The 114,564-nt window shown below is 71.1% G+C and carries 102 protein-coding genes, 5 tRNA genes and 1 pseudogene (2 of these 108 only partly in view); 31 read left to right on the top strand and 77 right to left on the bottom strand.

The window, feature by feature from the left end:
- Positions 1–191 carry the 5' portion of a flavin monoamine oxidase family protein gene (locus ACSYGO_RS32645; protein ID WP_460388629.1) on the bottom strand. The gene continues 1,534 nt to the left of window position 1, outside the view, so only the first 191 of its 1,725 coding nucleotides appear in the window; the start codon lies at positions 189–191; its stop codon lies beyond the left edge, outside the window.
- A 370-nt stretch (positions 192–561) separates the two neighbouring features.
- On the opposite strand from ACSYGO_RS32645, the gene ACSYGO_RS32640 reads away from it, so the two are divergent.
- Positions 562–900 carry a DUF6233 domain-containing protein gene (locus ACSYGO_RS32640; protein WP_095936928.1) on the top strand — a complete coding sequence of 113 codons (339 nt, stop codon included), beginning with the start codon at positions 562–564 and terminating at the stop codon, positions 898–900.
- Positions 901–1,009: 109 nt separating this feature from the next.
- A complete protein-coding gene (locus ACSYGO_RS32635; protein WP_426677988.1) occupies positions 1,010–1,750 on the top strand; it encodes a hypothetical protein in 741 nt (246 codons plus the stop codon).
- Between the two features lie 221 nt (positions 1,751–1,971).
- Here the strand turns inward: ACSYGO_RS32635 and ACSYGO_RS32630 are convergent, their stop codons facing one another.
- From ACSYGO_RS32630 to rpsB, 6 genes are all read right to left on the bottom strand, one after another.
- A complete protein-coding gene (locus ACSYGO_RS32630) occupies positions 1,972–2,238 on the bottom strand; it encodes a hypothetical protein (protein WP_432187115.1) in 267 nt (88 codons plus the stop codon).
- Between the two features lie 327 nt (positions 2,239–2,565).
- Positions 2,566–3,705 carry a phosphatidate cytidylyltransferase gene (locus ACSYGO_RS32625; protein ID WP_460388627.1) on the bottom strand — a complete coding sequence of 380 codons (1,140 nt, stop codon included), beginning with the start codon at positions 3,703–3,705 and terminating at the stop codon, positions 2,566–2,568.
- On the bottom strand, positions 3,705–4,262 hold the full coding sequence (gene frr, locus ACSYGO_RS32620) for a ribosome recycling factor (RefSeq protein WP_028802465.1): 558 nt from the start codon (positions 4,260–4,262) through the stop codon (positions 3,705–3,707). The genes ACSYGO_RS32625 and frr overlap by 1 nt, the downstream gene beginning before the upstream one ends.
- 189 nt (positions 4,263–4,451) lie before the next feature.
- Entirely contained in the window at positions 4,452–5,222 is a 771-nt protein-coding gene (gene pyrH / locus ACSYGO_RS32615) for a UMP kinase (RefSeq protein ID WP_095936924.1), read from the bottom strand.
- A 191-nt stretch (positions 5,223–5,413) separates the two neighbouring features.
- Complete coding sequence (gene tsf, locus ACSYGO_RS32610; protein ID WP_345658609.1) at positions 5,414–6,250, bottom strand: translation elongation factor Ts; 837 nt, start codon at positions 6,248–6,250, stop codon at positions 5,414–5,416.
- A gap of 96 nt (positions 6,251–6,346) precedes the next feature.
- Positions 6,347–7,258, bottom strand: coding sequence for a 30S ribosomal protein S2 (gene rpsB / locus ACSYGO_RS32605; protein ID WP_345658610.1), 912 nt, complete (start codon positions 7,256–7,258; stop codon positions 6,347–6,349).
- 556 nt (positions 7,259–7,814) lie between these two features.
- Between rpsB and ACSYGO_RS32600 the strand changes: the two genes are divergently transcribed.
- Complete coding sequence (locus ACSYGO_RS32600; protein ID WP_460388625.1) at positions 7,815–8,330, top strand: murein hydrolase activator EnvC family protein; 516 nt, start codon at positions 7,815–7,817, stop codon at positions 8,328–8,330.
- Positions 8,331–8,746: 416 nt separating this feature from the next.
- Here the strand turns inward: ACSYGO_RS32600 and ACSYGO_RS32595 are convergent, their stop codons facing one another.
- The 18 genes and pseudogenes from ACSYGO_RS32595 to proS all read right to left on the bottom strand — a co-directional run bounded on the left by ACSYGO_RS32595 (position 8,747) and on the right by proS (position 23,495).
- Positions 8,747–9,304 (bottom strand): TetR/AcrR family transcriptional regulator, encoded by a 558-nt coding sequence (locus tag ACSYGO_RS32595; RefSeq protein ID WP_426678044.1) that lies wholly within the window; start codon positions 9,302–9,304, stop codon positions 8,747–8,749.
- A 140-nt stretch (positions 9,305–9,444) separates the two neighbouring features.
- Positions 9,445–10,287, bottom strand: a complete 843-nt coding sequence (whiG, locus tag ACSYGO_RS32590; protein WP_028802460.1) for an RNA polymerase sigma factor WhiG — start codon at positions 10,285–10,287, stop codon at positions 9,445–9,447.
- Positions 10,288–10,560: 273 nt separating this feature from the next.
- Positions 10,561–11,705, bottom strand: a pseudogene (gene dprA, locus ACSYGO_RS32585) (DNA-processing protein DprA).
- The gene (locus ACSYGO_RS32580; protein WP_432172454.1) at positions 11,702–13,327 is read right to left on the bottom strand and encodes a YifB family Mg chelatase-like AAA ATPase; all 1,626 of its coding nucleotides are present in this window, start codon (positions 13,325–13,327) and stop codon (positions 11,702–11,704) included. Before ACSYGO_RS32580 ends, dprA begins: the two are co-directional and overlap by 4 nt.
- Positions 13,327–13,698, bottom strand: coding sequence for a YraN family protein (locus ACSYGO_RS32575; protein ID WP_426677983.1), 372 nt, complete (start codon positions 13,696–13,698; stop codon positions 13,327–13,329). The genes ACSYGO_RS32580 and ACSYGO_RS32575 overlap by 1 nt, the downstream gene beginning before the upstream one ends.
- 170 nt (positions 13,699–13,868) lie before the next feature.
- The gene (locus tag ACSYGO_RS32570; protein WP_003965949.1) at positions 13,869–14,177 is read right to left on the bottom strand and encodes a DUF2469 domain-containing protein; all 309 of its coding nucleotides are present in this window, start codon (positions 14,175–14,177) and stop codon (positions 13,869–13,871) included.
- 55 nt (positions 14,178–14,232) lie between these two features.
- The gene (locus ACSYGO_RS32565) at positions 14,233–14,745 is read right to left on the bottom strand and encodes an NUDIX hydrolase (protein ID WP_426678043.1); all 513 of its coding nucleotides are present in this window, start codon (positions 14,743–14,745) and stop codon (positions 14,233–14,235) included.
- A gap of 40 nt (positions 14,746–14,785) precedes the next feature.
- The gene (gene lepB, locus ACSYGO_RS32560; protein ID WP_426677982.1) at positions 14,786–15,559 is read right to left on the bottom strand and encodes a signal peptidase I; all 774 of its coding nucleotides are present in this window, start codon (positions 15,557–15,559) and stop codon (positions 14,786–14,788) included.
- Positions 15,560–15,630: 71 nt separating this feature from the next.
- A complete protein-coding gene (gene lepB, locus ACSYGO_RS32555) occupies positions 15,631–16,575 on the bottom strand; it encodes a signal peptidase I (RefSeq protein WP_460388622.1) in 945 nt (314 codons plus the stop codon).
- Positions 16,460–17,551 carry a signal peptidase I gene (lepB, locus tag ACSYGO_RS32550; RefSeq protein WP_426677980.1) on the bottom strand — a complete coding sequence of 364 codons (1,092 nt, stop codon included), beginning with the start codon at positions 17,549–17,551 and terminating at the stop codon, positions 16,460–16,462. Before lepB (ACSYGO_RS32550) ends, lepB (ACSYGO_RS32555) begins: the two co-directional genes overlap by 116 nt.
- On the bottom strand, positions 17,544–18,260 hold the full coding sequence (gene lepB, locus ACSYGO_RS32545) for a signal peptidase I (RefSeq protein WP_426677979.1): 717 nt from the start codon (positions 18,258–18,260) through the stop codon (positions 17,544–17,546). The genes lepB (ACSYGO_RS32550) and lepB (ACSYGO_RS32545) overlap by 8 nt, the downstream gene beginning before the upstream one ends.
- 83 nt (positions 18,261–18,343) lie before the next feature.
- Positions 18,344–18,694, bottom strand: coding sequence for a 50S ribosomal protein L19 (gene rplS, locus ACSYGO_RS32540; RefSeq protein ID WP_030675924.1), 351 nt, complete (start codon positions 18,692–18,694; stop codon positions 18,344–18,346).
- 132 nt (positions 18,695–18,826) lie between these two features.
- Positions 18,827–19,648, bottom strand: a complete 822-nt coding sequence (gene trmD, locus ACSYGO_RS32535) for a tRNA (guanosine(37)-N1)-methyltransferase TrmD (protein WP_426677978.1) — start codon at positions 19,646–19,648, stop codon at positions 18,827–18,829.
- On the bottom strand, positions 19,648–20,190 hold the full coding sequence (rimM, locus tag ACSYGO_RS32530) for a ribosome maturation factor RimM (protein ID WP_426677977.1): 543 nt from the start codon (positions 20,188–20,190) through the stop codon (positions 19,648–19,650). Before rimM ends, trmD begins: the two co-directional genes overlap by 1 nt.
- A gap of 84 nt (positions 20,191–20,274) precedes the next feature.
- Positions 20,275–20,514 carry an RNA-binding protein gene (locus tag ACSYGO_RS32525; protein ID WP_221353916.1) on the bottom strand — a complete coding sequence of 80 codons (240 nt, stop codon included), beginning with the start codon at positions 20,512–20,514 and terminating at the stop codon, positions 20,275–20,277.
- A gap of 2 nt (positions 20,515–20,516) precedes the next feature.
- Positions 20,517–20,936: a 30S ribosomal protein S16 gene (gene rpsP, locus ACSYGO_RS32520; protein ID WP_028802449.1), complete on the bottom strand. Its 420-nt coding sequence runs from the start codon at positions 20,934–20,936 to the stop codon at positions 20,517–20,519.
- A 296-nt stretch (positions 20,937–21,232) separates the two neighbouring features.
- Positions 21,233–21,829 (bottom strand): hypothetical protein, encoded by a 597-nt coding sequence (locus tag ACSYGO_RS32515; RefSeq protein WP_028802448.1) that lies wholly within the window; start codon positions 21,827–21,829, stop codon positions 21,233–21,235.
- Between the two features lie 250 nt (positions 21,830–22,079).
- Positions 22,080–23,495: a proline--tRNA ligase gene (gene proS / locus ACSYGO_RS32510; protein ID WP_460388619.1), complete on the bottom strand. Its 1,416-nt coding sequence runs from the start codon at positions 23,493–23,495 to the stop codon at positions 22,080–22,082.
- 198 nt (positions 23,496–23,693) lie between these two features.
- On the opposite strand from proS, the gene ACSYGO_RS32505 reads away from it, so the two are divergent.
- Positions 23,694–24,554, top strand: coding sequence for an SAM-dependent methyltransferase (locus ACSYGO_RS32505; RefSeq protein ID WP_460388617.1), 861 nt, complete (start codon positions 23,694–23,696; stop codon positions 24,552–24,554).
- A gap of 14 nt (positions 24,555–24,568) precedes the next feature.
- Here the strand turns inward: ACSYGO_RS32505 and ftsH are convergent, their stop codons facing one another.
- From ftsH to nsdA, 6 genes are all read right to left on the bottom strand, one after another.
- Positions 24,569–26,503, bottom strand: a complete 1,935-nt coding sequence (gene ftsH, locus ACSYGO_RS32500) for an ATP-dependent zinc metalloprotease FtsH (RefSeq protein WP_460388615.1) — start codon at positions 26,501–26,503, stop codon at positions 24,569–24,571.
- A 335-nt stretch (positions 26,504–26,838) separates the two neighbouring features.
- Positions 26,839–28,389 (bottom strand): signal recognition particle protein, encoded by a 1,551-nt coding sequence (gene ffh / locus ACSYGO_RS32495; RefSeq protein WP_426677973.1) that lies wholly within the window; start codon positions 28,387–28,389, stop codon positions 26,839–26,841.
- Between the two features lie 314 nt (positions 28,390–28,703).
- A complete protein-coding gene (locus ACSYGO_RS32490) occupies positions 28,704–31,151 on the bottom strand; it encodes a [protein-PII] uridylyltransferase (RefSeq protein WP_460388613.1) in 2,448 nt (815 codons plus the stop codon).
- A gap of 25 nt (positions 31,152–31,176) precedes the next feature.
- Positions 31,177–31,515 carry a P-II family nitrogen regulator gene (locus ACSYGO_RS32485; RefSeq protein WP_086730248.1) on the bottom strand — a complete coding sequence of 113 codons (339 nt, stop codon included), beginning with the start codon at positions 31,513–31,515 and terminating at the stop codon, positions 31,177–31,179.
- Entirely contained in the window at positions 31,512–32,852 is a 1,341-nt protein-coding gene (locus ACSYGO_RS32480) for an ammonium transporter (RefSeq protein ID WP_095936908.1), read from the bottom strand. Before ACSYGO_RS32480 ends, ACSYGO_RS32485 begins: the two co-directional genes overlap by 4 nt.
- Before the next feature lie 336 nt (positions 32,853–33,188).
- Positions 33,189–34,664, bottom strand: coding sequence for a transcriptional repressor NsdA (gene nsdA / locus ACSYGO_RS32475; RefSeq protein ID WP_426677971.1), 1,476 nt, complete (start codon positions 34,662–34,664; stop codon positions 33,189–33,191).
- Positions 34,665–35,110: 446 nt separating this feature from the next.
- On the opposite strand from nsdA, the gene ACSYGO_RS32470 reads away from it, so the two are divergent.
- Positions 35,111–35,773 (top strand): bifunctional DNA primase/polymerase, encoded by a 663-nt coding sequence (locus tag ACSYGO_RS32470; protein ID WP_426677970.1) that lies wholly within the window; start codon positions 35,111–35,113, stop codon positions 35,771–35,773.
- A 226-nt stretch (positions 35,774–35,999) separates the two neighbouring features.
- Here ACSYGO_RS32470 and ftsY read toward each other — a convergent pair whose 3' ends face one another.
- Positions 36,000–37,208, bottom strand: coding sequence for a signal recognition particle-docking protein FtsY (ftsY, locus tag ACSYGO_RS32465; protein ID WP_432172460.1), 1,209 nt, complete (start codon positions 37,206–37,208; stop codon positions 36,000–36,002).
- Positions 37,209–37,317: 109 nt separating this feature from the next.
- Between ftsY and ACSYGO_RS32460 the strand changes: the two genes are divergently transcribed.
- Positions 37,318–38,904, top strand: a complete 1,587-nt coding sequence (locus ACSYGO_RS32460) for a cytosine permease (protein WP_460388610.1) — start codon at positions 37,318–37,320, stop codon at positions 38,902–38,904.
- Between the two features lie 47 nt (positions 38,905–38,951).
- Positions 38,952–39,932: an LLM class flavin-dependent oxidoreductase gene (locus tag ACSYGO_RS32455; RefSeq protein ID WP_432187107.1), complete on the top strand. Its 981-nt coding sequence runs from the start codon at positions 38,952–38,954 to the stop codon at positions 39,930–39,932.
- Positions 39,933–40,032: 100 nt separating this feature from the next.
- On the opposite strand, the gene ACSYGO_RS32450 is transcribed toward ACSYGO_RS32455, so the two are convergent.
- From ACSYGO_RS32450 to ACSYGO_RS32435, 4 genes are all read right to left on the bottom strand, one after another.
- A complete protein-coding gene (locus ACSYGO_RS32450) occupies positions 40,033–41,451 on the bottom strand; it encodes a sugar porter family MFS transporter (RefSeq protein ID WP_426677966.1) in 1,419 nt (472 codons plus the stop codon).
- 271 nt (positions 41,452–41,722) lie between these two features.
- Positions 41,723–45,295 (bottom strand): chromosome segregation protein SMC, encoded by a 3,573-nt coding sequence (gene smc, locus ACSYGO_RS32445; RefSeq protein ID WP_460388607.1) that lies wholly within the window; start codon positions 45,293–45,295, stop codon positions 41,723–41,725.
- A 210-nt stretch (positions 45,296–45,505) separates the two neighbouring features.
- The gene (locus ACSYGO_RS32440; RefSeq protein ID WP_028802434.1) at positions 45,506–45,709 is read right to left on the bottom strand and encodes a hypothetical protein; all 204 of its coding nucleotides are present in this window, start codon (positions 45,707–45,709) and stop codon (positions 45,506–45,508) included.
- 381 nt (positions 45,710–46,090) lie between these two features.
- Positions 46,091–46,372, bottom strand: a complete 282-nt coding sequence (locus ACSYGO_RS32435; RefSeq protein ID WP_095936900.1) for an acylphosphatase — start codon at positions 46,370–46,372, stop codon at positions 46,091–46,093.
- Positions 46,373–46,526: 154 nt separating this feature from the next.
- Between ACSYGO_RS32435 and ACSYGO_RS32430 the strand changes: the two genes are divergently transcribed.
- Positions 46,527–47,495, top strand: a complete 969-nt coding sequence (locus ACSYGO_RS32430; RefSeq protein ID WP_460388604.1) for a CAP domain-containing protein — start codon at positions 46,527–46,529, stop codon at positions 47,493–47,495.
- 219 nt (positions 47,496–47,714) lie between these two features.
- On the opposite strand, the gene ACSYGO_RS32425 is transcribed toward ACSYGO_RS32430, so the two are convergent.
- Positions 47,715–47,933: a hypothetical protein gene (locus ACSYGO_RS32425; protein WP_426677963.1), complete on the bottom strand. Its 219-nt coding sequence runs from the start codon at positions 47,931–47,933 to the stop codon at positions 47,715–47,717.
- Positions 47,934–48,035: 102 nt separating this feature from the next.
- Entirely contained in the window at positions 48,036–48,635 is a 600-nt protein-coding gene (locus ACSYGO_RS32420) for a flavodoxin family protein (protein ID WP_426677962.1), read from the bottom strand.
- 130 nt (positions 48,636–48,765) lie between these two features.
- Here ACSYGO_RS32420 and ACSYGO_RS32415 point away from each other — a divergent pair, with 130 nt between their 5' ends.
- Positions 48,766–49,200, top strand: a complete 435-nt coding sequence (locus ACSYGO_RS32415; protein ID WP_426677961.1) for a winged helix-turn-helix transcriptional regulator — start codon at positions 48,766–48,768, stop codon at positions 49,198–49,200.
- Between the two features lie 71 nt (positions 49,201–49,271).
- Here the strand turns inward: ACSYGO_RS32415 and mutM are convergent, their stop codons facing one another.
- The 8 genes from mutM to recG form a co-directional block, all read right to left on the bottom strand.
- Positions 49,272–50,132 carry a bifunctional DNA-formamidopyrimidine glycosylase/DNA-(apurinic or apyrimidinic site) lyase gene (gene mutM, locus ACSYGO_RS32410; protein WP_426677960.1) on the bottom strand — a complete coding sequence of 287 codons (861 nt, stop codon included), beginning with the start codon at positions 50,130–50,132 and terminating at the stop codon, positions 49,272–49,274.
- Between the two features lie 165 nt (positions 50,133–50,297).
- Positions 50,298–51,137, bottom strand: coding sequence for a ribonuclease III (gene rnc, locus ACSYGO_RS32405; RefSeq protein ID WP_345658648.1), 840 nt, complete (start codon positions 51,135–51,137; stop codon positions 50,298–50,300).
- A 19-nt stretch (positions 51,138–51,156) separates the two neighbouring features.
- Entirely contained in the window at positions 51,157–51,330 is a 174-nt protein-coding gene (rpmF, locus tag ACSYGO_RS32400; RefSeq protein ID WP_028802425.1) for a 50S ribosomal protein L32, read from the bottom strand.
- A gap of 2 nt (positions 51,331–51,332) precedes the next feature.
- The gene (locus tag ACSYGO_RS32395; RefSeq protein WP_426677959.1) at positions 51,333–51,986 is read right to left on the bottom strand and encodes a YceD family protein; all 654 of its coding nucleotides are present in this window, start codon (positions 51,984–51,986) and stop codon (positions 51,333–51,335) included.
- Between the two features lie 195 nt (positions 51,987–52,181).
- On the bottom strand, positions 52,182–53,264 hold the full coding sequence (locus ACSYGO_RS32390) for a DivIVA domain-containing protein (protein WP_426677958.1): 1,083 nt from the start codon (positions 53,262–53,264) through the stop codon (positions 52,182–52,184).
- A 99-nt stretch (positions 53,265–53,363) separates the two neighbouring features.
- Positions 53,364–53,843, bottom strand: coding sequence for a pantetheine-phosphate adenylyltransferase (coaD, locus tag ACSYGO_RS32385; RefSeq protein WP_306453579.1), 480 nt, complete (start codon positions 53,841–53,843; stop codon positions 53,364–53,366).
- A gap of 26 nt (positions 53,844–53,869) precedes the next feature.
- A complete protein-coding gene (gene rsmD / locus ACSYGO_RS32380) occupies positions 53,870–54,457 on the bottom strand; it encodes a 16S rRNA (guanine(966)-N(2))-methyltransferase RsmD (protein ID WP_426677957.1) in 588 nt (195 codons plus the stop codon).
- A gap of 39 nt (positions 54,458–54,496) precedes the next feature.
- Entirely contained in the window at positions 54,497–56,734 is a 2,238-nt protein-coding gene (recG, locus tag ACSYGO_RS32375; protein ID WP_426677956.1) for an ATP-dependent DNA helicase RecG, read from the bottom strand.
- 167 nt (positions 56,735–56,901) lie between these two features.
- On the opposite strand from recG, the gene ACSYGO_RS32370 reads away from it, so the two are divergent.
- Positions 56,902–58,740, top strand: coding sequence for an HSP90 family protein (locus ACSYGO_RS32370; RefSeq protein WP_426677955.1), 1,839 nt, complete (start codon positions 56,902–56,904; stop codon positions 58,738–58,740).
- Entirely contained in the window at positions 58,737–61,727 is a 2,991-nt protein-coding gene (locus ACSYGO_RS32365) for a tetratricopeptide repeat protein (protein ID WP_460388600.1), read from the top strand. The genes ACSYGO_RS32370 and ACSYGO_RS32365 overlap by 4 nt, the downstream gene beginning before the upstream one ends.
- A gap of 383 nt (positions 61,728–62,110) precedes the next feature.
- On the opposite strand, the gene ACSYGO_RS32360 is transcribed toward ACSYGO_RS32365, so the two are convergent.
- The gene (locus ACSYGO_RS32360; RefSeq protein ID WP_460388598.1) at positions 62,111–63,892 is read right to left on the bottom strand and encodes a DAK2 domain-containing protein; all 1,782 of its coding nucleotides are present in this window, start codon (positions 63,890–63,892) and stop codon (positions 62,111–62,113) included.
- Positions 63,893–64,151: 259 nt separating this feature from the next.
- Here ACSYGO_RS32360 and rpmB point away from each other — a divergent pair, with 259 nt between their 5' ends.
- Positions 64,152–64,337 carry a 50S ribosomal protein L28 gene (gene rpmB, locus ACSYGO_RS32355; protein ID WP_004924906.1) on the top strand — a complete coding sequence of 62 codons (186 nt, stop codon included), beginning with the start codon at positions 64,152–64,154 and terminating at the stop codon, positions 64,335–64,337.
- Positions 64,338–64,624: 287 nt separating this feature from the next.
- Here rpmB and ACSYGO_RS32350 read toward each other — a convergent pair whose 3' ends face one another.
- Positions 64,625–65,590, bottom strand: a complete 966-nt coding sequence (locus ACSYGO_RS32350) for a thiamine-phosphate kinase (protein ID WP_345657278.1) — start codon at positions 65,588–65,590, stop codon at positions 64,625–64,627.
- Positions 65,591–65,796: 206 nt separating this feature from the next.
- Between ACSYGO_RS32350 and ACSYGO_RS32345 the strand changes: the two genes are divergently transcribed.
- Entirely contained in the window at positions 65,797–66,030 is a 234-nt protein-coding gene (locus tag ACSYGO_RS32345) for an Lrp/AsnC family transcriptional regulator (RefSeq protein ID WP_028802415.1), read from the top strand.
- A 20-nt stretch (positions 66,031–66,050) separates the two neighbouring features.
- A complete protein-coding gene (locus ACSYGO_RS32340) occupies positions 66,051–66,560 on the top strand; it encodes a DUF3515 domain-containing protein (protein ID WP_426677951.1) in 510 nt (169 codons plus the stop codon).
- A gap of 25 nt (positions 66,561–66,585) precedes the next feature.
- Here the strand turns inward: ACSYGO_RS32340 and ACSYGO_RS32335 are convergent, their stop codons facing one another.
- From ACSYGO_RS32335 to ACSYGO_RS32325, 3 genes are all read right to left on the bottom strand, one after another.
- Entirely contained in the window at positions 66,586–67,743 is a 1,158-nt protein-coding gene (locus ACSYGO_RS32335; RefSeq protein WP_095936875.1) for a D-alanine--D-alanine ligase family protein, read from the bottom strand.
- 149 nt (positions 67,744–67,892) lie between these two features.
- Positions 67,893–68,903, bottom strand: a complete 1,011-nt coding sequence (locus ACSYGO_RS32330) for an NAD(P)H-dependent glycerol-3-phosphate dehydrogenase (RefSeq protein ID WP_426677950.1) — start codon at positions 68,901–68,903, stop codon at positions 67,893–67,895.
- Complete coding sequence (locus ACSYGO_RS32325) at positions 68,900–69,676, bottom strand: lysophospholipid acyltransferase family protein (protein ID WP_460388595.1); 777 nt, start codon at positions 69,674–69,676, stop codon at positions 68,900–68,902. The genes ACSYGO_RS32330 and ACSYGO_RS32325 overlap by 4 nt, the downstream gene beginning before the upstream one ends.
- Positions 69,677–69,821: 145 nt before the next feature.
- On the opposite strand from ACSYGO_RS32325, the gene cofC reads away from it, so the two are divergent.
- Both cofC and ACSYGO_RS32315 read left to right on the top strand, forming a co-directional pair.
- Complete coding sequence (cofC, locus tag ACSYGO_RS32320) at positions 69,822–70,469, top strand: 2-phospho-L-lactate guanylyltransferase (RefSeq protein WP_435228622.1); 648 nt, start codon at positions 69,822–69,824, stop codon at positions 70,467–70,469.
- Between the two features lie 112 nt (positions 70,470–70,581).
- Complete coding sequence (locus ACSYGO_RS32315; protein WP_426677947.1) at positions 70,582–70,785, top strand: hypothetical protein; 204 nt, start codon at positions 70,582–70,584, stop codon at positions 70,783–70,785.
- 75 nt (positions 70,786–70,860) lie between these two features.
- Here ACSYGO_RS32315 and ACSYGO_RS32310 read toward each other — a convergent pair whose 3' ends face one another.
- The 4 genes from ACSYGO_RS32310 to leuC all read right to left on the bottom strand — a co-directional run bounded on the left by ACSYGO_RS32310 (position 70,861) and on the right by leuC (position 74,189).
- On the bottom strand, positions 70,861–71,511 hold the full coding sequence (locus tag ACSYGO_RS32310; RefSeq protein WP_426677946.1) for an HU family DNA-binding protein: 651 nt from the start codon (positions 71,509–71,511) through the stop codon (positions 70,861–70,863).
- A 138-nt stretch (positions 71,512–71,649) separates the two neighbouring features.
- Positions 71,650–71,880, bottom strand: a complete 231-nt coding sequence (locus tag ACSYGO_RS32305; protein ID WP_028802407.1) for an SCO5555 family protein — start codon at positions 71,878–71,880, stop codon at positions 71,650–71,652.
- A gap of 275 nt (positions 71,881–72,155) precedes the next feature.
- Entirely contained in the window at positions 72,156–72,749 is a 594-nt protein-coding gene (gene leuD / locus ACSYGO_RS32300; RefSeq protein ID WP_426677945.1) for a 3-isopropylmalate dehydratase small subunit, read from the bottom strand.
- A gap of 6 nt (positions 72,750–72,755) precedes the next feature.
- Complete coding sequence (leuC, locus tag ACSYGO_RS32295; protein WP_460388592.1) at positions 72,756–74,189, bottom strand: 3-isopropylmalate dehydratase large subunit; 1,434 nt, start codon at positions 74,187–74,189, stop codon at positions 72,756–72,758.
- Positions 74,190–74,379: 190 nt separating this feature from the next.
- Here leuC and ndgR point away from each other — a divergent pair, with 190 nt between their 5' ends.
- On the top strand, positions 74,380–75,096 hold the full coding sequence (gene ndgR / locus ACSYGO_RS32290; RefSeq protein ID WP_007384919.1) for an IclR family transcriptional regulator NdgR: 717 nt from the start codon (positions 74,380–74,382) through the stop codon (positions 75,094–75,096).
- An 89-nt stretch (positions 75,097–75,185) separates the two neighbouring features.
- Here ndgR and ACSYGO_RS32285 read toward each other — a convergent pair whose 3' ends face one another.
- A complete protein-coding gene (locus ACSYGO_RS32285) occupies positions 75,186–75,722 on the bottom strand; it encodes a DUF4188 domain-containing protein (protein ID WP_460388590.1) in 537 nt (178 codons plus the stop codon).
- An 89-nt stretch (positions 75,723–75,811) separates the two neighbouring features.
- Between ACSYGO_RS32285 and ACSYGO_RS32280 the strand changes: the two genes are divergently transcribed.
- Positions 75,812–76,456, top strand: a complete 645-nt coding sequence (locus tag ACSYGO_RS32280) for a MerR family transcriptional regulator (RefSeq protein WP_432187098.1) — start codon at positions 75,812–75,814, stop codon at positions 76,454–76,456.
- 50 nt (positions 76,457–76,506) lie between these two features.
- Here the strand turns inward: ACSYGO_RS32280 and ACSYGO_RS32275 are convergent.
- The 9 genes from ACSYGO_RS32275 to ACSYGO_RS32235 form a co-directional block, all read right to left on the bottom strand.
- A tRNA-Glu gene (locus tag ACSYGO_RS32275) sits at positions 76,507–76,582 on the bottom strand.
- A gap of 28 nt (positions 76,583–76,610) precedes the next feature.
- Positions 76,611–76,682 (bottom strand) — tRNA-Gln (locus ACSYGO_RS32270).
- 21 nt (positions 76,683–76,703) lie between these two features.
- Positions 76,704–76,776 (bottom strand) — tRNA-Glu (locus ACSYGO_RS32265).
- A 63-nt stretch (positions 76,777–76,839) separates the two neighbouring features.
- Positions 76,840–76,912 (bottom strand) — tRNA-Glu (locus ACSYGO_RS32260).
- Positions 76,913–76,954: 42 nt separating this feature from the next.
- A tRNA-Gln gene (locus tag ACSYGO_RS32255) sits at positions 76,955–77,026 on the bottom strand.
- A gap of 91 nt (positions 77,027–77,117) precedes the next feature.
- Positions 77,118–77,852, bottom strand: a complete 735-nt coding sequence (locus tag ACSYGO_RS32250; RefSeq protein ID WP_460388588.1) for an HAD family hydrolase — start codon at positions 77,850–77,852, stop codon at positions 77,118–77,120.
- 137 nt (positions 77,853–77,989) lie between these two features.
- Positions 77,990–79,459 carry a glutamate--tRNA ligase gene (gltX, locus tag ACSYGO_RS32245; protein ID WP_426677940.1) on the bottom strand — a complete coding sequence of 490 codons (1,470 nt, stop codon included), beginning with the start codon at positions 79,457–79,459 and terminating at the stop codon, positions 77,990–77,992.
- Positions 79,452–80,228: a fumarylacetoacetate hydrolase family protein gene (locus ACSYGO_RS32240; protein WP_460388586.1), complete on the bottom strand. Its 777-nt coding sequence runs from the start codon at positions 80,226–80,228 to the stop codon at positions 79,452–79,454. Before ACSYGO_RS32240 ends, gltX begins: the two co-directional genes overlap by 8 nt.
- A 271-nt stretch (positions 80,229–80,499) precedes the next feature.
- Positions 80,500–80,688, bottom strand: a complete 189-nt coding sequence (locus tag ACSYGO_RS32235) for a hypothetical protein (RefSeq protein WP_426677939.1) — start codon at positions 80,686–80,688, stop codon at positions 80,500–80,502.
- Between the two features lie 596 nt (positions 80,689–81,284).
- On the opposite strand from ACSYGO_RS32235, the gene ACSYGO_RS32230 reads away from it, so the two are divergent.
- The 8 genes from ACSYGO_RS32230 to ACSYGO_RS32195 all read left to right on the top strand — a co-directional run bounded on the left by ACSYGO_RS32230 (position 81,285) and on the right by ACSYGO_RS32195 (position 91,754).
- Positions 81,285–85,025 carry a sensor histidine kinase gene (locus ACSYGO_RS32230; RefSeq protein ID WP_460388584.1) on the top strand — a complete coding sequence of 1,247 codons (3,741 nt, stop codon included), beginning with the start codon at positions 81,285–81,287 and terminating at the stop codon, positions 85,023–85,025.
- A 9-nt stretch (positions 85,026–85,034) separates the two neighbouring features.
- Positions 85,035–85,448, top strand: coding sequence for a roadblock/LC7 domain-containing protein (locus ACSYGO_RS32225; RefSeq protein ID WP_095936862.1), 414 nt, complete (start codon positions 85,035–85,037; stop codon positions 85,446–85,448).
- A gap of 111 nt (positions 85,449–85,559) precedes the next feature.
- On the top strand, positions 85,560–85,958 hold the full coding sequence (locus ACSYGO_RS32220) for a DUF742 domain-containing protein (RefSeq protein ID WP_095936861.1): 399 nt from the start codon (positions 85,560–85,562) through the stop codon (positions 85,956–85,958).
- Positions 85,939–86,514: a GTP-binding protein gene (locus ACSYGO_RS32215; RefSeq protein ID WP_028802395.1), complete on the top strand. Its 576-nt coding sequence runs from the start codon at positions 85,939–85,941 to the stop codon at positions 86,512–86,514. Before ACSYGO_RS32220 ends, ACSYGO_RS32215 begins: the two co-directional genes overlap by 20 nt.
- A gap of 350 nt (positions 86,515–86,864) precedes the next feature.
- Positions 86,865–90,074 carry a sensor histidine kinase gene (locus ACSYGO_RS32210; RefSeq protein ID WP_426677937.1) on the top strand — a complete coding sequence of 1,070 codons (3,210 nt, stop codon included), beginning with the start codon at positions 86,865–86,867 and terminating at the stop codon, positions 90,072–90,074.
- Positions 90,075–90,084: 10 nt separating this feature from the next.
- Complete coding sequence (locus ACSYGO_RS32205) at positions 90,085–90,498, top strand: roadblock/LC7 domain-containing protein (RefSeq protein ID WP_005479603.1); 414 nt, start codon at positions 90,085–90,087, stop codon at positions 90,496–90,498.
- A gap of 94 nt (positions 90,499–90,592) precedes the next feature.
- Positions 90,593–91,192: a DUF742 domain-containing protein gene (locus tag ACSYGO_RS32200; protein WP_345657259.1), complete on the top strand. Its 600-nt coding sequence runs from the start codon at positions 90,593–90,595 to the stop codon at positions 91,190–91,192.
- Positions 91,173–91,754, top strand: a complete 582-nt coding sequence (locus tag ACSYGO_RS32195) for a GTP-binding protein (RefSeq protein ID WP_026248371.1) — start codon at positions 91,173–91,175, stop codon at positions 91,752–91,754. The genes ACSYGO_RS32200 and ACSYGO_RS32195 overlap by 20 nt, the downstream gene beginning before the upstream one ends.
- Positions 91,755–91,929: 175 nt before the next feature.
- Here the strand turns inward: ACSYGO_RS32195 and ACSYGO_RS32190 are convergent, their stop codons facing one another.
- From ACSYGO_RS32190 to ACSYGO_RS32175, 4 genes are all read right to left on the bottom strand, one after another.
- Positions 91,930–92,121 carry an acyl-CoA carboxylase subunit epsilon gene (locus tag ACSYGO_RS32190; protein WP_028802392.1) on the bottom strand — a complete coding sequence of 64 codons (192 nt, stop codon included), beginning with the start codon at positions 92,119–92,121 and terminating at the stop codon, positions 91,930–91,932.
- Positions 92,122–92,177: 56 nt separating this feature from the next.
- A complete protein-coding gene (locus tag ACSYGO_RS32185) occupies positions 92,178–93,785 on the bottom strand; it encodes an acyl-CoA carboxylase subunit beta (RefSeq protein WP_095936858.1) in 1,608 nt (535 codons plus the stop codon).
- Between the two features lie 154 nt (positions 93,786–93,939).
- Positions 93,940–96,258 (bottom strand): polysaccharide lyase 8 family protein, encoded by a 2,319-nt coding sequence (locus tag ACSYGO_RS32180; RefSeq protein WP_460388581.1) that lies wholly within the window; start codon positions 96,256–96,258, stop codon positions 93,940–93,942.
- Positions 96,259–96,260: 2 nt separating this feature from the next.
- Positions 96,261–96,758, bottom strand: coding sequence for a hypothetical protein (locus tag ACSYGO_RS32175; protein WP_426677935.1), 498 nt, complete (start codon positions 96,756–96,758; stop codon positions 96,261–96,263).
- A gap of 506 nt (positions 96,759–97,264) precedes the next feature.
- On the opposite strand from ACSYGO_RS32175, the gene ACSYGO_RS32170 reads away from it, so the two are divergent.
- The 3 genes from ACSYGO_RS32170 (at position 97,265) to ACSYGO_RS32160 (ending at position 100,447) form a co-directional block, all read left to right on the top strand.
- Positions 97,265–97,882 carry a YceI family protein gene (locus ACSYGO_RS32170; protein WP_426677934.1) on the top strand — a complete coding sequence of 206 codons (618 nt, stop codon included), beginning with the start codon at positions 97,265–97,267 and terminating at the stop codon, positions 97,880–97,882.
- 296 nt (positions 97,883–98,178) lie between these two features.
- Entirely contained in the window at positions 98,179–99,774 is a 1,596-nt protein-coding gene (locus tag ACSYGO_RS32165) for a subtype B tannase (RefSeq protein WP_460389789.1), read from the top strand.
- A gap of 181 nt (positions 99,775–99,955) precedes the next feature.
- Positions 99,956–100,447, top strand: coding sequence for an N-acetyltransferase (locus ACSYGO_RS32160; RefSeq protein ID WP_426677933.1), 492 nt, complete (start codon positions 99,956–99,958; stop codon positions 100,445–100,447).
- Between the two features lie 11 nt (positions 100,448–100,458).
- On the opposite strand, the gene ACSYGO_RS32155 is transcribed toward ACSYGO_RS32160, so the two are convergent.
- Entirely contained in the window at positions 100,459–100,842 is a 384-nt protein-coding gene (locus tag ACSYGO_RS32155) for a winged helix-turn-helix transcriptional regulator (RefSeq protein WP_460388579.1), read from the bottom strand.
- Between the two features lie 138 nt (positions 100,843–100,980).
- On the opposite strand from ACSYGO_RS32155, the gene ACSYGO_RS32150 reads away from it, so the two are divergent.
- Positions 100,981–101,814, top strand: a complete 834-nt coding sequence (locus ACSYGO_RS32150) for an NAD(P)H-binding protein (protein ID WP_426677931.1) — start codon at positions 100,981–100,983, stop codon at positions 101,812–101,814.
- Between the two features lie 32 nt (positions 101,815–101,846).
- Here the strand turns inward: ACSYGO_RS32150 and ACSYGO_RS32145 are convergent, their stop codons facing one another.
- Positions 101,847–103,214, bottom strand: coding sequence for a hypothetical protein (locus tag ACSYGO_RS32145; RefSeq protein ID WP_426677930.1), 1,368 nt, complete (start codon positions 103,212–103,214; stop codon positions 101,847–101,849).
- A 245-nt stretch (positions 103,215–103,459) separates the two neighbouring features.
- Positions 103,460–106,483 (bottom strand): glycoside hydrolase family 3 protein, encoded by a 3,024-nt coding sequence (locus tag ACSYGO_RS32140; RefSeq protein ID WP_426677929.1) that lies wholly within the window; start codon positions 106,481–106,483, stop codon positions 103,460–103,462.
- A 262-nt stretch (positions 106,484–106,745) separates the two neighbouring features.
- On the opposite strand from ACSYGO_RS32140, the gene ACSYGO_RS32135 reads away from it, so the two are divergent.
- A complete protein-coding gene (locus ACSYGO_RS32135) occupies positions 106,746–108,614 on the top strand; it encodes a lectin (RefSeq protein WP_460388577.1) in 1,869 nt (622 codons plus the stop codon).
- A 105-nt stretch (positions 108,615–108,719) separates the two neighbouring features.
- On the opposite strand, the gene cimA is transcribed toward ACSYGO_RS32135, so the two are convergent.
- The 5 genes from cimA to ureA all read right to left on the bottom strand — a co-directional run.
- A complete protein-coding gene (cimA, locus tag ACSYGO_RS32130; protein WP_426677927.1) occupies positions 108,720–110,324 on the bottom strand; it encodes a citramalate synthase in 1,605 nt (534 codons plus the stop codon).
- 404 nt (positions 110,325–110,728) lie between these two features.
- The gene (locus ACSYGO_RS32125; RefSeq protein WP_426678041.1) at positions 110,729–111,286 is read right to left on the bottom strand and encodes a TetR/AcrR family transcriptional regulator; all 558 of its coding nucleotides are present in this window, start codon (positions 111,284–111,286) and stop codon (positions 110,729–110,731) included.
- 82 nt (positions 111,287–111,368) lie between these two features.
- Positions 111,369–112,409 carry an agmatine deiminase family protein gene (locus ACSYGO_RS32120; RefSeq protein ID WP_426677926.1) on the bottom strand — a complete coding sequence of 347 codons (1,041 nt, stop codon included), beginning with the start codon at positions 112,407–112,409 and terminating at the stop codon, positions 111,369–111,371.
- A 26-nt stretch (positions 112,410–112,435) separates the two neighbouring features.
- Positions 112,436–114,145: an urease subunit alpha gene (locus tag ACSYGO_RS32115; protein ID WP_426677925.1), complete on the bottom strand. Its 1,710-nt coding sequence runs from the start codon at positions 114,143–114,145 to the stop codon at positions 112,436–112,438.
- Positions 114,142–114,564, bottom strand: the 3' portion of a protein-coding gene (gene ureA / locus ACSYGO_RS32110; RefSeq protein ID WP_426677924.1) for an urease subunit gamma. It continues 282 nt past the right edge of the window; 423 of the gene's 705 nt are visible here — the last part of the coding sequence; its start codon lies beyond the right edge, outside the window — the gene reads right to left on this strand; it ends in the stop codon at positions 114,142–114,144. Before ureA ends, ACSYGO_RS32115 begins: the two co-directional genes overlap by 4 nt.

The raw sequence follows: 114,564 nt of genomic DNA, 5'->3' as shown, positions 1-114,564 counted from the left end.
TCCGGACCGAGCAGACGCCAGGCGGCGTACGCCCCGGACACCCCGGCGCCGATGACCGCGACGTCGACGACGTCGGTCTCGTCGCCCCGCGCACGCGCCCGGGCCGGCGTCCCCAGTGCTCCGTCGACGATGGCGGCGGCGCCGAGAGCCCCCGTTCCCTTGAACACATCGCGGCGCGTCAGATCGCCCATCTCCGGCCCTCTCGGCGTGGATGCCTGCGGTAGGTAACTGTCTGTGATCGCGGCACAACATACCAATCCGGGCATTTTCGGTGCACAAGCGGGCAGTGACGGGCGAGTCGCAGCGAGGATTCGCCGCGAGCGGCCCGAATCCGAACCCGGAGGAAAGCTCCGCCTCGCGTGCGACAACCGGGGCGCCTGCCCCTGCGGCGACCCCAGAGGACTGCGGGCCTGAGGGACGCACCGCGACCCTCAGGCCGGACGGGTGCACCACAGCCTTCGGGACGGAGGGGTGCACCACGATCTTCGGGCGAGAGGGGCGCACCCAAGGCCTTCGGGGTGAGGAGTGCCTCCGGCCCGATGCAGTCATAGAATCGAACATGTGCACGATGACCTGCCGCCCGACCTGCCGAGGCTCCGCACGCTGGAGACGTGGCTGATCCTCTCGCTCACCCGGGTACAGCGACGCATCGCCGACATCGAGCGGCGCGAGGTGGAGCGGGACCGCGGCCGGCAGGCACGGCCACCGGTGCCCGACTGGCTGCTCGAAGTGGGCATCGGCAGCGAAAAACCACCGGTCGCGGTGCACGTGGGCGGCTGCCACATGGCCGGCAAGCGCGTACGCGGCATCCCGCGCGACCAGGCGCTGCGGGCCCTCACCGAGGGGGTCGACGCCTGCTCGCACTGCCGGCCGGACAGCGAGCTCGGGGTCCTCGACTGAGCCGGGCCGACACCGCCGTACGCCGCCGCGCCGGGCGACGGCACGGGGACGACCGCGTGCGCCACGGCCGCACGACCGCGGCGAATGCCCCGGCTCTACGATCCCGCGTATGACCAAGTTCATCGTCACGGTGTGCCTGCCACCGACCAAGCCACGGAAGCTTCCGGAGGCGATAGCCACCGCCATGGCGCCCTACGACATCAACCTCACCGACGAGTGGAATCCGGTCGGTGAGTGGGACTGGTGGACCATCCACTCCGATGCGAGGACCCCGTACCTCGTCCTGCCGGCCCACGACGGCGACCGCAGGCTCGTCACGGCCTCCACCGTCCCCCGCAGGAAGGCGGAGCTCGAACCGCTCGGTCCGCTGGAGTGCTGCGGCGGGCCACGGGGGATGCTCGACTTCGACGCGATGCGGCGACGGTCGGCGCACCAGTACGACGCGCTGCTCGCCGCCTGGGACGAACTGACCGCACAGCACCCCGAGGCCCGGCCGCTGTCCCACTTCGTCGCCCGTCACGACTCCGACCCCGACGGCTACTCCCGTGAGGACGCCAAGAAGGATCACCTGGCCCAGCCGCTGGTGCAGGAGGTGGCGCAGCGGGCCGTCGCAGGCGATCCGCACTTCGACATGTCGTTCCTGCTGAACGATCCGATCGCGTACTTCGCGCAGCAGCACGCGGAGGCCCGGCGGTCGGCGGTCCAGTGCGCCGTGCCCGGTTTCGCCCTGCTCGCCCTCGACGGCACGTGGTCGGACGGGCAGAGCGACGACTACTGGGAGCGGGCCAACGCGTACCTCGACGACCTGCATGCCGAGGCCGTCGTCGTCGATCTGCTCTGCCACTGCTGACGGCGGCGGGCCCTCACGTGCGGCCGTCGCATCGCGGCGGCCGTGGCGGACGGCCGGCCCACCGATCGCTGCGGCCGGGACGGACGGCCGCCCCAGCGAGCACCGCGCCGTGACCGTGGCATGCGTCCACCCCACCGATCGCTGCGGCCGGAGTGCACGGCCGCAGCGTCAGGCGCTCATCCGGCCATGGCCTCGGCCGGTCGATGGGCGGGGGCGGGCCGTCACGGCGGGTTGGCCGCGAGCCGGCAGGCACCGTTCGCGGCACCGCCCGGCACGCCCGCGGCGGTCAGGGCGTTCACACAGCCCGTGAGGTCGCTGTGCACGCCTCGGGTGCACGCCGCCGTGACGGCGTCCGAGACCTGGACGCCCGCCTGCTTGACCATGTTCGTGCAGGCCGGGATGTCCGCGTGGGCGGCGGGGGCGGCGAAGGCCACGCCGCCCAGGACGAGGGGCAGACCGATGAGGACACCGGCGATTCGGGCCGACATACGCATGGGGACACCTGCTCTTCGGGGTCGGGGCTCGTGCATGCTCGGCGCCGAGCACCGGGCGCGGCCGGTGTACGGCCGTGGCCCCGGGCCCCCGCACCCGTCGGCTCGGCGGAGCGCCCTTCTGCTTCCGACGCTAGATCAGTCGCCCCGGCCCCGCACCCGCACCCGCGCACTCCGGCCCGGCGACGGCACACGAAACCCGCCGGCCGACGGCGCACGACTCGGCACGGCGGCCGCACACTGCTCGGCACGGAAAGGGCCCGCCGTTCCGTGGAACGGCGGGCCCTCACCCTCAAAACAGCAGGCCGGTGACGGATGTGGAGGTCAGCCGGAGCCCACGAAGATCACCAGGAGCAGCCAGACCACCGGAGCCGTCGGCAGCAGGGAGTCCAGCCGGTCCATGATGCCGCCGTGCCCCGGCAGCAGCGTGCCCATGTCCTTGATGCCCAGGTCCCGCTTGATCATGGACTCGCCGAGGTCGCCGAGCGTGGCGCTGGCCGCGACCGCGAGGCCGAGGACCAGACCCTGCCACCAGCTGCCGCCGTCGATCAGGAACTGCATGCACAGCGCGCCGGCCGCCATCGCGAAGGTGACCGCGCCGAACAGGCCCTCACGGGTCTTTCCGGGGCTGATGCGCGGCGCCAGCTTGTTCTTGCCGAAGCGCCAGCCGATCGCGTACGCGCCCGTGTCACTGACGACCGTCAGGAGCAGGAACGTCAGGACGCGGCGCGGCCCGTCGTCGGCGGTCAGCATCATGGCCACGAACGTCGCCAGGAACGGCACGTAGAAGGCCGCGAAGACCCCCGCCGTGACGTCCTTCAGGTAGCCCTCGGGGGGCTCCGTCATCCGCCAGACCAGGACGGCCAGCGCGGTGAGCGCCATCGCCACCCAGGCACCCTCGGCGCCGCGGACGTAGCCGGCGACGACCATGGCCGCCCCGCCGAGCGCCAGCGGGACGAGCGGCGCCTTGATGCCCTTGCGCTCCTCGAGCCGCGAAGTGAGCTCCCACAGCCCCACCACCACGGCGACCGCCACCACGCCGACGAACACGGCCTTGACGACGAACAACGACGCGACGATCACGACGCCGAGCCCGACGCCCACACCTATGGCCGCGCCCAGGTCGCGTCCCGCACTCTTCTTCTGTGGCGCGGGGGCGGGCTGGGGGGTGGCGCTGGGCATGGGCTCCTGCGGGCTCTGCGGGTGGTGCGACGGCTCCCCGAAGGGCACCGTCGACGATGGGTCGTCGCGGAACAGGGGGCCACCCAGCTGAGCGGCCCCCGGGTCGTCATCCTGGTCTCCGCCGTGTGCGGGTTCGTCGGGCACGATGGGCATGGGGCGAGTCTGCTGCGCGTCATGCGCATCGTACGTGGGACCCGCCGGACCTGCCCCCTGGACAGGCCCCTGCTCGGACGCCCCCCAGTACCCGGCTTGTGGCGGCGCTCCCCAGGAAGAGTCGTTCATCAGACCTCGAGCAGCTCCGCTTCCTTGTGCTTCAGGAGCTCGTCCACCTGTGCGACGTACTTCGCGGTGGTGTCGTCGAGCTCCTTCTCCGCACGACGGCCCTCGTCCTCGCCGACCTCGCCGTCCTTGATCAGCTTGTCGATGGCGTCCTTGGCCTTGCGGCGCACGGAACGGATCGAGACCTTGGCGTCCTCGCCCTTGGTCTTGGCGACCTTGATGTAGTCCTTGCGGCGCTCCTCGGTCAGCTCGGGGAACACCACCCGGATGATGCTGCCGTCGTTGCTGGGGTTGACGCCCAGGTCGGAGTCGCGGATCGCCTGCTCGATGTTGCGCAGCGCGCTCTTGTCGAACGGGGTCACCACGGCCATGCGCGGCTCGGGCACCGCGAACGAGGCCAGCTGGTTGATCGGCGTCAGTGCGCCGTAGTAGTCGGCCACGATCTTGTTGAACATCGCCGGGTGCGCACGGCCGGTGCGGATCGCGGCGAAGTCCTCCTTGGCGACCACGACGGCCTTCTCCATCTTCTCCTCGGCTTCGAGGAGGGTCTCTTCGATCACCACTTGCTCCTGCGTGTCTTGAGTAGGCCCGGCAGCTGTTTCCTCGTCGGGTCGGCGGCCGGCTGCGTCGCGTCTTATTCCTGCACGGTTCCGGACCGGCAGGACATTGTCCATCCCCCGGTCAGGGTCCGTCCTCGGCCGGGGTCCGTCCCCGTCCCGGGGTCGGTTCCCCGTCCGGGACGGTCCCCGTCAGGCCCGGCCGCTCTGGTCGCCCACGAGTGTGCCGATCTTCTCACCCTTGACGGCCCGCGCGATATTGCCCTCGGCCAGGAGCTCGAAGACCAGGATGGGCAGCTTGTTGTCCCGGCACAGCGTGATGGCCGTCATGTCGGCGACCTTGAGGTCACGCGTGATGACCTCGCCATAGCTGAGCGAGTCGAACTTGACTGCCTCGGGGTTGGTCTTGGGGTCGGAGTCGTAGACCCCGTCCACGCCGTTCTTGCCCATCAGCAGCGCCTCGGCGTCGATCTCCAGGGCGCGCTGTGCGGCGGTGGTGTCGGTGGAGAAGTACGGCATGCCCATACCGGCGCCGAAGATGACGACGCGGCCCTTCTCCAGGTGGCGCACGGCGCGCAGCGGGATGTACGGCTCGGCGACCTGCCCCATGGTGATGGCGGTCTGCACACGGCTGTCGATGCCCTCCTTCTCCAGGAAGTCCTGGAGGGCGAGGCAGTTCATCACGGTGCCGAGCATGCCCATGTAGTCGGAGCGGGCCCGGTCCATGCCGCGCTGCTGGAGTTCGGCGCCGCGGAAGAAGTTGCCGCCGCCGATGACGACGGCGATCTGGGCACCGCCGCGCACGACGGCCGCGATCTCGCGGGCGATCTTGTGCACCACGTCGGGGTCGACGCCCAGCCCGCCGCCACCGGCGAACGCCTCACCGGAAAGCTTCAGCAGAAAGCGTCCCGCGCCTTTGCCGTCGTCGGTCTTCTCGCCCTTGTCGGCCTGGGTGGTGGTCATGGAGATCTCGCCTCTTTTACGTGTCGCACATACGAAGAAGGCCATTGCCGGTGGGGTGTCGTTCGCATCCCATGCTCGGCAATGGCCTCCTCGTCAGATCTGCTGTCGTCCGGCACGCACGCGTGGGTGCCGGCGTACCGGGACGACTGCTGTCGACCCTATCGGGGTCGCGCGTCGATCGCGGTACGGACTCAGATGCCGACCTTGATGCGCGAGAAGCGCTTCAGGGCGACACCGGCCTCGTCCAGGATCTGCTGGACGGACTTCTTCTGGTCCAGCGCGTAGGGCTGGCCCAGCAGGGTGGCCTCCTTGAAGAAGCCGTTGACGCGACCCTCGACGATCTTCGGGAGGGCGGCCTCGGGCTTGCCCTCGGCGCGGGTGGTCTCCTCGGCGACGCGGCGCTCGGACTCGACGACCTCGGCCGGGACGTCCTCACGGGAGAGGTACTTCGGCGCGAAGGCGGCGATGTGCTGCGCGATGCCCTTGGCGAGGTCGGCGTCGGCCTTGTCCAGCTCGACCAGGACACCGATCTGCGGGGGCAGGTCGGGCATGGTGCGGTGCATGTACGACGCGACGTAGGCGCCGGAGAACTGGGCGAAGCGGTCCAGGACGATCTTCTCGCCCAGGTTGGCGTTGGCCTCGTCGACGAACGCCTGAACCGTCTTGCCGGACTCGATCTCGGAGCCGAGGAGCGCCTCGAGGTCGGCCGGGGCGGTCGCGGCGACGTGCTGCGCGATCTGGTTGGCGACGGCCTGGAACTTCTCGCCCTTGGCGACGAAGTCCGTCTCGCACTTCAGCTCGACCAGGACACCGGAGGTGTTGTCGTCAGCGATGATGGAAACCACAGCGCCGTTCTCGGCGGAGCGGCCCTCGCGCTTGGCGACGCCCTTCTGGCCCTTGATGCGCAGCGCCTCGACGGCCTTGTCGACGTTGCCGTCGGCCTCGTCCAGCGCCTTCTTGCAGTCCATCATGCCGGCGCCGGTGAGCTCACGGAGCTTCTTGACGTCAGCGGCGGTGTAGTTCGCCATGATTCCTGGAATCTCTCTCGGAGTCTGAAGATCTACGGGATGAACGGCGGGGGCTTCGTGGGCCCCCGCCGTTCACAAACCCGAAGGGGTGAGGGGTCAGGCCTGCTCGGCGTCCGCGGCCGGAGCCTCGGCGGCGGGGGCGACAGCCTCGGCCTCGGCGGCCGGAGCGTCGGCCTGCTCGGCGTCGGCGACCTTCTCCGTCTCGGCGGAGGTCTGGACCTCGGCCTCGTCGGCCTTCTTCTCGCCCTCGAGCAGGTCGCGCTCCCACGCGGCGAGCGGCTCGCCCGCGGCCTTGTCACCCTCGGCCTTGCCGGCGCCGGAGCGGGCGATGAGGCCCTCGGCGACGGCGTCGGCGATCACGCGGGTGAGCAGGGTGACGGAGCGGATCGCGTCGTCGTTGCCCGGGATCTTGTAGTCGACCTCGTCGGGGTCACAGTTGGTGTCGAGGATGGCGACGACCGGGATGTTGAGCTTCCGGGCCTCGCCGACCGCGATGTGCTCCTTCTTGGTGTCCACGATCCAGACGGCGCTGGGCACCTTCTGCATCTCGCGGATACCACCGAGGGTCTTCTCCAGCTTGGCCTTCTCGCGCGAGAGCACGAGAAGCTCCTTCTTGGTGAGACCGGAAGCGGCGACGTCCTCGAAGTCGATCTGCTCGAGCTCCTTGAGGCGCTGCAGACGCTTGTAGACGGTGGAGAAGTTGGTGAGCATGCCGCCCAGCCAGCGCTGGTTGACGTAGGGCATGCCGACGCGGGTGGCCTGCTCGGCGATGGCCTCCTGCGCCTGCTTCTTCGTGCCGACGAACATGACCGTGCCGCCGTGGGCGACGGTCTCCTTGACGAACTCGTAGGCGCGGTCGATGTACGACAGCGACTGGAGCAGGTCGATGATGTAGATGCCGTTGCGCTCGGTGAAGATGAAGCGCTTCATCTTCGGGTTCCAGCGACGGGTCTGGTGACCGAAGTGGACGCCGCTCTCCAGCAGCTCCCGCATCGTGACGACGGCCATGGCCGTTCTCCTTGGTGTTCTCGGTTGTGCCGCGTGTGCCGGACGGCACTCGCGCCTGACGCCCGCGATGCGCCTTGCCACGAGGGACCGAGAGGCGCTGACACCGGTCGCTGACGACCAGGTGTCGGGGCGTGCGAAGTCGACCCGGTGACCCGGATCGCCATCAGAAGTGTACGGGACCCGAGAGGCGCCGGGTGACGCCGCTGTCCACAACCGGCCGGTACTCCACAGATCCCGGTCATGATCGGCCCGGTTGCGGGACGGTGTCGGCATGCGAGCGAAACGATGTGTGCGTACGTGGCTCGGGCTGTTGCTGGGGCTGGGGCTGGCGGCGACCGTCCTGGGCGCGGCGGGCCCGTCGGCCCCCGCCCGGGCGAACGGCCCCGCGCCCCCGGCGCCGGCCGTGTCCCCTGCCCCGGCTTCGGCCCCGGCCCCGGCCCAAGTCCCGGGCCCGGATCAGGAGTCGCGTCCGGATCAGGCGCCAGGCCCAGATCCGGGCTCGGGCTCGACCTCGGGCTCGGGATCGGAGCCGGGAAGCGCTTCGGCCGCCGACCCGGTGCCGCGGACTGCTACCGATCCGGTGCCGAGATCCGCGGCCGACCCGGTGCCGAAGGCCGGCCGCGTCTGGCCCGTGGGCGCGCGCCCTCCGGTCGTACGGGGCTGGGAGCCACCGGCGACGACGTACTCCCGGGGCCATCGCGGTGTGGACCTCGGGGCGGCCCCGGGTGCGCCGGTCCGTGCCGTCGCCGCGGGCCGGGTGTCCTTCGCGGGCCGGGTCGCGGGCCGTGGTGTCGTCTCGGTCGAACTGCCGGGCACGGGCACTCCGCCGCTGCGGACGACGTACGAGCCGGTGCTGGCGTCCGTGCGCAAGGGCGACGAGGTCGCGGCGGGCGACCTGCTCGGCACTGTCGAAGGCGGCGGCTCGCACTGTGCCAGGTCGTGCCTGCACTGGGGGCTGCTGAGAGGCAGTACGTATCTGGACCCGCTGTCGCTGCTCCCGCCCTGGCTGCTGCGCGCGGGCCCGTCACGCCTGCTGCCGGTGGCGGGGGCGCCGCGAACACCCGCCGCGTAAGGAGGACGGGTCCCGGCGTCGCCTCCGCGTGCCACGGTCCCGGCCCTCGCGCCACGGGCCCCGGCGTCGTCCTCGCCCCACGGGTCCCGGCGTCACATCCGCGCACCACGGATGCCGGCCCCGCCCGCGCGCCACGGGTCCCGACCCTCGCCCCCACAGGTCCCGGCGTCACATCCGCGCAACACGGATCCCGGCCTCGCCCACGCCCCACGGGCCCCGGCGTCACGTCCGCGCACCACGGATCCCGGCCTCGGCCGCGCCACGGGTCCCGGCCGTCGCGCCACGGGCCTGGCGCCACATCCGCGCACCACAGGTCCCGGCGTCGCTCGCCCGCCGCGCAAGGAGGACGGGTCCCGGCGTCACGCCCGAGCCCCACGGATCCCGCCGTCACGTCCGCGTACAGGGAAGCGTCGGACTCAGCCCCGCACGCCCCGCAGAACCATGGAAACGGCCGCGTCGGTGATCGCGTCGGGTTCCTCCGCGGCGCCCAGCTCGATGCGGCGCACGGCGGCGTCGACCACGCCCTGGAGGAGCATCGCGGCCAGCCGTGGTTCCGCGTGTCCCATGTCGCCGAGCGCCTCGACGATCATCGCGACCAGGCTGCCGTGGGCCGCGCGGATCTTCTCCCGCGCTCCGGCGTCGAGCTCGCTCGCGGAGATGGCGACCACGGCGCGGTGCCGCCGGTCGCCGACCAGCGCGAGCTGCTGCCGTACGTACGCCTCGACCTTGTCCTCGGGGGTGTCCGCCCGCTCCATCGCGGCGGAGACCTCGGCCGCCCACACGGGGAAGTCGACCTCGCACAGCTCCTCGACGACGGCCGCGCGGGAGCGGAAGTACTCGTAGACGGACGATCTCGCGAGTCCCGTGCGTTCGGCGAGGGCAGGGAAGGTCAGCGCCTCCGTCCCGCCTTCGGACAGGAGGGACCGCGCCGCGTCCAGCAGGGCGGCTCGCTGCATCGACCGGTGCTCGGCCACGGAGGCCGCTCGAATCCTTGGCACGTCAACCACTGTACGGACGGACCGCCCCGGACGGCAGCCACTCCGCCCACCCGGCGGTGGCGGCGGCGCCCCGACAGCGGCGGGGCAGGGACGATTCGGCGTGCGCCCGCCACCCGTCAGCGGCCGAAACTCGCCAGCTTCGCCCGCAGCTGGAGCACCGACTTGGTGTGGATCTGGCTCACTCTGCTCTCGGTGACCCCGAGCACGTTGCCGATCTCCGCGAGCGTGAGTCCTTCGTAGTAGTAGAGCGTGACCACGGTCTTCTCCCGGTCGGGCAGCGTGTTGATGGCCCGTGCGAGGAATCTGCGCAGCTCTCGGTCCTCGGCCACCTCGACCGGGTTGTCGGCCGCGGTGTCCTCCAGCGTGTCCATCAGGCTCAGGCGCTCACCGCCCTCGCCGCCGACGTGCAGCAGCTCCTCCAGGGCCACCACGTTCGCCAGGGACAACTGGCTGAACACCGCGTGCAGTTCCTCCACCGCGATGCCCATCTCGGAGGCCACCTCGCCCTCCGACGGGGTGCGGCGCAGGCGTGCCTCCAGCGTCGCGTAGGCCCGCTCCACATTGCGGGCCTTCTGCCGCACCGAGCGCGGGATCCAGTCCAGCGCGCGCAGCTCGTCGATCATCGCGCCCCGGATCCGGGTGATCGCGTACGTCTCGAACTTGATCTCCCGCTCGATGTCGAACTTCTCGATCGCGTCGATCAGCCCGAACACCCCCGACGAGACGAAGTCCGCCTGTTCGACATTGGCCGGCAGTCCGACGCTCACCCGTCCCGCGACGTACTTCACCAGCGGTGAGTAGTGCAGGATCAACTGCTCCCGCAGCCGGTCGTCACCCGTCGCCTTGTACGACCGCCACAACTCGTCGAGTGTCGCGGGAGCGGGCGGGCGCACGCTACCGCCGTCGCGAGCGGCTGGCGGGATCGCCGCCCGGTCGGACCCGGAGGTGTGCTGGGGCATTCGTCGCCTTGTGCCGTTCTGCCGTGAACTGGGGCTGCCTGAGTGACCTGTCGGTCTGGTGTCGAGAATTGTCCGTCTGAGCCGGAATCCTCGTGAGCGTAGCGTGACTGAGGAGTCGCAGTGCGCGAAGAAGGGGGGATCACCCTCACGCGGAGTCACTTGACGTGACCTGCCTCCGCGTGACGGTGGTCGCCCTGCGTGACTGCCGGGAGACGCCAACTGCGGGAAATCCCAAGGCTGTCGGCGTTAGCCCGGACGGCCGAACACGCTCGGTCAGCAGCCTCGGGGATCTTCATGGACGGGGATCACCGCCTGGCGTGTCAACTTCCAGCCGTCGCCGTGTCGTTCGACGAAACCAAGTGCTCGGAGTTCGTACAGCCTCCCGACCGCGTCGTCGGGCGTGGTCGCCGCGCCCCGGGCGATCTCCTCCGCTCCGGCCCGGCCGCGCGCAGGCAGCGCGGCCAGCACGCGTCCGGCACCCGGGTCCAGCAGATCCCGTGGCAGCACGGGCCCACGCCGGTCCGGGGCCAGCTCGCCGATGTCACCCACCAGCTCCACGACGTCCGCGGCGTCGGAGACGAGGACCGCGTCGCCGCGCAGCAGTTCGTGCACTCCGGCCGACAGTCCGCTGGTGGCCGGGCCCGGCACCCCCATGGTGAACCGCCCGAGGCGCTGTGCCGCACGGGCCGTGACCAGTGCGCCGCTGCGATACGCCGCCTCGACGACCACCGTGCCCCGGGTGAGCGCGGCGATGACTCGGTTGCGCAGGAGGAATCTGCTCTGTGTCGGATGGTCGCCGGGCGGCAACTCCCCCACCACGAGGCCCTGTTCCGCGATTCTCGTGATCAGGGTGGCGTGTCCGCGCGGGTAGGGCCGGTCGACGCCGCAGGCCAGCACGGCGACGGTGGCCCCGCCCGCCCCGAGCGCTCCCCGGTGCGCGGCGCCGTCCACGCCGTAGGCGCCGCCGGAGACCACCACCCAGCCCCGCTCCGCGAGGCCGGCGCCGAGGCAGGATGCCATGTGGGCGCCGTACTCGGTGCAGGCCCGGGCGCCGACGACGGCGACGGAGCGCAGCGCCCACATCCGCAGACTGGGGCTCCCGCGCACCCACAGGCCCGTGGGCCGGGCATCGCCCAGGTCGTCGAGTGTGCGGGCCATTCGGGCTCGCCGGGGCAGACGTACCTCACCCCGGCGGCCCGCGCCTGGGCGAGGTCCTGCTCGGGGCGGACCCGCCCGGCCCGTCCCCGCAGTCCCGCCCATCGCTTCCCGGTCACCCCCGGCAGCGGTCTGCCCCCTTCGACCAGCCGCCGGGCCACCTCCACGGGCCCGAACTCGCGCAGCCACCGTCCGCCCACCTCGTCGCCCGGTTCGATGATGCGGGCGAGGGCGACGCGGGCCATGCGTGCCTCGTCACTCATGTCGGCGAGCCGATCGTCATCGGCACCCCTCGCGGGACGCCGGTGCGCAACTGGAGCGCCAGGGCGACGTCACCGGCGTCGGGCCGGTCGTGCCCCGACAGGTCCGCGACGGTCCACGCGACACGGAGCACACGGTCCAGGCCGCGCGCGGTCAGCAGGCCGCGCTCCAGTCCGCGCTCCGCCTCGTCCATCGCTCCGGGCAGCGCCTGCCAGCGGCTGCGCAGCTCGCGTCCGGGCATTTCGGCGTTGGTGTGCCACGGTGTGCCGGACAGACGGTCGGCGGCCCGGTCGCGGGCGGCTCGCACCCGGTCGGCCACCGTGCGCGTCGACTCGCCCCGGGCGCCGAGCGCCGTCAGCTCCGAGCGGGTGACCGGCTCGACCTCGACCCTCAGATCGACCCGGTCGAGCAGGGGTCCGGACAGCCGGGACTGGTAGCGGCGGATGGCGGAGGGCGGGCATTCGCAGCGGTCGTTGGTCACGCTGAAGCGCCCGCACGGGCAGGGGTTGGCCGCCAGCACCATCAGGAACTTCGCCGGGAACCGCACGACTCCGGCGCTGCGCGCGATCACGACGTGCCCCGCCTCCAGGGGCTGGCGGAGGGCGTCGAGGGCGAAGCCGCTGAACTCGGGTGCCTCGTCGAGGAAGAGCACGCCGCGATGCGACAGCGACACGGCGCCGGGTCGTGCCAGGCCCCTGCCGCCGCCGACGAGCGACTGCATCGTCGCCGAGTGGTGGGGTGCGCAGTAGGGCGGGACGTCCACCATGGGTTTGCCCGGCGGCAGCAGGCCCGCGACCGAGTGGACCGCCGTCACCTCCAGGGATTCCTGCCGGTTCAGGGCCGGCAGGAGGGACGGCATGCGCTCGGCGAGCATGGTCTTGCCCGCGCCGGGTGGCCCCTGCAGGAACACGTGGTGTCCGCCCGCCGCGGCCACCTCCATCGCGGTGCGCGCCGACAGCTGGCCGACGACGTCCGCGAGATCGTGCCCCTGGTCCTGGTCGGGGAGGGTGCTGCCGCACAGACCGGTGGCCTCCCCCGTGCCGGGCACGCGCAGTCCGGCCAGCAGCGGGTCGGGGCGGCCCTGCTCGTCCGGGTCCTCCTCGGGCATCGGTTCGTCGGTGAGGGCCGCGATCAGCTGGCGCAGGCTGCGGACCCCGAGCACCGAGACCCCTGGCACGAGCGCGGCCTCGGCGGCGGCGCACTCCGGCACCACCACCTGCTCGTATCCCGCGTCCGCCGCCGCCAGGACGGCGGGCAGGACACCGCGCACCGGCCGGACCCGGCCGTCCAGGCCCAGTTCGCCGATCATCACGATGTCGGCGAGCACCCGTGGGTCGATCCGTTCGGCGGCGCCGAGCACCGCGCAGGCGACGGCGACGTCGAAGCCCGATCCGGCCTTGGGGACGGACGCCGGGCTCAGGCCGACCGTGAGTTTCTTCTGGGGCCAGTCGGCGCCCGAGTTGACCACCGCCGCCCGCACCCGGTCGCGGCTCTCCGTGAGGCTCTTGTCGGGGAGGCCGACCAGGGTGAAGGCCGCTACGCCGGGCTCCAGGTCGGCCTGGACCTCGACCACGACGCCCTCGACACCCACCAGTGCCACCGCACACGTCCGCGCGAATCCCATCAGGCCACCCCCCGCGCGTGCTCGACGACGGGCGCGCCGCGGCCGGGCAGGACGACGCCGATCAGATCGATGCGGACGCCGCCGGGGGGCGCCCCTCCGTGTTCCTGCACCCAGCGTTCGGCGAGGCCTCGCAGACGCTGGGCCTTGGCCGGTGTGACGGCCGCCATCGGATGCTCGAAGGAGCCCGCCTTGCGGGTCTTGACCTCGCAGACCACCAGCGCGTCGCCGTCACGGGCCACGATGTCGATCTCGCCGGTCCTGCCGCAGCGCCAGTTGCGCGCCAGGACCGTCATGCCGGACTCGGTCAGCCGGCGGGCGGCGAGGTCCTCTCCGTACCTGCCGAGTGCGTTGCGTGCCTGGGACGAGTTCATGTCGGCACCACCTCCGGCGCCAACACTGCGGTCGTCCCGCCCCGCTTGTGGATCTTGGTGGACGAACGCGCGATTGTGGAAAACCCCGTCACCCGCAGGGGTGACCACTCCACGTCAGGGACTCCAGGGGGCGACCGCCGGCGGCTCCCGGCGCGCCGGCGCTCCCGTCATCAGCCGCCCGGAAGCTCCAGATCGCTCTTGTTGAGCTCCTCAATGTTCACGTCCTTGAACGTCAGGACGCGGACCTGCTTCACGAAGCGTGCGGGTCGGTACATGTCCCACACCCAGGCGTCCGCCATGGACACCTCGAAGAAAACCTCTCCCTGGACCGAGTGCACCTGCATCTCGTAGTCATTGGTGAGGTAGAAGCGCCGTTCGGTCTCGATCACATATTTGAACAGACCGACGACATCGCGGTACTCCCGATAGAGCTTCAGCTCCATCTCGGTCTCGTACTTCTCGAGGTCCTCGGCGCTCATGGCATGTTCCCCTTCAGCCGTGCGTCCCCCTATTGTGCGCCAGCCCCGCGGGCCCCTAGACGATTTCCGTGTCGAGGACCTCGGGCGTGGCCGGGGGACCCTCGTCGAGCAGCCTGTGCAGCAGCTCGGCGAGCCTGGTCGGATACACCGTCTCATGTGCCTCGGTCAGTTCCTGGCACGTCCACCAGCGCGCTCCGGCGACGCTGCGCCGTTCCAGCTCCGTCAGACCGGCGGCCGCCGTCGCCGTCTGGGTCGTACGGGCCAGGTAGTACCACTCGTCCTGGTCCCAGCGGCGGCCCGCGAACGGGAACGAGCACCTGCGCCGCCACAGCACCGGGCCCAGTTCGACCTCGGTGATGCCGGTCTCCTCCGCGAGCTCGCGGACCGCGGCCTGCTCTCGGGTCTCGTCGCCCTCCAGGCCGCCGCCCGGGGTGAACCACCAGTCGTCGGCGGGGTCACCGGGCTCGTGCCCATGCAGCAGCAGAATGCGTTCCTCGGGGTCGAGCAGCACCACACGGGCCACCTTCCGCAGCCCGCCCCGGTACTCCTCGTCGGCGACGGCGGGCAAGGAGTCCTGCCCGTGCTCGCCCCTCGCGTCGTACGGCACCTCAGCGGGCACCGGCGAGCTCCGTGCGGGCCCCGGCCCGCCGGCGCGCCCGGTTGGCGATCGGGCCGTAGGCCGCGCCGCCCAGGACGAGCACCGCACCGGCGATCACCGCCGAGACGATCAGCCGCAGCGGACCCGGCTCGGAGAGGCTGCCCAGCGACTCGAAGCCGGTCGGCCGCTCCAGCATGCCGTTCATCGGCCACACGACGGCGTCGACGCGTCCCTTGACGGCCTTGCGCGGCACGGTGCCGTTGGCGGCGTCGGTCAGGTGGGCGGTGGAGTCCAGGGAGCCGCTGCGCTCGTCACCGAGCAGGAAGAGATTGCCGTCCGGGACCGTGACGGTCGGGATCTTCGTCAGCTCGGCCGCCGACCCCTTGGGCAGATACGACTCGTCGATCTGCTTGCCGTTGACGGTGAGCTTGCCGTCGGTGCAGCAGGCGACCTTGTCGCCGCCGACGGCGACCACGCGCTTGACCATGGGCACGTCACCCCACGACGACTGCTTGAAGACGACGACGTCGCCGCGCTTGACCTCGCCTCCGTCGACCCGCTGTGCCAGCACGCGGTCGCCCGCGTCGATCGTCGGCGTCATCGAACTGGTGGGCACGGTGTACGGCCGATAGACCACCGCCCCCCAGGCGAACCCTCCGAGGAACAGCACAATGCCCAGCGCGACAGCCAGTCCGGACAGGACTTGTCCGGTCCGGCCGCCCGCCGGGCCCTTGTCTGTGCCACCGCTGCGCGGGGCCGTACGCGTCGTGCTCTCGCCACCCATGGGTCCGCACCTTACCCGGGGGTACGGTCCGCGGTCAGCCCATGGCCGGCATCACGATCACCGGCTGCGCCCTAGGACTCGTCCGTCTTCCGCTCGGACGCCTTGCGACGGCGCCCGAGGAGCACCAGCGGTACGGCCCCGACCAGCGCCACGGTGCCGGGCGAGGTCACGGCCGCGGCCGCCTGGCCGCTCAGACCGTCCTGGTCGAAGGTGTCCGGAACGGGCAGGGTGCCCCAGCGGTTGATGGGCCAGGCCTTCACGATGGCGCGCCCGACGACCTTGTCGACGGGAACCATGCCGTGGTGCTTGTCCATCTGGTTGTAGCGCGAGTCCTTCGAGTTCTGGCGGTGATCGCCCATCACCCAGATCATGCCCTTGGGCACCTTGACCTTGAACTGGCCGCCGTCCTCGTCGACGCTGCACGGGGTGTTGCCCGGGTAGACGTACGACTCCTCGTTCAGCGCCTTGCCGTTGACGGTCAGCGGGCCGGAGCCCTTGCACTCGACGGTGTCGCCCCCGACGCCGATGACGCGCTTGATGAGGTCCTTCTCCTCGGCCGACGGCATCAGACCGATCCAACTGAGCACCGTCTGCAGGGCGTTCGGGTTCGCCGTGGGCTCACCCGCGAGCCAGTTGTCGGGGTCGTGGAAGACGACGACCTCGCCGCGCTCCGGCTCGGAGCCGAACCACGGGGTCAGCTTGTCGACCAGGACGCGGTCTCCCTGCTGGAGCGTGATCTGCATCGAGTCCGAGGGGATCGAGAACGCCTGCACCAGGAAGGTCTTGATGAGCAGCGCGAGGACCAGGGCGATGCCGATGAGGATCGGCAGCTCCTTCCAGAAGGAGCGCTGCTTCTTCGACTTCGCGTCCCGCTCGGCCGCGGCTCCGCCGCCCTCGGCGTCACTCCCGGTATTCGACGCGTCCTCTACGGCCGGGGAAGCCGAATCGTCGGGCCGCTCCGGCTTCCCTTCGGGACCGTCTTGTCCGGACCGTGCGCCGACCGCCACATCCCCCACATCCACTCCTCACTCCGTGCCGCCGCCCACGCCGTATTCGGCGCAGGCCCACCACTCCCATAACGAGCGGGAGTTCCGCAGGGGTCGGGAGCGGGGTCAATCCGTCTGGATCCGCAGGGGCCACCCTATGCGACCCAGCGAGAACGGAGGTCGACCCTCCAGGCGCGTCGGCCACGGACGCGTACGTGCCCGGCTCGTCCAGGCTGGTCCAGTGTCCGAGGGGCCACGCGATGTACCTGGCGCGGCCGACGACCGACTTCAACGAGACGGTGCCGCTGAACTTGTCGGAGCGGTGGTAGCGGGAGTCGGCGGAGTTGGCGCGGTGGTCGCCCATGACGAACAGGCGGCCCTGTGGCACCTTCACCTCGAAGGCGAAGTCCGACGGTTTGTTGTCGGCGTGGATGTAGGGCTCGCTGAGCGGCGTGCCGTTGACGGTGACCCGGCCCTGCGCGTCGCAGCACTTGACCGTGTCGCCGCCGACCCCGACGACGCGCTTGATCAGGTCCTTCTCGTTGTCGGAGGGAAGCAGACCGATGAAGGTGAGCCCCTCCTTGACCTGTTTGACGACGACGGGGTCGTCCTTCTTCTTGGTCTCCTCGGCGGTGAGCCAGCCTCCGGGATCCTTGAAGACCACGACGTCACCGCGCTGGGGCTCGGAACCGAACCACGGAGTGAGCTTGTCGACCAGGACGCGGTCGCCGATCTGGATCGTGTTCTCCATGGAGCCCGACGGGATCACGAAAGCCTGGACGAGGAAGGTCTTGAGCACAAGCGCTATCAGGACGGCGACGCCGACGAGGAGAGGTATCTCCTTGATGGCCGAGCGGCGCCTGCGCCGCTTGACCTTGCGCTGGAGCTTGCGCCGCTCGGCGCGTCCGGTGCGCGCGACGCCGCCGGAGGCCCGCCGGGTGCCGGTGGGCAGCAGGTTCTCTGCGGCGCTGGTCGGCACGCCACGCGGTTTGCCGCGGTTACCCATGGGCACCGTCCGCGGCGGGCACGCGCGCGTAGGCGTCGGGGCGCGTCAGCCGCGTCCAGTGACCGGCGGGCCAGGCGACCCAGTCGGCCCGGCCGATGACGCCGTCGACGGGGACCATGCCGCCGCCGGGTGAGCCCAGGTGGTCGCGGGAGTCGCTGGAGTCGCTGCGGTGGTCACCGAGGACGAAGAGGGTGCCGGCGGGCACGACGACGTCGAAGGGAACGTCGGACGGGCTGTCCCCGTGATGCACGAACGCCGACTCGTCGACCGACTGGCCGTTCACTTCGAGCCTCCCTTCCTGGTCGCAGCAGACCACATGGTCTCCCCCCACACCGACCACGCGCTTGATGTAGTCGGCGTCTCCGAAGTAGCCGGTGCCGTCGAACACGACGACATCGCCCCGTCGCGGCTCGGCACCGAAACGGTACGCCAACTTATTTACGAGAACGCGGTCCCCGATCCTCAATCCGGACTCCATCGAGCCGCTGGGAATCTCGAAGGGCTGCATCACGAAGCGGCTCACGAGGAGCAGGAAGGCCAGGCAGGCCAGCACGGTCAAGGTGATCCGCCCGCCCGGAAGCCAGTCGGCGACGCGGTCCACCAACGCGAAACGCGACCGTCCCTCCGGCCCCTCTGTGTCCGGGATCTCCTCGGATCCGGAAGGGCGGGAGGAGCGGTCGCGCTCCACGTGCTGTGCTTCGGTGTCCATCGGGGCCAGATGTTATCCGGCCCCGCTGTGGCACCTTCGCGCCGACGGGTTCACCAGCGGTTTTCCCGTGCGGCGGCGCGAGATCAGCTCTCGCGCTTCTCCTTGATCTTCGCCGCCTTGCCGCGCAGGTCACGCAGGTAGTACAGCTTCGCGCGACGCACGTCACCGCGGGTGACGAGCTCGATCTTCTCGACGATCGGGGTGTGCACCGGGAAGGTGCGCTCGACGCCGACGGAGAACGAGACCTTGCGGACCGTGAAGGTCTCGCGGACACCGGCACCCTGGCGACGGATGACTACGCCCTTGAACTGCTGCACACGGGAGCGGTTGCCCTCGATGACGCGCACGTGGACGTTGACGGTGTCACCCGGGCGGAAGGCCGGGATGTCGCTGCGCAGCGACGCGCTGTCGACGGAGTCGAGCAGGTGAGACATTTCGTCTGCTTTCTTCGCTGATGCCACAGGTCATCAACGGGAGATAGGTTTTCCGGAAGTCGCTGCCGCGCCGGGACGGGCGTCGTGTCCCCCTGTGGCAGGGGCGCACGCCGGACGACGTACAGCAGCGCCCTATTGTTCCACGGCGTCGGGCGTGCGCCAAAATCGGCCGTCGGGGCCCGGCTGCCAGCCGAGGATCGAGAGCATCTCGCGGTCCTTCTTGTCGAAGACGGCGGGGTCGCAGCGCTCGATCAGGTCGGGACGGTTGGCCGTCGTGCGGCGCAGCGCCTCGTCGCGGCGCCAGCGGGCGATCTTCCCGTGGTGGCCGCTGAGCAGCACCTCCGGGATCTCGCGGCCGCGCCAGGCCGGAGGCTTGGTGTACACCGGGCCTTCCAGGAGGTTGGCCATGGCGCCGGGGGCGAAGGAGTCGTCGCGGTGGGACTCGGCGTTGCCGAGGACACCGGGCAGCAGTCGCGCCACGGCCTCGGTGACGACCAGGACGGCCGCCTCGCCGCCGGCGAGCACGTAGTCGCCGATGGACACCTCGTGGACGGGCATGCGGGTGGCGTACTCGTCGATGACCCGACGGTCGATGCCCTCGTAACGGGCGGGGGTGAAGACCAGCCAGGGGCATGCGGAGAGCTCGACGGCGAGTTCCTGGGTGAACGGGCGTCCGCTGGGCGTCGGGACCACCAGGGCGGGTCCGTGGGAGCCCGTCTCGTAGCCGTCGGCCAGGACGGAGTCCAGCGCGTCGCCCCAGGGCTCGGTCTTCATGACCATGCCGGGACCGCCGCCGTACGGGGTGTCGTCGACGGTGTTGTGCCGGTCGTACGTCCACTCCCGCAGATCGTGCACGTGCACGTTCAGCTGTCCACGCGCGCGTGCCTTGCCGACCAGCGAGACGTTCAGGGGTTCCAGGTACTCGGGGAAGATCGTGACGACGTCGAGCCGCATTACGCCTCGTCCCTTGCGGAGGCGATCTCGGCGCGGTCGTCGATCAGTCCCGGCGGCGGGTCGATGACGGCCCGCTGCTCCGTGAGGTCGATGCCGGTGACGATCTCCTCGACGAACGGGATCATGACCTCGGTCCCGTCCGGCCGCTCGACCACGAACAGGTCCTGCGAGGGCAGGTGCGAGATCTCCGTGATCCGCCCGACCTCGACGCCGTCCGCGGTGACCACGTCCAGGTCGATCAGCTGGTGGTCGTAGTACTCCTCGGGGTCCTCCGGCGTCTCCTCCGGATCGACGTCGGCGATGAGCAGGGTGTTGCGCAGCGCCTCGGCGGCGTTCCGGTCCCGTACGCCTTCGAAGCGCAGCAGGAGACGGCCGCTGTGGACGCGGCCCGTCTCGATGGTCAGCGGTCCGGCGGAGGCCGGGTCGGTGAGCAGGACGGCGCCCGGTCCGAGCCTGAGTTCCGGCTCGTCCGTACGCACCTCCACGGTGACCTCGCCCTTGATGCCGTGGGCGCGGCCGACGCGAGCGACTACCAGCTGCACTGTGCTTGATCTCCTGTCGATACGACTACGGGCCGGGAAAGGCTCGTAAGCCCTCCCCGGCCCGAGCCGGTGCTGCCTGTTACGTCAGCGGACGTGGTCCACGTCGACGAGGTCGACGCGGACACCGCGGCCGCCGATGGCGCCCACGACGGTGCGCAGAGCGCGCGCGGTGCGGCCGTTGCGGCCGATCACCTTGCCGAGGTCGTCGGGGTGCACCCGGACCTCGAGTACGCGTCCGCGGCGCAGGTTGCGCGAGGCGACCTGCACTTCGTCGGGGTTGTCGACGATGCCCTTCACGAGGTGCTCGAGAGCCTCCTCGAGCATGCTCAGGCCTCGGTCGACTCGGACTCGGCCTTGGCCTCGTCCTTCTTCTCAGCCTTCTTCTTCTGGGTGATGGCCTCACCCTTGCCCTCGTCCTCGCCGCCCAGGGCGTCGAAGGACGGGCGCGTGGCCTTCGGCTCGGCCACGAGCAGCGGAGCCGGGGCCGGCAGGCCCTTGAACTTCTGCCAGTCGCCGGTCAGCTTCAGGATGGCGAGCACGGGCTCGGTCGGCTGCGCGCCGACACCCAGCCAGTACTGCGCGCGGTCCGAGTCGACCTCGATGCGCGAGGGGTTCTGCACCGGGTGGTACAGACCGATCTCCTCGATGGCCCGGCCGTCACGGCGGGTGCGGGAGTCGGCGACGACGATGCGGTAGTGAGGCGAACGGATCTTGCCCAGACGCTTCAGCTTGATCTTGACTGCCACGGAAGTGGTGTCTCCTGGTCTTGACGTGGTTGGGCACGGCGAGATGGCCGCGTGGGGTTGCGGTACCCGAGTGCCCGATGGACGCGTCAGCCGGAGGAGAGAGGGGTCCTGTGCGGCTGTCGAGTACAGCTAGCCATTGTGCCACATCCCGGCGGTTCGCCTTCACCCGCGGGGTGTGCCCGGCCATGGCTCATCGGCACCGGGCGCCGGCCCCCGGGCGCCCGTCACGCCGCCCGGCGCCCCACGGTGCCGCCGTCCTGGATGGCTGAGCACGGCTGCCACGAGCAGCCGTGCTCTCAGGACGCCGCCGCGCCCACCACTTCGGGGATCCGGAAGGGCTTGCCGCACCCTCCGCACACGATCGGCGCCTGGGCCAGCACCGACGGGACGACCCGCACATTGCGGCCGCAGTCGCACACGGCCTTGACGCGGACGCCCCCTCCGGAGGAGCCGTGGCGCGCGGCCGGGCCGCGGAACGACCGGGCACTGTCGGCGGCGGTCGCGGCCGAGTGCGCCTTCAGCGCGCGCTGCAGCCGCTCGATGGTCGGGCGGTACCGGCGCTTCGCCTCGGGGTTGAGCGTGACCAGGGAGAAGCCGCTGCTGGGATGCGGCTCCTCGGGGTGGTCGAGACCCAACTCCTCGGCGATCGCGAGGAACCTGCGGTTGTGATACCGGCCGGCGCGCGAGGTGTCGCGGACTCCGCGGGCGGCGGCGATGCCGTGGACTGCCTCGTGAAGCAGTCGTTCGAAGGAGAGTTCGTGCCCGCAGGCGGACGACGACTCCCCGATCAGGGACTCTGGCGCGGCAAGATCGGGCAGCTCGGGGTGGTGCCGCTGAATGTCGGCCCACGCCCCTGCCAGCTCTGCGGCGAGAACAGGTGGTGTCGTGCTCACGTCGTGACAACGAGCCGGGGTGCCTCTGTGTTCCTATTCCGGGGCATCCCAAATAATTTGCACGTACCCGTCAGTTGCCGCTGATGTGTCCTGACGAGGGCGGGTGCGCTGATCTGCGGATAAGCCTCACAGCTCGTACCAAGGCGGTACGTAGGGACACGTACGCCCCGGCGCGTAGACGGGGTCGGCGCGCCGGGGCACCTGGAGTCAGCAGATGCGCAAGAGGCCTTTCGGTCGGCCCGGGACCTACTCAGTAAGCGCGCGCCACGACGGCGACGTTACCCGGTGCGTCGTCGGCGTCGGGCACCGACCCGTCCTCGGCGACCAGACACCGTACGGTCACGGAGTGCTCGGCGAGCTTGGCCTCGCCCTCTTCGCCGAGGTCGACCCAGGGGATGCGGGCCCAGCCGCCCGCGGCGGCGGCCTCGACGGCCTCCTCGATCGTGGTCACGTCCGAGGTGCGGGACTCGCGGCGCTCGCGCGACTGCCGCAGCAGCAGTGCCTGGTCCTCTTCCAGGACCGCGGGGAGCAGACCCGCCAGGGCGTCGATGGCGACCGGTTCCTTGCCGCCGGGGATGCGGCGGGCGAGCATCGCGGTGCCGTTCTCCAGGTCACGGGGCCCGACCTCGACGCGGACGGGTACGCCCTTGAGTTCCCAGTCGACGGCGCGGCGGCCGAAGGGGGTGTCCGTGCGGTCGTCCACCTGGACGCGTACGCCCGCCGCCTTGAGCCGGTCGCCGATCTCGCGGACCTTGGCCAGAACCGCCTCGTCCCCCTTGATGGCGAGGACGACGACCTGCACGGGGGCGAGCCGCGGGGGCACCCGCAACCCGTTGTCATCGCCGTGCGACATGATCAGGCCACCCACCATGCGGGTCGAGGACCCCCAGGAGGTCTGCCAGACGAGCTCCTGCCGGCCCTCCTTGGACAGGTACTGGGTGTTGAAGGCCTTGGCGAAGTTCTGTCCGAGCTCGTGGCTGGTGCCCATCTGGAGGGCCTTGCCGTCGCCCATCATCCCTTCGAGCGTCAGGGTGTTGATGGCGCCGGCGAACCGCTCGCTCGCCGTCTTCCGGCCGAGGACGACGTCGATACCGAGGACGTTCACCATGAAGTCGGCGTACACCTCGCGATGGATGTACGCGGCGTAGTCCCGGGCGTCCTCGTAGGTGGCGTGGGCGGTGTGGCCCTCCTGCCAGAGGAATTCAGTCGTACGGAGGAACACGCGCGGGCGCATCTCCCAACGCACCACGTTGGCCCACTGGTTGATCAGCAGCGGCAGGTCGCGGTAGCTCTGCACCCACTTGGAGAAGTAGTCGTTGATGATCGTCTCGGAGGTGGGGCGGACGACGACCGGCTCCTCCAGCTCCTTGCCGCCGCCGTGCGTGACGACCGCGAGCTCCGGAGCGAAGCCCTCGACGTGCTCGGCCTCCTTCGTCAGGTACGACTGCGGGATGAAGAGCGGGAAGTACGCGTTCGAGGCACCCGCTTCCTTGATGCGGGCGTCCATCTCCTGCTGCATCCGTTCCCACAGCCCGTACCCGTACGGCCGGATGACCATGGTGCCGCGCACCGGGCCGTTGTCGGCCAGTTCGGCCTTGTTGATCAGGTCCTGGTACCAGCGGGGGAAGTCGTCTGCGCGGGGCGTGAGAACGGGTGCCTTTGCCATGCGGCGATCGTACGGGCCCACGTTGCCGGAATGTGAATTCTCGTGGCGGGCGCGGTCGGTGGACAAGCCGGGCCCCGCAACCCCTGGACGCCGGGTCGAGTGCGGAGTTACCTGACATACGGGGGGAGTGCGAGCGCACTGCACGGGGGGCGGCGAAACAGGCAAGGCGGCAACTCTCGGCGGATTGGGGCGCTTTCGATGACACCTACGCTCGTGCGGCAGCAACTGCCTCACGCGGGTCCATCGCCTCGCGTGAACCTGTGTGCACGCGCGCGTGACTGGGCCGAGATCCAGGAGCGGATGCTCGTGCCGCTCTACGAGGCCGTCTACGAAAGACTGGAAGTGGGCCGTGGGACACGGCTGCTGGGACTGGGGTGCGGATCGGGACTCGCGCTGCTGATGGCGGCGGCGCGCGGTGCGACGGTGACCGGCGTCGACTCCGCGTCGCCCGAGCTGACGGCCCTGGCGCGCGAGCGGCTGCTGCCGGAGGGCTGGTGCACGCGCGCGCGTGCGGACACGCGGCTGGTGGACGGCTCCCCCGAGGACGCGGCCGTCGCCGCGGGGACGCCGGCGTACAACCTGGTGACCGCCTTCGAGCCGGTCGGATGCACGGCCGGGGACTCCGAGGCGCTCGGTGCGCTGCTCGGCCGGGCGGCACCGCTCGCGGAGCGGGGAACGCCCGTGGTCCTCGTCGGATGGGGGCCGCCGGAGCGCTGCGCCACCTCGGGCGTGCTGCGGATCGCCGCCAAGCTGGCCGATCCCCTGCCGGGGGCGGGGAGCTGGCGGGCGGCCCGGCGCGACGACCTGGAGGACGTCGCCGAGCGGGCCGGGCTGCGGCCGGACGGATCGGGGCGGGTCGCCTGCCCCTTCGGGTACGCCGACGTGGACAGCGCGGTGCGGGGACTGGTGTCGACGGGGCTGTTCGACGCGGCGGTCGAGGCCACCGACCGGGCACAGGTCGACAAGGAGCTCGCCGAGGCGCTGCACCCGCACCTGCGCCAGGACGGCACGGTGTGGATGCCGAACGTCTTCCGGTACCTGATCGCCCGCACGGCCTGACGGGCGCCGGAGCGCTACGTCTCCTTCGTCAGGCGGGTGATGCCCGCGATCCGGTAGGCGTCCGCCTCCTCCAGGGTCTCGTTCGCGAGGAGCGCCTCGGCCAGCGCGTCGAGTTGGCCGCGGTGGTCACGGAGCTTGCGGCAGGCCTCCTCGTAGCACTCGTCGACGATGCGGCGCATCTCCCCGTCGATCACGTCGAGGGTGCGGGGTGCCGCGGCGAGCCCGTAGGCCTGCTGGGCGTCGGTCGGGAGAGCGGACAGACGGCCGACGCGGTCGCTCATGCCCCACCGGGCGACCATGCCGCGGGCGATGTTCGTGACCTGCTCCAGGTCGTTCTCCGCGCCCGTGGTGACCACTCCGTAGACGACCTGTTCGGCGGCCATGCCGCCGAGGGCTCCGATGATGCGGCCGCGGAGGTACTCCTCCGTGTACGCGTACCGGTCCGACTCCGGGGTGGAGAGCGTGACGCCCAGGGCGCGGCCTCGCGGGACGATGGTGATCTTGCGGACCGGGTCGGCGCCAGGTTGCAGCATGCCGAGCAGGGCGTGGCCGCTTTCGTGGTAGGCGGTGCGACGGCGTTCCTCGTCGGGCATCACCAAGGGGCGTTCGGCGCCCAGCTGCACCTTTTCCAGCGCCTCGGAGAGGTCCGTCCGCGTCACCTGTTGCTGCTTGCGCTTGACCGCGAGGAGGGCCGCCTCGTTGGCGAGGTTGGCGAGTTCCGCGCCGGTCATGCCCGGGGTCGTACGGGCCACCTGGGAGAGGTCCACGTCCGGGGCGAGCGGGATGTCCCGGGTGTGGATCTCCAGGATCGCCTCCCGGCCGCCGCGGTCGGGGGGCGAGACGGTGACGACCCGGTCGAAGCGTCCGGGGCGGGTGAGCGCCGGGTCCAGGATGTCGGCGCGGTTCGTCGCCGCGACGACGACGACGCCCTCGGAGCCGGAGAAGCCGTCCATCTCGGTGAGGATCTGGTTCAGCGTCTGCTCGCGCTCGTCGTGACCGCCCATGCCGGAGCCCCCGGCCCGAGCCCGTCCGATGGTGTCGATCTCGTCGATGAAGATGATCGACGGGGCCGTCTTGCGGGCCTCGGCGAACAGCTCGCGCACGCGTGAGGCGCCGACGCCGACGATCATCTCGATGAACTCGGAGGCCGACGCGGAGAAGAACGGTACGCCCGCCTCTCCGGCGACGGCGCGGGCGAGCAGCGTCTTCCCGGTGCCCGGCGGGCCCGTCAGGAGCACGCCGCGGGGCATCTTGGCGCCCATCTTCCGGTAGGCGTCGGGGTTCTTCAGGAAGTCGACGACGTCGTTGAGCTCGCCCTCGACCTCGTCGATGCCCGCCACGTCGCCGAACGTGGTGCGTTCGGCGCCCGGCTGCAGCTCGACGGGCTTGGGTGGCGGCTTGCGGCCGAGCATGCCGCCCGTGCCGCCCATGCCCGCTCTCATCCGCCGGGCGATGAAGATCCACAGGACGATCAGGAGGATCATCGGGGCCAGCGAGATCAGCAGGTTCGCCAGGAAGCTGCGGTGCTGGACGACCGGCTGCGCGGTGACGGTGACGTTGTTCTTGGTGAGGTCCTGCCAGAGCTGGTCGTCCGCGAAGGACGGGCGCTGGGTGTTGAACCTGGTGTACTTGCCGCCCCCGTCGGGGTTGTCCTGGGCGTTCTTGAGCTGCCCCTGGATCGCGTCGCCCTTGGCGTAGATCTTGGTGACGTTCCCGGCGTCGACCTGCTTGCTGAACTCCGTGTAGGAGATCGTCGGCTCGTCGCCCTCGTTGAAGAAGGACAGCACGAGGTTGGCGATCAGGAACACCACGAGGGCGGTGAGGACCAGCCGCCACCAGCCGCCGCGCATCTTCCGCCCGCCGGGCGTCGGCTTCGGCGTCTCCTCCGGGGTGCCCTCGGTACGCCAGGGCTGGTCGGGAGACTTGCGAGGTGGCGCGGGGTTGGCCATATCGGGACGTTACGACACGTGTGCGACACCGGCACCCCAGCGGGCTCCGGCACCCGGCGCTCCAACGGGCCCCGTCCCCCGGCACCCCAGCCGACGCCCGACATCCGGCACCCGGCACCCGGCACCCGGCACCCGGCACCCCAGTGGACCTCGGCGTCGGCACCGGCACCTCGGCGGACACGAAGGGAGGCTCCCCTTCGGGCGGGCCCGGCACCCGGGCCGGTCCCCCGCTCCGGCAAACGCCGAGGGCGCCCCTTCGGAGAGGGGCGCCCTCGATGACGTACGAGAGTCGGCCGGCCCGGTGCGGGCCGACGGGCCGGGGACTTCGCGAGCCGTCAGCCCATGAACTTCTTGAACTCGTCCGGGAGCTCGAAGTCCTTGCCGCCCTGCTGCGGCAGGTCGAAGGCGCCGCCCGGCTGCGCACCGGCCTCGCGGCGCGCGGCGGCCTCTTCCTCCTGCTGCTTGCGCTTCATCGGGTTGCCGGAGCGCTGCTTGCCCTTGGCCTGCTTCGGCTTCTTCTTGGTGCGGCCGGGGCCGCCACCCATGCCCGGCATCCCGGGCATACCCGGCATGCCGCCGCCCTGGGCCATGCGGGACATCATCTTGCGGGCCTCGAAGAAGCGCTCGACCAGGCTCTTGACGGCACTCACCTCGACGCCGGAGCCCTTGGCGATACGGGCCCGGCGCGAGCCGTTGATGATCGTCGGCTCCTGGCGCTCGGCCGGGGTCATCGACTTGATGATGGCGGCCGTGCGGTCGACGTCACGCTCGTCGAGGTTGTTGATCTGGTCCTTGATCTGGCCCATGCCCGGGAGCATGCCGAGCAGCTTGCTGATGCTGCCCATCTTCCGGACCTGCTCCATCTGGGCCAGGAAGTCGTCCAGGGTGAAGTCCTGGCCCTTCTTGGACGCCAGCTTGGAGGCCATCTTCTCGGCCTCTTCCTGGCTGAACGTCTTCTCCGCCTGCTCGATCAGGGTGAGCAGGTCACCCATGTCGAGGATGCGGGAGGCCATCCGGTCAGGGTGGAAGGCGTCGAAGTCGTCGAGCTTCTCGCCGTTCGACGCGAACATGATCGGCTTGCCGGTGACCGAGGCGATCGACAGCGCGGCACCACCACGGGCGTCGCCGTCGAGCTTCGAGAGCACGACACCGTCGAAGCCGACGCCGTCACGGAAGGCCTCGGCGGTGTTGACCGCGTCCTGACCGATCATCGCGTCGACGACGAAGAGAATCTCGTCCGGCGAGACCGCGTCACGGATGTCAGCGGCCTGCTGCATCATGTCCTGGTCGATGCCGAGGCGGCCCGCGGTGTCCACGATCACGATGTCGTGGACCTTGGTCTTCGCGAACTCCATGGAGTCCTTGGCGACCTTGACCGGGTCGCCGACGCCGTTGCCCGGCTCGGGCGCGTAGACCGCGACGCCGGCGCGCTCGGCGACGACGCTGAGCTGGTTCACCGCGTTCGGGCGCTGGAGGTCGGCGGCGACGAGCAGCGGCGAGTGGCCCTGGTCCTTGAGGTGCTTGCCGAGCTTGCCCGCGAGGGTCGTCTTACCGGCACCCTGCAGACCCGCGAGCATGATCACGGTGGGCGGGTTCTTGGCGAACCGCAGACGACGGGTCTCGCCGCCGAGGATCGTGACCAGTTCCTCGTTGACGATCTTCAGGACCTGCTGGGCCGGGTTCAGCGCCTTGGAGACCTCGGCACCGAGCGCGCGCTCCTTGACGTTCTTGATGAAGGCCCGCACGACCGGCAGGGCCACGTCCGCCTCGAGGAGCGCGATACGGATCTCGCGTGCGGTGGCGTCGATGTCAGCTTCGGACAGCCGGCCCTTGCCCCGCAGGTTCTTGAACGTCGCTGAGAGGCGATCGGAGAGAGTATCGAACACGGCGCTCGTCGGTCCTCAGGGGTCGGGGTCGTTGGGAATCGCCCTCCAGGGTATCCGGCCGCGTGCGGTGGGGTCTCCACCCCGTTCGTACGAGACCGGTGACCGGCCAGGACATCGGCTCCCGATCCGGCATGCGCGGGGTGCCCCGCCGGGCCGACGCCAGGCGCGCCGACCACACCGGCTACAGGGCCGTGCACGTACGCCGAACATGGGCCGGGCCCACCAGCCAGGGCGAGCCCGGGCTCGGCGGACCCGCCCGCCGGGCAGGGCTCAGGGTCAGGCGGGCATACCACCGGGCCTGACCCGGGCCGGGCTCACGTCCGCAGTGCCTCCTCCAGGGCGCGGGCCACCGCGGCGGCCTCCTCTCCGGGGAGGGGCGCTCCCTTCGTGCCGGTCACGTAGAAGGCGTCCACGGCGTTCGCGCCGAGAGTGGAGACGTGCATGCTCCGCACCCGGACCTCCGCGTCCTCCAGGGCCCTGCCGAGGCGGTGCAGCAGCCCGGGGGCGTCGTGGGCGCGGACCTCGATGACGGTGGCGTGCCGGGAGGCCGCGGGGGCGACCGTCACCCGGGGCGGCGGCGCGACCGTGCCCCGGCGCCGCGGGTAGGCGGCGTCGCGCTCGGCGAGGCGGGCCGCGATGTCGAGGGAGCCGTCCAGGGCGCGGACGAGGTCGGCGCGCAGCCGGGCGGCCTGCGGCAGCGAGCCGTATTCGGCGGCGACCCGCCAGTCGAGCAGCAGCACCGAGCCCTCGACCTCCTCGGGCAGATCCAGGGCGCGCAGCCCCGCGGTGCGCACGGTCAGCCGGTGCATGGCGAGCACGCCGGCGACCGCGGGCAGCACACCGGGCTGGTCGGGCACCGCGATGAGGAGCTCCACGCCCAGTGGCTCGGGATCCTCCGCGGGGGTGTCGGCGTCGGCCGGTTCCGTCTGCGCGCGCAGCGCCAGCACCGGGCCGCCGGTCCGGAACGCCTCGATCGCGAGCCGCTCCTGCTCCGCCGTGGGCGCCACGGCCTCGGGCTCCTCGGGATCGTCGCCCGCGAGCACCGCAGAGACCCGTTTGACCAGGTCGGCCACGAGGGACCCGCGCCAGGACGACCAGGCGGCGGGCCCGGTGGCGAGCGCGTCGGCCTCGGTGAGGGCGTGCAGCAGCTCCAGGGTGCCCTGGGAGCCGACGGCCTCGGCGACCGAGCGGACGGTGGCCGGATCCTCCAGGTCGCGCCGGGTCGCGGTGTCGACGAGGAGCAGGTGATGGCGTACGAGGGTGGCGAGGACCCCCACGTCCGTGCGGTCGAAGCCGATCCTGGCGGCCACGTCGCGCGCGATGATCTCGCCGGCCACGGAGTGGTCGCCGGGCCAGCCCTTGCCGATGTCGTGCAGCAGGGAGGCGACGAGCAGCAGGTCGGGGCGGCCGACGCGCCGGGTGAGCTCGGAGGCCCGTACCGCCGTCTCGATGAGATGGCGGTCGACGGTCCAGATGTGCACGGCGTTGCGCTGCGGCCGGCAGCGCACCCGCTCCCAGTCGGGCAGCAGCCGGGTGATCAGCCCTTCCGCCTCCAGCGCCTCCCAGACCTCGACGGTCGGGCGGCCCGAGCCGAGGAGGGTGACGAGCTGCTCGCGCGCCTCCGCGGGCCAGGGGGTGGGCAGGGGGCGCGCCACGGCCGCCATGCGCCGCACGGCGTGCAGCGACAGCGGAATCCCGGCCTGCGCCGCGGCCGCCGCCGCCCGCAGCGGGAGCACGGGGTCGCGCTCCGGACGTGCGGCACGGGCGAGCACCGCCTCGCCGTCCTGCTCGACCACGCCCTCCGCGAGGGGCGAGCGCTCGGCGACCGGCTTGCCGCCGCCGAGCATGGCGCGCAGACGCGGACGTACGGCACGCGAGCGCAGCACACGCCCGACCTCGCGCCAGGTCACGTCGCTGGCGTACGAGACGACCCGGGCGGACTCGTATACCTGGCGGAGCAGGGTGTCGGCGTCCAGCAGCCCGAGCTCCGCGGCGACCTGGTCCTGTTCCTGGAGCGAGAGGCGGTCGGTGGCGCGTCCGGTGGTGAGGTGCAGTGCGTCGCGGACGTCGAGGAGGCGCCTGCGGGCGTCGGCGAGGCCCTCGCGGGGCGCGTCGGCGAGCCAGGAAGCGGCCACGGCGCGCAGGGCGGTGGCGTCGCGCAGCCCGCCGCGCGCCTCCTTCAGGTCCGGTTCGAGGAGGTACTGGAGCTCGCCCTGGCGTTCGGCGCGCTCGGCGCACAGCTCCTGGAGCTCGGGGAGGCGTTTGGGTGCCTGGTTGCGCCAGTCGGCGAGGACGGCCGTGCGCAGTCCGGCGGTCAGGCCGAGGTCGCCCGCGATGTGCCGGGCGTCCAGCAGGCCGAGCTGCACCTTGAGGTCGTCGCCCGCGGTCTTGCGGGCCTCGGCGGGGGTGCGCACGGAGTGGTCGAGGGCCAGGCCCAGGTCCCAGACGGGGTACCAGACGCGGTCGGCGAGCGCGGCGACGCCGCCGGGGTCGCTGCCGTCGTGCAGGAGCAGCAGGTCGAGGTCGCTGCGGGGGGAGAGCTCTCCGCGGCCGTAGCCGCCGACGGCGACGAGCGAGACGCCGCGCAGCCCCTCGGAGCCGGCCGTGAACAGGCCGGTGAGCCAGTCGTCGGTCAGTTCGGCGAGGGCCGTACGGCGCGGCGGCCCGGACCGCGCCCCCTCCTGGAGGAGGCGCAGCCGGGCCGCCGCGTAGCCGCTGGGTCCCGAGTCCTCTGCTTCCGCACGCACGTCCGTACTCGTCACCCAGCGACTCCTGTCCTCGTGCTGATCAGAGCGCGTCCGGGCCGCGCTCGCCGGTCCGGACCCGGACCGCCGTGTCGACCGGGAGGGACCAGACCTTGCCGTCACCGATCTTGCCGGTCCGGGCCGCCTTGACGACGACCTCGATGAGCTGTTCGGCGTCGTCGTCCTCGGCCAGGACCTCGATGCGGATCTTGGGGACCAGGTCGACGGTGTACTCGGCACCGCGGTAGACCTCGGTGTGGCCCCTCTGCCGACCGTAGCCGCTGGCTTCGGTGACCGTCAGTCCGTGTACTCCGAAGGCCTGGAGGGCCTCCTTGATCTCGTCGAGCCGGTGGGGCTTCACGACGGCGGTGATGAGCTTCATGCGTCCACCTTCTTCGTCTGCGCGTCGGCGACCGGGGTCGGGACCGCGGTCCGGGCCGCGCCGCCACCGGCGCCGCTGAAGTCGTATGCGGTCTCGGCGTGCTCGGCCTGGTCGATGCCCGCGATCTCCTCGTCCTCGGTGACCCGCATGCCGATCGTCTTGTCGATCAGGAAGGCGAGGATCGCGGAGGCGACGAGGGAGTAGCCGAGGACGGCGAAGACACCGGCGCACTGCTTCCAGAACTGGTCGAGTCCGCCGCCGTAGAACAGGCCCTTGACGTCGGACTGGCCGCCGCCGCTGGCGAAGAAGCCGATGAGCAGCGAGCCGACGACACCGCCGACGAGGTGGACGCCGACGACATCGAGGGAGTCGTCGTAGTTGAACCTGTACTTGAGGCCGACGGCCATGGCGCACAGCACACCGGCGATGGCGCCGACGGCGATCGCGCCGAGCGGGGAGACGGCACCGCCGGACGGGGTGATCGCGACCAGACCGGCGACCGCGCCGGAGGCGGCACCCAGGGTGGTGAACGCGCCGTGCCGGATCTTCTCGTAGGCGAGCCAGGCGAGCATGGCGGCGGCGGTGGCGATCTGCGTGTTGACGAACATCAGCGCGCCGACGCCGTCGTCGTTGCCGAGCCACGAGCCGGCGTTGAAGCCGAACCAGCCGAACCACAGCAGACCGCAGCCGAGCATGACCAGCGGGAGGCTGTGCGGGCGCATCGGGTCCTTCTTGAAGCCGACGCGCTTGCCGATGACGAGGATGACGCCGAGTGCTGCCGCACCCGCGTTGATGTGGACCGCCGTACCACCCGCGAAGTCGATCACGCCGAGGTCGAAGGCCCAGCCGCCGGTGCCCCAGACCCAGTGCGCGACCGGGAAGTACACGACCGTGGCCCACAGCGCGATGAACAGGGACCAGGCGGTGAACTTCACGCGGTCCGCGAGGGCGCCGCTTATCAGGGCGGGCGTGATGATCGCGAACATCAGCTGGAAGACGGCGAAGACGTAGATCGGGATGGTGTAGCCGTCCCAGAGCTCCATCTTGCCGATGCCGCTGAATCCGACGAAGTCGGAGGTCCAGCCGACGAGGGAGCCCTTGTCGGTGCCGAAGGCGACCGAGAAGCCGTACAGCACCCACAGGATGGTGACGATCCCCATGCTGATGAAGCTCATCATCAGCATGTTCAGGGTGCTCTTGACGCGGACCATGCCTCCGTAGAAGAAGGCGAGTCCGGGTGTCATGATCAGCACCAGGGCGGAACAGATGAGCATGAACCCTGTGTTGGCGGCAGACAGCTTGGGTGCCTCTGCGGCAAGGGTGATGGCTGGTGCCATCGGCGTCTCCTCGTCGTTGGTACGGCCCCGTGCGGGCGAAGCCTGAGTGGTCGTGAGGGGTGGGCCGGTTATGCGCCATGAGATTGGCGCAGCGCGGTTTCGGTCGAAGCCCCTCGTTGTTTCGCCGCAGTGACGAAGAGGTCCTGTGTGTTACGCGTCGATGAACTGCCTGCTGCCGGGCCGAGCGATCGTTATCGTGGCGCAACCTTCTTCGAAGGCAAAAGAACCGGCCACGGCGGGTCGTCCGATGACCTGGCATGGGGGAGCCGAGTCGGGCAGTTCGGGACGACCGGCCGTGGCCGGGGTACGGGGCGGGGCCGCTGCCGCGGCCCCGGGTCAGACCGCCTCTGCGGTCTCGGGCAGGTCGATGGCGAGCTGGTCGGTGAGATCGATGACCTGGGCGAGGTCCCCGAAGTCGCGGACCGCGGCGTCGACCGTCTTTCGGATACGAGTGTTCACGCGCTCGGAGCGCACCTTCTTGGCGATCTTCATGGCGTCCTTGGCCAGCGCCACGCTCCGCTCGGGCTCACGTTGCATCAGGTGCACGGTGGCCAGGCCGACGAGGTTGAGCGCGTACGAGCGCTGGTGCTCGGAGTCCTTGGCGAAGCGGTCGACGGCCTCCTGCATCAGGGGCTCGGCCAGGGACGCGTACGTGGGGCTGCGGCCGGCCACGTACGCGAGGTCGCGGTAGGAGTGGGAGTTCTCGCCGTACAGCTCGGCCTTGGAGAAGAAGCGGATCCAGTCGGGGTCCGGGTCGTCCCACTCGTCGACGTCGCAGAAGGTGTCCTCGGCCATCCGCACGGCCCGCTTGCACTTTCCGGGCTGGCCCATGTTGGCGTAGGCACGGGCCTCCATCGCATACAGCATCGACTGGGTGCGCGGGCTCGCGCAGTCACGGCTGCCGTACTGCGCGAGGTGGATGAGCTCGATGGCGTCCTCGGGCCGCCCGAGGTGGATCATCTGGCGGCTCATGCTGGACAGGATGTACGCGCCGAGCGGCTTGTCGCCCGCTTCCTTCGCGGCGTGCAGCGCGAGCACGAAGTACTTCTGCGCGGTGGGCTGGAGTCCCACGTCGTAGCTCATCCAGCCCGCGAGCTCGGCCAGCTCGGCGGCGACCTTGAACAGACGTTTGTTGGTCGCGGGGGGCTGGGGCTCCTGGAGCAGGTCCGTCACCTCGTGCAGCTGGCCGACGACGGCCTTGCGGCGCAGACCGCCGCCGCACTGCGCGTCCCACTGGCGGAACATCACCGTGGTGGACTCCAGCAGGTCCAGCTCCGGCTTGGAGAGCCGGCCGCCGCGGCGTGCCGAGGCCGGAGGCTCGGGCTCCTCGTGGGGTGCGGTGGGGGTGGGGACGAGCCAGCGCTGCATCGGCTCGATCAGGGCCGGTCCGGCGGACAGCGACAGCGAGCTGCCGAGGAAGCCGCGTCGCGCCAGCATCAGGTCGCTGCGCGAGTACTCACTGATCAGGGCCACCGTCTGCGGGCCCGTCCAGGGCAGGTCCACGCCGGACACGGACGGTGACTGGTGGGCGGCCCGCAGGCCGAGGTCCTCGACGGCGACGACGCAGCCGAACCGCTCGGAGAACAGCTCGGACAGGATGCGCGGGATCGGCTCGCGCGGGTTCTCCCCGTCCAGCCAGCGGCGCACCCGCGAGGTGTCCGTGGAGATGTGGTTGGCCCCCAATTGGCGGGCCCTGCGGTTCACTTGACGTGCGAGTTCGCCCTTGGACCAGCCGCTGCGCACGAACCATGAGCCGAGCAGCTCATTGGGGCGCTTGTCAGCGTTCGTACTGCTTCCGCCGTTGCCGCCCACTGGAACGCCCCCATCCCTGAGACCACTTGTACGCTGCGTGCGCCAAGCCCTATCAGAATGCCGGTAAATACGGCCGCCCGTCCCGTAGTTCTCACCCTTCGAACGGGAAGCCGACTTGCCCTTGGCATACCCACGAGTGCACACGCCCCCAGGACTCGTGTACTCAAAGTAATCCTACGATCACCGCTCCAGCCATGGCGATCCATGAAACGCCACCATTCGCCACCCCTTCGAATGAACTCCGCCTGGCCTGCGCGCGATTCACTTGACACAGGAAATGCAGGGGTGGGTGGAGCGGTGTACGCCGGGGCGCGCGGAGCCGAGCACACCACCCGGTGCACCACAACGCGCCGCCTGGACCGGGCGGCACGGGGAAGTCGGGAACAGAGGGTCACATTCCGATTCCTCCACGTAACCACTGGTGCGTCGGACCCGTTGGAGGGGGCATGGGCTTCACGATCGGCAGCAGCCGGGGGTTGCGCGAAATCCGGCCCGGCACGCGGCGCCGCGGCCGCTCGTCGGAATGCACCGCCGTGGCCGAGTTCACCGGACTGTGGGGCTGGGACGCGGTCCCGGGCGCCCGTGCCGCCGCGGGGACGTGCTCGTGCGGCAGGGCCGACTGCGTCGCCCCGGGTGCGCACCCCCTGGACTTCGCCCCCACCGTCCCGGCCGGCGCCACGCTCGACGAGGTCTCCGAGGTCTGGGCCGACTTCCCCGGCGCCGCGGTGATGCTGCCGGTCGGCCGCTCCTTCGACGTGATCGAGGTCGCCGAGCCCGCCGGGCGCCGCGCACTCGCCCGCCTGGAACGGATGGGCCTCCCGCTCGGCCCGGTCACGGTGACGCCGGACGGCCGCGCGCACTACTTCGTCGCCCCCGGCGCCGCCGCCGAGCTGCCCGAGCTGCTCTACCGGATGGGCTGGGACGATCCGTCCCTGGACCTGCGCGGTCTGGGCCCGGGCTCCTTCATCACGGCGCCGCCCTCCGACCGCGGCGGCCTCGGCCCCGTGCGCTGGCTGCGCTCCCCCGCCCTCGACTCGGCGACCCGGCCGCCGCAGGCCCGGCTGCTCCTGGGCACGCTGGCGTACGTGGCGCACCGCTCGCGCGTCTGAGGGCTGTTCCGTGATGCCCGGCGGGCTCGGGGCGTGTCGTTCGGGTCCCCCGGGGCCCGCGGTGATCCGAGCGACACCCCCGGCCTTCCCCGTCACGGGGGCCGCATGACGAAGCGCCCGCTCCCAACTGCACCTTGGGGGCGGGCGCTTCTCTTCGACGGCCGGACGGCCGCGTTCCCGCGGCCCGGGCGTGCCCCGCGGGACAGGCCCCCGGCCGGGGGTGGCGTCACTCGCCGATGAGCGCGTCCACGAACGCCTCGGGCTCGAACGGCGCCAGGTCGTCCGCGCCCTCACCGAGACCCACCAGCTTGACGGGCACGCCCAGGTCGCGCTGCACGGCGATGACGATGCCGCCCTTGGCGGTGCCGTCCAGCTTGGTCAGCACGATGCCGGTGATGTCGACGACCTCGGCGAAGACGCGCGCCTGGACCAGACCGTTCTGGCCGGTGGTCGCGTCGAGGACGAGCAGCACCTCGTCGAGCGGGGCGTGCTTCTCGACGACACGCTTGACCTTGCCGAGCTCGTCCATGAGGCCGGTCTTGGTGTGGAGCCGGCCCGCGGTGTCGATGAGGACGACGTCGGCGCCCTCCTCGATGCCCTCCTTGACCGCGTCGAAGGCGATCGAGGCGGGGTCGCCGCCCTCGGGGCCGCGCACGGTGCGGGCACCCACGCGCTCGCCCCAGGTCTGCAGCTGGTCGGCGGCGGCGGCACGGAAGGTGTCGGCGGCGCCCAGCACGACGCTCTTGCCGTCGGCGACGAGCACGCGCGCGAGCTTTCCGGTGGTCGTGGTCTTACCGGTGCCGTTGACACCGACGACCATGACGATGCCCGGGGTGTCGAGGTTCGAGTCGGTCTTGACCACGCGGTCGAACTCGGGGACGAGGAGCTGGAGCAGCTCCTCGCGCAGCAGGCCGCGCAGCTCGTCCGGCGTCCGGGTGCCGAGCACCTTCACGCGCTCGCGCAGCCGCTCGACCAGTTCCTGGGTGGGCTGCACGCCGACGTCGGCGGTGAGGAGGGTGTCCTCGATCTCCTCCCAGGTCTCCTCGTCGAGGTGCTCGCGGGAGAGCAGCGTGAGCAGCCCCTTGCCGAGCGCGTTCTGGGAGCGGGAGAGCCGGGCGCGCAGGCGCACCAGGCGCCCGGCGGTCGGCTCCGGGATCTCGACGGCGGGCGCCTCGATGGGGAGGGGCTCCTCGACGACGACCGGCGCGGCGGCCGAGCCCTCGGGAAGATCCACCTCCTCGATCGTGCGGCGCTCTTCGTCGTGCGGTGCCTCGGCCTCGTCGCCGACGTGCGGCTCGGCCGGAGGGGCGGTGATGTCGGGGGCGGCCGGGGGCGGCGGGGGCAGCTGCTTGTGCCTGCGGCTGCCGATGACGAGCCCGCCGAGCGCGCCGATCACGACCAAGGCGATGACTACAGCAAGGATGACGGTTTCCATAACCCACCCAGTATCGGCCATGCCCCTCACGGGAACCCAGCTTGTGTTTTCCTCCAGGGAACATAAGCCATTTAGAGGATTTAGTAGGACCAACGTACGATTGTGGGCCATGAGCTCCACCGCATCGACCGATGGCGCCCACCGACCTCGTGCCCGCGGCTCCCGCGAACCGCACGCCCCGCACTCCCCCGGAGCACATGCCCGCGCCGGTCGCGGTCCGCGCGACGAGGACACCCCGGAACCTCCCGCGGGGGACACCCCCGGCGCGCCCGCGCCGCGCGCCCTGGAGACCCGGGGCATCGAGCCCGTCCCGCCCGGCGAGCGCCGGGCGAGGACTCGCGGGCTCTTCCCCACCTGGGTCGCCGCCAACATCACCGTCCTGCTGCTGACCATGGGGGCGAGCCTGTCGGTCGCCTTCCGGCTCAACATCTGGCAGGCCCTGGTCGTCGGCGTCGCGGCGCCGGCCGTGTCGTACGGGCTGGTCGGACTGGTCGGCATCGCGGGCAAGCGCGGCGGAGCCCCGGGGATGGCGCTGTCGCGTGCGGTTTTCGGCCAGCGCGGGAACCTCCTGCCCGGCTCGCTGATCTGGGTCGCCCGGTGGGGCTGGGAGACGATCAACGCGGTGACCGGCGCCTACGCCCTGCTCACCGTGCTCGACATCCTCTTCGGCGTCCGGAGCAGCACGGTCCTGGTCGTCGCGGCCCTGCTGCTGTTCGTCGTCGCGACGTTCGCGATCTCGGGGCTCGGGATCGGCGCGGTGCGCCGGTGCGCCAAGTGGGCGACGTACCTGTTCGGCGTCTTCTCCGTGCTCGTCCTCGGCCACCTCGTCGGCGACACGGACTGGGGCCGGGTGTTCGCTCAGCCGGCGGGTCCCACGGCTCTGATGGTCACGGGGGTGGGGCTGATCGCGGCGGGCGGCATGAGCTGGGCGCCGTCCTCGCCCGACTTCACGCGCTACCTGCCGCGTACGGCGTCGTCGGTGGCGATCGTGCGCAACACCGTCGGCGGAGCCATGATCGTCGTGCTCCCCTTGATCCTGATGGGTGCGGTCATGGCGGTGTCCACCCCGGACCTCGCCTCGGCACCCGATCCGGTCTCCTTCCTCGGCGAGGTCCTGCCGCTGTGGATGGCGGTGCCGTACCTGCTGATCGCCCTGGTCGGCATGCTGCTGATCAACGCGATGTCGATGTACTCGGCGGGCTTCACCGCGCAGACCCTCGGCCTGAAGGTGCCGCGCCACTGGGCGGTCTCGGTCAACGCCGCGATCTCGCTGGTCCTCGGCGGCGTCCTGATGCTCGTCGCGACCAGCTTCCTGAGCTCCTTCCTCGCCTTCCTGTCGCTGCTCGCGGTCGCCTTCTCGGCCTGGGTCGGCGTCTTCGGCGCGGACATGCTGCGCCGCCCGGCGTACGACGGCGAGGCGCTGCTCGACACCACGCGCACCAGCGCCTACTGGTACCGGGGCGGCTTCAGCCCGGCCGCGGTTCTCGCGTGGGCGGCCGGTCTGGGCTCGGGCGTGCTGTTCACCACGTCGGACTGGTTCAGCGGGCCGCTCGCGTCCGGCAACCCGGTCGGTGAGTACGGCCTCGGCTGGGTGGCCACCGCGGCGGTCTCGTTCCTGCTGTACGTCGTGCTGCCGAAACCGGCGGTCCGCGGGCCCGCGGATTCCGCCGAAGAGGCCACGACTATGGCCGTCTGACGCACCGTCAGCTAGCGTCCTCCCCCACACACGAAGGGGGGCACCCCATGCCCGTGACGGTCGTTCGCTTCAACCTCGTCGAGCCCGACGCCACCCCCGCCTCCCTCAGCGCCCGCTACAAGGCGGCCGTCGAGATGGCCGCCTACGCCGACGACCGCGGCATCACCACCGTGCAGACCGAGGAGCACCACGGCGTCGCCAACAACTGGCTGCCCTCGCCGTTCGCGTTCGCGGGCGCCGTCTTCGGCGCGACCCGGCACATAGCGGTCACCGTGTCGGCGGTCATCGGCCCGCTGCACGATCCGCTGCGCCTCGCCGAGGACGTCGCGGTGCTCGACCTGCTCAGCGGCGGACGGCTCGTGACGGTGGCCGGGATCGGCTACCGGCCCGAGGAGTACGCCCAGTTCGACGTGGACTGGAAGCGGCGCGGCCGGCTCCAGGACGAACTCCTGGAGACCGTGCTGAAGGCGTGGAGCGGCGAGGAGTTCTCCTACCGCGGCCGTACGGTCCGGGTCACCCCGCGGCCGTTCTCCGATCCGCATCCCCTGCTGCTGGTCGGCGGTTCGTCGAAGGCGGCGGCCCGGCGTGCCGCCCGTCTCGGGCTTCCGTTCTTCCCGAGCGCGCACCTCCCGGAACTGGAGGCGTACTACAAGGAGCGGCTGACCGAGTACGGCACCGAGGGCTGGACCATGATGCCCGCGGCCGAGACCCCGCTGCTGCACGTCTCCGAGGACCCCGACCGCACCTGGGCCGAGCACGGCAGGCACTTCCTGCACGAGGCCCGGACCTACGCCTCCTGGCAGTCGGGGGACATCCGCTCGGCGGTGAAGTCCGCGGCCACGACGGTCGACGAGCTGCGCGCCGAGGGCGTCTACCGCGTCCTGACGCCGGACGCGTGCGTGGCCCTGGGCCTCGACAACTACGTACTGCACCCGTTGTCCGGCGGGATGCCGGTCGACGAGGGCTGGCGCAGTCTGCACCTGTTCTGTGAGAACGTGCTGCCCCGGCTCGATGCCCTGAAGGGCTGAGCCGGGGCGGTACGCCTCTTACGAGTACGAGGAGAGGGGCAGCGGGGACTTGGCCCTTCTCCCCGAGTCGGGGACCTCTTCGAGGGGGCGGCGGCGGGGCCTAGCCCATCTCCTCCAGGGCCTTGCCCTTCGTCTCCTTCACGTACTTGAGCACGAAGGGGATGGAGAGGGCGGCGAAGATCGTGTAGATCACGTAGGTCGCGGAGAGGTTCCAGTCGGCCAGCGACGGGAAGCTCGCGGTGATGGCCCAGTTGGCGATCCACTGCGCGGAGGCGGCGACGCCGAGCGCGGCGGCGCGGATGCGGTTCGGGAACATCTCGCCGAGGAAGACCCAGACCACCACACCCCAGGAGAGGGCGAAGAAGAGGACGAAGATGTGGGCGGCGATCAGGGCGACCCAGCCCTGGGTCGCCGGCAGCTTGCCGTCCACCAGGTCGAAGGAGAAGGCCCAGGCCTCCAGGCCGAGACCGATGACCATGCCCACGGAGCCGATGAGGGCGAGCGGCTTGCGGCCGATCCGGTCCACGAAGATCATCGCGATCACGGTGCCGATGATGTTGATGATCGACGTGGTGAACGAGTAGAAGAACGAGTCCGTCGGGTCGACGCCGACCGACTGCCACAGCGTCGAGGAGTAGTAGAACGCGACGTTGATGCCGACGAACTGCTGGAAGACCGAGAGACCGATGCCGACCCAGACGATCGGCTTGAAGAAGAAGGAACCGCCGAGCAGGTCCTTGAAGGTCGACTTGTGCTCACGCGTCATGGCGTGCTCGATCTCGGCGACGCGGGCGTCCAGGTCGATCTTGTCGCCCTCGACCTCCTTGAGGACCTCGCGGGCGCGGTCCTGACGGCCGGCGGAGATCAGGAAGCGCGGCGACTCGGGGATCGCGAAGGAGAGCAGGCCGTAGAGGACGGCCGGGATGACCATGACGCCGAGCATGACCTGCCAGGCCTCCAGGCCCATCAGGTTGCCGCGCTGGTCGCCGCCCGCGGCGTTCAGGATGCCCCAGTTGACCAGCTGCGAGATGGCGATGCCGATGACGATGGCGGCCTGCTGGAAGGAGCCGAGACGACCTCGGTACGCGGCCGGGGCGACCTCGGCGATGTACGCGGGGCCGATCACGGAGGCCATGCCGATGGCGAAGCCGCCGATGATGCGCCAGAAGGCGAGGTCCCACAGCGCGAAGGGCAGCGCCGAACCGACGGCGCTGATGGTGAAGAGGACCGCGGCGATCTGCATGCACCGGATGCGGCCGATGCGGTCGGCTATGCGGCCCGCGGTGGCGGCGCCGATGGCGCAGCCGATCAGCGCGATGGCGATGACCTGGGCCAGGGCCGCGGAGCCGATGTCGTAGCGGCTGCGGATGGCCTCGACGGCACCGTTGATCACGGCGCTGTCGTAACCGAAGAGGAAGCCGCCCATGGCGGCCGCCGCCGCGATGAAGATGACATGCCCGAGATGTTCGGGGTGAGCCGACCTGGCTCCTGACTGAGGTGCCTGCGCTGTGCTGGTCACGGGTAACTCCTCGGGCCACCGGCGTCACTGCCGGGGGTGGGGGCGAGCCCTTCGTTGGTGGTTCCAGTGGCGCACAGGTTCACGCCGCCCACCACCTGAAGGCAAAAGCAACGTTGCAGAGACTATGCCTTCAAGTTTCGAAGTCAACCGGCGGCCAGCTATGAATTTGGGCCACAGCCTTCCCAGTGTTGTGTTCAACACTTGAAGTAAAAGTGAAGGCAGAAGGAAGCCCAGGTCAAGACCGGTGTGGGCTACACGCACTTTTGTGGCGCTAGCGGAGACGCTGGCTGATGACCTTCGACACACCGTCGCCCTGCATGGAGACGCCGTACAGCGCGTCGGCGACCTCCATCGTGCGCTTCTGGTGCGTGATCACGATCAGCTGGGAGGCCTCCTGGAGCTCCTGCATGATCCGGATCAGCCGCTGGAGGTTGGTGTCGTCGAGCGCCGCCTCGACCTCGTCCATCACGTAGAACGGACTCGGCCTGGCCTTGAAGATCGACACGAGCATCGCCACCGCGGTCAGGGACCGCTCGCCGCCGGACAGCAGGGAGAGCCGCTTGACCTTCTTGCCCGGCGGCCGGGCCTCGACGTCCACACCCGTGGTGAGCATGTTGTCGGGATCGGTCAGGATCAGCCGCCCCTCCCCTCCCGGGAACAGCCGGCTGAAGACCCCTTCGAATTCCCGGGCCGTGTCCCGGTACGCCTCGGTGAACACCTGCTCGACGCGCTCGTCGACCTCCTTCACCACCTGAAGCAGATCGGCGCGCGTCTTCTTGAGGTCCTCCAGCTGCTCGCTGAGGAACTTGTGACGCTCCTCCAGCGCGGCGAACTCCTCCAGGGCGAGCGGATTGACCTTGCCGAGCTGCTGATACGCCCGTTCGGCCGACTTGAGCCGCTTCTCCTGCTCAGCGCGGTGGAACGGCCGGGGCTGGTTGCGCGGGTGCTCCGGGTCCTCCGGCAGCTCCTCGCCCTCGGCGGGCAGCGACGGCGGCACCGGCTGGTCCGGACCGTAGTCCGCGACGAGCCCGGCCGGCTCGACACCGAGTTCCTCCAGCGCCTTCGACTCCAGTTGCTCTATCCGCAGCCGCTTCTCCGCGCCGAGCACCTCGCCGCGGTGCACCGAGTCCGTCAGCTTGTCGAGCTCCGCCTTCAGGTCGCGGCCCTCGCCCCGGGCCACGCCGAGGGCCTGCTCCCGGTGCGTCTTCGCGTTCTCCGCGGCGGCCCGCTCCTCCTGCGCGCGGGTCAGCGAGACCTCGACGTGGGCGAGCAGCTGGCGCGCGCCGGAGGCGACGGCCTCGGCGACCGCGGCCTCGTGCCGCAGCCGGGCACGCCGCTGCTCGGCACGCGCGCGTGCCTCGCGTTCGGCGCGCGCGGCCCGGTCGAGTCCGTCGGCACGCCCGGCGAGCCCCTTGACCCGCTCCTCGTGCGTACGCACCTGGAGGCGGGCCTCCATCTCGGTCTGCCGGGCGTTGGCGCCGTCGGCGGCGAGCCGGTCGCGCACGGAGGTGTCGGGTTCCTCCTCCACCGGCATCTCTTCGGCCACCGCGAGCCGTTCCGCCAGCTCCTCGGCCTCTTCGACGGCCCGGTCCAGAGCCTCCTGGGCCCGCGCCGCGGCGGCCGTGCTCCGTTCCGCCTCTCCGGCGGCGCCACGCGCCTGGCCGGCCAGCCGCCCGAGCTGCTGCGCGACAGACGACTTCTCCCGCTCGGCGGCCCGCCGCCGCTCACCCAGTTCCTCGACGAGCGCGGCCCGTTCACCGCGCACTCCGGCCGCCAGGTGCTGTGCCTCGGTCAGCTCCTCGCAGCGGACGGCGAGTTCCTCCAGCTCGGCCGCCGCCTCGTCCACGGACGCCTGCACCTCCAGCAGGCTGGGCGCCCCGGCGGAACCGCCGTGCGCGAAGTGCGCGCCGAGCAGGTCGCCCTCCGCGGTGACGGCGGTGAGCTCGGGCCGCGCGTAGACGAGGTCCTCGGCGTCCTCGAGGGTGCCGACGACGACGATGCCGCGCAGCAGCCTCCGTACGGCGGGCATCAGCTCGGCTGGACCGCGGACCAGTTCGGCGGCGTACGGGGGGCCGTCCGGCTGTGCCGGGGAGGCACCCGGGGTGCCGTCTGCGGGCTCGTCCGGCGCTCCGGTCAGCAGGAGGGCCGCCCGGCCCGCGTCCTGCTTGCGCAGCAGCCGGATGGCATCCGCGGCGGAGGCCGGGGTGGTCACGGCGATCGCGTCGGCGGCCGCGCCGAACGCGGCGGCCAGCGGAACCTCGAAACCGGGTGTGACCGAGAGCAGTTCGGCCGCGGGCCCGAGCAGGCCGGTGAGCCGGTCGCGGGCCTCGAGCAGCGCGCCCGTGCCGTCCTTGCGGCGCAGGCCGAGGGCGAGCGCCTCGTGGCGGGCCTGGGTGGCGGCGCGCCTGCGTTCGGCCGTGGTGACCGCTTCGCGGGTGGCGGTCAGGGCGGCCTCCGCCTCGGAGAGCTGCTTCTTGGCCTCCTCGTGCCGCTCGGCGAGTTCGGCGTCGCCCGCGTCGAGGCCGTCGACCTCGGCCTTCAGCTGCTCGTACTCCTCCTGGGCGGCGAAGGCGCGTTCCTGGGCCTCGTCGCGGGCGGAGGCGAGGCGGTCGATCTCGGCCTGGGCGGAGGCGGCACGCGAACGGGCGGCGTTGACCTGGCCGTTCAGGCGGGCGAGGCCCTCACGGCGGTCGGCGATGGCACGGGCCACGTCCTTGAGGCGGCGCTCCTCCAGCGCGAGTTCGCGCTCCAGTTCGGCACGGTGCGCGACCGTGTCCTCCAGAGCCCGTTCGGCCGCCTCCAGCGCCGCTTCGAGCTCGGCCTCCTGCTCGCGGATGCGCGCGGCTTCGCGCTCCATGTCCTCGGGGTCGCGCCCGCGCCGCTCCTCGGCTGGCACGGACGTGGCGCTCTTCACGCGTGCGTCGGCCAGCGAGATCGTGCCGCGCACCCGCTCGGCGAGCTGCGACAGCTCGTACCAGGTCTGCTGGGCCCGCTGGAGGCGCGGAGTCAGCTGCCGCACCTCGTCCTCCAGCAGGGCCTCACGCTGGAGCGCCTTCTTCAACTCGGCCTCGGCGGACTCCTTGCGCGCCTTCAGTGCGGCCTCGTCGGCGATCTCGGTCTGCAGCGCCTGCCGCAGCCGTACGAGGTCGTCGGCGAGGAGCCGCAGCCGCGCGTCGCGCAGGTCGGCCTGGATGACCGCCGCCCGGCGCGCCACCGCCGCCTGCCGGCCGAGCGGCTTCAGCTGCCGCCGCAGCTCGTCCGTGAGGTCCTGCACGCGGGCGAGGTTGGCCTGCATCGCGTCCAGTTTCCGCAGCGCCTTCTCCTTGCGCTTGCGGTGCTTGAGGACGCCCGCGGCCTCCTCGATGAACGCGCGGCGGCCCATCGGGTCGGCGTGCAGGACGGAGTCGAGCTGGCCCTGCCCGACGATGACGTGCATCTCGCGGCCGATGCCGGAGTCGGACAACAGCTCCTGGATGTCGAGGAGCCGGCAGGTGTCGCCGTTGATCTGGTACTCGCTGCCGCCGTTGCGGAACATGATCCGCGTGATGGTGACCTCGGCGTACTCGATGGGCAGGGCCCCGTCGGAGTTGTCGATGGTGAGGGACACCTCGGCGCGGCCCAACGGCGGGCGGCCGGTGGTGCCGGCGAAGATGACGTCCTCCATCTTGCCGCCGCGCAGCGACTTGGCCCCCTGCTCGCCCATGACCCAGCTCAGCGCGTCCACGACATTGGACTTGCCCGAGCCGTTGGGGCCCACGACGCACGTGATGCCCGGCTCGAACCGCAGCGTGGTCGCCGAGGCGAACGACTTGAACCCGCGCAGGGTCAGGGCCTTGAGGTGCACGCCGCTGGACTCTACCTTTCGGGCCGGGTCTCACTCCATGAACGCGCGGTTTCACCCATGAACGTGCAGGGCACACCAGACGGTGAAGAGAGGGGAAGGGGACGCGGGGGCAAGAAAGAAGGGACGCCGAAGAGGCGTCCCTTGCAAATCTGACAACTTAGCGGTTGATACGGGCAGCCCAACCACTGCTGTCGTGGTGCGGTGCAGTGATCAGGTGAGCGCAGGCTCCGCCTGGGGTACGTCGATGCTCTCAAGAAGCGAATCGTGAGAAGCGGCAGCCGCGAGCGCGTCGTTCTCGGCCTGGATCCGTACGAGCTCGGATTCGAGGTCCTGTACGCGCTGCTGGAGCCGTCGCATCTCGGCAATGAGTCGCGGGTCGGAACCGCCGACGTAACCGAGAAGCGCCTTTGCCATGATGGATGGTCCTCCACACTGAGTGACCGACCGAAGCGGTGTGGGTCGTGAGGGAATCGCACCCGCGATGCTTGACACTGCTGATGTCCTGCTGCCGTTCCACATGCCAAACAGCTAAGGTGCGCGGGGCTTTCAGCGTCTCACCAAAAAGTTTGACGGTCAACACGATCACGCCCCGTATTGGGGGGCAACCCGCTGTCGCGCGGCCCTGTGACGGCTGCGCTGCGACTCCTGCGGGGCCCTCGGGGCGTGGAGATCATCCTTCTCTGGGGAGCCTGCCACTTCTCGCCGTTCTTGGCAACCACCAGGTCATTTCTGCTCCCGGCAGGTGCCTGTGGCATGCCCGGCCCCCGTCCGGCGAGGTCACCGGGGTGGATGTCGTCAGCGGATGGCGAAGCCGTCGTAGATCCCGCGGGGCGTGTCCCAGATCTCAGTGACTCCGTCGACCCGGCCGGGCGTGTCGTCGCCCTGGAGCCAGTCGAGCAGACTCTGGCAGTCGTCCCGCGGGCCCTCCGCCACGACCTGGACGCGTCCGTCGTCCAAATTGAGAGCAAAACCACTCAGCCCGCCGATCTCCAGGGCCTTGGCGCGCGTGAACCAGCGGAAACCCACACCTTGGACCCTTCCGCGCACCCAGACGACCAGCCGTGCAACCTCGTTCATGGGTGCACGCTAACCGGACAATGTCTCTCGGAGCACTTCCCCCCCACGCGGCATGGGGTACCGTCCCGACCCAATGAGCCTCACAGGAAACTCACTCTTTCGAGTGAGGTTCATCTGGGGATCGCTGACCGCAAGATCGAGGAAGGCCCAGGAGATGGGACGCCACCGACGCTCCGCCGCCGGCCGCGCCGCCACAGGGCGCGCCACCGGGGTCACGGACACACACGGTGCTCGCACGGAGAGTTACGGCCCGGAGAATCTGTACGGCTACGCGGCCGTCGCCGACCTCCCGCCCACCGCCGCCGCCCGCTCGCACCGCAAGCGCAAGACGGTGACGCCCGTGCGCACGGGTCTGCTCGGTGTGTCGGCGGCCGTGGCACTGGGCACCGTCGCCGTCGCGACCGGCGTACTGCCGGGCAGCGAGAACTACTCGCTCGGTCGCGGCAGCAACAACTCCGACAATGTGCAGGCCGCGAGCTCCCCCTCCTCCCTGGAGACCCAGCAGGGCGGCACGTCGGGCACCGCGGACGACTCCCGCGACGACGGCACCCCGACGAGCCGTGACGCCCAGCGCTCCGTCTCGCCCCCGGCCGCCCCGTCGACGTCGCCGGCCGCGCCGACCACCACGGCACCCCCGAAGGAACACCCCTCCAAGCCCGCCAAGACGAAGGCGCCCAAGCCGAGCAAGCCGGCCAAGCAGGCCACCAAGGGGCCGAAGACCAAGGAGCCGGTGGCGGTGTCCGCGGAGACGGCGGCGGAGGCCGAGGTGCTGCGCCTGGTCAACGAGGAGCGGGCCAAGGTCGGCTGCAGCCCGGTGGCGGCGAACAGTTCCCTGTCCGAGCTGGCCCAGTCGTTCAGCGAGGACATGGCCCTGCGCGACTTCTTCGACCACACCGACCCGGCCGGGCTCAGCCCCTGGGACCGTGCGGCGCAGGCCGGGATAACCGGCCTGGGCGGCGAGAACATAGCCCGTGGCCAGGCCACCGCCGAGGCGGTGATGGAGGCCTGGATGAACAGCCCTGGCCATCGCGCCAACATCCTGAACTGCGACTTCAAGACTCTCGGGGTCGGGGCCCACTTCGGCTCGGGCGGCCCTTGGTGGACGCAGGACTTCGGTTACTGAGACACGGGAGTCCGGTGGCCGGGACGGCCGCCGGTTCCGTGGCCTGTGGCCGCGACTGCTTCACGGCCTCTTCCACGGCGGTCCCTACAGGCCGGCGTCAGCGACTTTCACGGCGGTCCCTCGGGGCCGCCGTCGGCTTCTTCCACGCGGTCCCCAGGGGCCGCCGTCGGCGTGTACACCCGGAGGGGCCGCCCGCGCGGGCCGGGTTCGGGCGGCCGCTCACCCCTGGCCGCTCCCCCGCCGCCCCAGGCTGCGCAGCTCCCACCAGGCCGCCGGGGTCCGGCCCCGCTCCTGCCAGTAGGGATGGAACAGCACTGCGGTCGACAGCCGGTACAGACGCCGGCGCAGCTCGGTCCGGCCGGGCTGCTCGGCCAGCCGACGGTAGGTGGCGCTCCAGTCCTGCTGCGTCTGGACGAGATCGTCGGGAAACGGTCGCATGACGCGATTCAATCATGTGTTCGATTTTTCTTGCATCAAGGCGCGCACCGGCAGCATCACCCCCTCACGCCCCGCGGCGCGGACACCGCGAGGGGTATCACCTCAGGCGGCCACCCCGGCCACCGCCACGCGCCCCAGCGCGAAGACGCGAGCCGCCTCGGCGATCCTGCGGCCGAGGTGCTCGGCGGTGGCGATGTCGGCCTTGTGCACGCCGTCCGGACCCTCGTCGACATTGGTCTGCGCGGCGGCGCCGGCGAAGACGCCGAGGCGGTTGAGGTCGTGCTCGGAGGCCGTGCTGCTGTTCCAGCCCGGGTGCAGACCGAGGTTGATCCAGTTCATGCCGTGCTGCGCGGCGAGGATCTGGAAGAACTGAAGCGTGTGCAGCTTGTCGCCGCTCTTGGAACCGGAGTTGGTGAATCCGGCGGCGAGCTTGTCCCGCCAGTCCTGGCCGAACCAGCGCTTCGAGGACGCTTCGGCGAAGGCGTGGAAGGCGCCGGAAGCGGTGCCCATGTACGTCGGCGAGCCGAACACGATCGCGTCCGAGGCGTCGAGCAGTTCCCACTGCGCGTCGGTGATCTCGTCGACCTTGATCAGCTCGACCTGGGCGCCGGCCTCGGCGGCACCGGCGCGGACGGCATCGGCGAGCACGGCGGTGTGGCCATGGCCGGAGTGGTAGGCGATGGAGACAAGGGGGGTCGTCACGGTTCGTTCTCCTCAGGGACGAAAGCGGGCAGCGCCATCTGCGCTGCTCACTGAAGATGACGAAAGGAAAGCACTAACTTTTAGTTAGTGCAACCTTCTGGTTAGCGCTATCTCCGCGTATGCTCCAGGTATGGAATCTGTCGCGCAGACCGCCGAGGGCACCGACAGCGGCCGGAGCGCCGCCTGCGTGCAGGGCAAGGACCTCGCGTACAACGTGTTCGCCCGCAGCTGCCCGTCCCGGGGCACGCTGGAGCACGTCACCGGGCGATGGGGCTCACTGACGCTGGGCGCGCTGCACGACGGCACGTTCCGCTTCAACGAGCTGCGCCGCCGTGTCGACGGCGTCAGCGAGAAGATGCTCTCCCAGACGCTGCACGCGCTGGAGCGCGACGGTCTGGTGCACCGCGAGGCCCAGCCCACCAACCCGCCCCGCGTCGACTACCGGCTCACGCCGCTGGGCCGCGAGGTCTCCGAGCGCCTGCTGACCCTCATCGACTTCGTCGAGGGGCACATGGACGACGTGCTGGAGGCCCGCGAGCGCTACGACGGGACACGCGAGCCCTAGGGAGTGCCGCGCCACCGTCACGGTCGCGGGGAGAAGACGAGGCGTACGCCCACGGGAGCGCACGCCTGTCGTCAGGCCGGGAGGCGTGGCGCCCGCTGGCAGCGCGGGCAGAAGTAGCTCGACCGGTTCATCCAGGCGCGTCGCCGCATCGGCGTCCCGCACCGCCGGCACGGTTCGCCCTCGCGGCCGTACGCGTCGAGCGAGCGGTCGAAGTAGCCCGACTCGCCGTTGACGTTGACGTACAGGCTGTCGAAGCTGGTGCCGCCGGCGGCCAGCGCGTCGTTCATGACGTCACGGATGTGCCCGAGGAGTTCCGCGGTGCGGGGACGGGTGAAGGTCCCCGTGGGGCGTTCGTAGTGCAGCCGGGACCGCCAGAGCGCCTCGTCCGCGTAGATGTTGCCGACCCCGCTGATCAGCGACTGGTCGAGGAGGGCCCGCTTGATCGTGGTACGGCGGGCGCGCAGCGCCGTGTGGAACGCGGCGTCGTCGAAGAGGGGGTCCAGCGGGTCGCGGGCGATGTGCGCGATCACGTCCGGCAGGCCGTCGGGGGTGTTCTCGTGCAGCGAGAGCCCGCCGAAGGTGCGCTGGTCCACGAACCGCAGTTCGGTGCCGAGGCCGTCCTCGAAGCGGATGCGGATGCGCAGGTGCTTCTCGTCCGGGGCGTCCTGCGGCTGCACGAGGAGCTGTCCGCTCATGCCGAGGTGCGCGAGCACGGAGAACGGGGAGTCGTCGAGGGGCAGCCACAGGTACTTGCCGCGCCGTCGGGCCTCACCCACGCGGTGCCCCGCGAGGGCCTTCGCGAAGCCCTCGGGGCCCGCGAGATGGCGGCGCACGGCCCGTGGATGCCGCACCTCGACGGTCTGTACGACGCGTCCGCTGACCCAGCGCTCCAGGCCCCGCCGCACGACTTCGACCTCGGGCAGCTCGGGCACGGGACTCCTTCGGAGGGGTGGTACGAGGGGGTAGTGCCCGAAGGGTACCTCGCGCTCAACGGCGCGCGACGGCGCGGCCGTTGCGGACGGCGCCCCGACGCCCGAACCCCGTCGCGGCGCGAGCGCTGCGACGGGGTTCGGGTACTGCGTCCGGCTGTGAAGGAGTCAGGCCGTGGCCGCGTCGCTCGTCGGTGCCGAGGGGGTGTCGGCGGTCCCCTCGGCGGCCCGGGCCGCCTGTTCGGCGGCGGCCTCGGCCGACTTTGCGCGTTCGTCCGCGGCGGCACGGATGGCACGCCACGCGGACTCCGCGGCTTGCTGCTCCGCCTCCTTCTTGCTGCGGCCGGTGCCGGTGCCGTACGAGACGCCTCCGACGCGGGCGGCAGCAGTAAAGGTCTTCTCGTGGTCCGGGCCGGTCTCCGAGACGAGGTACTCGGGAACGCCGAGCCCTTCCGTCGCGGTGAGCTCCTGGAGACTGGTCTTCCAGTCCAGGCCCGCGCCCAGATTCGAGGACTTCTCGATCAGCGGGTCGAAGAGACGGTGGACGAGCTCGCCCGCCGCGTCCAAGCCCTGATCGAGATAGACCGCGCCGATCACCGCTTCGAGGGTGTCGGCGAGGATGGATGCCTTGTCCCGGCCACCCGTGCCTTCCTCGCCCCGGCCGAGCCGGATGAAGGAGCCGAGTTCGAGCCCGCGGCCCACCTCGGCCAGCGCACGTGAGTTGACCACCGCGGCCCGCAGCTTGGCCAGCTGGCCCTCGGGCAGGTCGGGGTGGGTGCGGTACAGCGTGTCCGTGACGACGAGGCCCAGCACGGAGTCCCCGAGGAACTCCAGGCGCTCGTTCGTCGGCAGACCGCCGTTCTCGTACGCGTAGGAACGGTGGGTCAGTGCACGCACCAGAAGGGCGGACTCGACCTTGTAGCCGAGCCGCCCTTCCAGAAGCGTGTGGGACGAGGCTGTGTTGTCCGCCTTTTTCTTGGCGTTTGATTCCGCCTTGGCGTCAGACATCAGACCTCTCACCAGCCACTCAGACTTCGAGGACCTGGCGCTTGTTGTAGGTGCCGCAAGCCGGGCAGGCGATGTGCTGCTGCTTGGGCTCGTGGCAGCGCTCGCACGCAACCAGGGTGGGGACCGCAGCCTTCCACTGCGACCGGCGGTGGCGCGTGTTGCTGCGCGACATCTTCCGCTTCGGAACAGCCACGGCTACTTCTCCTGCTTCTCGTCGACGTGCGCTGAAGGAAGCGCGCCGCCGCTCATCTCGTCCTTCTCGCCATCTTCGAGTGAACCGGCGAGTCCCTGCAGTGCCGCCCAACGGATGTCGACGGCGTCGTGGTGGTGGTCCGGGTCGTCCGCGAGCCGGGCTCCGCACTCGGAGCACAGGCCGGGGCAGTCGTCCTGGCACACCGGCTGCATCGGCAGTGCGAGCACCACCGCATCACGCAGCACGGCTTCGAGGTCGAACAAGCCGTCCTCGACAAAGAGCCTGTCCTCGTCTTCCTCGGCGTCGTCGGCCGGCTCCGCTTTGACGCGGCCCCGGTCGTCGGCGTCAGGGTACGAGAACATCTCCTGGAAGTCCGCTTCGAGCTCCTGCTCCAGCGGCTCCAGACACCTTACGCACTCCCCCTTGGCCGACGCACGGGCGGTGCCTGTGACAAGCACCCCTTCCATGACCGACTCAAGCCGGAGTTCGAGCTCCACCGGGGCGCCTTCCGGCACTCCGATGACTCCCGGGATCCCCAGATCCGCGGGGGCGTCGATCGTGCGGGTCAGGCGCTGCATCGCACCAGGACGCCGCCCCAGCTCGTGTGTGTCGAACACGAGAGGGTTGCGGTGGTCGTGGTGGGTGTTCAGGGCCATTCCTGCTTTCGATCCTCGAAGCTCAAGAGCCACTGCCCCTGGTGTTCCGGGCAGCGGTGATCGCGGACGTACGCGCGACCGAAGAGCCAGGATACTGGACCTTTCGCTCTCGGCCCAATCCGGTGCCCGTCCCCGGTTCCGGGCGCCGGAGCGCGCCCGTGCGTGTCCCGCCCGGGCGACCGGCCCGCGCCGGCCTCAGTGCCCGCCGCGCCCCTGCTCGTACGCCCGCAGCTGCTCGGCGCTGATCATGCTGGTGTCGAAGAGGCTGGTCTCGTCGAGGGTGTGCGCCTGCTGGTCCGCGGCGTGGCCCTGCGGCTCGGCGTAGGCCTGTCCGCCGCCGTCGTAGGCGGCCTGCTGGCCGTAGGCCTGCTGCTGCGGGTAGGCAGCGTACGGGTCGGCCTGCTGGTAGCCGTAGGCGTCCTGCTGGGCGTACTGCTGCTGGTAGCCGTACGGGTCGGCCGGCTGCTGCTGGTAGGCGTAGGCCTCCTGCTGGCCGTAGGACGGCTGAGCGGGGACCTCGGGGGCCTGGGTGGGCTGCTCGGGGGCGGCGTCCGCGAGCTCGGCCAGTCCGGCCAGGTAGTCGGCGTCGCTGGTGTGCCGGCCGGGCGTCCCGTCCTCGTCGAAGGCGCTCAGGTCGCCGAGGTCGTCGGAGGCGATCCGGCCGTGCAGCTTCTGGCGGCCGCGGCCGACGGCCTCCAGGGTCTTGGCGAGGACGGCCTCGAAGGCCCCGAGCTTGACGTCGACGTACTCGTCGGCGTTGCGGCGCAGGGTCTCCGGGTCGTGGCTGCGCTCGGGGGCATCCTCGTCCTCGTACCCCTGCTCGTCGAGGCCGGGGCCGGTGCCGAGGAGCTTCTCGCGGCCGCGGCCGACGGAGCCGAGGGTCTTGGTGAGGACGACCTCGAAGTTGGCGAGCTTGGAGTCGACGTAGTCGTCGGCCTCCACACGGATCTCCTCGGCCTCCTGGCGGGCCTCGGCCAGGATCCGGTCCGCCTCGTTCTGCGAACGGCGGGCGACCTCGGTGTCGGAGATCAGGGAACCGCGCTCGGCGTGCGCGGACTCGATGATCCGCTCGGCCTCCTGGCGGGCCTGCTCGACCATCTGCTCGCGCCCGCCGATCAGCTCCTGGGCCTGGGCGAGGGAGCCGGGCAGCGCCTGGCGCACCTCTTCGAGCATCGAGAGCAGCTCGGCGCGGTTGACCACGCACGAGGCCGACATGGGCATGGAACGGGCGCCGCCGACCGTCGCGACGATCTCGTCGAGCTTCTTCTGCACGTCCACCGTGTGCTCGCCACTCTCTACAGCTGTGTTGGAGACGGACGGGTCGACTGTACGACCACTCCCGCCCCTCCCGACACCTGGTGACGGACTGTCAGGGTCTCAGCCCTTGCCGAGCCGCTCGGTGAGCGCCTCCAGGACCACCGGCGGCACCAGGTGAGAGATGTCGCCGCCCCAGTTCGCCACCTCCTTGACGAGCGAGGAGGACAGGAAGCTGTAGGTGGGGCTGGTCGGGATGAAGAGCGTCTCGACGCCGGAGAGGCCGTTGTTCATCTGGGCCATCTGGAGTTCGTAGTCGAAGTCGCTGACCGCGCGCAGGCCCTTGACGATGGCGGGGATGTCGCGCTGCTTGCAGAAGTCGACCAGCAGGCCGTGGTAGGCCTCGACCTGGACGTTTCCGTAGTCGGCGGTGACCTCGCGGATCAGCTCGATCCGCTCCTCGACGCTGAACAGGCCCTTCTTCGCCTGGTTGATCATCACCACGACGTGCACGACGTCGTAGAGCCTGGAGGCGCGGGCGATGATGTCGAGGTGTCCATTGGTGATGGGGTCGAATGACCCCGGACAGACGGCGCGGCGCAACAGTGGTCCCTCGCTCTCCGGTCCGGTCATCGTGCGTCTTCGCACGTAGAGGCGGCGCGACCGTACCAAAACGTGCCTTCGCCGTAACGACGGGCCCTGATCGCTTCGAAGCCGTCCGGCCAACCGAATGCGCCGCCTCTGGTGCTGCGCTCCACGGTGACGAGCGCTTCGGCCGCGAGCCAGCCCTCCGAGCGGAGTGTGAGCAGAATCTCGCGAAGATCGTCGTCCGTGACGGCATACGGGGGATCCAGGAAGACCAGGTCGTACGGTGACGCGGGCGGTGCCGTGCGGATGATCTGTTCCGCTTTGCCCGACCTGACCTCGGCTCCGGGCAGGCCCAGCGACTTCACGTTCTCCCGGATGATCCGGGCGGCCCGGGCATCGGCCTCGACGAGCAGGGTGTGTCCGGCGCCGCGGCTGAGCGCCTCCAGGCCCACGGCGCCCGAGCCCGCGTAGAGGTCGAGGACGCGCTCTCCGTCGAGGGGGCCGCCGAGCAGTGACTGCCAGGTGGAGAAGAGGCCCTCACGCGCCCGGTCGGAGGTGGGCCGGGTGCCGGTGCCCGGCGGGACGGCCAGTCGGCGTCCTCCGGCCCGGCCGGCGATCACGCGGGTCATGAGGGTCCTTTGCTGCGGGGATGTGTCGGGTCCAGTCTGTCAGCCCTTCTCCAGGTACTGCTCGCGCTCCTCGTCGAGCAGCGCGTCCAGCGCGGTGCGCAGGCCCGGCAGCTGCTCCAGGGCCGGGTCGGCGACGACGACCGCGGTGGCCTCCTCACGGGCTTCGGCGATGATCTCCTCGTCGTCGATGACGGCGAGCATCCGCAGGGACGAGCGGACGCCGGACTGGGCCTGGCCGAGGACGTCGCCCTCGCGCCGCTGCTCCAGGTCGATGCGGGAGAGCTCGAAGCCGTCGAGGGTGGACGCCACCGCGTTCAGCCGCTGGCGCGCCGCACTGGCCTCCGGCATCTCGCTGACCAGCAGACAGAGTCCGGCCGCCGAGCCGCGGCCGACGCGGCCGCGCAGCTGATGCAGCTGGGACACGCCGAAGCGGTCGGCGTCCATGATCACCATCGCGGTGGCGTTCGGTACGTTCACGCCGACCTCGATGACCGTCGTGGCGACGAGGACGTCCGTCTCGCCCGCGGCGAAGCGGCGCATCACGGCGTCCTTGTCGTCGGGCTGCATCCGTCCGTGCAGGATCTCCACCTTCAGTCCGCGCAGGGGGCCCTGGGCGAGCTGGTCGGCGATGTCGAGGACGGCGAGCGGCGGGCGCTTCTCGGCCTCGTCCTCGGGGGACTTCTTCTTGGTCTTCTTCGCGTCGGCGTCGGCGGCGGCGTCGGCGGCGTCGGCGGCGTCGCCGATGCGGGGGCAGACGACGTACGCCTGGTGGCCGTTCTCCACTTCCTCGCGCACGCGCTCCCAGGCGCGCGCGAGGAAGTGCGGCTTGTCGGCGGCCGGGACGACATGGCTGGCGATCGGCGAGCGCCCGGCGGGGAGCTGGTCGAGGACGGAGGTCTCCAGGTCGCCGAAGACGGTCATCGCGACCGTGCGCGGGATCGGGGTGGCGGTCATCACCAGGAGGTGCGGGGGCTGCTTGCCCTTGCCGCGCAGGGCGTCGCGCTGCTCGACGCCGAAGCGGTGCTGCTCGTCCACGACGACCAGGCCCAGGTCGTGGAACTGCACCTTGTCCTCGATCAGCGCGTGCGTGCCGATGACGATGCCGGCCTCCCCGGTGACCAGGTCGAGCAGTGCCTGGCGGCGGGCAGCCGCGCCCATGGAGCCGGTGAGCAGCACGACCTTGGTGGAGTGCTCGGCCCCGCCGAGCATGCCGCCCTCGGCGAGCTCCCCCATCATCTCGGTCACGGACCGGTGGTGCTGCTGGGCGAGGACCTCGGTGGGCGCGAGCATGGCGGCCTGTCCGCCGGAATCGACGACGGCGAGCATGGCGCGCAGGGCGACCATCGTCTTTCCCGATCCGACCTCTCCCTGGAGCAGCCGGTGCATGGGGTGTTCGGTGGCGAGGTCGTCGAAGATCTCCTTGGAGACCTTCTGCTGGCCCTCGGTGAGCGTGAAGGGCAGCTTGGCGTCGAAGGCGGTGAGCAGGCCGTCCGCGCGGGCGACGCGGGCGACTGCCGGGAGCTGCGCGTCGGCGTGCCGGCGGCGGGCCAGGGCGACCTGGAGGACGAAGGCCTCGTCCCATTTGAGCCGGGCGCGGGCGTCGTGGATGTCCGCCTTGGTGTGCGGGCGGTGGATCTTCAGGAGGGCCTCGGGGAGCGTGACCAGCCCGCGGCCGTCGCGCAGGGAGTCCGGGAGGGGGTCGACCGCCTCCTGGGCGCTGGGCAGCACCGTCTGCACGGACTTGGCGATCTTCCAGGACTCCAGCTTGGCCGTGGCCGGGTAGATCGGGATGAGGGCGCCGGCCCAGGAGTCGACGCTCTCGGCGGCCTCGTCGCCGTCGCCGCGCAGCAGCTCGTACGCCGGATGGGCCAGCTGGAGACGGTGGTTGAAGACGGAGACCTTGCCGGAGAACATCGCACGCGTGCCCGGCAGGAGGTCCTTGTGGGGCTTGTGCACGCCGTTGCCGAAGAAGACCAGCTGGAGGCGGCCGCTGCCGTCCGTGATGGTGACTTCGAGACGCTGGCCCTTGCCGCGCGGCGCCCGGGACGAGGCGAAGGTGTGCAGGCGCGCGTCGGCGACCTGGGCGACCACCGTCACATGCTCGTCCATGGGCAGGTCGGCGAGGTGGGTGAGCTGACCGCGCTCCTCGTACCTGCGGGGATAGTGGTGCAGGAGGTCGCCGACGGTGTGCAGGCCGAGGTGCTCGGCCATCACCTTCGCGGTGGCGGGACCGAGCACCTTCTTCAGTGGTTCTTCGAGCACGGGCACGAGATCCATTGCACACCACCACACTGACAATGCCGTATACGTCCTGGAAATCCGCTGGTCAGGCGGGTCGTTCCGGGCCTAGGATGACGCGTTCCGGCCCTCTTCGCGGTCACCGTCCGCCGGGACCGCCCGACCCCGCGCCGTCGCCCGTCCCCCCACCCACCGGCGCAGCGACGATGGACTCCCAGACCTCACAGTCATCCCAGGCACCTCAGTCACCTCATACGTTCCAGGTCGACCTGCGCGGTCTGGTGGACCTGCTCTCCCATCACCTCTACTCCAGCCCCAAGGTCTATCTGCGCGAGCTGCTGCAGAACGCGGTGGACGCGATCACCGCGCGGCGGGCCGAGCAGCCGGACGCCCCGGCCACCGTGCGCCTGCATGCCGAGGGCGGCGCGCTGCGGGTGGAGGACTCCGGTGTGGGGCTCACCGAGGCCGACGTGCACAGCCTCCTCGCGACCATCGGCCGCAGTTCCAAGCGGGACGACGGCCTGGAGTCGGCGCGCTCGGACTTCCTGGGCCAGTTCGGCATCGGCCTGCTCGCCTGTTTCGTGGTCGCCGAGCGCATCCGCGTCGTCAGCCGCAGCGCGCGCACGCCCGACGCGGCGCCCGTGGAGTGGACGGCGGCCGACGACGGTTCGTACACCGTGCGGACGCTGCCCGCCGAGGCGCGCCCCGAACCGGGCACCACCGTGCACCTGGTGGCCCGCGCCGGGGCCGGCGAGTGGCTCACCGAGGAGCGGGTCCGGTCGCTGGCGCGGGACTTCGGCTCGCTGCTGCCGTACGACCTGCGGGTGGGCGACGAGGCGGTCACCGACCTGCCGGCGCCGTGGGACCGCGCGTACCCGAGCCCCGCCACCCGGCGGGTGGCCCTCGCCCGGCACTGCCACGACCTGTTCGGGTTCACCCCGCTGGACGCGATCGACCTGAAGGTGCCGCTGGCCGGCATCCGCGGTGTCGCGTACGTCCTGCCGACCGCCGTCAGTCCCGCCCAGCGGGCGAGCCACCGGGTGCATCTCAAGGGCATGCTGCTCACCGAGCGGGCCGAACAACTGCTGCCCGACTGGGCGTTCTTCGTGCGCTGCGTGCTGGACACGGACAGTCTGCGGCCCACCGCCTCCCGCGAGTCGCTGTACGAGGACGAGACCCTCGCCGCCGTGCGCGAGGCGCTCGGTGAGCGCATCCGGTCCTGGCTGACCGGGCTGGCGGCCGGGGACCCGGAGCGGCTGTCGGCGTTCCTGTCGGTGCACCACCTGGGGGTGAAGTCCCTCGCCCGGCACGACACGGACATGCTGCGCACGATGCTGCCGTGGCTGCCCTTCGAGACGACCGACGGCCGGCTGTCCCTGGAGGAGTTCGCGCAGCGGCACCCCGTCGTGCACTTCACGCGCACCGTCGAGGAGTACCGGCAGGTCGCGCCGATCGCGTCCGCGCAGGGCGTCGGCGTCGTCAACGGCGGCTACACGTACGACAGCGAGCTGGTCGAGGCGCTGCCCTCGGTGCGCCCGGGCACGGTCGTCTCGGAGCTGGACGCCGACACGGTGACCGCGCACCTGGACGCGGTCGACCCGGGCGAGGAACTGGCCCTGTCGGCCTTCCTGGCGGCGGCGCGGGCGAAGCTCGACCCGCTGGGCTGCGACGTCGTCCTGCGCGCCTTCCACCCGCTCTCGGTCCCGGCCCTGCACCTGGACGACCGGGCCGCCCGGCACGAGCAGGCCCGCGCGGAGGCCGAGGAGCAGGCCGACGACTTGTGGGCCGGCATTCTCGGCTCGCTGCGCGGCAGCGCGCCCCGCGCGCGGCTGGTGCTCAACCACCTCAACCCGCTCGTCCGGCGGATCGCTTCCCTGGCCGACCCGGAGCTGATCGGCACCGCCACCGAGTCGCTGTACGGTCAGGCACTGCTGATGGCCCAGCGCCCGCTGCGGCCCGCGGACTCCGCGCTCCTGAACCGCTCGTTCATCGGCCTCCTCGAGTGGGCCACCCACACCGACCCGGGGAGGGACGACCGCGGATGAGCGGGGCCATGGACTTCGACACCCTGCGCCAGGAGATGGCGGACAACCACGAGCAGCCCGAGGGGCCCGCACGCAACGCGCGCGCGGAGCAACTGCTCGTCGAGGCCGAGAAGCTGAACATCCCGCTCGCGGTCGTCGAGGCGCTCGGACACCAGCTGAAGGTCTACAACTACAGCTCCGAGAAGGACAAGATGTTCGTCCCCTTCGCGCGCCTGCTGCGCATGTGGGACGAGCACCCGGAGGACTTCGACGAGTACGAGATCCACTCGCTGCACTGGGTGTTCAAGTGGATGTCGGCCGGAATGCTGGACCAGCCGCACATCCCGCTCGCCTCGATCGAGAAGTGGCTCGGCGAGATGGAGCACCGCTACCGGCTGGCCGGCCACTCCGAACGGGCCGTGCGGGGCGCGGAGTTCAGCGTCGCCGCGCATCTGGGGGACCTGGAGCGCGCGGACCGGGCGTATGCCGCGTGGCTGGCCGCCGACCGGGACAGCATGGCGGACTGCCACGCGTGCGAGCTGCACAGCCAGGGATGGTGGCGCGCGGAGCGGGACGCCGACGCGGAGGCGCTCGACCTGTGGGCTCCGGTCCTGGAGGGCGCGTACACGTGCGCCCACGAGCCGCACACCGTCCTCGCGTCGTCGCTGCTCCCCCTGCTGCGCCTGGGCCGCCTGGAGGAGGCCCGCGCCCACCACCTCCGGGGCTTCCGGCTGGTGCGCGCCATGGAGAGCATGCGCGGGGCGTACGCGGACCACGTGGAGTTCTGCGCGCTGTCCGGGAACGAGGCCCGTGCCCTGGAGCTCCTCGCCGAGCGGCCCGCGTACTTCACGGACTCCGGGGACCCGCGCAGCAAGCTGGACTTCATGGCGGTGGTGGCCCTCCTGATGGACCGCCTGACCTCCCTCGGCCTCGGCGGGCAGACGGTGCCCGGCCCCGCCGGACGCGCGTGGACCGCGGCGGAACTGGCCGTCCACGCGCGCGGGGAGACCCTCGCGCTGGCCGCGCGCTTCGACTCCCGCAACGGCACCTCCTACGTGAGCGAGCGGGCCCGGGCGCGCATGGACCGGGCGCCGCTGGTGGACCGGCTGCCGCTGGGCGTGCGCTCCGCCCGCCCCGCGCCCGCCGGTCGCGCCGAGCCGGCGCCGGAGCACCGGCCGCAGGCGGCGGGTGCCGTCGCCGCACCGGACCTGCCGGCGCTGCTCGCGGAGGCCCGGCGGCTGTCCGGGCTGCGCAGCCCGGACGCGGTGGAGGCGTGGGCGGCCGTCTCACGCGCCGCCGAGGGTCACGAGCTGACGGCCCGCGACCGCGCGGAGATCGCCGACCACGAGGCGATGGGCCGCGGTCCCGAGGGTGCCGGCCTGTTCCGCCGCGCGGCTGAGCTGTACGCGGAGGCGGGCGACCCCGGTGAGGCGCTCGCGGCCCGCGCCCGCGCCGCGTACGTCCACGCCCTGTCCGCCGGAACCGAGGAGGCGCTGGCGGAGACGGCGGAGCTGTACGCCGAGGTGCTCGCCCTCCACGCCCGGGGCGGTACGGGAGTGCCTCAGACGGCGTCCGTGCTGATCGGGCGGGCGCGGGCGTGGATGCACCGGGTCGACGAACTGGAGAGCGCGGGCGAGGCCGCGGGCCCGGACGCCGCGGCCGCGACCCGGACGGCCGGGGCGGCCGCGCGGGAGTTGCTCGCGCTCGTCGGGCCCCACGTCGGCGAGGACGTGGCGCTCGCCTCGCGGGCCGCGGAGGCGCGGGCGATGCTCGGCGAGCTCGCGGCGCGCGCCGACGACGCCGAGGCCGCCGTGGAACACCTCTCGGCCGCCGTGGACGGGTTCGTCTCCGCCGGGCTGCCGTGGTTCGCCGTGGAGTACGACTCCCGGCTCGCCGGCATCGCGATGCAGCTGGGCGACGCAGCCGCCGCGGAACGGGCGGCCCGCGCGGCGCTGGAGCACTCGGGCGCGTACCTGGAGCCGATCGGCCACGCCCAGCTGCATCTCCAGCTCGCCGAGATCCTGGGCGCCGGCGGGCAGTTGGGGCCCGCCGCGGAACAGGCACTGGAAGCAGCGCACTGGGCCGACGAGGCGGGCGAGGCCGGCACGCTCGGCGCCTGGGCCCGGCACCAGCTCGGCGGGCTGCTGCTCCGCCAGGGGCGGTGGGCCGAGGCGGCCGAGGTGCTGGAGTCGGCGCTGCCCGACCTGACCGCCGAGATGCACGGGGACGGCGCGATCGTCCAGACGCGGTGGTGGCTCGGTGACTGTCTCACCGAACTAGGCGAACACCGTGAGGCCGCCGGGCACTGGCTGCGGGCCGCGGACATCGCCCGGCACTGGCCCGAACAGCACGACCACGCGATGCTCGCGCATCTGGCCGCCGAGGCCCTGGGGCACGCCGGTCTGGCCGACCGGGCCGAGCAGGCGTACGCCCGTGCCGGCGACCTGTGGCGCGCGCTCGGCAACGTCCACGGGCTGGTCAGGTCGCTGCGGGCGCGCGCGTGGACCGCGACGCGCACGGAGGCCGGGCTCGACTCCGCGCGGGAGCTCATGGAGACGGCCGTGCGCGCGTGCGAGTCGGCTCTCCGGGCGGAGTCCGCCTCAGCGTCCGGCTCCGCCTCCGGGGCTCCGGAGGACGAGGACGCGCGGGAGCGCCTAGTCGCCGAACTCGGCCACACCTACCGCCAGTTCGGTGATCTCGTGGCCCGTTCCGTGTCCGGGGACGAGGAAGAAGCCTCCGCCGGGGCGGCGTTGGAGGAGGCCCTCGCCCATGTCACGCGGGCGATCGCCGTGTTCACCTCGCTCGGCGACGACGGCGTGGGCGCCCGGACCGGGGCCGAACTCGCCGCAGGCTGGCTGGAGGCCGACCTCGGCCGCCCCTCTGCGGCTGCCGCACGCGCGCGTGCGGTGCTCTCCGCCTGCACGGGGCTGGACGGGGAGACGGCGGGGGCCCGGCGGCCCGAGGCGGAGCGGATGCTGGGGCTGGTCGAGGGGCTCCCGGGGGATTGAGCCGGTGCGGCCGGGCCTGCGGGGTTCGCCCCCTCCGCGGACCGGGGTGTCCCCTCCACCGACCGGAGGGTTCACCGCCTTCCGCGGACCGGGGTGTCCCCTCCACCGACCGGAGGGCTCGCCGCCTTCCGCGGACCGGGGTGTCCCCTCCACCGACCGGAGGGCTCGCCGCCTTCCGCGGACCGGGGTGTCCCCTCCACCGACCGGAGGGCTCGCCGCCTTCCGCGGACCGGAGAACTCGCCCGCTCCACCCCTGCCCGTCCCTCGCTCCTGGGGCTGCGCCCCCGGACCCCCGATTCGGCCTGGACGGCCTCGTCGTCAAACGCCGGACGGGCTGACTTCAGCGCGTCCTGCCCTTGAGGACGAGGGCCGGGGCGCCGCCGCTACTCCACCCCGATCAGCAGCAGCGCACCCTGCCGGCCGCCCCGGTACACGACTGTGTCGACCGCCAGGTACGACTCCCTGACCCGGGCTTCCAGACGGGGCACCACGGACTCGGGGGCCTCGTCGCCGAGGACGAGCGTGACCATCTCGCCGCCGGCGGCGAGCATGCGGTCGATGACCGTCTCGGCGGTGGCCGTGACGTCGGAGCCGATCACGGCGACGTCGCCGTCGATGAGGCCGAGGACGTCCCCGGCCTGGCAGATGCCGGCCATGGTCCAGGACTGCCGTTCGGCGACGACGACTTCGGCATGGCGGGTGGCACCGGCCGCCGAGGTCATGGCGACGACGTCCTCGTCGAATCGGCGGTCCGGCTCGTGCACGGCGAGCGCGGCGATGCCCTGCACCGCGGACCGCGTCGGGATGAGCGCGACCCGGACGCCCTCCGCGCGGGCCTGCTCCGCGGCCGCCGCCGCGGTGTGCCGCAGCTCGGCGTCGTTCGGCAGCAGCACCACCTCACGCGCGTGGGCCCGCCGTACGGCCTCGACGAGCTCCCCGCTGGCGGGCGGCTCCCCGGGCCGGGCGAGCACGGCGGTCGCCCCGGCCTCCGTGTACAGCCCGGCCAGTCCCTCGCCGGGCACGACGGCCACCACCGCGCGCTGGGCACGCTCCCGCGGCGGACGCCCGGCCGCGCCCGCGGTGTGGACGTCGCCGAGCCCGAAGTGAGTGATCCGGATCCGGTACGGGCGCCCGGCCTCGACCCCCGCCTCCACGGCGGCGCCGGCGTCGTCGACGTGCACATGGACGTTCCACAGCCCGTCCCCGCCGACCACGACGAGGGAGTCCCCGAGACCGTCGAGGCGCTGCCGGAGCCGCTCCACGGCCGCGTCCTCCGCCTCCAGGAGGTAGATCACCTCGAAGGCGGGCCCGCCGTCCTCCGGTCCGTCGTCCGTGCACGCGTCGGCGGGCGGGGACGCCTGGGCCGTGGTCGTCCCGTCACGCGCGCGGGCGGGCGCGGGCACCGCGAGCAGGCCGGGCGACTCCCCCGTGAACGTCTCCACGAGGGCCGCGAGAACGGCCACCAGCCCGCGCCCGCCCGCGTCGACGACTCCGGCGCGCCGCAGGACGGCCAGCTGCCCGGGGGTCGCGGCGAGTGCGGCGCGAGCCCCTTCGTGGGCCGCGCGCGCGACCGCCGCGCAGTCGCCCTCGGCGCCGTCCGCCGCGTCGGCCGCGGCGGCGGCGACCGTGAGGACGGTGCCCTCGACGGGGTGGGCGACGGCCAGGCGGGCGGAGTCCGCGGCGTGCCGCAGAGCGAGCCGCAGTCCCTGCCCGTCGGTGTGAGTGGTGTCACCGTCGGCCGCGAGGACCTGTGCCATGCCCCTCAGCAGCTGCGCGAGGATCGTCCCGGAGTTGCCGCGTGCCCCGATGAGCGCTCCGTGGGCCATCGCCCGCACGGCGTCGGCGAGGCTGGGGCCGCCGGCCGCCCGCACCGCCCCCGGACCTCCGCGCGTGTCGACATCGGTGCCGGTGCCGGCCGGGGCACCGGTGTCGTGGGGGTCCCGGGCGTCCGTGACCGCCATCGTCTCGTGGCCCGCGAAGACCGCCTCGACGGCCGCTGACGCCGACTCCACGGTCAGATACAGGTTGGTCCCCGTGTCCCCGTCGGCCACCGGGTAGACGTTGATCGCGTCGATCTCCTCGCGGGCCCGTCCCAGCGCTTCGAGCGCGAGCCCGCACCAGGTGCGCACCGCGAGAGCATCGAGTGTCTGCGGCACCTGCGGCACCTGCGCCTCCTTGAGCTGCTGAACGTGGGACGCAGCGTAGACCCAGAACGGGTTACTGCCGGTAGGGCCCCTGATGAGGGCGCGGACCTGGTGGCGGGCCGGTCATGGTAGTTTCGTTCTCCGGACGCAGTCGTTGTATGCTGCTCCAGTTGCCCGATCCGATCGGGCCTTCCCCCTGGCACCGCCACTCAGATCCTAGATCCTGATCCCGGCATGCCGGGATCAACCGTAAGTGCATCTGAAGTCTTTGGAGTGACCCGTGGCTGCCAACTGCGACGTCTGCGGCAAGGGGCCGGGCTTCGGCAACAACATCTCGCACTCGCACCGCCGTACGCCCCGTCGCTGGAACCCCAACATCCAGCGCGTCCGTACCGTGGTCGGCGGGACGCCGAAGCGCGTGAACGCTTGCACCTCGTGCATCAAGGCCGGCAAGGTCTCGCGCTGACAACCGCTAGCGCGCGGCCACTGCTGGTTCGCTTGCACTGAACCGGTCCACCTTTCCGGGTGGGCCGGTTTTTTGCTGTGCCCGCACCGCGGCGGACACGTCACCGTGCACGCTTCCGCGGCACCGGGCACGCTCTCCCGGCGGGCACGGGCCGACACAAGTGACACAGGTGCCATGGCGAACACCGCCGCCTCCGGCACGTACGAGGCCGCCCGTGGGCCCGGCACGGACTGTGCCGGGCCCACGGGCGGCCCCCTTCGTGTTCCGCGGCCCCGGGGCCGCCAGGGTCACGCCTCCATGTCGCCGAAGTGGTCCCAGCCGCCCTTGTTCGTCCAGGGCGCCCCGTCCACGGTGACCTGAGGGAGTGCCGACGGGTTGAGGACCTCGCCGATCACCTTCCAGCGGGCGGGCAGCTTCACGTCCGGCGGGAACGTCGCCACTATCGCGTGGTCCTCTCCGCCGCTGAGCACCCACTGGAGGGGGTCGACGCCGACGGCCTGCCCGATGTCGTTCATCTGGGAGGGGATGTCGATGTCGCCGGAGCGGATGTCGATGCGCACCTTGCTGGCCTCGGCGATGTGCCCGAGATCGGCGATCAGGCCGTCGCTGACGTCGCACATCGAGGTGGCGCCGAGTCCGGCCGCCGCGGGACCCGCGTGGTACGGCGGTTCGGGGCGCCGGTGGGCCTCCACGAAGGCCCGCGGCGAGCGGAAGCCCCGCGAGAGCACCGCGTACCCGGCCGCCGACCAGCCCAGCCAGCCCGTCACCGCGACGACGTCGCCGGGCTGGGCGCCGGCCCGGGTGACCGGCTCGTGGTTGCGCAGATCGCCGAGCGCGGTGATCGCGACGGTGATGGTGTCACCGCGTACGACGTCACCGCCGACCACGGCCGCGCCCGCCACCTGGCACTCGTCGCGCAGTCCGTCCATCAGCTCGGACGGCCAGGTCGCCGGAAGTTCGGCCGGCACGACCAGGCCGAGGAGCAGCGCGGTCGGTACGGCGCCCATCGCGGCGATGTCCGCGAGGTTCTGCGCGGCCGCCTTGCGTCCCACGTCGTACGCCGTGGACCAGTCACGGCGGAAGTGCCGTCCCTCCAGCAGGATGTCGGTGCTCGCCACGACCCTGCGGTCCGGCGCGGCCACCACCGCGGCGTCGTCGCCGGGACCGACCCGGACGGCCGGGGTGGTGGTGAGACGCGAGGTGAGCTCTCGAATGAGCCCGAACTCCCCCAACTCGCCCACGGTGCCCTTCATGATCGCACTGCTCCCTCTCTCGCTGCCCGTGCCCGGTCGCGAGCCGTCTCCGTACTCGGTACGGTCGAGTTGACCGTCAACTTGTGCAGTCCGCCCACCCCGGCGCGCAAGCCCCAGTCACCGTGGGTCTCCCCGCGGCGAGCGGCGACGCGATACCGTGGCGTTCCTTTTCCCCACATGATCCTCGTGGCCGCCCTGGAGGTTCCGTGGTACAGGCGTACATCCTGATCCAGACGGAGGTCGGCAAAGCGTCGACCGTCGCCGAGACGATCAGCAAGATCCCGGGGGTGATCCAGGCAGAGGACGTGACAGGACCGTACGACGTCATCGTGCGCGCCCAAGCCGATACCGTCGACGAACTCGGCCGCATGGTGGTCGCGAAGGTCCAGCAAGTGGACGGCATCACCCGTACCTTGACCTGCCCGGTCGTGCACCTGTAGCCCCCGTCTACCCTTGGCCGGTGAACTTCTTCCGTCACCGGTGCTCCGCTTTCCTCGGACTGCCCGCCCTGGCCGTGCTGATCACGATCGCGGGCTGCTCCTCAGCAGACGACGGTGACTCCGTCGCGGTTCCGAGTCCGGACACGAAGGTCACCGAGCTGTGTCAGAACCTGGACAAGGCGCTGCCGCGGAAGGTGGACGGCCTCGGCCGCCAGGACCCCGAGCCCCGGTCCGCGCTGACCGCGGGCTGGGGAAGCCCGGCGATCATACTGCGCTGCGGTGTGGAGCGGCCCGCGAAGATGGTCGATCCCAAGGTGGCGCTCGGCGACGACCCGAAGGCCGTCGGCGGCCGAGTGAACGGCGTCGACTGGCTGATGGAGAAGCGGGACGACGGATCGACCCGCTTCACCACCGCACAACGCCGTGCCTACGTCGAGGTGACCGTGCCGGAGGGACGGGACACCTCGGGCATGCTCGTCGACCTCGCCGCCTCCATCAAGAAGGCGATCCCCAAGGGGATCGCCGACTGACCCGGACGTCGTCCGGAACGCGTGCTCAGCGCAGGCCGGTGGACCTGCGCAGCGCCGCCTGCACCAGGCGGTCGACCAGCTCCGGGTAGCTCACCCCGGTCTCCTGCCACATGCGCGGGTACATGGAGATGGGCGTGAACCCGGGCATCGTGTTGATCTCGTTGATCACGAACTCGCCGTCCTCGGTGAGGAAGAAGTCCGCGCGGACCAGGCCCTCGCAGGAGGCCGCCTCGAAGGCCTCGACGGCCAGCCGCCGTACCTCGGCCGTCTGCTCCTCGGTGAGCGGCGCCGGGACGATGCCGTCGGCCGAGTCGATGTACTTGGCCTCGAAGTCGTAGAACGCGTGCGACTGCACGGGCGGGATCTCCGCCGGGACCGAGGCGCGCGGGCCGTCCTCGAACTCCAGGACGCCGCACTCGATCTCGCGGCCGCGCAGCAGCGCCTCCACGATGATCTTCGGGTCGTGGCGCTGGGCCTCGGCGATCGCCTCGTCGAGGCCGGAGAGGTCGTCCACCTTCGTGATGCCGAACGAGGAGCCCGCGCGCGCGGGCTTCACGAACAGCGGCCAGCCGTGCTCGCCCGCGAAGTCGATGATCTTCTTGCGGGCGGCCGACTCGTCGCGCTCCCACTCGCGGGGCCGGATCACCACGTACGGGCCCACCTTCAGGCCGAACGAGGTGAACACCCGCTTCATGTAGTCCTTGTCCTGGCCGACGGCGGACGCGAGCACGCCCGAACCGACGTAGGGCACCCCGGAGAGCTCCAGGAGGCCCTGGAGGGTGCCGTCCTCGCCGTACGGGCCGTGCAGCATGGGGAAGACGACGTCGACCTCGCCGAGGGCCTTGGGGACCGAACCCGGTTCGCTGTAGACCACTTCGCGGTTGGCGGGGTCGACGGGGAGCACCACGCCGCCCTCGCTCGACTCGGCGAGCTGCTCGACGCTGGGCTGCTTGCGGTCGACGATCGCCATGCGTTCAGGCTCGTCCGCGGTGAGCGCCCAACGGCCGTCCTGGGTGATGCCGATCGGCAGTACGTCGTACTTCGTCCGGTCGATGGCGCTCAGGACGGCGCCGGCGGTCACCACGGAGATCCCGTGTTCGGAGCTGCGGCCGCCGAAGACGACGGCCACGCGCGGCTTGCGAGGCGGCTGCTCAGGGCTCTGGGGGAGGTTCTCGGTGCTCATATCGCGTTGAGAGTACCCGTTGGTAGTGCGGTGAGTCAGCGCCCCACGACGGCCGTTGCTCAGCGTCGCGCGGACGGTCGCTCAGCGTCGCGCGAGCGGCCGCGGGCGACCGCCCGCCGGACCGTTCCCGGCACCGCCGGCCGGGCCGTTCAGCGGCGTTCGGGCTTCGCGCTGCGCGACATCAGCTCCTTGAGCGCGACCACCGGCGGCTTGCCCTCGTGGACGATGCTGACGACCGTCTCCGTGATGGGCATGTCGACGCCGTGCCTGCGGGCCAGATCCAGCACGGACTCGCAGGACTTGACGCCCTCGGCGGTCTGCCGGGTGACCGCGATGGTCTCCTGGAGCGTCATGCCTCGGCCCAGGTTGATGCCGAAGGTGTGGTTGCGCGACAGCGGCGAGGAGCAGGTCGCGGCGAGGTCGCCGAGTCCCGCGAGGCCGGAGAACGTCATGGGGTCGGCGCCCATCACGAGCCCGAGGCGGGTGGTCTCGGCGAGGCCGCGGGTGATCAGCGAGCCCTTGGCGTTGTCCCCGAGGCCCATGCCGTCGGCGATGCCCACCGCGAGACCGATCACGTTCTTGACCGCGCCCCCGAGTTCGCAGCCCACCACGTCGGTGTTGGTGTACGGGCGGAAGTACGGCGTGTGGCACGCGGCCTGGAGGCGCGTGGCCACCGACTCGTCACGGCAGGCGACCACGGCGGCGGCCGGCATCCGCTGGGCGATCTCCTTGGCGAGGTTGGGCCCGGTGACCACGGCGACCCGGTCGGACGAGACCTTGGCGACCTCCTCGATGACCTCGCTCATCCGCTTCACCGTGCCGAGTTCGACGCCCTTCATGAGCGAGACGAGCACGGTGTCCGGGGCGAGCAGCGGAACCCACTCGGCCAGGTTGCCGCGCAGCGTCTGCGAGGGCACGGCGAGCACGGTGAAGTCCGCGCCGCGCGCCGCCTCGGCCGGGTCCGTGGTGGCCCGCAGGTTCTCCGGGAGTTCGATGCCCGGCAGGTAGTCCGGGTTCATGCGCGTGGAGTTGACCGCGTCGGCGAGATCGCCGCGGCGCGCCCACAGGGTGACGTCGCACCCGGCGTCGGCGAGCACCATGCCGAAGGCCGTCCCCCACGATCCGGTCCCGAAGACGGCCGCCTTGACCGGACTGCTCACGTGCCCTGCCCCTCTTCCTGCTGTACCTTCGCCCGCTCCGTCTCAGCGGCCCTGCGGCGCTGCGCGATACGCACCTCGCGCGGGTCGTAGGGCTTCTCGGGGGCCTTCGCGCCGCGGATCTCCTCCAGCAGCGCGGTGATGGCGGCCATGATGACCTCGGTGGCCTCCTTGAGGAGCTCCGGGCTCATCTCCCTGTCGTAGAAGCGCGAGAGGTCCACGGGCGGGCCCGCGAGCACGTGGTGGGTCTTGCGCGGAAGGAGGTTGGGCTTCTTGGCGTACGGCGGCAGCAGTTCGTTGGCGCCCCACTGGGCGACCGGGATCACCGGGCACTTGGTCTGCAGGGCGACCCGGGCGGCGCCGGTCTTGCCGGTCATCGGCCAGCCGTCGGGGTCACGGGTGAGGGTGCCCTCGGGATAGAAGGCCACGCACTCACCGCGCTCCACGGCGTCGATCGCGGCCCGGAAGGCGCTCAGGGCGTCCGTGCTCTCGCGGTAGACGGGGATCTGTCCGGTGCCGCGCATGGCGGCCCCCACGAATCCCTTCTTGAAAAGGCCGGCCTTCGCGAGGAAACGAGGAACGCGCCCGGTGTTGTACTGATAGTGCGCATACGCGAACGGGTCGACGTGCGAATTGTGGTTCACCGCCGTGATAAATCCGCCCTCGGCCGGAATGTTCTCCATTCCACGCCAGTCCCGCTTGATCAGAACCACCAACGGTGGTTTGCAGAGGACCGCTGCGAAGCGGTACCAGAAGCTGATTCTGCGGCGGGGCACGCGGACACCTTCCTCTAGGGCCTGGGGGGCCGCACAAGTGTCGCCCCAGGCCGCCTGTCTGTCGAGAACACCGTACGCCCCGACATCCGTACCGCCAGGGCCGCCGGGTCACAATGGGGACGCGACTAGGGAGGGTGGAGCGTTCGTGCGGTGGACTGTGGTCGTACCCCTCAAACCCCTGGCGCGGGCCAAGAGCAGGCTGGCGGACACCGCCGCGGACGGGTTGCGCCCCGGCCTCGCGCTCGCCTTCGCACAGGACACCGTGGCAGCCGTGCTGGCCTGCACGGCCGTGCTGGATGTGGCGGTCGTCACGGACGATGTGCTGGCCGGACGGGAGCTGGCGGCCCTCGGCGCCCGCGTCGTCCCGGACGAGCCCGGCGGCGGACTGAACGCCGCCCTGGCCCACGCGGCGACCGTCGTCCGCTCCCGGAGTCCCGAAAGCGCCGTCGCCGCGCTGAACGCCGATCTGCCCGCGCTGCGCCCCACGGAATTGGCTCGGGTGCTCGACGCCGCCGCCGAATTCCCCCGCTCATTTCTCCCCGATGCGGCCGCAATCGGTACGACTCTGCTGGCCGCGTCCCCGGGCCGGGAATTGCTTCCCGCATTCGGCACCGAATCCCGTGCCCGTCATCGCGCCTCGGGCGCCGTGGAAATCGGCCTCGACGCGGTGGATTCCGTACGCCAGGACGTGGACACCGGCGACGACCTGCGGGCCGCGCTGGCCCTCGGTGTCGGCCCGCGCACCGCGGCGGTGGCGGCACACCTGCTGCTTCCCGGACCACCGGGCCGCTGACGGCGGGACGGCCCCGGTTCCGCTCCCCCCGCGGCGCTCCGCGGGACCGCGCCCGCTCCCCCTGCGACCGGTGCCGATCCCGGTGTCGCGGGGCGGTGGATAGGCTTCCCCCATGCAGGCGACCGCGTACACGTACGACCCCGAGACCCACAGCGGCCAGGTGCTGCTCGACGACGGCACGCCGGTGCCCTTCGACGGGCCGGCGTTCGAGGCGGGCGGGCTCAGGCTGCTGCGCCCCGGACAGCGCGTGCGCATCGAGACCGAGGGTGAGGGCGAGACCCGCCGGATCACCCTGATCACCCTGCAGACCTTCTGAGCAGGGCGCGGACATGCCGCGGGCCGGGCTCCCCAGGGGAGCCCGGCCCGGCGCGTGAGGTGCCCTGCGCCGCTGCTACTTGCGGGCGGTGGCCTTCTTGGCGGTGGTCTTGCGGGCCGTCGACTTCTTGGCCGGGGCCTTCTTGGCCGTCGCCTTCTTCGCGGGGGCCTTCTTGGCCGTCGCCTTCTTGGCGGTGGTCTTCTTCGCCGCGGTCTTCTTCGCGGCCGCCGTGGTCTTCTTGGCGGTGGTCTTCTTCGCCGTGGTCTTCTTCGCGGCGGCGGTGGTCTTCTTCGCCGCGGTCTTCTTCACGGCGGCCGTGGTCTTCTTGACCGCCGCCTTCTTGGCGGTGGCCTTCTTGGCCGCGGCCTTCTTGACCGTCGCCGCGGCGCCACCGGTCAGGCTGCCCTTGGGCGCCTTCTTGACGGCCACCTCGCCACCGCGCGGGAGCTTCTTCGAGCCGCTGACCAGGTCCTTGAAGCCCTGGCCCGCACGGAAACGCGGTACGGAGGTCTTCTTGACCCGGACGCGCTCACCCGTCTGCGGGTTGCGGGCGTAACGGGCCGGGCGGTCGACCTTCTCGAAGGAACCGAAGCCGGTGACCGAGACCCGGTCCCCGCCGACAACTGCACGGACGATCGCGTCCAGTACGGCGTCGACCGCGTCGGCGGCCTGCTGACGCCCGCCGACCTTGTCGGCAATCGCTTCTACGAGCTGCGCCTTGTTCACGTCTTCCCCTTCGGAGACATTGCCCGAACGAATGCGTTCAAGCTTTTTCGCACGTTAGGCAGATATATACCGCAAATCAAACACGAAACGGGCTAATCACCCTTGTGCCGCAACGAACTCGGACCGGCGCGGAGTTCCTCAGCGTTCCTCTTCGAGGAATCGACCCTCGTCGAGGTCGTCGGTGAACCGCTCCAGCCGCCTTGTCGCGTCGGCGAGATCGTGCTTGGCCACGGCCGTAATGACCAGCAGCTTCCGGGTCAGCGCCATCCGTACGCCCTCCGGGACTTGCAGTGCGCGCACTCTTGTGTGCGCTTCCTTGAGTTGGGCCGCGACTGCCACGTAGAGCTCGAGTTGGCCGTCGTGTTCCATGCACAGATTGTGCCATCTGGGGCGAGTTGTCGCCTGCTCAGGGGGCAACTGCCGCCCCTCGGGCGGGTCCTGGGCAGCTCGCCGCGGCGCGGCAGCGGAATGCGGGTACCCAGGCAATCTCCCCTGTAACCAAGGGAGTTGAGGCCCTTTCCCGGGGTGTCCGGGGGCCGTTCGGGGGCAGACACAGCTGTACCCCCAACCGTCCACGATTGGGGGTACAGAGGGGTGTTGCGGTGGCCGAAATCAGCCGTGGGCCGGGCCCGTGGGACCGGAGCTCAGACGTGCAGCGTCTTCGGCTTGTACGACGGCCGCTTGGCCTCGTACGCGGCGATGTCGCTCTCGTTCTGGAGGGTGATGGAGATGTCGTCCAGACCGTTCAGCAGGCGCCAGCGGGCGTTCTCGTCGAGCTCGAAGGAGGCGGTGATGCCCTCGGCGCGCACCTCGCGGGCCTCCAGGTCGACCGTGACCTCGGCCTCGGGGTCCTGCTCGGTCAGCTCCCACAGCGCGTCCACGATCTTCTGCTCCAGAACCACCGTGAGCAGGCCGTTCTTGAGCGAGTTGCCGCGGAAGATGTCCGCGAACCGCGAGGAGATGACGGTCTTGAAGCCGTAGTTCTGCAGGGCCCAGACGGCATGCTCGCGCGACGAGCCGGTGCCGAAGTCGGGGCCGGCGACCAGGACCGTGGCGCCCTGGCGCTCGGGCCGGTTGAGGACGAAGGACGAGTCCTTGCGCCAGGCCTCGAACAGCCCGTCCTCGAAGCCGTCCCTGGTCACCTTCTTGAGCCAGTGGGCCGGGATGATCTGGTCGGTGTCGACGTTGCTGCGGCGCAGCGGTACGGCCCGGCCGGTGTGCGTGGTGAATGCTTCCATGACTTCTCAGACTCCAGCGGGCGTACGGGCGGCGGACGCGTCGGACAGGTCGGCCGGGGAGGCCAGGTGGCCCAGCACGGCGGTGGCGGCGGCGACCTGCGGCGAGACCAGGTGCGTACGGCCGCCCTTGCCCTGCCTGCCCTCGAAGTTGCGGTTGGAGGTGGACGCGGAGCGCTCACCGGGGGCCAGCTGGTCGGGGTTCATGCCCAGGCACATCGAGCAGCCCGCGTGCCGCCATTCGGCGCCGGCCTCCTTGAAGACCACGTCCAGGCCCTCGGAGACGGCCTGCAGACCGACCCGCGCGGAGCCCGGGACCACCAGCATCCGTACGCCGTCGGCGACTTTGCGGCCCTCGACGATCGCGGCGACGGCGCGCAGGTCCTCGATGCGGCCGTTGGTGCAGGAACCTACGAAGACGGTGTCGACCTTGATGTCGCGCAGCGGCTGTCCGGCGGCCAACCCCATGTACTCCAGGGCCTTTTCGGCGGCCAGGCGCTCCGAAGCGTCTTCGTACGAAGCCGGGTCGGGGACGTCCGCCGAAAGCGGCGCTCCCTGGCCGGGGTTGGTGCCCCAGGTGACGAACGGCGACAGGGAGGCGGCGTCGATGACGACCTCCTCGTCGAATTCCGCGTCGTCGTCCGACTTCAGGGTCTTCCAGTAGGCGACCGCGGCGTCCCAGTCCTCGCCCTCGGGCGCGTGGGCGCGGCCCTTGAGGTAGGCGAAGGTGGTCTCGTCGGGGGCGATCATGCCCGCGCGGGCACCGGCCTCGATCGACATGTTGCAGATGGTCATCCGGGCTTCCATCGACAGCTTCTCGATGGCGGAGCCGCGGTACTCCAGGATGTAGCCCTGGCCGCCGCCCGTACCGATCTTGGCGATGATCGCCAGGATCAGGTCCTTGGCGGTGACGCCCTCGGGCAGCTCGCCGTCGACGGTGATGGCCATCGTCTTCGGGCGGGCCAGCGGCAGCGTCTGCGTGGCCAGCACGTGCTCGACCTGCGAGGTGCCGATGCCGAACGCCAGCGCGCCGAAGGCACCGTGCGTGGAGGTGTGGGAGTCACCGCAGACCACGGTGGTGCCCGGCTGGGTCAGGCCCAGCTGCGGCCCCACCACGTGGACGACGCCCTGCTCGACGTCGCCCAGCGAGTGCAGTCGTACGCCGAACTCGGCGCAGTTCTTGCGCAGCGTCTCCAGCTGGGCCCGGGAGACCGGGTCCGCGATGGGCTTGTCGATGTCGAGGGTCGGGGTGTTGTGATCCTCGGTGGCGATGGTGAGGTCGAGGCGGCGCACGGGACGCCCGGCCTGGCGGAGGCCGTCGAAGGCCTGCGGGCTGGTCACCTCGTGCAGCAGGTGCAGATCGATGAAGAGGAGGTCGGGCTCGCCCTCGGCGCGCCGGACGACGTGGTCGTCCCAGACCTTCTCCGCGAGTGTCCTACCCATCGCTTTCCCTCCGGCCGGCCTGTGTGGCGCCGGCCCAACTAGAGATTTCCGGGGCGGCAACGTCCGTACCCCTCGTACCGGACGTCGTCCGCCGGGCCCGTTGGTCCGCGGGCCGCTGTGTCTACAAGGGTGGCGCGTTCCACGGAAAATTGAACTTGCGTTTCACAGAGTGAGACGCGAGTATCGTTGCATGGACAACAGTAGCGGCGTCGGCGTTCTGGACAAGGCAGCCCTTGTCCTGAGCGCTCTGGAGTCCGGTCCGGCCACCCTCGCGGGCCTGGTCGCGGCGACCGGACTGGCACGACCCACGGCACATCGCCTCGCCGTGGCACTTGAACACCACCGCATGGTGGCGCGCGACATGCAGGGCCGTTTCATTCTCGGCCCCCGCCTCGCCGAGCTGGCCGCGGCCGCCGGTGAGGACCGCCTCCTCGCCACGGCGGGCCCGGTGCTCACGCATCTGCGCGACATCACGGGCGAGAGCGCGCAGCTCTACCGGCGCCAGGGCGACATGCGCATCTGCGTCGCCGCGGCCGAGCGGCTGTCCGGCCTGCGGGACACGGTCCCGGTCGGTTCCACGCTCACAATGAAGGCCGGCTCCTCGGCCCAGATCCTGATGGCCTGGGAGGAGCCGGAGCGGCTGCACCGCGGCCTCCAGGGCGCCCGCTTCACGGCGACGGCGCTGTCGGGCGTGCGGCGCCGCGGCTGGGCCCAGTCGATCGGCGAGCGCGAGCCGGGCGTCGCGTCCGTCTCCGCGCCGGTGCGCGGCCCCTCGAACCGCGTCGTGGCCGCCGTCTCGGTCTCCGGACCGATCGAGCGCCTCACGCGCCACCCGGGCCGTATGCACGCCCAGGCGGTCATCGACGCCGCCGCCCGCCTCTCCGAGGCCCTGCGCCGCACGGGCTGACCTTCCAGGTACGACAACCGAGGAGGGCCTGCCTCAACGCCGCGGCAGGCCCTCCCCGTTTCCCCCGTCCCCCCTGGTCAGCGCCCGGGTCACCCGGCCTTCTCGGCCGGCTCGGCCCCTTCGGCCGCCCCGGACGACCGGTACGCGTACCGGTCCGCCGCCCGCCGCCCCCGCTTCTCGACCGGCAGCACCCCGTGCGCGGCCGCCAGCCCGAAGGCCGGCATGTCCGCGTAGATGGACTCGTACGACCCCTCGGGCACGACGTACGCCTCGTGCCAGCGCCCCACGTGCTGACGCAGCTTCCCGGCACGGTCCATGCGGTTGATGGTCGCCCACGCCTTGTGGTGCAACATGTCGGGCGAGGTCGCGTAGGCGTAGAGCTTCTCCTTCGACTCCCAGTACTGGACCACGTAGTACATCCGCGGCGAGGCGGTCAGCAGGACGTGGCCCAGCAGCCCCCGGCTGCTGTCGCGAGCAAGCTCCCCCAGCATGCGTTTCATCGACAGCATGACCGGCAGCCACTGGTGCACCGCCCAGAAGTGATTGATGCGCATGCCGATCAGCAGGACCACCGCATCGCCCTCGACGGCCGCGGTACTGAGGCCCGGAAGCGGCTTTGCGAACATGGTGCCCCCTGATTCCAGAATTGGATACCGGCACTATCCTTCTGTGCAGTGATTGGATAGTGGCACTTCCCTAGGAGAGGCGCAAGAGGATGCGGCTGGCCGAGTTGAGCGAGCGCAGCGGTGTGCCCATCGCGACGATCAAGTACTACCTGCGCGAGGGACTGTTGGCGCCGGGCCGCCAGATCAACGCGAGGACCTCCGAGTACGACGAGGAGCATCTGCGCCGGCTGCGGCTCGTGCGGGCGATGATCCAGGTGGGCCGGGTACCGGTGGCGAAGGTGCGCGAGGTGCTCGGGCACGTGGACGACGACTCCCTGGGCCGGACGATCCGCCTCGGCGCGGCAATGTGGGCGCTCCCGCAGGTTCCCGAGCCGGACGAGGACGACGAGTTCGTCCAGGCCGCAGAGCAGGAGGTCATCACACTCCTGGACCGGCTCGGCTGGGAGAACACCAAGCGGCTCACGACCATCTCCTCCGCGTATCGCTCACTGGTGGTGGCGATGGCCGCGCTCCGCCGGATCGGCTACGACTGGGAGGCCGAACTGCTGGAGCCGTACGCCGAGTTGATGCACCGGGCAGCCGTTCTCGACCTGAACCTGCTGGAGACACAACCGTCGGGGGCGGAGCAGATCGAGTTCGCGGTCCTGGGGGCGATCCTCATCGAGCCGGTGCTGCAGGCGCTGCACCGGCTGGCCCAGGAGGAGGAGACGACGCGGCGGTACGGCTTCGAGTAGCCGGCGCCGGGCACGACGAAGGCCCTCCGCCGAAGCGGAGGGCCTTGTTGTGGTACCCCCGACCGGATTCGAACCGGCGCTACCGCCTTGAGAGGGCGGCGTGCTAGGCCGCTACACAACGGGGGCGAGGATCTTGCGTTTCCGCAGATCCGAGCTGGTCTACCAGGACTCGAACCTAGACTAACTGAACCAGAATCAGTCGTGCTGCCAATTACACCATAGACCAATATGGTTTAGACCAACTGCGTACCCCCGACCGGATTCGAACCGGCGCTACCGCCTTGAGAGGGCGGCGTGCTAGGCCGCTACACAACGGGGGCCCTAGCGATCCTGCATGAGAGTCAGCGGGTGCGACCCGGACTGTCTCCCTTGGGAAGGATCTGTACCCCCGACCGGATTCGAACCGGCGCTACTGCCTTGAGAGGGCAGCGTGCTAGGCCGCTACACAACGGGGGCTTTGCGGAGTCGATCTCCGCGGTTGCAGATGAGCTCTGCGAGCTGGCCTACCTGGACTCGAACCAAGACTAACTGAACCAGAATCAGTCGTGCTGCCAATTACACCATAGGCCACTGGAACGCAAGCCCCGGAGGGGTTCTTGTTCTAGTTCGCTCCTCCGGTTCCCGGCCTTTCGGCCCGCTCCCCGGCGGCGCAGGAAGAACATTACCTGAAGGTGGACGGCGCTCCAAAACGGGTATCCGCGCCGAGGATCGCGGGCAGTTCGGCGAGCGAGGCGATGCGGCGCGGACCGGGTGCCGCGCCGTCCACCACGGTGTGCGCGCCACCACGGTCGATCCAGACGGAGAGCAGGCCGGCGTCGGCGGCGCCCCGGCCGTCGATCTCCGGATGGTCGCCGACATAGGCGACCTGGTGCGGGGGCAGCGCGAGCGCGTCGCAGGCCGCGTGGAAGGCCGCCGCGGCGGGCTTGGAGACGCCCAGCTCGGCCGCGCACAGGACCGACTCGAAGCGGTCGCGCACGCCGAGGACGCGCAGCTTGCGGTCCTGGCTCTGCAGGCTGGAGTTGGAGAGGACGGCGTGGCGGTGGCTGGCGGCGAGGGCGTCCAGGGCGGGCACCACGTCGGGGAAGAGGGCCCAGGAGGCTTCGTAGTGCCCCGCGTAGCGCCGGAACCAGGCGTCGGCCTCGGCGTCGCTCAGCCGTTCCCCCAGAAAGACCCTCACCCGTTCGCGCCGCTGCCCCTCCCAGTCCGACTCCCCCGCGGAGAACCTGGCCCACTGCTGGTCGGTGACCTCACGCCAGCGTGCGAGTGCCTGATCGACGGACTCGTAGGCCTCCAGGAGGCCCTCGGCGTCCAGGTGGGCGCGCATTCCGGCCCGGTCCGCGGCCGTGTAGTCGAAGATCGTGTCGTCGACGTCCCAGACCACGGCCTCGATGTCCATGGTCCGACCGTAACGCGCGGCCCGCTCGCCTGTCCCTCGCTCGCGCGAGGAACACCGCGTCCGGGCTGTGACGAGGAAGACACGGAGAAGGGGGCGGCGTCCGGTCCGGACGCCGCCCCCTTCTCCGGGACGGACGGCTACAGCTTCGCCAGCGCGGCGTCGATGCGGGCCAGCGTCTTCTCCTTGCCCAGGATCTCCAGGGACTCGAAGAGCGGGAGGCCGACCGTGCGGCCGGTGACGGCGACACGGACCGGGGCCTGCGCCTTGCCGAGCTTGAGACCGTGCTCCTCGCCGGCGGCCAGGACGGCCCCCTTGAGGGACTCCGGGTCGGTCCAGTCGGCGTCGGCGAGCTTCTCGCGCGCGGTGCGCAGCAGCGCGTCCGACCCCTCCTTCATCGCCTTCGCCCACGACGCCTCGTCGGAGACCGGCTCCGGCAGGAACAGGAAGTCGACGTTCTCCGTGATCTCGGAGAGGACCTTGAGGCGGGACTGCGCGTGCGGGGCGATGGCCTGCCACTTCGACTCGTCGAAGTCCTCGGGTGCCCAGGGCGCGAACGGTGCCCGCAGCCAGGGGGCGCAGCGCTCGGTGAAGTCCTTCACGTCGAGCATGCGGATGTGGTCGGCGTTGATGGCCTCGGCCTTCTTCAGGTCGAAGCGGGCCGGGTTGGGGTTGACGTCCGCGACGTCGAAGGCGGCGACCATCTCCCCGATGGTGAAGATGTCGCGGTCCGCCGAGAGCGACCAGCCCAGGAGGGAGAGGTAGTTGAGCAGACCCTCGGGGAGGAAACCGCGCTCCCGGTAGAGGTTGAGGGAGGACTGCGGGTCCCGCTTGGAGAGCTTCTTGTTGCCCTCGCCCATGACGTACGGCAGGTGGCCGAAGGCCGGGGTCTCCTTGGCGATGCCCAGCTCGGTGAGCGCCTTGTAGAGGGCGATCTGGCGAGGGGTGGAGGAGAGCAGGTCCTCGCCGCGCAGGACGTGGGTGATCTCCATCAGCGCGTCGTCGACCGGGTTCACCAGGGTGTAGAGCGGCGCGCCGTTCGCACGGACGATGCCGTAGTCCGGCACGTTCTCCGGGAGGTAGGTGATCTCGCCGCGGACCAGGTCGTCGAAGGTGATCGTCTCGTCCGGCATGCGGAAGCGGACGATGGGCGTGCGGCCCTCCGCCTTGTAGGCCTCGGTCTGCTCGGCGCTCAGGTCACGGCAGTGGCCGTCGTAGCCGGAGGGCTTGCCGGCGGCGCGGGCGGCCTCGCGGCGGGCGTCGAGCTCCTCGGTGGAGCAGTAGCAGTAGTAGGCGTGCCCGGCGTCCAGGAGCTTCTGCGCGACGTCCTTGTAGATGTCCATGCGCTGCGACTGGCGGTACGGCGTGTGCGGTCCGCCGACCTCGGGGCCCTCGTCCCAGTCGAAGCCCAGCCAGCGCATCGCGTCGAGCAGCTGGTTGTACGACTCCTCGGAGTCGCGGGCCGCGTCGGTGTCCTCGATGCGGAAGACCAGGGTGCCTTCGTTGTGCCGGGCGAACGCCCAGTTGAACAGGGCGGTGCGGACCAGGCCCACGTGGGGGTTGCCGGTCGGGGAGGGACAGAAACGTACGCGGACGGTCGCGTTAGCCACGCTTGATCACCTTGTTGGTGAGAGTGCCGATGCCTTCGATGGTGACGGCGACCTCGTCGCCGACGTTCAGGGGGCCGACCCCAGCCGGGGTGCCGGTGAGGATCACGTCGCCGGGGAGCAGCGTCATGGCCTCGGTGATGTTGACGATCAGGTCCTCGACGGAGTGGATCATCTCGCTGGTGCGGCCGAGCTGGCGCTGCTGCCCGTTGACCGTGAGCTGGATGGTCAGGTCGCTCGGGTCCAGGTCCGTCTCGACCCAGGGGCCGAGCGGGCAGGAGGTGTCGAAGCCCTTGGCCCGCGCCCACTGCTTCTCGCGCTTCTGGACGTCACGGGCGGTGATGTCGTTGGCGCAGGTGTAGCCGAGGACGACGTCCTTCACGCGCTCGCGCGGGACCTCGCGGCACATGCGGCCGATGACGACCGCCAGCTCGGCCTCGTGGTGCAGCTCGTTCGAGAAGGAGGGGTACTGGATCTCGTCGCCGGGGCCGATCACCGAGGTCGACGGCTTGAAGAAGGCGAACGGGGCGTCGGGCACCTCGTTGCCGAGCTCCTTGGCGTGCTCCGCGTAGTTGCGGCCGAAGGCCACGACCTTGTTGGGGAGCACGGGCGGCAGCAGCCTGACCTTGCTCAGCGGGACCTTCGTACCGGAGAGCTCGAAGTCCGCGAACGGGATGCCCTTGATGATGTCGAGGACGAGCTCGTCCGGCTTGTCGCCCTCGACCACGCCGAAAGCGACGTTGCCGTCGATGGAGAATCTGGCGATGCGCACGGGATCCTTGCGCCCCTCACTGAGCTGGCTGGAGTCTGACGCTCCAGGCTAACGCGGGGAGGGCTCCGCGCCTCGCGCATATCCGCGGGCACACCGGGTGGTGCGTACCTGGCCGCGCTTCCGGACGCCGTTGCGCGCCGTCGGCGGGCGGGCCGGCCTTCCGGGGTGCGTCGCGGGACGCCTCCGGCGTGCGGGCCGGTCCGCGGAGACGGGGCGGCCGGCGCCATGATCCGTGCGGATCGTGTTGAGCGGCCGGCCGCCCGCGTGCGTACTACTGGGCGACGGAGGCCGCGACCGGGGCTTCCATCAGGACGGTGCGGCGCGGGTTGGCGGTCTGGGCGGGAAGATCGACCGAGTGCTCCGGCTGGTCCGGCGTCTGCAGCGCGTCGGCGTCCTCGAGGTGCGCCAGCGTCGTGCGTCGCGGGTTGGCTATGTTGCGGAACATCATCGTCGTCTTCACCGGTGTACTCGACCTTGTCGTGAGGGGCGCCGGGCGGGCCCAAAAGCCCCCATTCCGGCGCGGGTTGTCGGATTCGCCATCCCTGTAAAGCGCCAGGCTAAACATGCAATTCCCCGGCGAAGCCGCGAAGAGGCCATGATCGCCATGTGAGTTTCCTCACTTACTAGCAGGCAAACCGGTCAATTCAGACCCCCAACTCGGCCTGGCGAAACGGACATTGCTCCATTGAAGCAAACATTCCGCTCCTGATCATGTCGACTGGGACACCCGGTACACCCCAACACCTCGTAGGCATACGCCCGTTATGTACGAGATCACTTTCTACGTCTCGTGACGCTGCACTCACAAGGTGTCACGGAGGTCACAGCCTGGCTCTCGGGCCTTGTTGGAGATCCTGCACTGTGCTGGAATTCCACGGACCGCCGCGGGATCGAACCGGCGCGCAGGGGCGCAACGCAGCGCCGATTGGCGGCGGTAAGGGGGAACCTGCGCCGGTCACTCACGACCACCAGGGGGCGCATCTGCGCCCTTGAACGACGCCGACACCGTCCCGCCGTATCACCGGTGGGACGCCTGGTCCAGAGGTTGCGACGCTAGTGCAGGGACGTTTCAAGAGGGATGGCAGCGCTTCGGCGGAGCCGGAGCCGCACGGCGGGACCGACCGCGGTTCCTCGCCCCAGCACGCCCAGAACCCGGGACCGGCAGAGCTCGGCGGCAGCGGTGACTCCGCTCGCCCCGGCGCCAAGGCCAAGGCTCCCGCCACACCGGCCGCGAAGCCGAAGGGCCCGACCGGCCCGGGCTCACGCGTAGCCCTGCGCAACTGGCGCATCTCGACGCGACTGGTCTCGCTGCTCGCGCTCCCCGTGGTCGCCGCGACCTCGCTGGGTGCGCTGCGCATCAACCAGTCGATGGACGACATCCAGCAGCTCGACAACATGAAGCTGCTGACCGACATGACCAAGCAGGCGACCGAGCTCGCCGCCGCGCTCCAGAAGGAACGCGACCAGTCGGCCGGCCCGCTGGCGCACGGCGCCCCGGCCACCGACTACACGGTCAAGGGCGTCCGCGACGCCACGGATGTCGCCAAGAAGCACTTCCTCGAGGGCACGCAGGAGATCGACGACGCCACGGCGAAGGGACAGCTGTCCGGCGTCCGTGACAGCCTCGTCGGTATCGCGGGCGAGCTGAACAAGCTGAGCAGCATCCGCAGCGACGCCTACAACGACCCTAAGAACTCGACGCAGACGGTCGAGGCCTATCACCGCCTCGTCACCCAGCTGCTCGCGCTCTCGCAGGACATGGCCGAGGCGACCAGCAACCCGGAGATGATCCAGCGCACCCGCGCGCTGTCCGCCTTCTCCTCCGCCAAGGAGTACGCCTCCGTCCAGCGCGCCGTCATCGCCGCAGCGCTGCCCGAGACCAAGTCCACCTTCGGCACGCTGTCCGAGAACGACCGGCAGTACGCGCTCTCCGCCCAGGAGAGCCAGGAGTCGGAGATCAGCGGCTTCAAGAACATCTACGGCGACGGCGTCACCGAGCTCCTCAAGCCCGTCGAGGGCGACAACCCGACCATCCAGTCCGCCGACCAGTACGCCAAGCGCGTGCTCGGCGGCCCGGACGGTCTCAAGACGCAGACCAAGCGCTCGTACAAGGACTGGGTCGACGACGACTCCGCCAAGATCGAGCAGATGTCGAAGATCGAGACCACGCTGCTCGGCCAGATGGAGCAGAAGGCCCGTCAGCTGCGCAACGAGTCCGAGAGCGAAGCGATCATCTCGGGTGCGCTGATCCTCCTCGTCCTCGGTGTCTCCCTCGTCGGCGCCTTCGTCGTGGCCCGCTCCATGATCCGCTCGCTGCGCCGCCTCCAGGACACCGCGACCAAGGTCGCCCAGGACCGCCTGCCCGAGCTGGTCAAGCAGCTGTCCGAGTCCGACCCGCAGGACGTCGACACGTCCGTGGAGTCCGTCGGTGTGCACTCCCGGGACGAGATCGGCCAGGTGGCCGCGGCCTTCGACGACGTGCACCGCGAGGCGGTCCGCCTCGCCGCCGAGCAGGCCCTTCTGCGGGGCAACGTCAACGCGATGTTCACCAACCTCTCGCGCCGTTCCCAGGGCCTCATCCAGCGCCAGCTGTCGCTGATCTCCGAGCTCGAGTCCCGCGAGGCCGACCCGGACCAGCTGTCGTCGCTGTTCAAGCTCGACCACCTCGCGACCCGCATGCGCCGTAACGGTGAGAACCTCCTCGTCCTCGCGGGTGAAGAGCCCGGCCGCCGCTGGACCCGCCCGGTCCCGCTGGTCGACGTCCTCCGCGCCGCCGCGTCCGAGGTGGAGCAGTACGAGCGCATCGAACTGGCCGCCGTGCCGACCACCGAGGTCGCCGGCCGCGTCGTCAACGACCTCGTGCACCTCCTCGCCGAGCTGCTCGAGAACGCGACCTCGTTCTCCTCGCCGCAGACCAAGGTCAAGGTCACCGGTCACGCGCTGCCCGACGGCCGCGTGCTGATCGAGATCCACGACACCGGCATCGGCCTCTCCCCCGAGGACCTCGCGGCGATCAACGAGCGGCTCGCCTCGCCGCCCACCGTGGACGTCTCGGTGTCCCGCCGCATGGGTCTGTTCGTGGTCGGTCGTCTGTCGCAGCGCCACGGCATCCGTATCCAGCTCCGCCCGTCCGACTCCGGTGGTACGACCGCGCTGGTCATGCTGCCCGTCGACGTCGCCCAGGGCGCCAAGAAGCCCACTCCGGGCAAGCCCGGCCAGGGCGCCCCGGGCGGTGGCGGTCCCGCCGCCGCGCAGGCGGCCGCCGGTGTCGCCGCGGCCCGCCGCGGCAACGGCTCGCAGGGTGGCCCCTCGCTCGGTGCCGGTGCTCCGGCCGCCGGCGGTGGCCGTCTCGGCGCCCCGCCGCAGCGCGGACAGGTCGGCTCGGGGCAGGGCCCGCGGGCCGCGCTGCCGGGCAGCAACCAGAGCGGTCGTCCGGGTGCTCCGGGTGGAGCGCGTGGTCAGCAGGGTCCGGCTTCCGGTCAGCAGGGCAGGCCGGCTCCGGCCGGTGCCGGCGCCGGTGGCTTCGGGCAGGGTGCGCCGCAGGGTCTGCAGTCCACCGGGCCCGGTTCCGCTCAGGGCTTCGGTGACGCTTCCCGCCAGGGCGGCGGCTTCGGCGACGCGCCCGGTGCCCGTCAGGGCGGAGCCGGTACGCGCCAGGGCGGCTTCGGTGACAGCGGCCCCGCGGCCGCGCCGACGCAGCAGCAGCCCACGGGCGGCAAGACCGGTCGCCGCAGGCCGCAGCTTCCCGGCCGCGGTGGTGCGCGTGCCGAGCTGCCCGGTGGCGACCAGCAGCCCCGAGTGCCGAGCTGGAGCGACGAGAACGCGCAGCCGCCGGTGCCGCGCGCGTCTCTCGACGCCCCGCGTGGTCACGAGGAGCCCGACACCACCTCGCGCATGCCGCGGATCGACGACCGTCAGGGCCCGGGCTCCACGTCCGAGTTCGCCCGTCCCGACTTCGACGCCCCGCGCCCCGGTGCCGGTGTGCCGCAGAACTCCGGGCAGAACACCGGGCAGTTCGTCCGTCCCGACGTCTTCAACGCGTCCCACCAGGCCCCCGCGCAGCAGAACCCGTCGTCCACGGGCCAGTTCGCGGTGCCGGGTTACGGCAACGCTCAGGACCCGTCCTCCACCGGCCAGTTCGCCCGCCCGGGTTACGGCAACGGCCAGGACCCCTCGTCCACCGGCCAGTTCGCGGTCCCCGGTTACGGCAACGGCCAGGACCCGTCCTCCACCGGTCAGTTCGAGCGGCCCGGCGCCCCCCAGCGCCCGCAGCCGCAGCAGCGGGCCCCCCGTCAGGAGCCCGAGGCGCTGCCGCCGGCGCCCGGCCCCGGTGACGGACGTACGCCGCTGTACGACACGCTGGAGACCAACTGGTTCCACGGTCAGGCGAACGGCGCCCACTCCCAGGGCGTCCAGAACAACGGTTCCCAGGGTTCGCCGCAGGCTGCGCAGCAGCCGCAGGCTCCCTCGGCTCCGCAGCGTCCGGCTGCCGCACCGGCCGCTGCCTCGTGGCGCACCTCGCCGAACGACGACCTCGTCCGGCAGGCAGAACGCGTCCGTCAACCGTCGGCGGGCGGGGTCACCACCTCCGGCCTGCCGCGCCGCGTCCCGCGGGCGAACCTCGTCGCGGGTACGGCACAGCAGCAATCGCACCAAAGCGGTCCGCAGGTCTCGCGTGCGCCCGATGACGTACGCGGCCGGCTGACCAATCTCCGTCGGGGCATCCAGCAGGGTCGCCAGGCCGGTACCGGCCAGACCGGCAGCTTCCCCAGCCCCACTCACCAGCAGGAGCGTTAGTTGAGCCCGATGAGCCAGGCGGCACAGAACCTCAACTGGTTGATCACCAACTTCGTGGACAACACCCCCGGGGTGTCCCACACCGTCGTCGTGTCCGCCGACGGACTCCTTCTGGCGATGTCCGAAGGTTTTCCCCGCGATCGCGCGGACCAGCTCGCGGCCGTCGCGTCCGGTCTCACCTCGCTGACGGCCGGGGCCTCCCGGATCTTCGAGGGCGGCACCGTGGCGCAGACGGTCGTGGAGATGGAACGCGGTTTTCTTTTCCTGATGTCCATCTCGGACGGATCGTCCCTGGCGGTCCTCTCCCACCCGGAGTGCGACATCGGTCTCGTCGGCTACGAGATGGCGCTGCTCGTCGACCGCGCGGGCGCAGTGCTCACGCCGGACCTGCGCGCCGAGCTACAGGGAAGTCTGCTCCACTGACGGCCCTGGGTTCTACCCACAGCACGAAATCACCGTCCGGCCGACACAATCCCCCCACCGGCCCCAACAGACGGCACGACTGACCGACTTGCTGTCCAGCCCGGAGGATTCATGACCCCGCCCACCGCCTCTCATGATCCGTACGCGCAGCCGTACGAGGATGAGGGCGACCAGCCGCTGGTACGTCCGTACGCGATGACCGGCGGCCGGACCCGGCCGCGGTACCAACTCGCCATCGAGGCGCTGATCAGCACCACGGCCGACCCGGCTCAGCTGATGGGTCTGCTCCCCGAGCATCAGCGGATCTGCCACCTCTGCCGTGAGGTGAAGTCGGTGGCCGAGGTGTCGGCCCTCCTGTCCATGCCGCTCGGTGTGGCCAGGATCCTCGTCGCGGACCTCGCGGAGGCCGGACTCGTCGCCATTCACCAGCCGGGCGGCGACGAGAACAACGGCGGCGCGCCGGACGTGACTTTGCTCGAAAGGGTGCTCAGTGGACTTCGCAAGCTCTGACGGAGGCCGGGCGACCACCTCCGCGAAGATCGTGGTGGCGGGTGGCTTCGGCGTCGGCAAGACCACGTTCGTGGGTGCCGTCTCGGAGATCAACCCGCTGCGCACGGAGGCCGTCATGACGTCCGCCTCCGCGGGCATCGACGACCTGACCCACACCGGGGACAAGACCACCACCACGGTGGCCATGGACTTCGGCCGCATCACCCTGGACCAGGACCTGATCCTGTACCTCTTCGGTACGCCGGGCCAGGACCGCTTCTGGTTCATGTGGGACGACCTGGTCCGCGGTGCCATCGGTGCGGTGGTCCTGGTGGACACCCGCCGTCTCGCCGACTGCTTCCCCGCGGTGGACTACTTCGAGAACAGCGGTCTGCCGTTCGTCATCGCCCTCAACGGCTTCGACGGACACCAGCCGTACAACCCCGAAGAGGTGCGCGAGGCGCTCCAGATCGGACCGGACGCCCCGATCATCACGACGGACGCCCGGCACCGTGCGGATGCGAAGAGCGCGCTGATCACGCTGGTGGAGCACGCCCTCATGGCTCGGCTGCGATAGCACCCAAGTCGGAGGCTCTGTACGGAAGTTGTCGTAGACACATTGGAGCCGGCTGTGTCATTTGACACGGTCGGCCACAGTGTTCATAACGTTTCGACAGAGAATTTCGCAGACTCAGACACGCATCGCGGTCACCCGGTACCGCTGCGCTCACAAAAGCCCCGCCTTTTGGCGGGGCTCGCTCTTTATGACCGTTTTATCTGGGGCCTGCGCCACTCGGAACCGTCGATTCCGAGTGTTTGGAAGGGCGCCGCCTGACGTGCTGGAATGCGCTGAACTGCCCAGTAGTCAAGGGCGCTGGAGATACCGCGGCACAACGTAGGTGCCGACGCCGAGAGGTTGTTGGTCGAGTGAGGCGAAGCAAGAACGGTCCCGAGCCGTCGGCACGGGGCAACTTCACCCCGCCGCCGCGCGGAGCGGCGCCCGCACAAGTGCCCGTTCAGGAGCCCATGGCGGCGCCCGCTCCGAGCGGCGGCCGTTTCTCCCCGCGCAACTGGCGTGTGCCCACCAGGCTGAACGCGATCCTGCTCATACCCGTGGTGGTCGGCCTCGTCATGGGCGGCTTCCAGGTGAAGAGCTCGATCAACACCTGGCAGGAGGCCCAGGACGCCGAGAAGACGGCCCGTCTGGTGCAGGCCGCGCTGAACTACGGCGACAAGCTGTTCGAGGAGCGCGACATCACCGCCCAGCCCCTGCTGAGCGGTGCCGGCCAGGACGACCCGACGGTCGTCAAGGCCCGCAAGGCCACCGACGAGGCCGCCGACGTCTTCGACGAGGCCGCCCAGAACATGCCGAAGACGGCGGGCCTGGAGCGCCGGCTCGATGTCTTCCGCAAGGTCGAGCCCGGTCTGGACTCCCTGCGCAAGATCGCCTACTCCTCCAGGACCGACGGTGTGAAGACCGAGGAGGGCTACCTCCAGATCCAGCACCCGCTGATGGAGTTCGCCAACGAACTCGGTCTGGGCACCGGAAACATCACCAGCTACGGCCGTACGGTCTACGCGATCTCGCTGTCCAAGGCCGCGCTGTCGCTGGAGCGGTCCATCGGTATGCACATGCTGGTCAAGCCCGGTCCGGGCAAGGGCAGCCTCGCCTCCCAGCGCGTCGCCCTCTCCTCCTACGCCTACCTCGAGGGCATCGCCGTCGAGGAGTACCTCGGCGGTGGCACCCAGGCCGACGCCGACAAGCTCGACGCGGCCCAGGCCCAGATCAAGACCGACCTGACGGCCAAGGCGAAGGAGGCCGGCGCGGCCGCCGCCGCCAAGGGCAAGACCTACACCCCGCCGCCGGCGAAGCCCACCGACATGGTCACCATGCTGGCGGGTCTGAGGTCCCCGCAGCAGACCGAGCTCGACGGTCTGGCCGCCAAGGGCGTCACCGCGCAGAACTGGTGGGTCGTGAACACGGCCAAGTACGACGCCTACCGCCAGATCGAGTCGGACCTCGCCGACAAGGCCGTGGCCGAGGCCGCGGACATCTCCGCCAGTGCCAAGACCGACGCCATCATCACCGGTGCCGTCGTCGTGGTCGCCCTGCTCGCCGCGTTCATCCTGGCCGGCATGGTGGCGCGCCAGATGAGCCGCTCGATGCGCCAGCTGCGCAACGCGGCCTTCGGTGTCGCCGAGCAGCGTCTGCCGATGCTGGTCGACCAGCTCTCGCGCACCGACCCGGGCCGCGTCGACACCCGGGTCCAGCCCATCCCGATCACCACGACGGACGAGATCGGCGAAGTCGCCCGCGCCTTCGACCAGGTCCACCGCGAGGCCGTCCGGCTCGCCGCCGAGCAGGCCCTCCTGCGGGGCAACATCAACGCGATCTTCACCAACCTGTCGCGCCGCAACCAGTCGCTGATCGAGGGCCAGCTGACCCTGATCACCGACCTGGAGAACAACGAGGCCGACCCGGACCAGCTGGAGAACCTCTTCCGCCTGGACCACCTCGCGACCCGTATGCGCCGCAACGGCGAGAACCTCCTGGTCCTCGCGGGCGAGGAGCCCGGCCGCCGCTGGGACCAGCCGGTCCCGCTGGTCGACGTGCTGCGCGCTGCCTCCTCCGAGGTGGAGCAGTACGAGCGCATCGAGCTCTCCGGCGTCCCGGAGGCCGAGATCCACGGCCGCGCCGTGACCGACCTCGTGCACCTGCTCGCCGAGCTCCTGGAGAACGCCACCACGTTCTCCTCGCCGCAGACCAAGGTCCGCGTCACCGCGACCCGTCTCCCGGACGGCCGCATCATGGTCGAGATCCACGACAAGGGAATCGGCCTCACCGCCGAGGACTTCGCGGACATCAACCACAAGCTGGCCAACCCGCCGACCGTGGACGCCGCGATCTCGCAGCGCATGGGCCTGTTCGTGGTCGGCCGGCTGTCCGACCGGCACGGCATCCGCGTCCAGCTGCGTCCCTCGGGCGAGCAGGCCGGCACCACCTCGCTGGTCATGCTCCCCGACGCGATCACCCATGGTGGCGGTGGCGAGCAGCAGCCGATGCGCGACGAGTTCACCGTGTCCCAGATCATCCCCGAGCAGCAGTCGTTCCAGGGTGAGGACTTCGGCAGCCAGCAGCCGCTGCGCACGGCCGCCGAACTCGGTTTCGACGACAGCCGCTACGAGGTCCCGGACGACATCCGTGACCTGGACCCCGTGGGCCGCTCGCTGATGCGCGAGGAGCGCCGCGCCGCCCTGGAGGCCCAGGCTCAGGGCCACGAGGCCATCGAGGCACCGCAGGGCTACCAGGCGGACTTCGCGGAGCGTCCCGCGTTCGACAACGGCGGCCCCGCCTACGACGACGGTCAGGGCGCGTACGACGAGCAGCAGGCCCGGTACGACCAGCAGACGGCGTACGAGGACCCGCAGCAGCCGGCGTATGACGAGACGTACTTCCCGTCCAACGGCGGCTACCCCGAGCCCGCGTATGCGGAGCCGGGCCAGGATGCCCGTGCGGGAGTCCAGGGTTCCGCCCCGGAGACGTTCTCCGCTTTCGAGGAGCCGTCCTACCAGGACGACTGGCCGCAGCAGAACGCGTACGAGGGCGGGTACCGATCCGGCTACGCTCCGGAAACGGAATCCTCGCAGGCCGCTGACGTGAGTGAGCAGGACCGCGTAGGCTTCACCCGTCCGGGACCGGCCCCCTCGGGCGGCCACCAGCTGACCGATGCCGGGCTGCCGCGCCGTGGCGCCTCTGCGGGTGCCAACGGCAACGGCCGGCGTCCCGCGGAGCAGCGGGAGCAGGCGGCGCCTGCGCCCAAGGCTCCGGCCTCGGACGGCAACGGCGAGTGGCGCTCGTCCAACGACGACCGCTGGCAGCAGGCGGCGCAGCTCCGCAAGCCCAAGGCGGGCGGGGTCACCTCCTCCGGCCTGCCGCGGCGGGTGCCCAAGGCCAACCTGGTCGAGGGAACCGCGGACTCGACCCCACAGGGCGGCCCCCAGGTCTCCCGCGCACCCGAGGACGTCCGGGGCAGGCTGAGCAACCTGCGCCGTGGCGTACAGCGGGGACGCAATGCAAGCAGTGACACGAACGGCCAGGGCTTCGGTCCTGACAGCACCTACAACCAGGAGCGTTAGTGTGAGCCCGATGAGCCAGGCGGCACAGAACCTGAACTGGTTGATCACCAACTTCGTGGACAACACCCCCGGGGTGTCCCACACGGTGGTGGTCTCCGCCGACGGACTCCTTCTGGCGATGTCCGAAGGCTTTCCCCGTGACCGTGCCGACCAGCTGGCGGCCGTCGCGTCCGGCCTGACCTCGTTGACCGCGGGCGCCTCCCGCATCTTCGAGGGCGGCAGTGTGAACCAGACAGTTGTGGAGATGGAGCGGGGATTCCTCTTCATCATGTCCGTTTCTGATGGTTCCTCGCTCGCCGTCCTTGCACACCCGGAGGCGGACATCGGTCTCATTGGGTACGAGATGGCACTTCTGGTGGACCGTGCGGGCACGGTCCTGACCCCAGATCTTCGAGCAGAGCTCCAGGGGAGCCTTCTCAACTAGCAGACAGACGGTGCGTTTTGGCGTCCCGGGGCCGTAAGGTTTCGGGACGCGGTCCCACAGCGTTGGGTGCCCGGCACAGTCGGAGGAGGAGAAAGTGGCAACACCCCCAGGCGGTTCGTCTTCGGGTAACTGGTCGTACGGCCCCGGTCAGGGGCAGGGCGGCCAGGGTGACGGTTCGCAGAACCCGAACCGGTACAACTTCCCCTCCGCGCCCAGCCACCGGCGCCAGCCGTACGCGCCCCAGGGCCCCCAGGGTCCTGGTCCGTCGCCGTACGACCAGCCACCGGCGCCGCGCATCCAGCCCGTGCAGCCGCAGCGGCGCTCGCCCGAGCCGTCGCCGGCCGGGGCGTCGAACAATCCGCTGGTGCGCCCGTACGCCATGACGGGCGGCCGCACCAGGCCCCGCTACCAGCTCGCCATCGAGGCGCTGGTGCACACCACCGCGCAGCCGCACCAGATGCAGGGCCAGTTGCCCGAGCATCAGCGGATCTGCAATCTCTGCCGAGAGATCAAGTCGGTGGCCGAGGTCTCGGCCCTCCTGACGATCCCCCTCGGCGTGGCCAGGATCCTCGTCGCCGACTTGGCGGAGGCGGGACTGGTCGCCATCCATCAGCCCGGCGGCGACGAAAACGCCGGTGGCCAGCCAGACGTGACTTTGCTCGAAAGGGTGCTCAGTGGACTTCGCAAGCTCTAGCGGAGGGCCTTCCCGCTCCACCACGTCCGCGAAGATCGTGGTGGCGGGCGGCTTCGGCGTGGGCAAGACCACGTTCGTCGGCGCCGTCTCGGAGATCAACCCGCTGCGCACCGAGGCCGTCATGACGTCCGCTTCCGCGGGCATCGACGACCTCACGCACACCGGAGACAAGACGACGACCACCGTCGCCATGGACTTCGGCCGCATCACCCTGGACCAGGACCTGATCCTCTACCTGTTCGGCACCCCCGGCCAGGACCGCTTCTGGTTCATGTGGGACGACCTGGTCCGCGGCGCCATCGGCGCGATCGTCCTGGTCGACACCCGCCGTCTCGCCGACTGCTTCCCCGCGGTCGACTACTTCGAGAACAGCGGTCTGCCGTTCGTCATCGCCCTCAACGGCTTCGACGGCAACCAGCCGTACAACCCGGACGAGGTCCGTGAGGCGCTCCAGATCGGCCCGGACACCCCGATCATCACGACGGACGCCCGCCACCGCGCGGACGCCAAGTCGGCGCTGATCACGCTCGTGGAGCACGCACTGATGGCGCGGCTGCGCTAGCGCGGACACCGCACAAGCCCGAGAACGGCCCCCGCGCCTCCTGTTGGCGGCGCGGGGGCCGTTTCGTACGCCTCTCGCCCGGGCAGCCCTCTCCGGCAGCGCTGCTCCGGAAACGCCGAGGCCCCGCGCTCCCGAGGGAGGCGGGGCCTTGCGTCGGCCCGGGCGGGCCCGGGGCTCAGTGCCAGCTGTGCGGAGCGCGGAAGCCGGGCTCGCGCTCCAGGCGGCGCCAGCCTGCCTTGGCGCGGCCGCGGTGGGTCGGGGCGGTGTCCGGCTGGGCGGCGGCGCGGGCCAGGAGGATGGCCGTGATGGCGGCGACTTCCTCGGGCTCGGCGTGGCCCTTCTCGACGCGAATGTCCGGGGTGCTCATAGGTTCAGTCTCCGTGAGAGAGGTTTCCGCGGGGGTACCGCGGAGGATCCGCTGGGTTACTGCGGGGGGTTGCCGTGCTTGCGCGACGGCAGGTCCGCGTGCTTGGTCTGCAGCATCGCGAGCGACTTGATCAGCACCTCGCGGGTCTCCGCCGGGTCGATGACATCGTCGACCAGGCCCCGCTCCGCCGCGTAGTACGGGTGCATCAGCTCGGCCTTGTACTCCTTGACCATGCGGACGCGCATGGCCTCGGGGTCGGCGGCGTCGGCGATCTGACGGCGGAAGATGACGTTCGCGGCACCTTCCGCACCCATCACGGCGATCTCGTTCGTCGGCCAGGCGAAGGTGAGGTCGGCCCCGATGGACTGGCTGTCCATGACGATGTAGGCACCTCCGTACGCCTTGCGCAGGATCAGCGAGATCCTCGGGACCGTCGCGTTGCAGTACGCGTACAGCAGCTTCGCGCCGTGCCGGATGATCCCGCCGTGCTCCTGGTCGACGCCGGGGAGGAACCCCGGTACGTCCAGCAGCGTGACGATCGGAATATTGAAAGCGTCACACATTTGGACAAAGCGCGCAGCTTTTTCGGATGCCTCGATGTCCAGGACGCCGGCGAGGGTCTGCGGCTGGTTGGCGATGATGCCGACGACCTGGCCGTCGAGGCGGGCCAGCGCGCAGATGATGTTGCGGGCCCAGCGCTCGTGGACCTCCAGATAGTCGCCGTCGTCGACGAGCTCCTCGATGACCTTCGCCATGTCGTACGGGCGGTTGCCGTCGGCGGGCACCAGGTCGAGCAGGACGTCCGAGCGGCGGTCCGCCGGGTCCTCGCAGGACACGCGCGGCGGGTTCTCCCGGTTGTTCTGCGGGAGGAGCGAGAGGAGGTAGCGCACCTCGGCGATGCACGTCTCCTCGTCGTCGTAGGCGAAGTGGCAGACACCGCTCGTCTCGGCGTGCACGTCGGCGCCGCCCAGGCCGTTCTGGGTGATCTCCTCGCCCGTCACCGCCTTGACCACGTCCGGGCCCGTGATGAACATCTGCGACGTCTCGCGGACCATGAACACGAAGTCCGTGAGGGCGGGGCTGTAGGCCGCGCCGCCCGCACACGGGCCGAGCATGACCGAGATCTGCGGGATGACGCCCGAGGCCTTGGTGTTGCGCTGGAAGATGCCTCCGTAGCCGGCGAGGGCGGAGACGCCCTCCTGGATCCGGGCGCCCGCGCCGTCGTTCAGGGAGACCAGCGGCGCACCGGCCGCGATGGCCATGTCCATGATCTTGTGGATCTTCGTGGCGTGGGCCTCGCCCAGCGCGCCGCCGAAGATGCGGAAGTCATGGGCGTACACGAAGACCGTGCGGCCCTCCACCGTGCCCCAGCCGGTGATGACACCGTCGGTGTACGGCTTCTTGGCCTCCAGGCCGAAGCCGGTCGCCCGGTGCCGGCGCAGCTGCTCGACCTCCTGGAACGAGCCCGCGTCCAGCAGCAGCTCGATGCGCTCCCGGGCGGTCAGCTTGCCCTTGGCGTGCTGCGCCTCGGTCGCCTTCTCGCTGGGACCCCGCAGCGCCTCCGCACGGATCGCGTGCAGTTCGGCCACGCGCCCGCGCGCGTCCGTGGGTTCGCCTGTGGCGCTCGTGGAGTCTGTCGGGCCGGCCTCGTCCAAAACGGTCATGTAGTGACCTTACGAAGCCCGGCAAGGAAAGCGAGCCGTCGACTCCGTACAGTCTCCGGCCCGTTTTACTGGTAGCCCTGAACAGAACCGCGACCCCATGCAGGCGATCTGACTGCTCAGAGGGCCTTCGGCTTGTAGAGGTCACACAAAGCCGTCAGCTGAGAGCCACCTCACATTCCTGTGTGGCGCATGCCATCGACGGAGTGACACGGACCCTCAGTCGGCGGCCCGTGGCGAGCACCTCGACCGACGGATCGGCCCGGAGGACCGCGCGCACCGGCCGGTCCCAGACGACCTCCAGCGGCTCGCCCGTACGGGGCGGTTCGCTGACAGAGAGCGTAGCGGTGCGCCCACGGCGGCGTACCAGGACGCAGGCGCCGGCCGTGGCGCTCAACGGGCCCGCGCTGCCCGCCTGCCAGAAGTTCGCCGCCGTGAGCCCCAGGGACGGCACGTCGACGGCCTGCCGGCGGGCGTCGTTGGCGAGGACGCGCAGCCAGTGGCGATCGGCGGCCCGGGCCGCGACGGCGGCGCGCGAGGCACCCGGCATCAGGACGTAGGCGTAGCCGGCTCCCACCGGGTCCGTGCCGTGGTCCAGCCAGAGCGTCTGCCAGCGCCGGGTGCGCCGCTCGGCGGTGCTGGTGGTGTTGATGTCCGACCAGGCGCCGGTGCGGTCCTCACGGAGGGTGCGCAGGGCCGACGTACCGGCAGGGCCGGGGAAGACCCACCCGCCGTGGCCTTCGAGGTGGGCCCAGCCGCGCCGGACGGTCAGCGTCCCGGTGCCGCCCTCCCCCAGGCTGCGGTTGTCCACCACGGTCTCCACGGGCACCCCGTCGGCGGCCGTGATGCCGGCGCCGAGGCAGACGATGCAGTCGACGACGCAGAACCAGGACTTGCGGGCTTCCAGGGTGGAGCCGAGCCCCTTCAGATGCTGTCCGACGGCCGCGCAGCTTCCGTCCGTCGCGCCGCCCACCCAGCGCACCGCGGGTCGGGGCGCACCCCACTCGCCGCCCTCGCGGTCGGCGAGCCGTCTGGTGGACACGGTCGTTCCGGGCAGCCGGTACCAGTCGACCGTGGGCCAGAACCAGTCCGTGTACTGGTCCGCGTGCCCGTCGGCCCACCACAGCGTCATGCCGGCGCCGGTGTGCCAGCCGCGCGGGTTCTCGCCGTTCCCGCACTCGTAGTGCGCGATCCGTTCGGAGGCCATCGAGACCGCGGCGGTGAATCCGGGGCCGCGGTGCACGGCACGGTCCATCGCGGGGAAGAGGCGGGGGCCGAGGGGTTCGGGCGCGGGCGGGGCCGCGGAGCCGGCGACGGCGTGCAGCCGCGCGAGGTCGGCGACCTCGAACTGGGGTGCCGTGAGGATCGGGCTCACCGTGTCCCGGGCGATCCACCCCTTGATCAGGCCGTGCCAGCGCTGCCGCTCGGCGGGGCTCGCACCCTGGGCGAGCAGCGCGATCGCGGCGATCAGCGCCTGCCCGTGGAAGTGGTCGCTGCGCAGGACGTGCTGGTCGTCGCTCTTCAGGTAACCCCGGCTGATGGCACGCCCGTTGACGGTGTCCATCACCAGTCCGTCGTGGATGAGGGGCGCGAAGGCGTGCTCGACGGAGTCCAGGACGATCTGCCGGTTCGGGTCCGTCACCTCCCAGGTCGATCCGGCGAGCAGCGCGAAGAGCCGGCCGAGTCCGTCGAGCAGGACCTGGCCGTACGTTCCCGAGTACGCGACCTGGACGTGCTGCACGAAGGAGCCGTCCTCGTACAGCCCGTCCCCGGACGTCACGTACGGGAAGACGGGTGAGAGCGCGTCCCGGGCCAGCGCGATCTTGTCGGGGGCCCGGCCGAGGACGCCGCGCAGCGCCACGGACCGGCACAGGTCGACGCGGTTGGCGCCGGTGGAGGTGCCGGAGTAGTCGCGGAGCATCTCGTCCGGGACGAAGTGGTCCACGGCCGCGCAGGCGGCCGCCCGATGCGCGTCGGTGAGGTCCTCGTCGAGGGCGGCGACGATGTCCATGAGCAGCCGGGGGCTGCCTATCTGCCACTCCCACCAGTTGCCGTACCGGGTGGTCGACGGTTTGTAGACCGTCGCGGAGAGGTGGTCGAGGCCGCGGATCACGTCCGCGAGGAGGTTCTCGTCGCCGGCCGACCCGGTGCCCTCCTGGAGGTACGCCTGGGTCATCGTCCACAGCCTGGAGTAGCTCGCGGTGATGCCGGCGGGCGGGTCGAAGGGGTGGTCCGGCCAGAGGGACGCGGCCGTCGGGGCCATGGACCGCGCGAAGCCGCGGGCGAGTTCGCCGGTGCGGCGCAGCCGGGAGGCGTAGGGCTCGGCCGTGGGGTCGTAGCCGGTGCCGAGCGCGATGCCCAGCCAGCGCCGGCGGAGCAGCGCGTACTCGTCGTCCGCCGAGGCGGCGCCCGCCGGGGGTGCGGCGGCCGCCACGAGGGCGGCCGCCAGCAGGAACGTACGGCGGCTGGCCGTCATGCCTAGCAGCCGCCGCAGTTGTAGTAGAGGACGTCCCAGTGGTTGCCCTCGTCGGCGTAGATGTTGCCGGAGCCGGACTTGTACTGCGGGGCTCCGTCGCCGCGCAGCCCGATGTAGGTGAAGTTGTTCTTGATGTACGCGGTGACGCACGTGTTCTTGCCGTAGTCGAGCTTGTAGCCGTTCCAGTGCGAGTACGTGCCGCTCGCGTGGCCGGTCTCGGTGCCGCCGGTGATGTTGAGCGCGCAGCCGCTGGCTCCCTTGAGGGTCTGGGCGCCCTGCGCGGTGGCGAGGTTGAGCTGCTCGAAGGACGTACAGGTGGGGTTGTTCCGGTCGGAGCAGCCACCCGACGAGGACCAGGTGACGCCGGACGAGCGGAACATCGAGGTCGCCGTGGCGTGGCTGATCTTGGTGACGGCGAAGGCGTCGGTGGAGGTGCCGATGACGGCCACGCCCGGGGCGACGACGAGGGCGAGGGCGGTCAGGACGGAGCGGAGCTTCATGGGGGAACCTTCCTGCGGACGACCGTGCTTCCTGTGGGGCGGTTGTGCAGGCGGTGCAGGTGCAGAGAGATGGTGCCCGAGGTCTACGCGCGTTCGCCAGAGGGCGTCGGGACCTGTCTGCGCGGGAGGACCGAACTGCACCGGATCGCCCCGTCTCCGACGGCCGGAGCGCGCCGCCCCGGCACCGGAGCTCCGACATGATCCGGCTGAAGCAGCCTCCCGGGCCGGCCGGAGCACCCTCCGCGGACCGGCCGGAGGACCCTCCCCGGACCGGCCGGAGCCCTCTCCCCCAGCCCTGCCGAAGCACCCTCGCCCGGCGGCCGGATCACCCTCCCCCGAAAGGCGGAAGGGCATGACACGCCGTAACGTCGTAGACACGCCGCGAATGATGTTGAAACTTGAACGGAATAGGTCTACGGTGCTTCTTGTTCCCCTCGTTGAAGATTCAACAGATTGCACCGCGGCTTCCGACCGGATCCGCGACCCGTCCCCCTAAGGAGCACGTCATGGGCATCTTCGGCCGCAAGAACACCGACGACACCGCCTCGGCCGCCCCGGCGTCCGCCGCCGTCAGCGCCGACCTCGCCGCGCTGACCGGCGACTACACGATCGACCCGTCGCACTCGTCGATCGGCTTCGTCGCGCGCCACGCGATGGTCACGAACGTGAAGGGTTCGTTCCTCGACTTCACGGGTTCGCTGCACCTGGACGGCAGTGACCCGTCCAAGTCCACGGCGAGCCTCGACATCAAGATGGACAGCATCGAGACCGGGTCCGCCGACCGCGACGGCCACCTGAAGAGCTCCGACTTCTTCAAGACGGACGAGTTCCCGACGATGACCTTCCGCTCCACCAAGGCGGAGGCCCTGGGCGGCGACGACTACCGGATCACGGGCGACCTGGAGATCCTCGGCACGACCAAGGAGATCTCCATCGACCTGGAGTTCAACGGTGCCGCGAAGGACCCGTTCGGCAACGAGCGCGTGGGTTTCGAGGGCAAGTCCGAGCTCCTGCGCTCCGAGTGGGGCCTCACCTGGAACGCGGCGCTGGAGACCGGCGGCGTCCTCGTCTCCGACAAGATCAAGCTGAACTTCGACATCTCGGCCATCCGGAACGCCGACTGAGCGTCTTCCGCCCGCCGCACCGGGCCGCACCGCCCGGCCCGCCGCACCCCCCGCGGCACATCCGGAGCGCCCGCTCTTCTCGCACGAGAAGGACGGGCGCTCCGGCACGTCCGGGGGCTTCCCTGTGAGCCGACTGGGAATCGATAAGGGTCACCCATGAAGTCAACAGAATTGTTGACACTTTTTTCGCGGCCGGATTACGTTCGCAACGCAGCCGACAGGACGGCAGTTCGGACATGCCGCGAAGAGGAGTGACCTCAGTGAAGCACAGGGCAGTGAAGCGCAGGACCGTCGTCATGGGCCTCGGCGCGACGGCCGGAGCCGCGGCCGTCGGCGGCCTCGCCTTGAGTGCGAACGCGTCGGACGCGTCCGGTACGCCGTCGGACGCCCTGGTCTTCGACAAGGACGCATACACCGAGCTGACGACGACCATCACCGACGTGGCCGGCGACGACAAGAAGGTGGTCTACCACTTCTGGAAGGCCCTCACTTATGTCGCCGATCCGGTGGACGCGAAGTACCAGAGCCTGAACGTCAGCGTCCCCGTCAGGATCGACGGCGTCGCCGTGGACGCGGGCGACGCGCCCGTCCTCCTCGCCAACTCGGTGGGCGGCTACATGCCGTCGTCCGTGGCCGACGCGACCGGTGTGGGCGGCGGCGGGATGTCGGGCCTCCCCGCGGGCGGGTCCTCCGCGTCCCCCGGTGCCACGGCGTCGAGCGGCGGCGGGGCCGCAGAGGTGCAGTCCGGCGGCAACGCGATGCTGAACGGCCAGGGCGAGATGGTCGACCTGGCAAAGCTGGCTCTGGCGGCGGGATACGTCGTCGTGGAGCCCGGTGCCCGCGGCCGGACCCTCACCGACGCCGACGGCACCTACTACGGCACCGCCCCGGCCGCCATCGTGGACCTGAAGGCGGCCGTGCGGTACGTGCGCGCCAACAAGGGCGTGATCCCGGGCGACACCGACCGGATCGTGTCCACCGGCACCAGCGCCGGCGGAGCCCTGTCCGCCCTGCTGGGCGCGTCCGGCGACAGCCGCGCGTACGCCTCCCACCTCGATGAGCTCGGCGCGGCCGACGCGAGTGACGCCGTGTTCGCGGTCGGCGCCTGGTGCCCCATCACCGACCTGGAGCACGCCGACGGCGCCTACGAGTGGAACTGGGGCGGCAACGTCACCCAGAGCACCGGCAAGGTCGTCGACCAGAAGGTCTCCAAGGAACTGCGCGCTCAGTTCGCCGAGTACCAGGCCTCCCTCAGACTGCACGGACTGAAGGGCTTCGGCCCCCTCACGGCCCGCAACTACGACGAGTACCTGGTGAAGACCTACCTCCAGCCGTCGGCCACCGAGTACCTCGCGGGGCTGTCGGACACGGACCGCGCGGCCTACCTGGCGGACAACACGTTCATCACGTGGTCCGAAGGCCGGGCGGCCTTCTCCTGGGCGGACTTCCTGACGCACGTGGGCGCCCGCAAGAAGTCCGCGCCGGCCTTCGACGCCTTCGACCTCTCCTCGGGCGAGAACAACGAGTTCGGCAAGGACAGGACCCAGGCACGCCACTTCACGGCGTACGGCCTGAAGCACGACACCACCGGGGTCTCCGGCAGCCGTCCGGACGCCGACATCCCCGGCAAGCTCGATCTGATGAACCCCATGCATCACCTCGAGGCGGCCAACCCGGGCCGCTCCAGGCACTGGTGGATCCGTCTGGGCACCAAGGACTCGGACACCTCGCTGACCGTCTCCGCCAACCTCGCCGCCGCGCTGGACGGCCTGGGCGACGACGTCGACCACCTCTACTACTGGGACGAGGGACACGGTTCGAACACCGACCCGGGCGACTTCATCACGTGGATCGCCCGCGTGACGGGGCACGGGAAGCGCGCCGGGAAGTAGCGCCCCCACGGACGCGGTCCTCCCGTGCGCGAACGGCCGTGACGCCGAGCCCCGCCGCCGCGCAGGGCCCGGCGTCACGGCGGGGCCCGGCGTCACGGCGGGGCCCGGCGTCACGGCGGGGCCCGGCGTCACGGCCGATAACCCGGTGCGCCGTGCTCCGCCCGGCCGTTAGCCTCCGGGCATGACCTGGTTGCCCGCCGATTTCGTCCACCCGCTGCGCGTCGACGTGCCCGGAGGGCATCACCTGCGCCCGATCACCGGCGCGGACGCCGCCATCGACTATCCGGCCGTCATGGGGTCGCGCGAACGGCTCTGGTCCCTCTTCGGCCAGGCCTGGGGATGGCCCGCCGAGACCATGACGTACGAGGCGAATCTCCAGGACCTCCAGCGGCACGAGGCGGAGATCGCCGCCCACCAGTCCTTCAACTACGTGCTGTTCGACGACGCGGGCACGTCCGAGTACGGATGTGTCTACATCGATCCGCCGGAGAAGGCCGGCGCCGACGCCGAGATCTCCTGGTGGGTCGTGGACGCCCGCGTCGGCAGCGCGCTGGAGCGCGATCTGGACGCGCTCGTGCCGCGCTGGATCGCCGAGGACTGGCCCTTCGAGCGGCCCCGGTTCATCGGACGTGACCTCTCCTGGAGCGAGTGGCTCCGACTGCCCGACGCCTGAGCGTCGGCGGCTCAGTCGGCGTCGTAGGCGACCCGGGCCTCCTCGACCTTGTCCAGGTTGGCCTCGGCCCACTCCGCGAGCGTCGCGAACAGGGGGGCCAGACTGCGGCCCAGCTCGCTGATCTCGTACTCCACCCGCGGCGGGACCTCGGGGTGGTACGTGCGCACGACCAGCCCGTCGCGCTCCAGCCGGCGCAGCCGCTGGGTCAGCACCTTCGGCGTGATCCGGGTGATGCGGCGCTCCAGTTCCACGAAGCGCTGCCGTCCGTACTCGTGCAACGCCCACAGGATGGGCGTGGTCCAGCGGCTGAAGACGATGTCGACGACGGGGGCGACCGGGCAGGCCGTCTCGGGGTCGACGTCGACGGCGACCGGCCGGGATGTGGCGTCGGTCACGATGGACCCCTCTCTCCATTACTTTCCTCTAGGTACCTACTATGCCGAGGACGGTAGCTTTCTTTTTGTCCGAGGGAAACGGCAGGAACCGGCTGAAATCGGCCGGCAGGCCTGCCGACACGACAAAGGGGAGCAATCGTGTTGGTGGTGACGGGAGCCACGGGCAACGTCGGCGGGCCGCTCGTGCGGGCGCTGGACGCGGCGGGCGAGAGGGTGACGGCGGTGTCGCGCGGCACCTCGGCGACGGGCGCGGACCTGCCGGCGGGGGTGCGGCACGTCCGGGCGGACCTGGCCGACCCATTGAGCCTGCGGTCCGCGTTCGACGGGGCCGAGGCGCTGTTCTTGCTGGTCACCGGTGAATTCCTGGCGTCGGGCGGGGACCTGTCCCGCGTCCTCGACACCGCTCGGGACCAAGGCGTCCGGCGCGTCGTCCTCCTCTCCTCGCAAGGGGTCGGCACACGGCGTCACCCGCCCGGGCAGGAGGAGGCGGTCAAGCGCTCGGGGCTGGAGTGGACCCTGCTCCGGCCGGCGGGCTTCCACTCCAACACGCTGGCGTGGGCCGGCACGGTCCGCGCGGCGCGGACGGCCGGGGCGCCCTTCGGCGACGTCGCGCTGCCGACCGTCGACCCGCTCGACATCGCCGAGGTCGCCGCTCTCGCCCTGCGGGAACCCGGCCACGCGGGCATGACCTACGAGCTGACGGGCCCGGCGCCGGTGTCGCCCCGACAGCAGGTCGCGGCGATCGCGGACGCCGTCGGCGGGCCGGTGCGGTTCGTCGAGCAGTCCCGCGAGGAGGCCAGGGCGCAGATGCTGCGGTTCATGCCCGGGCCGGTGGTGGACACCACCCTGGACATCCTGGGCACGCCGGTCGCCGAGGAACAGCGGGTGAGCCCGGACGTGGAGCGGCTCCTCGGCAGGCCCGGGCACGCCTTCACGCACTGGGCGGGACGGAACGCCGCGGCGTTCAAGTGACCTCCGGCCCCGTCCGGGGGCGGGGGCGCGGCTCAGAAGCCGCCGCCGAAGTCCCCTCCCCCGCCGAAGTCGCCGCCCCCGCCGTCCCCGAAGCCACCGCCGAAGTCGCCGGGGTCGAAATCGGCGCCGGAGACGTCGCCGCCGTCGTAACCGCCGGCGAAGTCGCCGTACCCGGAGCCGTAGTCGGAGGCGTACGAGGGGCTGGCCATCGCGCTGCCGAGCAGGGTGCCGACGAGCAGGCCGGGCAGGATGCCGCCGCCGAAGTAGCCGCCCGCCCAGGGGCCGTACGCCGGGCCCGCGTCCCAGTACGGACGGCGTCCGTAGTCGGTCTCGACCTCACGGACGGCCGGGGACACCCCGTCGGCCAGCCGGGTCCGGTCCGCCGCGCAGACCGGCACCTGCCGGGGCGCGCCGCCCGCCGGCGTCCATGTCGCGTCGGCGACGGACGGGCCGTGCCGCGGGTCGAAGAAGCAGGGGGCGCGACGCTCGGGGAGGGGGCGGCCCTCACGGCGTGCGGCCAGCTCGGCGAGCGAGAACCTGCCGTCCTCCAGGGCCTGCGTCACCGCGCTGACGTCCTCGGGCCGGGTGGCCGCCGCCATGAACGACTTCGCCTGCTCGTAGGCGTCCAGCGCGCGTTCGTAGTCCGCGCGCATCGCGTCGTCCGCCCCCGCCTCCGCGGGATGGAAATCGAGCCGGTCGAGTTCCTCGCCGAAGGCCGTGATGTCCTCGTCCACGACCACGCGGAGCCTGTCGAGCGCCGCCTGCCGCTCCTCCTCCTTGCGGCGCCGGTTGCGGCGGGCGAGCGTGTAGGCGCCCGCGCCGCCCGCCACGACCACCGCGGCGACGGTGACCAGGGCGGCCGTCGAGACGCCGCCGCCCGCCGAGCCGCTGTCCCAGCTCGCGGGGGCGGAGCCCCGGATGTTGGCGAGCGCGCGGTCCGTGAAGTCGTTCAGCTGGGTCTTCGCGTCCTCGCCCTGGACGCTGGTGACGAGGTTCTGCACGGCGGTGCGGGACATCACCGCGGCGTCGGCCCGCGCGTCGAAGCGGTCGCCGAGCCGGACCCCGTACAGGCCGGTGATGCCGGTGGCGGTGCGCAGGTTCTGGAAGAGGCTCTGGGACGGGAACCCGGCCGGGAGGACCGCCACGAAGACGGGCTTGTCCGCGTCCTTGATCTTCTTGGCCAGGGCGTCCGCGTCCGCCTTGGGGAGCTGCGCGGCGGCCGCGGGATCGACGTACACGGGGCTTTCGCGCAGGGCGGCGGCCACCGTGTCCACGTCGGTGGCCGCCTGGGCGCGGGAGATGCCGGTCGCGAGGACCGCCAGGGCGGTGAGAACCAGCGCGACGAGCAGTCCCGGGAGTCCCCGCCATCCCGGGAGACCTCGGGTGCGAGCGGGCTTCATGTCTTCGAAGCTACCCGAAATACCCCGAATTGGGCATCGCTGCGGGATTCGGAACGAGGAGCGGACCCGATGGACCGAGGGCGGCCCCGGACGGGGCGCGGGCGCGGTGGACAGGCGGCGGCCCCGGGCGACGTCCGGGCCCGGACGTCGCCCGGTCCCGGACCAGGGGCGGGCCCGGGCGGACAGGGAGCGGGGGCGTCGGGCACTCCGTCCCCCGCCGCCCCCGCCGTTCTCGCGCCCGGGTGTCAGCCGGCCGCCTCGTACGCCTCCTTCAGCTTCGCCACCGCACTCGCGTAGTGGCCCGTCAGCAGGAGGTGGTCGGCGTCCGCGAAGGGCTTGGCGGTCGCGGACGTGATCGTCGTGCCGATCCTCTGCTGGACGAGGAGGCGGGCCTTGGTCACGGCCGCGCGGCCCGCCGAGCCCGATCCGGCCCGGTCCGCCGCGGCGGCGGCGAGGGCGAGGGCCCGCAGGGTCGCCGTGCCGCCGGCCGGGACCTTCGTGAGCGTGGTGAGACCCCAGCCGTAGGGGAACTGCGGGTCGTAGGCCGTGTCACCGACGTTGATCGGCAGCTGGGACTCGGACTTCGGCCAGGTCACGGGCAGCCGGCCGGTGAAGGCCCGCTTCCCGTACAGCACGTCGGCGACGCCGTCGCCCTCGGTGCCCGGCAGCCAGGACGCGACGAGCGAGTCCACGGCGCCGAGGCGGTCGCCGATGAGCTGCGGCCGTCCGGAGACGATCAGCACGGCGCACTTCATGGCCGCGCACACCTTGTCCACGGCTGCCTTGTCGGCGGCGGTCAGCTCCAGGTCGTTGCCGTTGCCGACGTCGCCGACGCCCTCGGCGTACGGGGTCTCGCCGACGACGACCACACCGACGTCGTACCCGCTCGTCGGTGCCGAGGCGTCCTTGGAGTAGGTGACGTCACCGCCGGCGTTGCGCATGCCCTGGAGGATCGTCGTGCCCTTGGTGATGTTTCCGGACGATCCCTGCCAGGTGATGGTCCAGCCGCCGGTCTGATTGCCGATGTCGTCGGCGTTCGATCCGGCGACGTAGACCTTTTGGGACTTCTTCAGGGGCAGGACGCCGCCGGAGTTCTTCAGCAGGACCTGGGACTCGGCGGCGGCTTCGCGGGCCACCGCGCGGTGTGCGGGCGAGCCGATGCGCGAGGCACCGCTGGTGTCCGCGTAGGGCTTCTCGAAGAGGCCGAGCTCGAACTTCTGGGTGAGGATGCGCGACACGGCGTCGTCGATCCGCCGCTCGGTGACGCGGCCCGCCTTCACCTCGTCCATGAGCGTCGTACGGAAGTCCTTGTACGAGTACGGCACCATCATCATGTCCACGCCCGCGTTGACCGAGGTGCGCACATGCGAGGCGTAGTCGCCGGGGAGCTGGTCGATGGCGTTCCAGTCGCTGATGACGAAGCCGTCGAAGCCCATCCGGCCCTTGAGCACGCCGTTGATCATGTCGGCGCGGGCGTGCATCTTCACCGGGCCCTGGCCGTCACCGATGACGTCGAGCGAGGAGTACGAGGGCATGACGGAGCCGACGCCCCGGTCGACCGCGGTCCGGAACGGCGCCAGGTGAACGGCCTCCAGCTCCTGCCGGGTGACCTTGGTGACGCCCTGGTCGACGGTGTAGGAGCCCGTCGTGGACGTGCCGTACCCGGTGCCGCCGTCGCCGACGAAGTGCTTGGCGGTCGCGAGGACCTTGTCGTCGTCCTTCAGGTCGCTGCCGTCGCGGGCACCCTGGAGGCCCTGGACGACCGTCTCCATGGACTTCACGAGCGCCGGGTCCTCGCCGAAGGACTCGTAGGAGCGGCCCCAGCGTTCGTCGCGGGTCACGCACAGGCAGGGGGCGAAGTCCCAGGGGACGCCGGTGGCGCGGACCTCGGAGGCCGTGACCGCGCCGGTCCGTTCGGCCAGTTCGGGGTCACGGGTCGCGCCGATGCCGATGTTGTGCGGCATGACCGTCGCGCCGGCGAGGTTGTTGTGGCCGTGCACCGCGTCCACGCCGTAGATCAGCGGGATCTGGAACCGTGTGGCCTGCGCCCGGAGCTGGTAGCCGTCGATCATCGACGCCCAGGCCTCGGCGGTGTTGGGGGTCGGCGTGGAGCCGCCGCCGGAGAGCAGGGACCCGAGGTCGTAGGAGGCGATGTCGCCGCCCGTGCCGATCGCGCCGCGCTCGGCCTGGGTCATCTGGCCGGCCTTCTCCTCCAGGGACATCCGGGAGACGAGGTCGGCGACCCGCTTCCGCACCGGCAGCTTCGGGTCGAGGTAGGGCAGGCCGTGCGCGTCGACGACCACCTGCGGGCTCTCGGCGGGGGCCTTGGCGCCGGTGACCGTGAGCTTGAGGGGGATCGTCTCGGCGGGTTCGGCGGACCTGTCCTTCAGCGTCCGTACGTGGATCGTCCGGGAGGTGCCCGAGACGGTCCCCGCCGGGAAGGTGATCGTCCCCCTGACCGGGGTGTAGTCCTTGTCCGGATCGGCGGTTCCGCCCGCGCTCTCGTAGGCGACGGTCACCGGTTCGTCGATCGGGGCGGAGCCGGTGGTGGCGACCGAGACGCGCACGTCGGCTGTGCCGCCCTCCTTCACCGGGTGGACCGCGGCGTCGGTGGTCACGGAGGCGCGCAGCGACTGGTCCGCCTTGCCGTACAGCTCGACGCCGTCCATGGCGAAGTCGCCCTTGACGCCGACCGGCAGGGTGACCGCGTACCCCCACATCTGGGTGAGGCCGAGCACCTGGTCGATGCCGCCGACGGGCTGGTAGTCCGTGCGATAGGTGAAGTCGGTGAAGGGGATCTCGATCTGCTTCCAGCCGGTGAAGTCGTCCGCGAAGGACGTCGTCCACAGCTCGGAGGCCTCGCCGTGGGCGCCGCCGTCCTTGATCTCGAAGCTGATCTTCTTGCCGCTGCCGCGGCCCTCCCACCAGAAGCGGATGCCCTTGTGGGCCGACCAGTCGTGGGCGGGCAGGGCGGCGGCGAAGTCGTGGGTGAAGCCGCCGTAGCCGCTGATGTCGTAGGAGCCGGTGAGGACCTTGTCGCCCTCGGGCGCGTCGGTGCGGGCGGTCAGAGCGAGCCGGGGCGGGTCGTCGGAGTCGCTCCCCCAGGTGAAGATGCCGTCGGCGGGCTGGCCGGCGAAGGGCACCTCGCCCTCGAAGCGGTCGACGGGGACGGGGGCCGGTTCCTCGGCTCCTGCCGCGGCACTCGCGGAGGCCAGCGGCAGCAGTCCGGTGAGCAGGGCGGCGGACACGAGCAGGGCGGTTCTTCGCATGGACCTTCCCTCGAGTCTCTCCGTGCGGTGACTGAACTCGTACACTCCTCTTACGACTTAGATCACGGCGTGAGTTAACTGGTGTCCCAGGCAGCCGTCAAGACTTCACGTCAGAACCGGTACACACGCAACTCACGGCCGGATCAGGGGAGTTGTTCCTTCGGAAACTGAACGCGCACCCCCTTGACGCGCACCCGAAGCCGTCATTTACTCACGGCTCGCACGCCCCGTCCCCCACCCCCACACAGAAGGGCGGCGCGCCATGAGGAGATCCATCCGGGCGGCCCGGCTACTCGTCGCCGGGCTGCTGACGACCGCCGGGCTGACCGCCGTCGGCACCGTGCCCGCGCAGGCCGCGGGCGAACAGGTGACCGCCTGGCTGACCACGACCGACGACGCCGGCGGGCGGCACGTGGTACGCGGGCTCCAGGCCCAGACGCCGTTCGCCTTCCAGTCCGGCAGCGGCGGAAGCGGCGAGAACATCACCGTCGACGAGAACACCCGGTACCAGACCTTCACCGGCGGCGGCGCGTCCTTCACGGACACCGCCGCCTGGCTGATGAACAGCAGCGGAGCGCTGTCGCAGAGCACGCGGGACGCCACGATGCGAAAGCTGTTCTCGCCGACGGACGGCATCGGGCTGTCCTTCCTGCGCAACCCCATGGGTGCCTCCGACCTCGCGCGGTACGGCTACACCTACGACGACGTACCCGCCGGGCAGACGGACCCCTCGCTGTCGAAGTTCTCGATCGCCCACGACCTCGCGGACGTGGTGCCCCTGACCAAGCAGGCGCTCCAGCTCAACCCGTCGCTGACCGTGATGGCCTCGCCGTGGACGGCACCCGCCTGGATGAAGGACAGCGGCCAGCTCAACGGCGGCTGGCTGAAGGCGGAGGACTACGGCGCCTACGCCTCGTACTTCGTGAAGTACCTCCAGGCCTACCGCGACCAGGGCGTGCCCGTCGCGTACGTCACCGCGCAGAACGAGCCGACGTGCTGCTCGGGCTACCCCTCGATGAGCTGGAACGCCTCGGGGCTCGCCTACTTCACCAAGAGCGAGCTGCTGCCCAAGCTCCAGGAGGCGGGGCTGTCCACGAAGGTCCTCGCGCACGACTGGAACTGGGACGTGTACGACGCGTACGCCGCGCAGACCGTGGACGACGCGGCGGTCCGCTCGCACCCGAACTTCGGCGGCATCGCCTGGCACGGGTACGGCGGCGACGTGGGCAAGCAGACGAGCGTGCACAACCAGTACCCGGGCCTCGACGCCTTCGGCACCGAGCACTCCGGTGGCACCTGGATCGCCGACCAGCAGCGCGAGGACATGCTCAACATCGTCGACTACACCCGGAACTGGGCGAAGTCGGTGACCAAGTGGTCGCTGGCCGTGGACCAGAACCGGGGGCCGCACAACGGCGGCTGCGGCACCTGCTCCGGGCTGATCACCGTGCACAACGGGGACGGGGCGAGCGGGACCGTCGACTACACGATCGAGTACTACACGATGGGGCACCTGACGAAGTTCGTGCGGCCCGGAGCGCAGCGGATCGCCTCCACGGCGTCGTCCGCGGTGCCCAACGTGGCCTGGCGCAATCCCGACGGGTCGAAGGCGCTGATCGCGTACAACGAGGCGTCGTCCGCGAAGACGGTGACCGTCAACTGGGGCGGCCAGCACGCCACCTACTCGCTGCCGGGCCGGACGTCGGCGACCTTCACCTGGTCGGGCAAGCAGTCGGGCGGCGGGAACCGGTCGGGGGCCTTCGCCGGACTCGCCGGCAAGTGCCTGGACGTGGCGGGCGGTTCGTCCGCGAACGGCACGGCGGTGCAGCTCTACGACTGCAACGGGTCCTCGGCACAGAACTGGACCGTGCAGACGGACGGCTCCGTCCGGGCGCTCGGCAAGTGCCTCGACGTGACGGGCGGCTCCACCGCCGACGGGGCCAAGGTGCAGCTGTACGACTGCAACGGCACGGGGGCACAGCAGTGGTCGTACAACGCGTCCACGGGTGACGTGGTGAACGCGGCGGCGAACAAGTGCCTCGACGTGACCGACAACTCGTCCGCGAACGGGGCGCGGGCGCAGATCTGGTCCTGCACGGGAGCGGCCAACCAGAAGTGGCGGCTCCAGTAGGACCGTGCGGGCGCCGGCGCGACGACGTCCGGTCGCCGTGTGCGCCGCGCCCGCCGTCCGGCAGGCCGGAGGGGCCCTCCCCGGCCCCTCCGGCCTTCGGTACGCCTACGCCGCCGGCTCCACCCCGGCCCGCAGCAGGCCGTACGTGTACGCGTCCTCCAGGGCCTGCCACGACGCCGCGATGACGTTCTCGGCGACGCCCACCGTGGACCACTCGCCGGTGCCGTCGGAGGTGGAGATGAGCACGCGGGTCGTGGAGGACGTGCCGTGCTTGCCCTCCAGGATGCGGACCTTGTAGTCGACGAGCTCCAGCTTGGCGAGCTGGGGGTAGATCTTCTCCAGGGCGACGCGCAGCGAACGGTCCAGCGCGTTGACCGGGCCGTTGCCCTCGGCGGTGGCGACGATGCGCTCGCCCTTGGCGAAGAGCTTGACCGTGGCCTCGTTGGCGTGGGACCCGTCCGGGCGGTCCTCGACGATGGCGCGCCAGGACTCGACCTCGAAGTACTTGAGCGGCCTGCCCTCGGCCTCCGCGCGCAGCAGCAGTTCGAAGCTCGCGTCCGCGGCCTCGTAGGTGTAGCCCTGGAGCTCGCGCTCCTTGACCCGTTCGACGACACGGCCGACCAGCTCGCGGTCCCCGCCGAGGTCGATGCCGAGCTCCTTGCCCTTGAGCTCGATGGAGGCACGGCCCGCCATGTCGGAGACCAGCATCCGCATGGTGTTGCCGACCTGCTCGGGGTCGATGTGCTGGTAGAGGTCCGGATCGACCTTGATGGCGGACGCGTGCAGGCCCGCCTTGTGCGCGAAGGCGGACACGCCCACGTAGGGCTGGTGCGTGGAGGGGGTGAGGTTGACGACCTCGGCGATCGCGTGGGAGATGCGGGTCATCTCGCGCAGGGCTCCCTCGGGGAGCACCTTCTTGCCGTACTTGAGCTCCAGGGCGGCCACGACGGGGAACAGGTTGGAGTTGCCGACGCGCTCGCCGTAGCCGTTGGCCGTGCACTGGACGTGCGTGGCGCCCGCGTCGACGGCGGCGAGGGTGTTGGCGACCGCGCAGCCCGTGTCGTCCTGGGCGTGGATGCCGAGCCGGGCGCCGGTGTCCGCGAGGACGGTGGCCACGACGGCCTGGACCTGCGCCGGGAGCATGCCGCCGTTGGTGTCGCACAGGACGACGACGTCGGCGCCGGCCTCGGACGCCGCGCGGACGACGGCCTTCGCGTAGGCGGGGTTGGCGCGGTAGCCGTCGAAGAAGTGCTCGCAGTCGACGAAGACGCGGCGGCCCTGCGAGCGCAGGTGGGAGACGGTGTCGCGCACCATCTCCAGGTTCTCGTCGAGGGTGGTGCGCAGGGCGAGCTCGACATGGCGGTCATGGGATTTGGCGACGAGGGTGATCACCTGGGCGCCCGAGTCCAGGAGCGCCTTGACCTGCGGATCCTCCGAAGCCTTCGCGCCGGCCCGGCGGGTGGCGCCGAACGCCACGAGCGCGGCGTGCTTGAAGTCGATCTCCTGCTGGGCGCGGGCGAAGAACTCGGTGTCGCGCGGATTGGCGCCGGGCCAGCCGCCCTCGATGAAGCCCACCCCGAAGTCGTCCAGGTGCCGTGCGATGGCCAGCTTGTCCGCCACGGTGAGGTTGATGCCCTCACGCTGCGCGCCGTCGCGCAGGGTCGTGTCGAAGACGTGGAAGGAATCGTCGAGTTCGCTGGTTTCCGTCATGGTCTCTGGCTCCTGATGTTGGATCTCGGTCTACCGGAATGACCGGCTCCACCGTCCCCCCATGGTCCCTCGCGCTCCCTTCCCGGCTTGAGGTGGGCCAGGAAAACGAAAAACCTCTCGCGGGTGCGAGAGGTCTGCGCGCGGGTCGAGGACGACGGTGTCCGCCCGTACGTGGTGGTACGAGGCGGTCACTGCGGACCGGCGCGCCTGCTGCCAATAATCATGGCGAACGAGAGCACGGGGGCAGTCTGGCACATACCGCCCGTGTGCTCACCGGGCGTCTCAGGATGCGAACAGCGGGCTACGCGACGGTGGACACCACGCAGCTCGGCGCGGCCGGCGCACGAACCCGTCGACGCTCGCCGGCCCGCCTTTGGCGGCGCGCCGGAGCCCTGAGGCCCTGATCAGGTGTCCGCGTGCCCCGCCCGCCCCAGCGACTCGTCCAGGAACTCCCTGACATGGCCGAGAACGTGCGCCCGGTCCGTGCCGCGCAGGCCGATCGCGACATGGATGGAGAAGCCGTCGAGGAGGGAGCGCAGCCGGGCGGCGAAGCGGTCCGGGTCGACGGCGCGGAACTCGCCGCGCGAGATGCCCTCGGCGAGGAGCGCGACCAGGTCCCGGTGCCAGGCGCCCTCGATGGCGACCTGCCGCTCCCGGGCGTCCTCGTCGGCGTTCTGCGAGCGGTTCCAGACCTCCAGCCAGAGCGTCCAGTGCGGGTCGCGGTGGCCGTCGGGGACGTACAGGTCGACGAACGCGTCCAGCCGCTCGCGGGCGGGCGCGTCCCGGGTGAGCAGCCTGGCGCGCTCGGCGCCGAGGCGGCCCTCGCTCCACTCCAGGGTCCGCAGCAGGAGTTCGTCCTTGGAGTGGAAGTAGTAGAGGAGATGGCCGCTGCTCATGCCCACCTCGCGGCCGAGCGCCGCCATGGTCAGCTTCTCCAGACCGCGCTCGGCAATCATGTCCATGGCCACGGCCAGCACATCCTCCCGCGGCGGAGCGTTCTTCCTCCGCGGTGTGCGGCTGTCGGCCACGACTGACTCCTGGGTCTCAGATCCTCGGCTGCTGCTGGGTGATGCAGTGGATGCCACCGCCCCCGGCAAAGATCGTACGTGCGTCCACCAGCGTCACCGTCCGCTCCGGGAACAGCCTGCGGAAGATCCCGGCCGCGATCTCGTCACGCGGGTCGTCGAAGCCGCACAGCACGACACCGCCGTTGCACAGGTAGTGGTTGATGTACGAGTAGTCCGCCCAGTGGCCGTCGGCCTCCAGGACCGTCGGGGCCGGCACCTCCACGACCTCCAGACGGCGGCCCCGCGCGTCGGTCTGCGCGCCCAGCAGCCCGACGACCTCCTTGCTGACCTCGTGGTCCGGGTGGGCCGGGTCCTGCTGGGAGTGGACGACGACCACGCCCGGGCGCGCGAAGGCGGCGACGATGTCGACGTGGCCCAGCGTGCCGAAGCCGTAGGGCGGGTAGTCGCCGGTCAGTCCGCGGGGCAGCCAGATCGCCTTGCGGGTGCCGAGGTGGGCGTGGATCTCCGCCTCGACCTGCTCACGCGTCCAGTGGGGGTTGCGCTCGGGGCCGAGCTGCACGGTCTCGGTCAGGAGCACCGTCCCCTCGCCGTCGACGTGGATCGCGCCGCCCTCGTTGACCAGCTTCGAGGCGTACGTACGGGCCCCGGCGAGGTCGGCGACGTGCGCGCCGATCTTCGCGTCGTGCTCCCAGCGCGCCCAGTCCTGGGCGCCCCAGCCGTTGAACGTCCAGTCCACGGCCGCGAGCGCGCCCTTGCCGTCGGTGAGGAAGGTGGGGCCGATGTCCCGCATCCACGCGTCGTCGAGTTCGCGCTCGACGGTGTCGACGTCCGGGCCGAGCAGGGCCCGCGCCTCGGCGGACTGCCCGGGGCCGCACACGACGGTGACCGGTTCGAAGCGGCGGACCGTGCGGGCCACCGCCGCCCAGGCCTCCCGGGCCCGGGCGAGGTCGTCGGGGTCGTCGAAGGTGGGGTTGGCGCCCGGCCACGCCATCCAGGTCCGCTCGTGCGGGGTCCATTCGGCGGGCATGCGGAAGCCGTCGGAGGCGGGGGTGTTCATGGCGAAGGTCCTCAAGGCCGTGGCGTTTACAGGAAGTAGAGGCGGTTCAGGGACACCGAGTCGGCGGGCTCCGAGCGCAGCGGCTCACCGTCGAGGGTGACCAGTCCGGTGCGCTGGTCCACGTCGACGGCTCCGGTACGGGAGTTGAGCCGCAGGTCGGCGGGGCCGATGCCGCGGGTGCCGCGGACGGCGACGCGCCGCCTGCGGGTGGGCATCCGGTCGTTGCCCTGGTCGAGCGCGGCCTGCGCGACGAAGGCCACCGAGATCTCGGCGGGCGTGGCGCCGTGTGCCCCGAACTGCGGCCCCAGGACGAGGGGTTCGCAGGTGTCGGTGGCGGCGTTGGGGTCGCCGACGACGCCGTACGCGGGGAACCCTGCTTTCAGGACGAGTTGGGGCTTGGCGCCGAAGTACTCGGGCCGCCACAGCACGATGTCGGCGAGCTTGCCGCTCTCGATGGAGCCGACCTCGTGCGCGAGGCCGTGCGCGATGGCCGGGTTGATGGTCAGCTTGGCCATGTAGCGCAGGACGCGCGCGTTGTCGTCGCTCTCGGGGGCGCCGAGTTCGGCCTTCATCTTCCCGGCCATCGCGAAGGTCCGGCGCACGGTCTCGCCCGCACGGCCCATGCCCTGCGCGTCCGACGAGGTGATCCCGATCGCGCCCAGGTCGTGCAGCACGTCCTCGGCACCCATCGTGCCGGCACGGATGCGGTCACGGGCCATGGCCGCGTCGCCCGGCAGATCCGTCTTCAGGTCGTGGACGGAGACGATCATCCCGTAGTGCTCGGCGACCGCGTCCCGGCCGAACGGCAGCGTCGGATTGGTCGAGGAACCGATGACGTTCGCGACACCCGCCATCTTCAGCACATTGGGCACATGACCGCCACCACAGCCCTCGATGTGGAACGCGTGGATCGTGCGGCCCTCCAGCACCCGCAGGGTGTCCTCCACGGACAGACACTCGTTCAGACCGTCGCTGTGCAGAGCGACCTGCACGTCGTGCTCCTCGGCCACCCGCAACGCCGTGTCCAGGGCACGGCTATGGGCGCCCATGTCCTCATGCACCTTGAAACCGGACGCACCACCCTCGGCCAGCGCCTCCACCAGCGGCGCATCGTGGGAGGACGAACCACGGCCCAAAAAGCCGATGTTGACGGGCCAGGCGTCGAAGGCGCTGAAAGCATGCCGCAGCGCCCAGGGCGAGTTGACACCCACACCCCACACCGGGCCGAACTCCTGGCCGATGACCGTGGTCACCCCGGAGGCCAGCGAGGCCTCCATGATCCGCGGCGACAGCAGATGGACATGCGTGTCCACGGCCCCGGCGGTCGCGATCAGACCCTCGCCCGACACGATGGACGTGCCGGTGCCCACCACGACGTCGACACCGTCCAGGGTGTCCGGGTTGCCCGCCCGGCCGATCGAGCAGATCCGGCCCTCCCGGATCCCGATGGAGACCTTGCGGATGCCCTGCACCGCGTCGATCACCACCACATTGCTGATCACGACATCACACGTCTCACGGACGGCGGCGGCCTTCAGATGCAGTCCGTCACGCGCGGTCTTGCCGAAACCGGCGAGGAACTCGTCGCCGTACAACTGCGCGTCGGACTCCACGCGCACCGTCAGCCCACTGTCACCGAGACGGATCCGGTCACCGGCACGCGGCCCGTGGGTGGCGGCGTATTCGTACGGGGTGAGGCGGCGGGCCTCGGCGGGGTGGCCTCCGGGGCGGCTCATCGCTCGACCTCCTGGTCACGGGTTTCCGGTACGCCGAGGTAGCCGCAGGCGGCGGCCCGGCGCAGGGCCTCTTCTCTGGCTCCGGGGGCGTCCAGCGGCCCGTCGACGAGCCCGGCGAAACCGATCGCGACGCGCGCGCCGCCGATAGGCAGCAGCCCGACCTCGGCGCTCTCCCCCGGGCCGAAGCGGACGGAGGAGCCGGCGGGCACGGCGAGCCGCATGCCGTAGGCCGCGGGGCGGTCGAAGTCGAGCCGCGGGTTGGCCTCGAAGAAGTGGAAGTGGGAGGTGACGGAGACGGGGACGGCGGCCGTGTTGGTCACGGTCAGACGGACGGCCGCCTCCGGCTCTGCGTGCTCCGGCCCCGGCAGCAGGGCGCCGGGTGCCTGGTCGCCGAGGCCGCCGCCGATGGGGTCGCTGAC

It is taken from the genome of Streptomyces krungchingensis, assembly GCF_054729265.1.
The sequence above is the reverse complement of the archived record's forward strand: the minus strand, read 5'-3'. Positions and strand labels throughout refer to the sequence as shown.

Bases quoted from the DNA above. Each gene is read 5' to 3' on its own strand.
- ACSYGO_RS32160 (WP_426677933.1), top strand. From the start codon at position 99,956: ATGACCTGGTTGCCCGCCGATTTCGTCCACCCGCTGCGCGTCGACGTG.
- rnc (WP_345658648.1), bottom strand. From the start codon at position 51,137: ATGTCTGACGCCAAGGCGGAATCAAACGCCAAGAAAAAGGCGGACAAC.
- proS (WP_460388619.1), bottom strand. From the start codon at position 23,495: ATGGCAAAGGCACCCGTTCTCACGCCCCGCGCAGACGACTTCCCCCGC.
- ACSYGO_RS32365 (WP_460388600.1), top strand. From the start codon at position 58,737: ATGAGCGGGGCCATGGACTTCGACACCCTGCGCCAGGAGATGGCGGAC.
- ACSYGO_RS32175 (WP_426677935.1), bottom strand. From the start codon at position 96,758: ATGAAGCTCCGCTCCGTCCTGACCGCCCTCGCCCTCGTCGTCGCCCCG.
- lepB (WP_426677979.1), bottom strand. From the start codon at position 18,260: ATGGACACCGAAGCACAGCACGTGGAGCGCGACCGCTCCTCCCGCCCT.
- lepB (WP_426677980.1), bottom strand. From the start codon at position 17,551: ATGGGTAACCGCGGCAAACCGCGTGGCGTGCCGACCAGCGCCGCAGAG.
- ftsY (WP_432172460.1), bottom strand. From the start codon at position 37,208: ATGGAAACCGTCATCCTTGCTGTAGTCATCGCCTTGGTCGTGATCGGC.
- ACSYGO_RS32135 (WP_460388577.1), top strand. From the start codon at position 106,746: ATGAGGAGATCCATCCGGGCGGCCCGGCTACTCGTCGCCGGGCTGCTG.
- rpsB (WP_345658610.1), bottom strand. From the start codon at position 7,258: ATGGCCGTCGTCACGATGCGGGAGCTGCTGGAGAGCGGCGTCCACTTC.
- ndgR (WP_007384919.1), top strand. From the start codon at position 74,380: ATGGACAACAGTAGCGGCGTCGGCGTTCTGGACAAGGCAGCCCTTGTC.
- ACSYGO_RS32315 (WP_426677947.1), top strand. From the start codon at position 70,582: ATGCAGGCGACCGCGTACACGTACGACCCCGAGACCCACAGCGGCCAG.
- tsf (WP_345658609.1), bottom strand. From the start codon at position 6,250: ATGGCGAACTACACCGCCGCTGACGTCAAGAAGCTCCGTGAGCTCACC.
- ACSYGO_RS32180 (WP_460388581.1), bottom strand. From the start codon at position 96,258: ATGACGGCCAGCCGCCGTACGTTCCTGCTGGCGGCCGCCCTCGTGGCG.
- ACSYGO_RS32205 (WP_005479603.1), top strand. From the start codon at position 90,085: ATGAGCCAGGCGGCACAGAACCTGAACTGGTTGATCACCAACTTCGTG.
- ACSYGO_RS32185 (WP_095936858.1), bottom strand. From the start codon at position 93,785: ATGACCGTTTTGGACGAGGCCGGCCCGACAGACTCCACGAGCGCCACA.
- ACSYGO_RS32125 (WP_426678041.1), bottom strand. From the start codon at position 111,286: ATGGACATGATTGCCGAGCGCGGTCTGGAGAAGCTGACCATGGCGGCG.
- leuC (WP_460388592.1), bottom strand. From the start codon at position 74,189: ATGGGTAGGACACTCGCGGAGAAGGTCTGGGACGACCACGTCGTCCGG.
- ACSYGO_RS32525 (WP_221353916.1), bottom strand. From the start codon at position 20,514: ATGCTCGAGGAGGCTCTCGAGCACCTCGTGAAGGGCATCGTCGACAAC.
- ACSYGO_RS32225 (WP_095936862.1), top strand. From the start codon at position 85,035: ATGAGCCAGGCGGCACAGAACCTCAACTGGTTGATCACCAACTTCGTG.
- ACSYGO_RS32250 (WP_460388588.1), bottom strand. From the start codon at position 77,852: ATGGACATCGAGGCCGTGGTCTGGGACGTCGACGACACGATCTTCGAC.
- ACSYGO_RS32635 (WP_426677988.1), top strand. From the start codon at position 1,010: ATGACCAAGTTCATCGTCACGGTGTGCCTGCCACCGACCAAGCCACGG.
- ACSYGO_RS32440 (WP_028802434.1), bottom strand. From the start codon at position 45,709: ATGGCAAAGGCGCTTCTCGGTTACGTCGGCGGTTCCGACCCGCGACTC.
- ACSYGO_RS32575 (WP_426677983.1), bottom strand. From the start codon at position 13,698: ATGAACTCGTCCCAGGCACGCAACGCACTCGGCAGGTACGGAGAGGAC.
- ACSYGO_RS32460 (WP_460388610.1), top strand. From the start codon at position 37,318: ATGAGCTCCACCGCATCGACCGATGGCGCCCACCGACCTCGTGCCCGC.
- ACSYGO_RS32370 (WP_426677955.1), top strand. From the start codon at position 56,902: ATGGACTCCCAGACCTCACAGTCATCCCAGGCACCTCAGTCACCTCAT.
- ACSYGO_RS32455 (WP_432187107.1), top strand. From the start codon at position 38,952: ATGCCCGTGACGGTCGTTCGCTTCAACCTCGTCGAGCCCGACGCCACC.
- ACSYGO_RS32335 (WP_095936875.1), bottom strand. From the start codon at position 67,743: ATGAGCACCGAGAACCTCCCCCAGAGCCCTGAGCAGCCGCCTCGCAAG.
- ACSYGO_RS32625 (WP_460388627.1), bottom strand. From the start codon at position 3,705: ATGAACGACTCTTCCTGGGGAGCGCCGCCACAAGCCGGGTACTGGGGG.
- rsmD (WP_426677957.1), bottom strand. From the start codon at position 54,457: ATGACCCGCGTGATCGCCGGCCGGGCCGGAGGACGCCGACTGGCCGTC.
- ACSYGO_RS32350 (WP_345657278.1), bottom strand. From the start codon at position 65,590: ATGAAGGGCACCGTGGGCGAGTTGGGGGAGTTCGGGCTCATTCGAGAG.
- lepB (WP_426677982.1), bottom strand. From the start codon at position 15,559: ATGGGTGGCGAGAGCACGACGCGTACGGCCCCGCGCAGCGGTGGCACA.
- ftsH (WP_460388615.1), bottom strand. From the start codon at position 26,503: ATGGCCAACCCCGCGCCACCTCGCAAGTCTCCCGACCAGCCCTGGCGT.
- ACSYGO_RS32480 (WP_095936908.1), bottom strand. From the start codon at position 32,852: ATGGCACCAGCCATCACCCTTGCCGCAGAGGCACCCAAGCTGTCTGCC.
- cimA (WP_426677927.1), bottom strand. From the start codon at position 110,324: ATGACGGAAACCAGCGAACTCGACGATTCCTTCCACGTCTTCGACACG.
- ACSYGO_RS32580 (WP_432172454.1), bottom strand. From the start codon at position 13,327: ATGGGATTCGCGCGGACGTGTGCGGTGGCACTGGTGGGTGTCGAGGGC.
- ACSYGO_RS32140 (WP_426677929.1), bottom strand. From the start codon at position 106,483: ATGCGAAGAACCGCCCTGCTCGTGTCCGCCGCCCTGCTCACCGGACTG.
- leuD (WP_426677945.1), bottom strand. From the start codon at position 72,749: ATGGAAGCATTCACCACGCACACCGGCCGGGCCGTACCGCTGCGCCGC.
- pyrH (WP_095936924.1), bottom strand. From the start codon at position 5,222: ATGACCACCACCCAGGCCGACAAGGGCGAGAAGACCGACGACGGCAAA.
- rplS (WP_030675924.1), bottom strand. From the start codon at position 18,694: ATGTCTCACCTGCTCGACTCCGTCGACAGCGCGTCGCTGCGCAGCGAC.
- ACSYGO_RS32145 (WP_426677930.1), bottom strand. From the start codon at position 103,214: ATGAAGCCCGCTCGCACCCGAGGTCTCCCGGGATGGCGGGGACTCCCG.
- ACSYGO_RS32280 (WP_432187098.1), top strand. From the start codon at position 75,812: ATGCGGCTGGCCGAGTTGAGCGAGCGCAGCGGTGTGCCCATCGCGACG.
- ACSYGO_RS32630 (WP_432187115.1), bottom strand. From the start codon at position 2,238: ATGTCGGCCCGAATCGCCGGTGTCCTCATCGGTCTGCCCCTCGTCCTG.
- ACSYGO_RS32430 (WP_460388604.1), top strand. From the start codon at position 46,527: ATGGGACGCCACCGACGCTCCGCCGCCGGCCGCGCCGCCACAGGGCGC.
- ACSYGO_RS32505 (WP_460388617.1), top strand. From the start codon at position 23,694: ATGACACCTACGCTCGTGCGGCAGCAACTGCCTCACGCGGGTCCATCG.
- ACSYGO_RS32395 (WP_426677959.1), bottom strand. From the start codon at position 51,986: ATGGCCCTGAACACCCACCACGACCACCGCAACCCTCTCGTGTTCGAC.
- ACSYGO_RS32415 (WP_426677961.1), top strand. From the start codon at position 48,766: ATGGAATCTGTCGCGCAGACCGCCGAGGGCACCGACAGCGGCCGGAGC.
- ACSYGO_RS32190 (WP_028802392.1), bottom strand. From the start codon at position 92,121: ATGAGCACCCCGGACATTCGCGTCGAGAAGGGCCACGCCGAGCCCGAG.
- ACSYGO_RS32470 (WP_426677970.1), top strand. From the start codon at position 35,111: ATGGGCTTCACGATCGGCAGCAGCCGGGGGTTGCGCGAAATCCGGCCC.
- whiG (WP_028802460.1), bottom strand. From the start codon at position 10,287: ATGCCCCAGCACACCTCCGGGTCCGACCGGGCGGCGATCCCGCCAGCC.
- ACSYGO_RS32220 (WP_095936861.1), top strand. From the start codon at position 85,560: ATGACCCCGCCCACCGCCTCTCATGATCCGTACGCGCAGCCGTACGAG.
- ACSYGO_RS32165 (WP_460389789.1), top strand. From the start codon at position 98,179: ATGGGCCTCGGCGCGACGGCCGGAGCCGCGGCCGTCGGCGGCCTCGCC.
- recG (WP_426677956.1), bottom strand. From the start codon at position 56,734: ATGGATCTCGTGCCCGTGCTCGAAGAACCACTGAAGAAGGTGCTCGGT.
- trmD (WP_426677978.1), bottom strand. From the start codon at position 19,648: ATGCGGCTCGACGTCGTCACGATCTTCCCCGAGTACCTGGAACCCCTG.
- ACSYGO_RS32120 (WP_426677926.1), bottom strand. From the start codon at position 112,409: ATGAACACCCCCGCCTCCGACGGCTTCCGCATGCCCGCCGAATGGACC.
- ACSYGO_RS32570 (WP_003965949.1), bottom strand. From the start codon at position 14,177: ATGAGCGCCGAGGACCTCGAGAAGTACGAGACCGAGATGGAGCTGAAG.
- ACSYGO_RS32115 (WP_426677925.1), bottom strand. From the start codon at position 114,145: ATGAGCCGCCCCGGAGGCCACCCCGCCGAGGCCCGCCGCCTCACCCCG.
- ACSYGO_RS32305 (WP_028802407.1), bottom strand. From the start codon at position 71,880: ATGGAACACGACGGCCAACTCGAGCTCTACGTGGCAGTCGCGGCCCAA.
- ACSYGO_RS32485 (WP_086730248.1), bottom strand. From the start codon at position 31,515: ATGAAGCTCATCACCGCCGTCGTGAAGCCCCACCGGCTCGACGAGATC.
- ACSYGO_RS32170 (WP_426677934.1), top strand. From the start codon at position 97,265: ATGGGCATCTTCGGCCGCAAGAACACCGACGACACCGCCTCGGCCGCC.
- ACSYGO_RS32435 (WP_095936900.1), bottom strand. From the start codon at position 46,372: ATGAACGAGGTTGCACGGCTGGTCGTCTGGGTGCGCGGAAGGGTCCAA.
- ACSYGO_RS32425 (WP_426677963.1), bottom strand. From the start codon at position 47,933: ATGCGACCGTTTCCCGACGATCTCGTCCAGACGCAGCAGGACTGGAGC.
- ACSYGO_RS32285 (WP_460388590.1), bottom strand. From the start codon at position 75,722: ATGTTCGCAAAGCCGCTTCCGGGCCTCAGTACCGCGGCCGTCGAGGGC.